93 protein-coding genes, 10 tRNA genes, 2 rRNA genes, 1 other RNA gene and 1 riboswitch (2 of these 107 only partly in view) are annotated in these 115343 nt (G+C 71.5%); of the genes, 49 read left to right on the forward strand and 57 right to left on the reverse strand.

Going from position 1 to position 115343, the window contains the following annotated elements:
• The 3 genes from SAM23877_RS16645 to SAM23877_RS16655 form a co-directional block, all read left to right on the forward strand.
• Positions 1 to 174: the 3' end of a S1C family serine protease gene (locus tag SAM23877_RS16645; protein ID WP_053133337.1), read on the forward strand. 879 nt of this gene lie to the left of the window's left edge; the window shows 174 of its 1053 coding nt (coding positions 880-1053); its start codon lies off the left edge, out of view; the stop codon is at positions 172 to 174.
• Between the two features lie 72 nt (positions 175 to 246).
• On the forward strand, positions 247 to 987 hold the full coding sequence (locus tag SAM23877_RS16650; RefSeq protein WP_053133340.1) for a response regulator transcription factor: 741 nt from the start codon (positions 247 to 249) through the stop codon (positions 985 to 987).
• Positions 984 to 2405: a sensor histidine kinase gene (locus tag SAM23877_RS16655; RefSeq protein WP_053133343.1), complete on the forward strand. Its 1422-nt coding sequence runs from the start codon at positions 984 to 986 to the stop codon at positions 2403 to 2405. Before SAM23877_RS16650 ends, SAM23877_RS16655 begins: the two co-directional genes overlap by 4 nt.
• 10 nt (positions 2406 to 2415) lie before the next feature.
• Here SAM23877_RS16655 and SAM23877_RS16660 read toward each other — a convergent pair whose 3' ends face one another.
• Both SAM23877_RS16660 and SAM23877_RS16665 read right to left on the reverse strand, forming a co-directional pair.
• Positions 2416 to 2622, reverse strand: coding sequence for a DUF397 domain-containing protein (locus SAM23877_RS16660; protein WP_053133346.1), 207 nt, complete (start codon positions 2620 to 2622; stop codon positions 2416 to 2418).
• A complete protein-coding gene (locus SAM23877_RS16665; protein ID WP_053133349.1) occupies positions 2619 to 3446 on the reverse strand; it encodes a helix-turn-helix domain-containing protein in 828 nt (275 codons plus the stop codon). The genes SAM23877_RS16660 and SAM23877_RS16665 overlap by 4 nt, the downstream gene beginning before the upstream one ends.
• A gap of 126 nt (positions 3447 to 3572) precedes the next feature.
• Here SAM23877_RS16665 and SAM23877_RS16670 point away from each other — a divergent pair, with 126 nt between their 5' ends.
• Positions 3573 to 3863 (forward strand): hypothetical protein, encoded by a 291-nt coding sequence (locus tag SAM23877_RS16670; protein ID WP_053133352.1) that lies wholly within the window; start codon positions 3573 to 3575, stop codon positions 3861 to 3863.
• A gap of 103 nt (positions 3864 to 3966) precedes the next feature.
• Entirely contained in the window at positions 3967 to 4617 is a 651-nt protein-coding gene (locus SAM23877_RS16675; RefSeq protein ID WP_053133355.1) for a Uma2 family endonuclease, read from the forward strand.
• Positions 4618 to 4709: 92 nt separating this feature from the next.
• Here the strand turns inward: SAM23877_RS16675 and SAM23877_RS16680 are convergent, their stop codons facing one another.
• The gene (locus SAM23877_RS16680; protein WP_053133358.1) at positions 4710 to 6536 is read right to left on the reverse strand and encodes a bifunctional metallophosphatase/5'-nucleotidase; all 1827 of its coding nucleotides are present in this window, start codon (positions 6534 to 6536) and stop codon (positions 4710 to 4712) included.
• A 171-nt stretch (positions 6537 to 6707) separates the two neighbouring features.
• On the opposite strand from SAM23877_RS16680, the gene mshD reads away from it, so the two are divergent.
• Positions 6708 to 7637: a mycothiol synthase gene (mshD, locus tag SAM23877_RS16685; RefSeq protein ID WP_053133361.1), complete on the forward strand. Its 930-nt coding sequence runs from the start codon at positions 6708 to 6710 to the stop codon at positions 7635 to 7637.
• Positions 7638 to 7647: 10 nt separating this feature from the next.
• Here mshD and SAM23877_RS16690 read toward each other — a convergent pair whose 3' ends face one another.
• Genes SAM23877_RS16690 through SAM23877_RS16710 form a run of 5 tightly spaced genes read right to left on the reverse strand, consistent with a single transcriptional unit; the run spans position 7648 to position 12122 of the window.
• Positions 7648 to 8307 carry a hypothetical protein gene (locus SAM23877_RS16690; RefSeq protein WP_053133364.1) on the reverse strand — a complete coding sequence of 220 codons (660 nt, stop codon included), beginning with the start codon at positions 8305 to 8307 and terminating at the stop codon, positions 7648 to 7650.
• Positions 8295 to 9812 (reverse strand): hypothetical protein, encoded by a 1518-nt coding sequence (locus SAM23877_RS16695; protein WP_053133367.1) that lies wholly within the window; start codon positions 9810 to 9812, stop codon positions 8295 to 8297. The genes SAM23877_RS16690 and SAM23877_RS16695 overlap by 13 nt, the downstream gene beginning before the upstream one ends.
• A complete protein-coding gene (locus tag SAM23877_RS16700) occupies positions 9809 to 10669 on the reverse strand; it encodes an ABC transporter ATP-binding protein (RefSeq protein ID WP_053133370.1) in 861 nt (286 codons plus the stop codon). Before SAM23877_RS16700 ends, SAM23877_RS16695 begins: the two co-directional genes overlap by 4 nt.
• 50 nt (positions 10670 to 10719) lie before the next feature.
• Positions 10720 to 11583: a cupin domain-containing protein gene (locus SAM23877_RS16705; protein ID WP_053133374.1), complete on the reverse strand. Its 864-nt coding sequence runs from the start codon at positions 11581 to 11583 to the stop codon at positions 10720 to 10722.
• Positions 11580 to 12122 carry an RNA polymerase sigma factor gene (locus tag SAM23877_RS16710; protein ID WP_053133377.1) on the reverse strand — a complete coding sequence of 181 codons (543 nt, stop codon included), beginning with the start codon at positions 12120 to 12122 and terminating at the stop codon, positions 11580 to 11582. The genes SAM23877_RS16705 and SAM23877_RS16710 overlap by 4 nt, the downstream gene beginning before the upstream one ends.
• A 696-nt stretch (positions 12123 to 12818) precedes the next feature.
• Here SAM23877_RS16710 and SAM23877_RS16715 point away from each other — a divergent pair.
• The 7 genes from SAM23877_RS16715 (at position 12819) to pstB (ending at position 21094) form a co-directional block, all read left to right on the forward strand.
• On the forward strand, positions 12819 to 15059 hold the full coding sequence (locus tag SAM23877_RS16715; protein WP_053133380.1) for an RNA degradosome polyphosphate kinase: 2241 nt from the start codon (positions 12819 to 12821) through the stop codon (positions 15057 to 15059).
• Positions 15040 to 16254 (forward strand): CHAD domain-containing protein, encoded by a 1215-nt coding sequence (locus SAM23877_RS16720; protein WP_079030255.1) that lies wholly within the window; start codon positions 15040 to 15042, stop codon positions 16252 to 16254. Before SAM23877_RS16715 ends, SAM23877_RS16720 begins: the two co-directional genes overlap by 20 nt.
• A gap of 32 nt (positions 16255 to 16286) precedes the next feature.
• Positions 16287 to 16733 (forward strand): NUDIX hydrolase, encoded by a 447-nt coding sequence (locus SAM23877_RS16725; RefSeq protein WP_053133383.1) that lies wholly within the window; start codon positions 16287 to 16289, stop codon positions 16731 to 16733.
• Between the two features lie 206 nt (positions 16734 to 16939).
• Positions 16940 to 18061: a phosphate ABC transporter substrate-binding protein PstS gene (gene pstS / locus SAM23877_RS16730; protein WP_174532223.1), complete on the forward strand. Its 1122-nt coding sequence runs from the start codon at positions 16940 to 16942 to the stop codon at positions 18059 to 18061.
• Between the two features lie 127 nt (positions 18062 to 18188).
• Positions 18189 to 19202, forward strand: a complete 1014-nt coding sequence (gene pstC / locus SAM23877_RS16735) for a phosphate ABC transporter permease subunit PstC (protein WP_053133389.1) — start codon at positions 18189 to 18191, stop codon at positions 19200 to 19202.
• Positions 19199 to 20260: a phosphate ABC transporter permease PstA gene (gene pstA, locus SAM23877_RS16740; RefSeq protein WP_053133391.1), complete on the forward strand. Its 1062-nt coding sequence runs from the start codon at positions 19199 to 19201 to the stop codon at positions 20258 to 20260. The genes pstC and pstA overlap by 4 nt, the downstream gene beginning before the upstream one ends.
• Positions 20261 to 20317: 57 nt before the next feature.
• The gene (gene pstB, locus SAM23877_RS16745; RefSeq protein WP_053133394.1) at positions 20318 to 21094 is read left to right on the forward strand and encodes a phosphate ABC transporter ATP-binding protein PstB; all 777 of its coding nucleotides are present in this window, start codon (positions 20318 to 20320) and stop codon (positions 21092 to 21094) included.
• Between the two features lie 125 nt (positions 21095 to 21219).
• Here the strand turns inward: pstB and SAM23877_RS16750 are convergent, their stop codons facing one another.
• Positions 21220 to 22218 (reverse strand): inorganic phosphate transporter, encoded by a 999-nt coding sequence (locus SAM23877_RS16750; protein WP_053133398.1) that lies wholly within the window; start codon positions 22216 to 22218, stop codon positions 21220 to 21222.
• A gap of 7 nt (positions 22219 to 22225) precedes the next feature.
• Entirely contained in the window at positions 22226 to 22846 is a 621-nt protein-coding gene (locus SAM23877_RS16755; RefSeq protein ID WP_053133402.1) for a DUF47 domain-containing protein, read from the reverse strand.
• 280 nt (positions 22847 to 23126) lie between these two features.
• Between SAM23877_RS16755 and SAM23877_RS16760 the strand changes: the two genes are divergently transcribed.
• Positions 23127 to 23504: a metal-sensitive transcriptional regulator gene (locus SAM23877_RS16760; RefSeq protein WP_053133405.1), complete on the forward strand. Its 378-nt coding sequence runs from the start codon at positions 23127 to 23129 to the stop codon at positions 23502 to 23504.
• 70 nt (positions 23505 to 23574) lie between these two features.
• Here SAM23877_RS16760 and SAM23877_RS40250 read toward each other — a convergent pair whose 3' ends face one another.
• Positions 23575 to 23751, reverse strand: a complete 177-nt coding sequence (locus tag SAM23877_RS40250) for a hypothetical protein (RefSeq protein WP_167355232.1) — start codon at positions 23749 to 23751, stop codon at positions 23575 to 23577.
• Between the two features lie 76 nt (positions 23752 to 23827).
• A complete protein-coding gene (locus tag SAM23877_RS16765) occupies positions 23828 to 24736 on the reverse strand; it encodes an SCO4651 family lipoprotein (protein ID WP_053133408.1) in 909 nt (302 codons plus the stop codon).
• An 86-nt stretch (positions 24737 to 24822) separates the two neighbouring features.
• Here SAM23877_RS16765 and SAM23877_RS40255 point away from each other — a divergent pair, with 86 nt between their 5' ends.
• The gene (locus tag SAM23877_RS40255; RefSeq protein ID WP_167355233.1) at positions 24823 to 24993 is read left to right on the forward strand and encodes a hypothetical protein; all 171 of its coding nucleotides are present in this window, start codon (positions 24823 to 24825) and stop codon (positions 24991 to 24993) included.
• A 400-nt stretch (positions 24994 to 25393) separates the two neighbouring features.
• On the forward strand, positions 25394 to 26986 hold the full coding sequence (locus tag SAM23877_RS16770) for an FAD-binding oxidoreductase (protein ID WP_053133411.1): 1593 nt from the start codon (positions 25394 to 25396) through the stop codon (positions 26984 to 26986).
• Positions 26987 to 27010: 24 nt separating this feature from the next.
• Here the strand turns inward: SAM23877_RS16770 and SAM23877_RS16775 are convergent, their stop codons facing one another.
• Both SAM23877_RS16775 and SAM23877_RS16780 read right to left on the reverse strand, forming a co-directional pair.
• Entirely contained in the window at positions 27011 to 27721 is a 711-nt protein-coding gene (locus tag SAM23877_RS16775; protein WP_053133414.1) for a phosphatase PAP2 family protein, read from the reverse strand.
• 237 nt (positions 27722 to 27958) lie between these two features.
• Entirely contained in the window at positions 27959 to 28966 is a 1008-nt protein-coding gene (locus SAM23877_RS16780) for a C40 family peptidase (protein ID WP_244902953.1), read from the reverse strand.
• 406 nt (positions 28967 to 29372) lie between these two features.
• Here SAM23877_RS16780 and SAM23877_RS16785 point away from each other — a divergent pair, with 406 nt between their 5' ends.
• The 6 genes from SAM23877_RS16785 to SAM23877_RS16810 all read left to right on the forward strand — a co-directional run bounded on the left by SAM23877_RS16785 (position 29373) and on the right by SAM23877_RS16810 (position 36483).
• A complete protein-coding gene (locus SAM23877_RS16785; protein ID WP_031044159.1) occupies positions 29373 to 29681 on the forward strand; it encodes a hypothetical protein in 309 nt (102 codons plus the stop codon).
• A 171-nt stretch (positions 29682 to 29852) separates the two neighbouring features.
• Complete coding sequence (locus tag SAM23877_RS16790) at positions 29853 to 30665, forward strand: DUF8175 domain-containg protein (RefSeq protein WP_053133418.1); 813 nt, start codon at positions 29853 to 29855, stop codon at positions 30663 to 30665.
• Positions 30655 to 31995: a hypothetical protein gene (locus SAM23877_RS16795; RefSeq protein ID WP_174532224.1), complete on the forward strand. Its 1341-nt coding sequence runs from the start codon at positions 30655 to 30657 to the stop codon at positions 31993 to 31995. The genes SAM23877_RS16790 and SAM23877_RS16795 overlap by 11 nt, the downstream gene beginning before the upstream one ends.
• Complete coding sequence (locus tag SAM23877_RS16800; protein ID WP_053133420.1) at positions 31992 to 33551, forward strand: SCO6880 family protein; 1560 nt, start codon at positions 31992 to 31994, stop codon at positions 33549 to 33551. The genes SAM23877_RS16795 and SAM23877_RS16800 overlap by 4 nt, the downstream gene beginning before the upstream one ends.
• A 12-nt stretch (positions 33552 to 33563) precedes the next feature.
• The gene (locus tag SAM23877_RS16805) at positions 33564 to 34976 is read left to right on the forward strand and encodes an ATP-binding protein (RefSeq protein WP_053133424.1); all 1413 of its coding nucleotides are present in this window, start codon (positions 33564 to 33566) and stop codon (positions 34974 to 34976) included.
• 22 nt (positions 34977 to 34998) lie between these two features.
• A complete protein-coding gene (locus SAM23877_RS16810; RefSeq protein ID WP_053133426.1) occupies positions 34999 to 36483 on the forward strand; it encodes a type IV secretory system conjugative DNA transfer family protein in 1485 nt (494 codons plus the stop codon).
• Here SAM23877_RS16810 and SAM23877_RS16815 read toward each other — a convergent pair.
• Positions 36480 to 37043 (reverse strand): GNAT family N-acetyltransferase, encoded by a 564-nt coding sequence (locus tag SAM23877_RS16815; protein ID WP_174532225.1) that lies wholly within the window; start codon positions 37041 to 37043, stop codon positions 36480 to 36482. The genes SAM23877_RS16810 and SAM23877_RS16815 overlap by 4 nt on opposite strands.
• A 95-nt stretch (positions 37044 to 37138) precedes the next feature.
• Between SAM23877_RS16815 and SAM23877_RS16820 the strand changes: the two genes are divergently transcribed.
• Both SAM23877_RS16820 and SAM23877_RS16825 read left to right on the forward strand, forming a co-directional pair.
• Positions 37139 to 38395: a sensor histidine kinase gene (locus SAM23877_RS16820; RefSeq protein ID WP_053133429.1), complete on the forward strand. Its 1257-nt coding sequence runs from the start codon at positions 37139 to 37141 to the stop codon at positions 38393 to 38395.
• On the forward strand, positions 38392 to 39057 hold the full coding sequence (locus tag SAM23877_RS16825) for a response regulator (RefSeq protein WP_053133432.1): 666 nt from the start codon (positions 38392 to 38394) through the stop codon (positions 39055 to 39057). The genes SAM23877_RS16820 and SAM23877_RS16825 overlap by 4 nt, the downstream gene beginning before the upstream one ends.
• A 286-nt stretch (positions 39058 to 39343) precedes the next feature.
• Here SAM23877_RS16825 and SAM23877_RS16830 read toward each other — a convergent pair.
• From SAM23877_RS16830 to SAM23877_RS16840, 3 genes are all read right to left on the reverse strand, one after another.
• Positions 39344 to 42466: ribosomal RNA gene (locus SAM23877_RS16830) — 23S ribosomal RNA — on the reverse strand.
• A gap of 305 nt (positions 42467 to 42771) precedes the next feature.
• A 16S ribosomal RNA gene (locus SAM23877_RS16835) occupies positions 42772 to 44299 on the reverse strand.
• Together the 16S and 23S rRNA genes form the textbook arrangement of a ribosomal RNA operon.
• Before the next feature lie 631 nt (positions 44300 to 44930).
• Complete coding sequence (locus tag SAM23877_RS16840; RefSeq protein ID WP_053133435.1) at positions 44931 to 45479, reverse strand: MarR family winged helix-turn-helix transcriptional regulator; 549 nt, start codon at positions 45477 to 45479, stop codon at positions 44931 to 44933.
• 137 nt (positions 45480 to 45616) lie between these two features.
• Between SAM23877_RS16840 and SAM23877_RS16845 the strand changes: the two genes are divergently transcribed.
• Positions 45617 to 46891, forward strand: a complete 1275-nt coding sequence (locus SAM23877_RS16845) for an MDR family MFS transporter (protein WP_053133437.1) — start codon at positions 45617 to 45619, stop codon at positions 46889 to 46891.
• A 56-nt stretch (positions 46892 to 46947) separates the two neighbouring features.
• Here the strand turns inward: SAM23877_RS16845 and SAM23877_RS16850 are convergent, their stop codons facing one another.
• Together SAM23877_RS16850 and SAM23877_RS16855 are read right to left on the reverse strand one after the other, a co-directional pair.
• A complete protein-coding gene (locus SAM23877_RS16850) occupies positions 46948 to 48597 on the reverse strand; it encodes an ATP-binding SpoIIE family protein phosphatase (RefSeq protein ID WP_053133442.1) in 1650 nt (549 codons plus the stop codon).
• 185 nt (positions 48598 to 48782) lie between these two features.
• Positions 48783 to 50159: an NAD(P)/FAD-dependent oxidoreductase gene (locus SAM23877_RS16855; RefSeq protein ID WP_053133446.1), complete on the reverse strand. Its 1377-nt coding sequence runs from the start codon at positions 50157 to 50159 to the stop codon at positions 48783 to 48785.
• A gap of 371 nt (positions 50160 to 50530) precedes the next feature.
• Between SAM23877_RS16855 and SAM23877_RS16860 the strand changes: the two genes are divergently transcribed.
• Together SAM23877_RS16860 and SAM23877_RS16865 are read left to right on the forward strand one after the other, a co-directional pair.
• Positions 50531 to 51349 carry a TetR/AcrR family transcriptional regulator gene (locus SAM23877_RS16860; protein WP_053133449.1) on the forward strand — a complete coding sequence of 273 codons (819 nt, stop codon included), beginning with the start codon at positions 50531 to 50533 and terminating at the stop codon, positions 51347 to 51349.
• 181 nt (positions 51350 to 51530) lie between these two features.
• Entirely contained in the window at positions 51531 to 53438 is a 1908-nt protein-coding gene (locus SAM23877_RS16865; RefSeq protein ID WP_053133452.1) for a sigma-70 family RNA polymerase sigma factor, read from the forward strand.
• Between the two features lie 332 nt (positions 53439 to 53770).
• Here the strand turns inward: SAM23877_RS16865 and SAM23877_RS16870 are convergent, their stop codons facing one another.
• Positions 53771 to 55894, reverse strand: a complete 2124-nt coding sequence (locus SAM23877_RS16870) for an asparagine synthase-related protein (RefSeq protein WP_053133456.1) — start codon at positions 55892 to 55894, stop codon at positions 53771 to 53773.
• Between the two features lie 680 nt (positions 55895 to 56574).
• Here SAM23877_RS16870 and SAM23877_RS16875 point away from each other — a divergent pair.
• The 4 genes from SAM23877_RS16875 to SAM23877_RS16890 all read left to right on the forward strand — a co-directional run bounded on the left by SAM23877_RS16875 (position 56575) and on the right by SAM23877_RS16890 (position 61650).
• Entirely contained in the window at positions 56575 to 57996 is a 1422-nt protein-coding gene (locus SAM23877_RS16875) for an NsdA family TPR-like regulatory protein (RefSeq protein WP_053133459.1), read from the forward strand.
• A gap of 75 nt (positions 57997 to 58071) precedes the next feature.
• On the forward strand, positions 58072 to 59304 hold the full coding sequence (lhgO, locus tag SAM23877_RS16880) for an L-2-hydroxyglutarate oxidase (RefSeq protein ID WP_053133462.1): 1233 nt from the start codon (positions 58072 to 58074) through the stop codon (positions 59302 to 59304).
• 32 nt (positions 59305 to 59336) lie between these two features.
• Entirely contained in the window at positions 59337 to 60272 is a 936-nt protein-coding gene (trmB, locus tag SAM23877_RS16885; protein ID WP_244902954.1) for a tRNA (guanosine(46)-N7)-methyltransferase TrmB, read from the forward strand.
• Positions 60273 to 60282: 10 nt separating this feature from the next.
• Positions 60283 to 61650, forward strand: coding sequence for a PrsW family intramembrane metalloprotease (locus tag SAM23877_RS16890; protein ID WP_053133465.1), 1368 nt, complete (start codon positions 60283 to 60285; stop codon positions 61648 to 61650).
• 19 nt (positions 61651 to 61669) lie between these two features.
• Here SAM23877_RS16890 and SAM23877_RS16895 read toward each other — a convergent pair whose 3' ends face one another.
• The 12 genes from SAM23877_RS16895 to SAM23877_RS16950 all read right to left on the reverse strand — a co-directional run bounded on the left by SAM23877_RS16895 (position 61670) and on the right by SAM23877_RS16950 (position 74802).
• Entirely contained in the window at positions 61670 to 62614 is a 945-nt protein-coding gene (locus tag SAM23877_RS16895; RefSeq protein WP_053133468.1) for an aldo/keto reductase, read from the reverse strand.
• A 132-nt stretch (positions 62615 to 62746) separates the two neighbouring features.
• Positions 62747 to 63781, reverse strand: a complete 1035-nt coding sequence (locus tag SAM23877_RS16900) for a M23 family metallopeptidase (protein ID WP_053133471.1) — start codon at positions 63779 to 63781, stop codon at positions 62747 to 62749.
• Positions 63782 to 63791: 10 nt separating this feature from the next.
• A riboswitch (cyclic di-AMP (ydaO/yuaA leader) is annotated at positions 63792 to 63949 on the reverse strand.
• 224 nt (positions 63950 to 64173) lie between these two features.
• Entirely contained in the window at positions 64174 to 65394 is a 1221-nt protein-coding gene (locus tag SAM23877_RS16905) for a PP2C family protein-serine/threonine phosphatase (protein ID WP_053133474.1), read from the reverse strand.
• A 175-nt stretch (positions 65395 to 65569) separates the two neighbouring features.
• A tRNA-Met gene (locus SAM23877_RS16910) sits at positions 65570 to 65643 on the reverse strand.
• A 55-nt stretch (positions 65644 to 65698) separates the two neighbouring features.
• Positions 65699 to 66829, reverse strand: coding sequence for a dihydrofolate reductase family protein (locus tag SAM23877_RS16915; protein WP_053133477.1), 1131 nt, complete (start codon positions 66827 to 66829; stop codon positions 65699 to 65701).
• Positions 66830 to 67104: 275 nt separating this feature from the next.
• Complete coding sequence (locus SAM23877_RS16920; RefSeq protein ID WP_053133480.1) at positions 67105 to 68397, reverse strand: PP2C family protein-serine/threonine phosphatase; 1293 nt, start codon at positions 68395 to 68397, stop codon at positions 67105 to 67107.
• Positions 68394 to 69206 (reverse strand): alpha/beta fold hydrolase, encoded by an 813-nt coding sequence (locus SAM23877_RS16925; protein WP_053133483.1) that lies wholly within the window; start codon positions 69204 to 69206, stop codon positions 68394 to 68396. Before SAM23877_RS16925 ends, SAM23877_RS16920 begins: the two co-directional genes overlap by 4 nt.
• Positions 69207 to 69423: 217 nt before the next feature.
• Positions 69424 to 69496, reverse strand: a tRNA-Lys gene (locus SAM23877_RS16930).
• Positions 69497 to 69614: 118 nt separating this feature from the next.
• Complete coding sequence (locus SAM23877_RS16935) at positions 69615 to 71150, reverse strand: amino acid permease (RefSeq protein ID WP_053133486.1); 1536 nt, start codon at positions 71148 to 71150, stop codon at positions 69615 to 69617.
• A gap of 171 nt (positions 71151 to 71321) precedes the next feature.
• Complete coding sequence (locus SAM23877_RS16940; protein ID WP_053133489.1) at positions 71322 to 73469, reverse strand: DEAD/DEAH box helicase; 2148 nt, start codon at positions 73467 to 73469, stop codon at positions 71322 to 71324.
• Between the two features lie 328 nt (positions 73470 to 73797).
• Positions 73798 to 74355, reverse strand: a complete 558-nt coding sequence (locus SAM23877_RS16945) for a hypothetical protein (protein WP_053133492.1) — start codon at positions 74353 to 74355, stop codon at positions 73798 to 73800.
• Between the two features lie 96 nt (positions 74356 to 74451).
• Entirely contained in the window at positions 74452 to 74802 is a 351-nt protein-coding gene (locus SAM23877_RS16950; protein ID WP_043383624.1) for a metallopeptidase family protein, read from the reverse strand.
• 127 nt (positions 74803 to 74929) lie between these two features.
• Between SAM23877_RS16950 and SAM23877_RS16955 the strand changes: the two genes are divergently transcribed.
• From SAM23877_RS16955 to SAM23877_RS41275, 7 genes are all read left to right on the forward strand, one after another.
• Positions 74930 to 76594, forward strand: a complete 1665-nt coding sequence (locus SAM23877_RS16955; protein WP_053133495.1) for a metallophosphoesterase family protein — start codon at positions 74930 to 74932, stop codon at positions 76592 to 76594.
• A gap of 80 nt (positions 76595 to 76674) precedes the next feature.
• A tRNA-Glu gene (locus tag SAM23877_RS16960) sits at positions 76675 to 76747 on the forward strand.
• A 36-nt stretch (positions 76748 to 76783) separates the two neighbouring features.
• Positions 76784 to 76858, forward strand: a tRNA-Asp gene (locus tag SAM23877_RS16965).
• Between the two features lie 24 nt (positions 76859 to 76882).
• Positions 76883 to 76956 (forward strand) — tRNA-Phe (locus SAM23877_RS16970).
• A 142-nt stretch (positions 76957 to 77098) separates the two neighbouring features.
• Positions 77099 to 81076, forward strand: coding sequence for an ATP-dependent RNA helicase HrpA (gene hrpA, locus SAM23877_RS16975; protein ID WP_053133499.1), 3978 nt, complete (start codon positions 77099 to 77101; stop codon positions 81074 to 81076).
• A 94-nt stretch (positions 81077 to 81170) separates the two neighbouring features.
• A tRNA-Asp gene (locus SAM23877_RS16980) sits at positions 81171 to 81245 on the forward strand.
• A gap of 235 nt (positions 81246 to 81480) precedes the next feature.
• Complete coding sequence (locus SAM23877_RS41275; RefSeq protein WP_053133502.1) at positions 81481 to 81675, forward strand: DUF6274 family protein; 195 nt, start codon at positions 81481 to 81483, stop codon at positions 81673 to 81675.
• Positions 81676 to 82106: 431 nt separating this feature from the next.
• On the opposite strand, the gene bldC is transcribed toward SAM23877_RS41275, so the two are convergent.
• Both bldC and SAM23877_RS16995 read right to left on the reverse strand, forming a co-directional pair.
• Positions 82107 to 82313, reverse strand: coding sequence for a developmental transcriptional regulator BldC (gene bldC, locus SAM23877_RS16990; RefSeq protein WP_003949541.1), 207 nt, complete (start codon positions 82311 to 82313; stop codon positions 82107 to 82109).
• 533 nt (positions 82314 to 82846) lie between these two features.
• On the reverse strand, positions 82847 to 83698 hold the full coding sequence (locus SAM23877_RS16995) for a DUF8083 family protein (RefSeq protein ID WP_053133506.1): 852 nt from the start codon (positions 83696 to 83698) through the stop codon (positions 82847 to 82849).
• Positions 83699 to 83918: 220 nt separating this feature from the next.
• Here SAM23877_RS16995 and SAM23877_RS17000 point away from each other — a divergent pair, with 220 nt between their 5' ends.
• Positions 83919 to 85013: a Leu/Phe/Val dehydrogenase gene (locus SAM23877_RS17000; protein ID WP_053133509.1), complete on the forward strand. Its 1095-nt coding sequence runs from the start codon at positions 83919 to 83921 to the stop codon at positions 85011 to 85013.
• A gap of 311 nt (positions 85014 to 85324) precedes the next feature.
• Positions 85325 to 85576, forward strand: a complete 252-nt coding sequence (locus tag SAM23877_RS17005) for a DUF3073 domain-containing protein (RefSeq protein ID WP_053133512.1) — start codon at positions 85325 to 85327, stop codon at positions 85574 to 85576.
• A gap of 75 nt (positions 85577 to 85651) precedes the next feature.
• On the opposite strand, the gene purM is transcribed toward SAM23877_RS17005, so the two are convergent.
• From purM to purS, 10 genes are all read right to left on the reverse strand, one after another.
• Complete coding sequence (gene purM / locus SAM23877_RS17010) at positions 85652 to 86719, reverse strand: phosphoribosylformylglycinamidine cyclo-ligase (protein ID WP_053133514.1); 1068 nt, start codon at positions 86717 to 86719, stop codon at positions 85652 to 85654.
• A gap of 45 nt (positions 86720 to 86764) precedes the next feature.
• Entirely contained in the window at positions 86765 to 88291 is a 1527-nt protein-coding gene (gene purF, locus SAM23877_RS17015; protein ID WP_053133517.1) for an amidophosphoribosyltransferase, read from the reverse strand.
• A 62-nt stretch (positions 88292 to 88353) separates the two neighbouring features.
• On the reverse strand, positions 88354 to 89142 hold the full coding sequence (locus SAM23877_RS17020) for an META domain-containing protein (protein ID WP_053133519.1): 789 nt from the start codon (positions 89140 to 89142) through the stop codon (positions 88354 to 88356).
• 55 nt (positions 89143 to 89197) lie between these two features.
• Positions 89198 to 89995, reverse strand: a complete 798-nt coding sequence (locus tag SAM23877_RS17025; RefSeq protein WP_053133522.1) for a maleylpyruvate isomerase family mycothiol-dependent enzyme — start codon at positions 89993 to 89995, stop codon at positions 89198 to 89200.
• A 10-nt stretch (positions 89996 to 90005) separates the two neighbouring features.
• A complete protein-coding gene (locus tag SAM23877_RS17030; protein ID WP_053133524.1) occupies positions 90006 to 91241 on the reverse strand; it encodes a hypothetical protein in 1236 nt (411 codons plus the stop codon).
• Between the two features lie 72 nt (positions 91242 to 91313).
• Positions 91314 to 92162 carry a M23 family metallopeptidase gene (locus tag SAM23877_RS17035; protein ID WP_053133527.1) on the reverse strand — a complete coding sequence of 283 codons (849 nt, stop codon included), beginning with the start codon at positions 92160 to 92162 and terminating at the stop codon, positions 91314 to 91316.
• 27 nt (positions 92163 to 92189) lie between these two features.
• The gene (locus tag SAM23877_RS17040; protein WP_053133530.1) at positions 92190 to 92672 is read right to left on the reverse strand and encodes an ArsR/SmtB family transcription factor; all 483 of its coding nucleotides are present in this window, start codon (positions 92670 to 92672) and stop codon (positions 92190 to 92192) included.
• A gap of 199 nt (positions 92673 to 92871) precedes the next feature.
• Positions 92872 to 95130 carry a phosphoribosylformylglycinamidine synthase subunit PurL gene (gene purL / locus SAM23877_RS17045; protein WP_053133533.1) on the reverse strand — a complete coding sequence of 753 codons (2259 nt, stop codon included), beginning with the start codon at positions 95128 to 95130 and terminating at the stop codon, positions 92872 to 92874.
• Positions 95127 to 95807: a phosphoribosylformylglycinamidine synthase subunit PurQ gene (purQ, locus tag SAM23877_RS17050; RefSeq protein ID WP_053133535.1), complete on the reverse strand. Its 681-nt coding sequence runs from the start codon at positions 95805 to 95807 to the stop codon at positions 95127 to 95129. The genes purL and purQ overlap by 4 nt, the downstream gene beginning before the upstream one ends.
• Positions 95804 to 96076: a phosphoribosylformylglycinamidine synthase subunit PurS gene (gene purS, locus SAM23877_RS17055; protein ID WP_053133538.1), complete on the reverse strand. Its 273-nt coding sequence runs from the start codon at positions 96074 to 96076 to the stop codon at positions 95804 to 95806. Before purS ends, purQ begins: the two co-directional genes overlap by 4 nt.
• A 339-nt stretch (positions 96077 to 96415) precedes the next feature.
• Here purS and SAM23877_RS17060 point away from each other — a divergent pair, with 339 nt between their 5' ends.
• The 8 genes from SAM23877_RS17060 to SAM23877_RS17095 all read left to right on the forward strand — a co-directional run bounded on the left by SAM23877_RS17060 (position 96416) and on the right by SAM23877_RS17095 (position 101110).
• Positions 96416 to 96733 carry a histone-like nucleoid-structuring protein Lsr2 gene (locus SAM23877_RS17060; protein ID WP_053133541.1) on the forward strand — a complete coding sequence of 106 codons (318 nt, stop codon included), beginning with the start codon at positions 96416 to 96418 and terminating at the stop codon, positions 96731 to 96733.
• 175 nt (positions 96734 to 96908) lie between these two features.
• A tRNA-Gly gene (locus SAM23877_RS17065) sits at positions 96909 to 96980 on the forward strand.
• An 80-nt stretch (positions 96981 to 97060) separates the two neighbouring features.
• Positions 97061 to 97133, forward strand: a tRNA-Gly gene (locus SAM23877_RS17070).
• Between the two features lie 151 nt (positions 97134 to 97284).
• Positions 97285 to 98256: an ABC transporter ATP-binding protein gene (locus SAM23877_RS17075; RefSeq protein ID WP_053133545.1), complete on the forward strand. Its 972-nt coding sequence runs from the start codon at positions 97285 to 97287 to the stop codon at positions 98254 to 98256.
• The gene (locus SAM23877_RS17080) at positions 98253 to 99068 is read left to right on the forward strand and encodes an ABC transporter permease (RefSeq protein ID WP_053133546.1); all 816 of its coding nucleotides are present in this window, start codon (positions 98253 to 98255) and stop codon (positions 99066 to 99068) included. The genes SAM23877_RS17075 and SAM23877_RS17080 overlap by 4 nt, the downstream gene beginning before the upstream one ends.
• A gap of 56 nt (positions 99069 to 99124) precedes the next feature.
• The gene (locus tag SAM23877_RS17085; protein ID WP_053133549.1) at positions 99125 to 100366 is read left to right on the forward strand and encodes a sensor histidine kinase; all 1242 of its coding nucleotides are present in this window, start codon (positions 99125 to 99127) and stop codon (positions 100364 to 100366) included.
• Between the two features lie 8 nt (positions 100367 to 100374).
• On the forward strand, positions 100375 to 100977 hold the full coding sequence (locus tag SAM23877_RS17090) for a response regulator (protein ID WP_079030737.1): 603 nt from the start codon (positions 100375 to 100377) through the stop codon (positions 100975 to 100977).
• Positions 100978 to 101034: 57 nt separating this feature from the next.
• Positions 101035 to 101110: transfer RNA gene (locus tag SAM23877_RS17095), tRNA-Gly, on the forward strand.
• A 52-nt stretch (positions 101111 to 101162) separates the two neighbouring features.
• On the opposite strand, the gene SAM23877_RS17100 is transcribed toward SAM23877_RS17095, so the two are convergent.
• The 7 genes from SAM23877_RS17100 to ffs form a co-directional block, all read right to left on the reverse strand.
• Positions 101163 to 102062: a phosphoribosylaminoimidazolesuccinocarboxamide synthase gene (locus SAM23877_RS17100; protein ID WP_053133556.1), complete on the reverse strand. Its 900-nt coding sequence runs from the start codon at positions 102060 to 102062 to the stop codon at positions 101163 to 101165.
• A 110-nt stretch (positions 102063 to 102172) separates the two neighbouring features.
• Positions 102173 to 103672: a N,N-dimethylformamidase beta subunit family domain-containing protein gene (locus tag SAM23877_RS17105; protein ID WP_053133559.1), complete on the reverse strand. Its 1500-nt coding sequence runs from the start codon at positions 103670 to 103672 to the stop codon at positions 102173 to 102175.
• 190 nt (positions 103673 to 103862) lie between these two features.
• Complete coding sequence (locus SAM23877_RS17110; RefSeq protein WP_079030258.1) at positions 103863 to 106076, reverse strand: hypothetical protein; 2214 nt, start codon at positions 106074 to 106076, stop codon at positions 103863 to 103865.
• 308 nt (positions 106077 to 106384) lie between these two features.
• Complete coding sequence (gene purD / locus SAM23877_RS17115) at positions 106385 to 107650, reverse strand: phosphoribosylamine--glycine ligase (protein ID WP_053133561.1); 1266 nt, start codon at positions 107648 to 107650, stop codon at positions 106385 to 106387.
• A gap of 219 nt (positions 107651 to 107869) precedes the next feature.
• Positions 107870 to 108382 carry a DNA polymerase III subunit gamma/tau gene (locus SAM23877_RS41280; protein WP_244902955.1) on the reverse strand — a complete coding sequence of 171 codons (513 nt, stop codon included), beginning with the start codon at positions 108380 to 108382 and terminating at the stop codon, positions 107870 to 107872.
• Positions 108379 to 110208: a DNA polymerase III subunit gamma and tau gene (locus SAM23877_RS17125; RefSeq protein ID WP_053133565.1), complete on the reverse strand. Its 1830-nt coding sequence runs from the start codon at positions 110206 to 110208 to the stop codon at positions 108379 to 108381. The genes SAM23877_RS41280 and SAM23877_RS17125 overlap by 4 nt, the downstream gene beginning before the upstream one ends.
• A gap of 65 nt (positions 110209 to 110273) precedes the next feature.
• Positions 110274 to 110368, reverse strand: an RNA gene (gene ffs, locus SAM23877_RS36810) — signal recognition particle sRNA small type.
• A 74-nt stretch (positions 110369 to 110442) separates the two neighbouring features.
• On the opposite strand from ffs, the gene SAM23877_RS17130 reads away from it, so the two are divergent.
• A tRNA-Ser gene (locus tag SAM23877_RS17130) sits at positions 110443 to 110530 on the forward strand.
• A 62-nt stretch (positions 110531 to 110592) separates the two neighbouring features.
• Here the strand turns inward: SAM23877_RS17130 and SAM23877_RS17135 are convergent.
• The 5 genes from SAM23877_RS17135 to SAM23877_RS17155 form a co-directional block, all read right to left on the reverse strand.
• Positions 110593 to 111873 (reverse strand): tyrosine-type recombinase/integrase, encoded by a 1281-nt coding sequence (locus SAM23877_RS17135; RefSeq protein WP_053133568.1) that lies wholly within the window; start codon positions 111871 to 111873, stop codon positions 110593 to 110595.
• Between the two features lie 79 nt (positions 111874 to 111952).
• A complete protein-coding gene (locus tag SAM23877_RS17140) occupies positions 111953 to 112186 on the reverse strand; it encodes a helix-turn-helix domain-containing protein (protein WP_030850356.1) in 234 nt (77 codons plus the stop codon).
• Positions 112187 to 112629: 443 nt separating this feature from the next.
• Positions 112630 to 114105, reverse strand: coding sequence for a hypothetical protein (locus SAM23877_RS17145; protein WP_053142569.1), 1476 nt, complete (start codon positions 114103 to 114105; stop codon positions 112630 to 112632).
• A 2-nt stretch (positions 114106 to 114107) separates the two neighbouring features.
• Complete coding sequence (locus SAM23877_RS17150; protein WP_053133570.1) at positions 114108 to 114959, reverse strand: bifunctional DNA primase/polymerase; 852 nt, start codon at positions 114957 to 114959, stop codon at positions 114108 to 114110.
• Between the two features lie 87 nt (positions 114960 to 115046).
• On the reverse strand, positions 115047 to 115343 hold the 3' portion of the coding sequence (locus SAM23877_RS17155) for a hypothetical protein (protein ID WP_053133573.1). 171 nt of this gene lie beyond the right edge of the window; only the last 297 of its 468 coding nucleotides appear in the window; its start codon lies off the right edge, out of view — the gene reads right to left on this strand; it ends in the stop codon at positions 115047 to 115049.

A 115343-nucleotide genomic window follows, 5' to 3' on the forward strand; every position in this document is an offset into this window, starting at 1 on the left:
AACTCCGGCGGCGCGCTGATCGACATGAACGGCAACATCATCGGCATCAACTCCGCGATGTACTCGGCGACCGAGTCCTCCGCCAGTGCGGGCAGCGTCGGCCTCGGCTTCGCCATCCCGGTCAACACCGTCAAGGCCGACCTGTCCGCGCTGCGCGCGGGCGCCGACAGCTGAGCGGACACCCGGACATGCGACGCTGAAGGCGTTGGCAGCCCCGTACCCCACCGCATCCGAGGACCCGAGCCCATGAGCCCCGCAGAAGGCGACCGCGACCGTGAGACCCAGCGCATCCTGATCGTCGACGACGAGCCGGCCGTCCGCGAAGCCCTGCAACGCAGCCTCGCCTTCGAGGGATACGACACCGAGGTCGCCGTCGACGGCGCCGACGCGCTCCAGAAGGCGGCGGCCTACCGGCCCGACCTCGTCGTCCTCGACATCCAGATGCCCCGCATGGACGGTCTGACCGCCGCCCGCCGCATCCGCGGTGCGGGCGACCTGACCCCGATCCTGATGCTCACCGCCCGTGACACGGTCGGCGACCGGGTGACCGGCCTCGACGCCGGCGCCGACGACTACCTGGTCAAACCCTTCGAGCTGGACGAGCTGTTCGCCCGTATCCGCGCGCTGCTGCGCCGCAGTTCCTACGCGGCGGCGGTCGACGCCGCCCAGGGCGACGACGACACCCTCACCTTCGCCGACCTGACCATGGACCTGGCGACGCGGGAGGTCGTGCGGGGCGGGCGGCCGGTGGAGCTGACCCGCACGGAGTTCACGCTCCTGGAGATGTTCATGGCCCACCCGCGCCAGGTCCTCACCCGGGAGCAGATCCTGAAGGCGGTCTGGGGCTTCGACTTCGAGCCGTCCTCCAACTCCCTCGACGTGTACGTCATGTACCTGCGCCGCAAGACCGAGGCGGCGGGCGAGCCGCGCCTGGTGCACACCGTGCGCGGCGTCGGCTACGTCCTGCGGCAGGGCGGCGCGGAGTGAGGGGACCGGTGCGCCGTTTCCGGGCGCTGCCGCTGCGCTCGCGCCTGGCGCTGCTGGTGGCGGCGGCGGTGGCGTTCGCCGTGACGGCGGCGGCCGTGGCCTGCTGGTTCGTGGTGAAGAGCGTGCTGGTCAGCTCGCTGGACGAGGCCCTGAAGGCGAACCGCATGGACGGGCAGCAGGTGAGCCAGTACGTCAACCTGCGCACCGGTCTGTGCGCCCACGATCCGGTCACCCACGAGGAGAACCCCTTCGGCTCGTCCGTGCAGCTCGTGGACCGCAAGGGCGGCAGCTGCCTCATCATCGGCACGGAGGAGGTCCCGCTCACCGACGCCGACCACGCCGTGGCCGAGGGCACGTCCTCCGACGCGCTGCACGACGCCACGGGGTCCGACGGCGACCAGTACCGCGTCTTCACCTACCCCGTGCCCAATCTGCAGGGCGTCGCCGTCTCCGCCGCGCGACCGCTGGGCGAGGTGAACAGCTCCCTCAGCAACCTGGCGTTGGTGCTCGTCTTCGTCGCGGGTGCCGGTGTCGTCGGCGCGGGCGCCGCCGGCCTCTGGGTGGCCCGGACCGGCCTGCGCCCCGTCGACGAACTGACGCGGGCCGTCGAACACGTCGCCCGTACCGAGGACCTCACCATCCGCATCCCCGTCGAGGAGGACGGCGAGGACGAGATCGCGCGCCTCTCGCGCTCCTTCAACAGCATGACCTCGTCGCTCGCCAGCTCCCGCGACCTGCAACAGCAGCTCATCGCCGACGCGGGCCACGAGCTGCGCACCCCCCTCACCTCCCTGCGCACCAACATCGAGCTCCTCACCCGCAGCGAGGAGACCGGCCGCCCCCTCCCCGAGGCGGACCGCAGGGCCCTGCTGGCCTCGGTGAAGGCCCAGATGACGGAGCTGGCGGCGCTGATCGGCGACCTCCAGGAGCTGTCCCGCCCCGACACCGGCCAGCACGCGGGCAAGGCCGTCATCGTCGCCTGGCACGACGTCGTCGACGCCGCCCTGCGCCGCGCCCGCCTGCGCGGCCCCGAGCTGACCCTCACGGCCGACGTGCGGCCCTGGTACGTACGGGCGGAACCGGCCGCACTGGAACGCGCGGTCGTGAACATCCTGGACAACGCGGTGAAGTTCAGCCCGGCGTCCGGCACCGTCGACGTACGCCTCGCCGACGGTGTCCTGACCGTCCGCGACCACGGCCCCGGCATCCCCGCCGACGAACTGCCCCACGTCTTCGACCGCTTCTGGCGCTCCCCGTCGGCCCGCGCGCTGCCCGGCTCGGGCCTGGGCCTGTCGATCGTGGCCCGCACGGTCCAGCAGGCGGGCGGCGAGGTGAGCCTGACCCCGGCGGAGGGGGGCGGCACGACCGCGACGGTACGACTGCCGGGGGCACCGGTGCCCCCGCCGGAGGTGCCGTGAGGTTCGGCGCCTACGCGGGCCGCCCCCGCATGCCTGCCAGGAACGCCCCCCACGCCCCGGCCCCGAAGACCAGCACCCGCCCCTCCGGCACCTTGCTGTCACGCACGGGGACGAGGCCGGGGCAGCCGTCGGCGACCTCGACGCAGTTGTTGTCTCCGCCGTCGCTGTAGGACGACTTGTGCCAGGTGACGTTGCCGAGGTCCGGGGTGTGCTTCATGATCGGTGCTCCTCCAGTACGTCCCTGATGAACGTCAGCGATTCCGACGGCGACAGCGCCAGGTCCCGCAGCCGATCGTAGGACAAACGGTGGTGCAGAACGTCTCCCGGATCGTCCGTCAGCAGTCCGCCACTGTCACCCTCCGTGTAGGCGACCGAGCTCCCGTCCAGCTGCCACAGCAGGGTCAGTGAGCCCTTGCTCATGAAGTCGTGGATCCCGGCCGCGAACGGCAGCACCTGTACGACGACGTTGGGCCATCGCGCGATCGCTTCGATGTGCGTCAACTGGTTCTCCCAGGTCGCCGGTCCGGCTGAGGGACGGCGGAAGGCGAGTTCGTCCATGACGAAGCGGACGTTCGGCGCCGGCCGCTTGCTCAGCAGAAGTTGCCGTCCCAGGCGAGCCGCGACCTGCTCCTCCACTGCCTCCTGGTCCCGCTCCGTTGTCTGGGGCCCGGACAACACCTCTCGGGCGAAGTCCTCGGTCTGCATCAGACCCGGGACGTTCGGCGTGTACTTGTACATGACCCGCGCTGTCGACTCCAGACGCATGAACTCCCTGTACTTGTCCTTGAAGGCGTCGATCCGAGCGACTTTCCACAGGCTTACCAGCAGATCGCCGGCGCCGTAGTAGCTGTCGAGGTCTTCCATGACCGTCACCTTGGACAGCCGCTCCCCCGACTCCAACCGGCTCAGATAGCTCTTGTCGTACCCGGACTCATCGGCCAGTTGTCCCAGGGATTTGCCCTCCTTCTCCCGCAGGAAACGCAGTGTCCGGCCCAGCACCGCGCGCCCCGACTCACCCTGTCCGTCATACCGTTCGGCCATGTACGCCCTCCCTGTTGCCCAGCGGTCCGGGCAACGCCAGACCCCTTTCGCAGAGTACGACCAAGCAGTGACGATCAACGCACTGAAAGTAATCGCTCCTGCTCGGCCGTCCCCTGGAGGGAACCCATGCCCACGCCCCCGCTCCGCCTCCTCCCTTGGACCACCCCCGAAGGCAACCCGTGCTACCTGAGCACCGACGACGGTCGCGGCCTGATGTCCCGGATCGCCGATGACATCGAGGCGGCTCAGCTGGACTCGGGCGAGGAGGTACTCGCGGGAGCCAGGGCCGTGCTCGCCGACCGGAAGGCAGGTGAGCGGGCGGTGCGGTTCGCGCTGACCAGGGCGACGGAGTCGCTGGAGGACGTGCTGAGGGTCGCGGTCAGCCGCGGGCGGCGCATCCCCCACCCGGTCGAGTGATCCGGCCGCATCTCACCTGGTCGGCCGAGCCGGCCTACGTAGCGTGAGGGTGCTGCCTGTGGCCCGAACCCGCTCAGCCCACACCTGAGGAGGTGAGGTCACCATGACCGCTCTTGCGCACGAGAGGCCCGAAACCATGCCCGAGTTCTCAACGACGGGGTCGGAGAACGGGCTGGGCCTGGACGAGGTCGTGTGGCAGGCATGGAAGGCCATGGAACTCCCCGAGGGCTACCGCGCCGAGATCATCGAGGGAACCATCGAGGTGTCACCCACCGGTCGCCTGCCCCGTGCCCGGATCGTGAACCGACTGCGGGACGCCCTGGTGCGTTTTCTGCGAGAGGGCGAGTATGCGGCCTATCAGGACGCCAACGTCGTCTCCCGGCGCAAGGTCTGGATCCCCGACCTCTTCGTCGCGCCCGAGGATCTGGAACCCTACGCGGACGAGGACGGGCTGGGTGTCGACGCGGCGGCGGTCCGGCTGGTGGTCGAGGTGGTCTCCCCCGGCAGGCTCAACGAGGACCGGGACCGGGTCAGGAAGCGCCGTGAGTACGCCCGCGCAGGCATCCCCGTCTACGTGATCGTCGATGACCACGATGCCCAGGGGACCGTCACGGTGCTCACCGAACCCCGGCCCGACAAGGGCGACTGGCTGGGCGTCGTACGAGTCCCCTACGGGACGGACGCCGAGGTTCCGAAGGGACCCGCCATGGGTTTCGTGATCGGAGAGGCCGTCACCGGCCCCAAGCGGGCCTGACCCGGCGCAGCAGGGGGAAGAGGAAGGGGCCCGGTGACCCCGCACGTGCTGCGGGATACCGGGCCCCTTCGATGCACCGGGCCGTACGGGGCCTACCGCACGACCGTGATCCGGTCCGCCGTCGGCACCGCGATCGGGTCGGCCGCCGACGAGTTGGCCGTCAGGTACTGCTCCAGCGCCGTCAGGTCGTCCGCGCCGACTAGTTCGTTCGCGCCCTCGCCCAGGGTCGTGAAGCCGTCGCCGCCGCCCGCGAGGAAGCTGTTCGACGCGACGCGGTAGGTGGCCGCCGGGTCGAGGGGCGAGCCGTTCAGGCGGATGGAGTCCGCGACCACGCGGTCCGCGCCCGTCTTCGTCAGGTCCAGGGTGTAGGTGAGGCCGGACGAGACCTGGAGGATCTTCGGCGCCGCCTCGTTCGGGCCGCTCACCTGCTCCTTGAGGACCTGGACGAGCTGGGCGCCCGTGTAGTCCTGGAGGTTCACCGTGTTGGCGAAGGGCTGGACGGCGAAGCCCTCGGCGTACGTGACGACGCCGTCGCCCTCGCTGCCCGTGGACGCGTGGGTCAGCGGGGCGCGGATGCCGCCCGGGTTCATCAGGGCCAGGTCGGTCTCCGGGTCCTGGGACCTGCCGTACGCGAGCTGCGCGTCGGCTATCAGGTCGCCGAGCGGGGACTCGGTGCCGTCACGGGAGATGTCGCCGGCGATGTAGCCGATGGGGCGGTTGCCGATCGGGGCGGCGAGGGTGCCCCACCGGTCGATCAGGCGGGTCATGTCCGGTGCCTTCGGGACGTCCCGCGTCACCACGTGGTTGGCCGACTTCACCGACGTACGGGCGATGTCACCCGTGCGACGGTCGTAGGTCAGCGTCGTGTCCGTGTAGAGGCGGCCGAAGGACGAGGCCGAGGTGACCATGCGGGGGTTGCCCGCCGGGTCGGGGACCGTGCACACGTACGCGTTGTGGGTGTGGCCGGTGACCAGCGCGTCGACCTGGGGCGTGACGTTCTTCGCGATGTCGACGATCGGGCCGGAGATGCCGTCGCCGGCGCCCGGGGAGTCGCAGTCGTAGTTGTAGGAGGACGACGCCGGGAATCCGCCCTCGTGGATCAGGGCGACGATCGACTTCACGCCCTGGCGCTGGAGCACCTTGGCGTACTTGTCGATCGTCTCGACCTCGTCCTTGAAGGACAGGCCCTTGACGCCCTCCGCCGAGACGACGTCCGGGGTGGCCTCCAGGGTCACGCCGATGAAGCCGACCTTGACGCCCTTGTGCTTCCACACCCAGTACGGCTCGAGGATGGGCCTGCGGGTCTTCTCGTCGAGGACGTTCGCCGCCAGGTACGGGAAGTCGGCGCCCTTGAACCCCTTGTCCGTGTAGCAGCCCTCGGTGGGGTGGCAGCCGCCGTTCTGCAGGCGGGCCAGCTCCTTGGCGCCCTCGTCGAACTCGTGGTTGCCGACGCTCGTCACGTCCAGGTCGAGGGCGTTCAGCGCCTCGACGGTCGGCTCGTCGTGGAAGAGGCCGGACAGCAGCGGGGACGCGCCCACCATGTCGCCGCCCGCCGCGGTGACGGAGTAGCGGTTGCCCTTGCGGGCCTCGCGCAGGTGGGTGGCGAGGTACTCCACGCCGCCCGCGTCGACCGTCTTCGTCGTGCCGTCGGGCTGGACCTCGGTGACCCGGCCGGAGGAGCCGGCCGGCGGCTCCAGGTTGCCGTGCAGGTCGTTGAAGGAGAGGAGCTGGACGTCCTGGTAGCGGCCGGTCCCGTGCCCGTGGCCCCCGTGGCCCCGCTCGCCCCCGCCCGGGTTCGCCGAGGCGGGCAGTGCCGCCGCGGCGAGCGCGCCGGCGGTGACGACGGTGGCGGCGACGGCGAGGAGACGGCTCGTACGGCGTCCGCGGCGCGGTTGGTGCGACTGTGCTGTGGCTGGCATGCGCCCCCCTGTGGGTGTGCGTGACGCGAGCCGCTGAGGAGACGGCTCGCCGGCGCAGCAGCCTAGAGTCAACGCGCGTAGCGCGACAGGGGTTTCCGGGTTACATCCTGGTTTACCTTGCTCCTCCTGAGCTGCCGCCGCTTGCCGCGGTCGCCCCTTACCCTCGTACGCATGACCAGCGACGACACCGTGCGGCCCGGCCGCCCCCGCTCGATCGAGACCCTCGCCGAACTCACCCCGGAGCAGACCGACGCCGTCCTCGCCCTGCTCGCCGAGGCCGCCCGCAGCGACGGGCAGCAGGCCGTGTCCGAGCAGGGCCGGCTGCAACTGCGCGGCCCCGCACGGGACGGCGTCTCGCACCTGCTGCTCTCCGTGAACGGCGACGCTCTCGTGGGCTACGCCCAGCTGGAGGGCACCGACCCGATCGAGCCCCCGGCCGCCGAGCTGGTCGTCCACCCCTCGCACCGGGGGCAGGGCCACGGCCGTGCGCTGGGCGCCGCGCTGCTCGCCGCCTCCGGCAAGCGGCTGCGGGTCTGGGCGCACGGCGGCCACTCCGCCGCCCGGCATCTGGCGCAGGTGCTCGGGTTGACCCTCTTCCGCGAACTGCGGCAGATGCGACGTCCGTTGGCCGACCTGGACCTGCCGGACCCGAAGCTGCCCGAGGGCGTGACCGTCCGCACCTTCGAGCCCGGCCGGGACGACGCGGCCTGGCTCGCGGTGAACGCCGCCGCCTTCGCCCACCACCCCGAGCAGGGCTCCCTCACCCAGCGGGACCTCGACGACCGCAAGGCCGAGGCCTGGTTCGACCCGTCGGGGTTCTTCCTGGCCGAGCGGGACGGCAGGCTGATCGGCTTCCACTGGACCAAGGTGCACGCCGAGGAGCGGCTCGGCGAGGTGTACGTCCTCGGCATCCGCCCCGACACGCAGGGCGGTGGCCTGGGCAAGGCCCTGACCACCATCGGTCTCAGGCACCTGGCGGAGCGGGGACTGCCCACGGCGATGCTGTACGTCGACGCCGACAACAAGGCGGCGGTGTCCGTCTACGAGCGCCTGGGGTTCGTCACCCACGAGACGGACCTGATGTACCGCACGGAGACCTGAGAAGCGCGCGCTAGGCCGGTCCGCCGGCGCCGCGCGGCCGACGACCCCGCCGTCCCAGCGGCTCCGGCCCGCACGCCGCCCACACCGTCACCGCCGCGGCGGTGAGCACCGCCCACCGGTCGTGCCCCTGCGACCACCGCGGATCGCCGGGCGTCGTGAACATCGCCCAGTCCTCCGGCGTCAGCAGCGGCGCGAGGACGGCCGCCAGCAGCAGCGCCGCCGCGACGACCGGCCCCGGACGCGCCTCGTCCGTCAGCCGTACGACCGCCGCGGCGCCGGCCAGCGCCAGGGCGCCCGTCGCCCCCGCCTCCAGGGTGATGTCGCCGGCCGGGGGCCGGGACGCGGCGGGGACGAGCAGCAGGACGGCCGCCCACCACAGCACGGCGGCCGGTGCGACCAGGGCCACCCGCAGCGCCTGCCGCAGCGGGCGCCGGGTCGGCACGGCCGTGGTGAGGTGCCGGGCGGGGTCGTCCAGCAGGAAGGCCAGGCCGAGCGCGCCGATCAGGGCGGTGCCGCGCAGCAGGGTGAGCGTCTGCCACGGGGTCGGCTCCGCACCCGTCAGGGCCGGTGCGGCGGCGACCAGCAGCCCGAGCACCCCGGCGGCGAGCAGGGCCCGCCACGGCAGCGTGCGCCGCACCGGGCCGGCCAGGGCCGGCGTCACTCCTCGCACGAGTCGGCCTTCCCCGGCCCCGCCACGCCCAGCAGTTCGGCGGCCCGGGCCGTCGTGACGCCCGGCGAGGCCAGCTCGGCCCAGTGCGCCTTCACCCGCTCCCCGACCCCGGCGGGCGGCTTCTCCAGCAGGCGCCGTACGACGTCCGTCTGTCCCTCCGTCATGCTCAGCGGCTCCGTGGGGGCCAGGACGATCGCGGAGCCCCGCACACTGTCGTCGAGGCGGACCCGGCGCAGGGCGTCCATCGGGTCGTCCATCCAACTCAGGGACAGCCACATGACGGTGACCATCCGCCCGTCGCAGACCTCGGCCGCCGCCTCCTCCGAGCCCGCGACGAGCACGGCGGCGACCGCGCTGGAGAACTCCGGGACCCGGTTGCCGCCCCAGGCGGTGCCGACGGTCACCTGGTCCGGCTCGGCCAGCGCGGGGATCGCCGCGTCGCTGTCCAGGCCGTACCGGGCCTCGATCCGCTGCCGTACGACGAGCGGCCGGTCCTGCGCGGAGCCGCCCGTCAGGGCCCGGACCCGGTCCACGACACCGGCCCAGACCTCCGCCCGGGGCGCCCACTCGGGAAAGGCGCAGTACGTCGTGCGGCCGTGCTCGACGCAGGTGTGCTCCGGCCGCACCGAGGCGCGCTCGCGGGCCTCGGTCAGCTCCGGGGACGGCGACACGCCGCCGGCCTGGAGGACCCCGCCCGTGACCGCCAGCGCGAGGGCCAGGGCGACGCCCGCCCGGACGACGAGGTTCCGCCCGCCGGCGAGGAGCATGGCGAGGAAGGCCGCGCACAGGCCGGCGCCCGCCAGGTAGAGGGCGTGCCAGGCGGCGGGCCGGCCCAGCAGGTCGGAGGGCAGGGTGTTCGAGCTGATCGCGGCGACGACCGGGGCCAGCCACGACGTGCCGCCTTCACCGCTCGGTCCCGCACCGAACACGAGGGTGAACAGCAGCAGCACCACCAGCAGGGGCGCGGCGAGCGGTGACGGCAGCACTCGGGCCGCCAGCACTCCGAGCGCTCCGGCCAGCAGCACCGTCAGCGGTCCGACGGCCAGTTCGGCCGGCGACCCGTGCCCGACCGCGCCCGGCTTGAGCGCATCCCAGGTGAACTGCCCGGCCACGCACACCGCGGTGAGCAGGACGGCGGGCACGACGGACAGCGCGTGGGCCGCCGTCCGGCGCCAGGGCTGGACGACCAGGACCGCGAAGTGGGGCTCGGTGCCGTGCCGCAGGGACCGCAGCATCCCGAGGTTGGTGCTCACCATGACCGCCAGGCCGACGAGCATCGGCATGCCCTGGGTGGCGCGGTCGGCGTCCTGGAGAGCCGGGTAACCGTCGAAGGAAGCGCGGCCGCGCCACACGATCCAGGCGACGTACACGACGAAGGCGAGGACGACGGGCACGCTCGTCAGTGTCCGGCGCGCCTCGAACCGGGCGAGCGCGAGCACGGCCCGCGCGCCACCGCGCCGCTCGGCCTCCACGGCGGGGGGCGCGTCCGCCTGCAGGGCGCTCATGCGGCCACCTCCGTGTCGGCGCCGTCGAGGACGAGCAGGTAGCCGTCCTCCAGTGCGGGTTCCACCAACTCCGCTCCCGGGGGCGGATCACCCACGTTGCGGAAGGTCCCCGCCCCCGTGCGCCAGCCGGCCTTCGCGCCCGGGTCCCGCTCCCCGCTGCTCCACACGCGCCCGGCGGCCCGTGCGGTCAGTTCGGCGGGCGTGCCGTCGAACCGCACCGCCCCGGCGGCCATGACGACCACCCGGTGGCAGAGCATCGCGACGTCCTCGGTCTGATGGGTGGACAGCAGCACGGTCCGCCCTTCCCCCGCCCCGGCGACCAGCTCCCGGAAGCGCATCCGCTGCTCCGGGTCCAGCCCGACGGTCGGCTCGTCGAGCACGAGGAACCCGGGGTCGCCCACCAGCGCGGCCGCGAGCGCGACCCGCTGCCGCATCCCCCCGGACAGCTTCTTGATCCGCCGGCCGCGGACGTCTCCCAGATCGACATCCTCCAGCACCCGCCGCACCTCGCGGTGCCGGGCGGAACGGTCCGCCAGCTCCTTGAGGATCGCGACGTAGTCGACGAACTCGAAGGCGGTGAAGTCGGGGTGGAAACCGGGCGTCTGCGGCAGGTACCCGAGCCGCCGCCGCACCTCCTGCCGCCCGCGCGAGGTGCCGGGATCGTGCCCGAGCACCGTGAACGCCCCCCGATCGGCCGGCACGGCGGTGGCGAGCACCCGCAGCAGCGTGGTCTTCCCGGCCCCGTTGGGACCGAGCAGCCCGGTGACGCCCGGGGTCAGCCGCAGCGACACGTCGTCGAGGGCGCGGGTCCGGCCGTAGTGGAGGCTGAGCCCGGAGGCGGAGACGGTGGGGGTCATACGGTGCTCCCGTACACGAAGGAAACAAGGGGAAAAAAACAGGGCGGGCCTCACGCGGCACCGCGCGCGGCGATGTCGAACCGGTCGCGCACCAGCAGCAGCAGCCCGACGCCCGCCACCGCCACGGCACCGCAGACGCCCTGCCCGGCAGCGGTGAACGGCGCGAGCGGCACGTCGTCGGCCGCCCGCACCCCGCCCGCCACCAGCAGCACGGCCACCCACGCCCCGGCGACCGCGGACGGCGCGGCCACCGGCCCCAGCCGGGGCGTGAGCGCGAGCCCGGAGGTGGTGAGGGCGAGCCCGGGCAGCAGCCAGGCGAGGGCGCTCAGCTCGTACCCCGGCAGGGCGAGGCTCGCCAGGGCCCCCGTGCCGAGGGCCACGACGAGCACGGCGACCGTGCGGATCATCAGCAGCCGGAAACCGTGCAGGGGCGCGACGACCGCCATCTCGTACGTCGGGTCCAGCGCCGGCCCGTAGGCGAGCGCCACCCCGGCCAGGGGCAGCAGCGGAGCGAGAGCGAGGAAGAGGGTGGGCCGGCCGGCCGCGCCCGCCGAGAAGGCCACGAAGAAGGTCATCAGCAGCACGGCGACGACCGCGCCGAGCCAGGACCGGCGCAGCACGGGGGTCGCCGCGAGCAGCCGCGCGGTGCCGTCGTCGACCCCGCACCGCACCAGCAGGCCCTCGAACCACCCCGGCCGGGGCGCGTCCAGCTCCGCGTCGAGCCGCTCCCACCCGGCATCCAGGGCGGCGGCGTCACTCACCCCGGCGAGCACGCCGCGGCAGTGCGCGCAGGCGCTCAGGTGCGCGTCGGCGGACCACAGGAGGGGCGCCGCCAGCTCCCCCCGGGCGTAGGCCCGCAGATCGTCCTCGCCGACATGCCAGGTCTCCCGGCGACGGCTGTCCTCGTCCCTCATGCCAGCGCCTCCCGCAGCTGTCGGCGGGCGCGCATCGCCCGCGTCTTGACCGTGCCCGGCGGGATGCCGAGCAGGACGGCCGCCTCGCGGGTGGTCAGCCCGTCGATGACCGTGGCCTGGAGCACCGCGCGCAGCTCCGGCGAGAGCCGGACGAGGGCGCCGGCGAGGTCCCCGTGCTCGACCCCGGCGAGCACACGCTCCTCCGCCGAGGCCTCCTCCCGGTGCCGCAGCCGGGCCAGGGCCTGCCGCAGCCGCCCCCGCGCCCCGTCGCCGCGCAGCACGTCGACCAGCCGCCGCGACCCGATCCGCCACAGCCACCCCGCCACGTCACCGTCCTGCCGGTACCGCGCGCTCCCCCGCCACACCGCGAGGAACGTCTCCTGCACGACGTCGTCGACGACACCGCCGTCGGCGCACCGGCCGCGCATACGGGCGGTCAGCCACGGCGCGTACCGGCGGTACAACTCCTCGAAGGCACCCCGGTCACCGTCGTCGGCGACGGCCCGCAGCAACTCCCCGTCGCTTCTCGTCTCGCTCACGTCCCCTCATCGGACGACCCCACCTGATCGGTTCACGATCCCAACGACGACCTCCGCCCCCGCACGTGGCCCCGCACGGCCGGCCGTCCAGGTGGCCACGTACGGGTGTCTGCGCACACGTGGCCCGCGCACGGCCGGCCGCGTACGGCGAGAAGGGGCCGTGCCGGGGGGTGTCCGCCCGCAGCGGTTGGCGCGTCGACGGACGGAACCCTGTTCCCCGACCGATTCCGCGCCGTTCCGAGGACGGACACCCCCCGGCACGGCCCCGACCCACAGACCACGCACCGCGCAACGCGCACCACCCCCGAACCCGCACAGGCGCCGCAGGCAAGACACCCGCACCACCCCCGAACCCGCACAGGCCGCCGCAGGCAAGACACCCGCACCACCCCCGAACCCGCACAGGCGCCGCAGGCAAGACACCCGCACCACCCCCGGACCCGCACAGGCGCCGCAGGCACCCCGCCCAACCGCCGGAGGCCCCCGCACCGAACCGGCACAGGCGCCGCAGCCGAGCCACCCGTAACCGCCGGAGGCCGCCCTCCGCTATCCCACACGTCATGTCCCCGTAACCATCGATTCAGACAGCCTTGCGACGCTCACCGAATGAAGCCGACCGTGCCGGAGCAACCAGGAGCAGAGCATCCCGCGGCGTCCGACGCGCCTGTCCTGCGCGTGGCGCGGAAGAATGGGTTCATGAGGCAGCCGAACACCCAGGCAGAGGTCCAGCACACGCAGCCCTCCGTGGGCTCCATCGCCGCGCACCGCCCGCACACCGTGGCCGCCACGGTCTCCGACCTGGAACCCGACATCGACGCCGACCTCGACGCGTACGAGGAGTCGGAGGAGTCCCAAGCCGGCGGCGCCCAGCTCCCGCAGGGCCGCTTCCTGGACCGCGAACGCAGCTGGCTCGCGTTCAACGAACGCGTGCTCGAACTCGCCGAGGACCCGAGCACCCCCCTCCTGGAGCGTGCCAACTTCCTCGCGATCTTCGCCAGCAACCTGGACGAGTTCTTCATGGTCCGCGTCGCCGGCCTCAAGCGCCGCATCGCCACCGGCGTCGCCACCCGCTCCGCCTCCGGCCTCCAGCCCCGCGAGGTCCTGGAGATGATCTGGGCCCGCTCCCGCGAGCTCATGGCCCGGCACGCCGCCTGCTTCCAGGAGGACGTCCTCCCCGCCCTGGCCGACGAGGGCATCCACCTGGTCCGCTGGAGCGAACTGGCGGAGAAGGAGCAGGCCCGCCTCTTCACCCTCTTCCGGCATCAGATCTTCCCGGTGCTCACCCCGCTCGCGGTCGACCCGGCGCACCCGTTCCCGTACATCTCGGGCCTCTCCCTCAACCTCGCGGTGGTCGTCCGCAACCCCGTCACCGGCCACCGGCACTTCGCCCGCGTCAAGGTGCCGCCGCTGCTCTCCCGCTTCCTGGAGGCCTCCCCGGGCCGCTACGTCCCCCTCGAGGACGTCATCGCCGCCCACCTCGAAGAGCTCTTCCCGGGCATGGAGGTCCTGGAGCACCACGCCTTCCGCCTCACCCGCAACGAGGACCTCGAGGTGGAGGAGGACGACACCGAGAACCTCCTCCAGGCCCTGGAGAAGGAGCTCATGCGGCGCCGCTTCGGCCCGCCCGTGCGCCTGGAGGTCGAGGAGAGCGTCGACCGCGAGGTCCTGGACCTCCTCGTCCGCGAGCTGAAGATCGGCGAGGCGGAGGTCTACCCCCTGCCCGGCCCCCTCGACCTCACCGGCCTCTTCCGCATCCACAGCCTCGACCGGCCGGAGCTGAAGTACCCGAAGTTCGTCGCCGGCACCCACCGCGACCTCGCCGAGGTCGAGTCGGCCTCCGCGCCGGACGTCTTCGCGGCCGTCCGCAGCCGGGACGTCCTGCTGCACCACCCGTACGACTCGTTCTCGACGTCCGTCCAGGCCTTCCTGGAGCAGGCCGCCGCCGACCCCGACGTCCTCGCCATCAAGCAGACGCTGTACCGCACCTCCGGCGACTCCCCGATAGTCGACGCGCTCATCGACGCGGCCGAGTCCGGCAAGCAGGTCCTGGTCCTGGTCGAGATCAAGGCCCGCTTCGACGAGCACGCCAACATCAAGTGGGCCCGCAAGCTGGAGGAGGCCGGCTGCCACGTGGTCTACGGCCTGGTGGGCCTGAAGACCCACTGCAAGCTCTCCCTCGTCGTACGCCAGGAGGGCGAGACCCTCCGCCGCTACAGCCACGTCGGCACCGGCAACTACCACCCGAAGACGGCCCGCCTCTACGAGGACTTGGGGCTGCTCACCGCGGACCCGCAGGTCGGCGCGGACCTCTCCGACCTGTTCAACCGCCTCTCCGGCTACTCCCGCCGGGAGACCTACCGCCGCCTCCTCGTCGCGCCGAAGTCCCTGCGCGACGGCCTGGTCTCCCGCATCCACAAGGAGATCCAGCACCACCGCGCCGGCCGCCCCGCCTCCATACGCATCAAGGTCAACTCGATGGTCGACGAGGCCGTGATCGACGCCTGCTACCGCGCGTCCCAGGCCGGGGTCCCGGTCGACGTGTGGGTGCGCGGCATCTGCGCGCTGCGCCCGGGCGTGGCGGGCCTGTCGGAGAACATCCGGGTCCGTTCGGTGCTCGGCCGCTTCCTCGAGCACTCGCGCGTCTTCGCCTTCGGCAACGGCGGCGAGCCGGAGGTCTGGTTCGGCAGCGCCGACATGATGCACCGCAACCTCGACCGCCGGATAGAGGCGCTGGTCCGGGTCACCGACCCGGCTCACCGGGCGGCCCTCAACCGGCTGCTGGAGACCGGCATGTCCGACGGCACCGCGTCCTGGCACCTCGGCCCGGACGGCGAGTGGACCCGGCACGCGGCCGACGCGGACGGCCAGCCCCTGCGCAACATCCAGGAGATGCTCATAGACGCCCGGAGGCGCCGGCGTGGCACAGCGACACCTTGACCCGACGGAGCCGACGGCCACGGCCACGACCGCGCCCCCGGGCGCCGCCGCTGCCGCCGCTGCCGCCGCCCCCGGCCGCGCCGCACCCGCGGACACGGAGGCCCTCGCCGGCTACCTGCGCGCCCAGGCCACGGAGTTCCTCCGCGCCCTGCGCCTGCACCGGGAGACGGGGACCGGCACGAACGGCGCACACGGCCCCCAGGGCACCGGCACCGGCACCGCCAAGGCACCCCCGGCCGCGGGCCCCGTGGACGCGGCCCGCCTCCTGCGCCGGGCGGCCCGCCGCCTCAGCGGCACGCTGCACACCTTCCAGCCCCTGCTGGACGCCGACTGGGCGGAGGCCATGCGCCCCGAGCTGGCGTGGCTGTCCGGCACGCTGGCCCTGGAGCACGCCTACGCGTCCCGCCTGGAGCGCCTGCTCGAGGCCCTGCACCGGCTGTCGGGGTCGTCGGCGTTCCCGGCACGGCAGCCGGGCCGGGCGGCGACCGTGGCGGTCACCGTGCCCGCACCGCAGCAGTCGCCCCCGGACCGCGGCAGCCTCACCGTGGGCGCGGCCAAGGCGGGCGCGCTGCTCGACCGCCAGCTGACCCTGGCCCGTACCCGCGCCCACTCCACCGCCCTGCAGGCGCTGGGCAGCAGCCGCTTCCACGCGGTCGCCGACAAGGTCGCCTTACTGGCCAGCGAGGTCCCGCTGAGGAGGAGCACCGCGCCCACCGCCGGCCTCCGCCCCCTGGCCGCCGCCGCGGAGGGCCGCCTGACGGACGCCGTGGCCGCCCTCCCCCTCGTCACCGCGGGCAACCCGTACAACGCCCAGGCCCTGATCCACGGCCTCTCCCCGGACCCGGCCCCCCACCCGCAGGACGCCCAGTGGCACCAGGTCCGCCTGCTGCTGCGCCTGCACCGGTACGCGCTCGAAGTGCTCCGCGGCGAGGACCCCGCAGACCCCGACGGGGACGCCGAGGGCCCGGTCGCCTCCCAGGACATCCGCCTCCTGGCCGCCGGCGAGGCCCTGAACCGCCACCGCGACGCCTCGGAGGCCGCCGCGGCCGCCGCCCAGGCCGCCCGTACGCCGCGCATCGCCCCGGCGACGGCGTACGCGCTCGGGGTGCTCCACGCCGACCAGCGGCATGAGGTGGAGGCGGCGAGGTACGCGTTCCAGCACAGCTGGCGCAAGGAACCGATCAGGCTCCCGTAGGACCGCCACCGGACAGGAGGCACGAGCGCACCGTGGATCCCGCCGAGGACACCCCCGCCCCCACCGTGCACGCGGCGGGCTGCGTCCTGTGGCGCCGCTCCCCCCGCGCCCCCGGCCTGGAGCTCTGCCTCGTCCACCGGCCGAAGTACGACGACTGGTCGCACCCCAAGGGCAAGCTGGAGCCCGGCGAGGACTCGCTCACGGGCGCCCTGCGCGAGGTCGCCGAGGAGACGGGGTACGCCGCCGCACCGGGCGCGGAACTGCCATCCGTGCGCTACCTGGCGAACGGCCGCCCCAAGGAGGTCCGCTACTGGGCCGCGGCGGCCACCACCGGCGCCTTCACCCCCTCCGACGAGGTCGACCGCATCGTGTGGCTGGAGCCCGCGGCGGCCCGCGCCCGCCTCACCCAGCCCAGGGACCGGTCCCTCGTCGACGCGTTCCTGACGACGCTGCCACCCGGAACCACTCCGTGTCCTTGACGTGAGCGTTCCGTGACCTCACCGCACCGTCCTCAGGGGTTCACCCCGCGTTCATGTACGGCCATCGGCGGCTTCACCTGTTCTGCCTAATTTCAGCCTTACCGATACGGGGCGCATCCCGAAAACGCGTCCGTATCCCCAGTCTTCATCGCAGTCCTCGCACGCCGCCGTATTCAGGCCGGCGGCTCCTGGAAGGAACTCCCTCAGTGAAGCTTCAGCGCATGAACCGGCGGGCCCTCGCTCTCGGTGCTCTCGCCGTCTCCGGCGCCCTGGCCCTCACGGCGTGCGGCTCCGACGACACCAGCGGCGGCGACGGCGGCGCCAGCGCCACCGCCAACAGCAACATCAAGTGCGACGACGCCAAGGGCCAGCTCCAGGCCTCCGGCTCCTCGGCCCAGAAGAACGCGATCGACGCCTGGGTCAAGGCGTACACCACGGCGTGCAAGGACGTGCAGGTCAACTACCGCCCCGACGGTTCGGGCGCCGGTATCACCGCGTTCAACCAGGGCCAGACCGCCTTCGCCGGTTCCGACTCGGCGCTCAAGCCCGAGGAGGTCGAGGCCTCCAAGAAGGTCTGCACCGACGGCCAGGGCATCAACCTGCCGATGGTCGGCGGCCCCATCGCGGTCGGCTTCAACGTCCCGGGCGTCGACACGCTCGTCCTGGACGCCTCGACGCTCGCCAAGATCTTCGACAGCCAGATCACCAACTGGAACGACGAGGCGATCGCGAAGCTGAACCCCGACGCCAAGCTTCCCGACCTGAAGATCCAGGCCTTCCACCGCTCGGACGAGTCCGGCACCACGGACAACTTCACCAAGTACCTCAAGGCCGCCGCGCCCAAGGACTGGAAGTACGAGCCGGCCAAGGCCTGGGCGGCCAAGGGCGGCCAGTCCGCTCCGCAGTCCTCCGGTGTCGCCCAGCAGGTGAAGCAGACCAGCGGCGCGATCTCCTACTTCGAGCTGTCCTACGCCAAGGACGGCATCAAGACGGTCGACATCAAGACCGAGGCCGCCGAGCCGGTCAAGGCCACCGTCGAGAACGCCACCGCCGCCATCGGCGCCGCCAAGGTCGTCGGCACCGGCAAGGACCTCGCGCTGGAGCTGGACTACACGCCCTCCGCCGACGGCGCCTACCCCATGGTCCTCGTGACCTACGAGATCGCCTGCGACAAGGGCAACAAGGCGGACACCCTGCCCGCCACCAAGTCCTTCCTGAACTACATGGCCTCGGAGGACGGCCAGGGCCTGCTGGCCGACGCCGGCTACGCCCCGATGCCCACCGAGATCATCACCAAGGTCCGCGAGACCATCTCGGGCCTGAGCTGACCCGAGTGCGGTCCGGCCTCCACCCGGGGCCGGGCCGCACCGTCCGGTGCACCGCCGCCAGGAGCCCCGTACGACGCGGCTCCGCCCGAGCCGCCGCGTACGACGGCTCCGCAGACCGGAGAACCCGATGGACATAACCACTGACTCCCACAAGCCGACACCAGCACCCGCACCCCAGCAGCCCCCCACGGCCGAGGCCAAGCGCGCCGCACGCGGCGCCACCCGCCCCGGCGACCGGATCTTCCTCGGGCTGTCCCGCGGGTCCGGCATCTTCGTGCTGGTCATCATGGCCGCCATCGCGGCCTTCCTGACCTACCGCGCCTCGATCGCGATCAGCAAGGACGAGGCCAACTTCTTCACCACCTTCGAGTGGAACCCGAGCGGGATCCCCGCCGAGTTCGGCATCGCCGTCCTGGCCTTCGGCACCGTCGTGTCGTCGATCATCGCCATGGTCATCGCGGTCCCGATCGCGGTCGGCATCGCCCTGTTCATCACGCACTACGCGCCGCGCAAGCTGGGCGGCGCCATCGCGTACGTGATCGACCTGCTCGCCGCCGTGCCCTCGATCGTCTACGGCCTGTGGGGCGCGCTCGTCCTCGTGCCGCACATGGAGGGGCTCTTCGGCTGGCTCGACCAGTACTTCGGCTGGACCGGCGTCCTCGACTGGAACGAGGGCCCGCCGCGCTCGCTGTTCACCGTGGGCATCCTGCTGGCCATCATGATCCTGCCGATCATCACCAACGTCAGCCGTGAGGTCTTCCGGCAGGTGCCGCAGACGCACGAGGAAGCGGCCCTGGCCCTCGGCGCCACGCGCTGGGAGGTCATCAGGATGTCCGTCCTGCCCTTCGGCCGCTCCGGCATCATCTCCGCCTCGATGCTGGGCCTCGGCCGCGCGCTCGGCGAGACGATGGCCGTCGCCATGGTGCTCTCCTCGACCTTCGACATCAACGCCAGCCTGTTGAACGCGGGTGGCGGCACCTTCGCCCAGAACATCGCGAGCAAGTTCAACGAGGCCACGCCCATGGGCCGGGACGCCCTCATCGCGTCCGGCCTGGTGCTGTTCGTGATCACCCTGCTGGTCAACGGAGCCGCCCGGTTGATCATCGCCCGCCGCAAGGAGTACTCGGGGGCCAACGCATGAGCCACGCAACCCTCTCCGACAAGCGCCCGCCCAGCTCGCTGCGCGGCGCGACGCTGCCCAAGTGGTTCCCCTGGGCGGTCGCGGCGGGCTCCGTCGCCCTGGGCCTCGGCATCAGCGCCGCGGCCGGCCTGCACAGCTCCATCCAGTGGGCCCTGATGGCCGCGGTCCTCTTCGTCCTCGGCTCCTACGCCATCTCGGCCAAGGTCGAGGGCGGGCGGCAGGCCAAGGACCGCGTCGCGACCAGCATGGTCTGGGTCGCGTTCCTCCTCGCCGTGATCCCGCTGGCGTCCCTCGTCTGGGAGACCGTCCAGCAGGGCGTGAAGGTCCTCGACGGCTACTTCCTGAGCCACTCCATGGGCGTCGTCTCCGACTCCGAGCCGGGCGGCGGCATCTACCACGCCCTCCTCGGCACCCTCCAGCAGGTCGGCATCGCCACCGCGATCTCCGTGCCGCTCGGCGTGCTGACCGCGATCTACCTGGTGGAGTACGGGCGCGGCAAGCTCGCCAAGGCCGTCACCTTCTTCGTCGACGTCATGACGGGCATCCCGTCGATCGTCGCGGGTCTGTTCATCCTCAGCCTGTGGATCATCATCCTGGACATGGGCTACTCCGGCTTCGCCGGCTCCCTGGCCCTGTGCATCCTGATGATCCCGGTCGTCGTCCGCTCCACCGAGGAGATGCTCAAGCTCGTCCCGAACGAGCTGCGCGAGGCGTCCCTGGCGCTGGGCGTGCCCAAGTGGCGCACCATCCTGAAGGTGGTCGTCCCGACGTCCATCGGCGGGATCATCACCGGTGTGATGCTCTCGGTCGCCCGTATCACCGGCGAGACGGCACCCGTGCTGCTGCTGGTCTGGGGTACGAACCTCATCAACTCGAACCCCTTCTCGGACCCCCAGGCGTCCCTGCCGATGTACATCTATCTGCAGTACGGCGCCGGCTACGAGTCGTCGCACGACCGTGCCTGGGCGGCTGCCCTGACGCTCATCGCGTTCATCATGATTCTCAACCTGGTGGCCCGCGGCATCGCCCGCTGGAAGGCCCCGAAGACGGGTCGCTGACGCGGCCAGAGCAAGAACAGTCAGCGACCCGGACACGCGAAAGAAGAAGTGATACCCATGGCCAAGCGCATAGACGTCAGCGGCCTCAACGCCTACTACGGCTCCTTCCTGGCCATCGAGGACATCTCGATGACCGTCGAACCCCGCTCGGTGACGGCCTTCATCGGCCCCTCCGGCTGCGGCAAGTCCACGTTCCTGCGCACGCTCAACCGCATGCACGAGGTCACGCCCGGCGGCCGGGTCGACGGCAAGGTCATGCTCGACGACGAGAACCTGTACGGCGCCGGCATCGACCCGGTGGCCGTGCGGCGCGAGGTCGGCATGGTCTTCCAGCGGCCGAACCCCTTCCCGACCATGTCGGTGTACGACAACGTCGCGGCCGGCCTGAAGCTCAACGGCAAGTTCAGGAAGTCGGAGCTGGACGACGTCGTCGAGAAGTCCCTGCGCGGCGCGAACCTCTGGAACGAGGTCAAGGACCGCCTGAACAAGCCGGGCTCCGGCCTCTCCGGCGGCCAGCAGCAGCGCCTGTGCATCGCCCGCGCGATCGCGGTCGAGCCGAACGTCCTGCTCATGGACGAGCCCTGCTCCGCCCTGGACCCGATCTCCACCCTCGCCATCGAGGACCTGATCGGCGAGCTGAAGGAGCGCTTCACGATCGTCATCGTGACGCACAACATGCAGCAGGCGGCGCGCGTCTCGGACCGTACGGCGTTCTTCAACCTGGCGGCGGTCGGCCAGCCCGGCAAGCTGATCGAGATCGACGAGACGGAGCGCATCTTCTCCAACCCGTCGGTCCAGGCCACGGAGGACTACATCTCGGGCCGCTTCGGCTAGGCCCCCGCCCCGACCCCTCGCGGTGCTGCATGGCGGTGCCACCGCGAGGAGCACAAAGGGCCCGCCCCCGGTCTCCGGGGGCGGGCCCTCTCAGTCGTGCGCGGCCCTGCCTCGGCCGCTCCCGGCTACAGGAACGCCAGGTGGACCAGCCAGAACGAGCAGGCCGCCACCAGCGCGGCGGCCGGCATCGTGATGAACCAGCCCAGGATGATGTTCTTCGCGACACCCCACCGGACGGCGTTCACCCGCTTCGTGGCCCCCACACCCATGATCGCCGAGGTGATGACGTGCGTCGTCGAGATCGGCGCGTGGAAGAGGAAGGCCGACCCGAACATGATCGAGGCGCCCGTCGTCTCGGCGGCGAAGCCCTGCGGCGGGTCCAGCTCGATGATCTTGCGGCCCAGCGTCCGCATGATCCGCCAGCCGCCCGCGTACGTTCCCGCGGAGAGCATCAGCGCACAGGCGATCTTGACCCACACCGGGATCGGGTCGCCGTAGTCCTCGACGTCGGCGATGACCAGCGCCATCACCACGATGCCCATCGTCTTCTGCGCGTCCTGGAGGCCGTGCCCCAGCGCCATACCGGCCGCCGACACCGTCTGCGCGATACGGAAGCCACGCTTCGCCTTGTGCGGGTTGGCCCGCCGGAACATCCACATGATCGCGGTCATCACGAGGTAACCGGCCACCAGACCGATCACCGGCGACAGGAACATCGGGATGACGATCTTGTCGACGACCCCGTGCCAGTACACGGTCGTCCCCCCGGCCAGCGCCGCCCCGACCAGGCCGCCGAACAGCGCGTGCGAGGACGACGAGGGCAGGCCGAAGTACCAGGTGATCAGGTTCCAGACGATGGCGCCCACGAGCGCCGCGAAGAGGATGCCCATCCCCTTCGAACCCTCGGGCGTCTCGATCAGCCCCTCACTGACCGTCTTGGCGATCCCGGAGCCGAGGAACGCGCCGGCGAGGTTCATCACGGCGGCCATCGCGAGCGCCGCACGGGGCGTGAGCGCACGCGTCGACACGGACGTCGCGATCGCGTTCGCCGAGTCGTGGAAACCGTTGGTGTACGTGAAGAAGAGCGCGACCCCGATGGTCGCGATCAGAGCGAAGGTGTCCATGGAGAGGTCAGGACTCCTTGACCGCGATGGTCTCCACCGTGTTCGCCACGTGCTCGAAGGCGTCCGCCGCCTCTTCCAGTACGTCCACGATCTGCTTCAGCTTGAGCACCTCGATGGCCTCGTACTTGCCGTTGAAGAGGTGGGCGAGCAGCTTGCGGTGGACCTGGTCGGCCTGGTTCTCGAGGCGGTTGACCTCGATCCAGTACTCGGTGAGGTTGTCCATGGTGCGCAGGTTCGGCATGGCCTCGGCGGTCAGCTCGGCGGCCCGCGCCAGCACCTCGATCTGCTGGTCGACGCCCTTGGGCAGTTCCTCGACATTGTAGAGGACGACCAGGTCGACGGCCTCCTCCATGAAGTCCATGATGTCGTCGAGGGACGACGCGAGGTTGTAGATGTCCTCGCGGTCGAAGGGCGTGATGAACGAGGAGTTCAGCTGGTGGAAGATCGCGTGCGTGGCGTCGTCACCTGCGTGTTCGGCGGCCCGCATACGCTCTGCGATCTCGGCCCGGGCGGATGCGTCCGCCCCGAGCAGTTCCATCAGGAGCTTGGAGCCCGTGACGATGTTGTCCGCGGAGGCGGCGAACATGTCGTAGAAGCTCGTCTCCCTGGGGGTCAGACGAAAGCGCACGTGGGGTCCTCGGGGTGCATCGGTTTCGGTCAGGCTGATGCTAGGCGCATCATCCGGCCACGGCTAACGGGCCGTCCCCCAGTGTCGCCCATCAGGCAGAGTGATGAGCAGGGGGGCGACGCCAGGGCCGCTGCCGGGTTCCGCGAAGGGCCCTCTACCCCGCAAAGTTCGTTACCATATACCCGCCAGGGGTATATGTCCGCTATCTGCTCGATGTCTGCGCACTCCGCCTCTGCCCGCTCTCTCCCTCCAGCCCACTCTGTCCCCACAGGAGGACGCGATGACGACCACTGAGGCCGGCGCAGGTGCGCCCTCCCCCGCCGTGGACGCGGTGGCGCCGGACGGGACGGACGTGGTGACCGACCACGACCGCGGCGTGCACGGCTACCACCAGCAGAAGGACGAGCACCTCAAGCGCCTGCGCCGCATCGAGGGCCAGATCCGCGGCCTGCAGCGGATGGTCGACGAGGACGTCTACTGCATCGACATACTCACGCAGGTCTCCGCCTCCACGAAGGCCCTGCAGTCCTTCGCGCTGCAACTCCTCGAGGAGCACCTGCGCCACTGCGTCGCGGACGCGGCCGTCAAGGGCGGTGCCGAGATCGACGCGAAGGTGGAGGAGGCGACGAAGGCGATCGGCCGCCTCCTGCGCACCTGACCCCGGCCGGGCGGGCCTCCACGGCCGGCCCCTGGCGGTCGGCCCCCGCCCTTTCCGGCGATCCCGCCGGTCAGCCCGGCCCCTGCTGGCCGGCCCGTCGTTCCTCGGCCACGCGCAGCACTTCGTCGATGCTCTCCAGGCTGAGCCGCTCCCGGGCGGCCGACGCCGCGATGATCAGCTCCCCGCACAGCTCGATCTCGGCGAGGGCCACGTGGTCCTGAACCGCCGTACCGCCGACCGGAGCCACGCCGTCACCTCGTCTCTGCCGTCACCGACTTCCTAGAGTAGGGAGCGGCCTACACACCGCGCATGGCACGGAAGGGCTAGTTCTTGCCGTCCGCCCCCTCGCCGGGGCCGTCCCCCGGCACCTCCCCCGGCTCCGCGGCGATCCGGCCAGCGTAGATGTCGCGGTCCTCGGGCAGCCGTACGCGGACGGCGGCGCCGAAATCGTAGAGGAGCGTCGTCGAGGCGACGGCCACGTCGCCCTCGTCGCGCCCGTTGGAGAAGCTGAAGCGGTGCCGGAGCTTGCGGATCCGGCCCTCGTCGTCGAGGTACGCGTCGAACGGAACCTCCGCGGTCGCGAACCCCTCGGCCGCCGCGGCGAGCGCCTTCCGGTTGCCGTCCGACGCCTCCCGCGCCGCCCGTGCGAGATCGGCGGTGCCCCGGTAGTGCCGCACGGCGGTCCCCGCGAGTTCCGTGCGCCCCACGTACCTCGCCGTCCGCGTCCCCCGCAGCACCTCGGCGGCGGCGAGGGGGTCCGTCGCCCCGCCGGTGACCAGGTTCCCGTCGGTCAGCGAGGCGGTGTCCACCCGCACCCACTTGTCGTCGGGCACGCCGGCTCCCCGGTTCTTCATGTACAGGGCACCCGGCGCGAGCAGTTCGGTGATCGGCCGGTGCTCGCTCGTCCCGGCCGGGTCCTGGGGGAGCCGCACCTTCAGCCGCCCGAGCCGCTCCGTGAAGTCGTACACACCCTCGCCCCGGATGGTCACCCGCGTCCCGCCGCTGGCCATCTCCATCGCGGTCCGCGCCTTGGCGCTCCCGGCGGCCACCAGGCGGTCCGCGCTCCCCTGCAGCACGACGACCGGATCACCGGCACCCGGCCCCTGGGCGGCGGCCCCCTGCCCGGAGCACGCGCTGCCGGCGAGGCACGCGCCGACCAGGCCCCCGGCGAGCACGAGAGGGCCGCCGGCCCGTGCCACCCGCCGCTCCCGTGCCCTCAGCCACCCGACCATCGCCACCTACCCCAGCCGTCCCGCCCGTTCCGGACCCCTGCCGTCCCGGTTAACGAGGGGTGGGTGACCCCGGTAACGTTGTCGGCGTGGCGCAGCAGGACGGTCTCGAAGCTCCCCAGGAAGTCCCGGAACACCTCACGACGACGGTCGAACAGGGCCCCTTCTGCCTGGCCCGCTGCACCTGCGGGTGGCGGGGCCCGGCCCGCAGGGCGAGAAGCCAGGCCCGCACGGACGCGAAATCCCACCCCCCGGCCTGACCCGCGCACGCCCCTCGGGGCCGAACGCACCCCGCACGCCCCCCGGGGCCCGAAGCACCGCGCCCCCGGCGGCGGGCAGCACACCCCGGAAGCCGCGAGCACCCCACCCCGCACGGGTCGCGCCCCCGACACCACAGGCACGTCACCGCGCCCCCCACCAGCACGGACACCCGCCCCGCGCACGTAGACACACGGGCGCGACGCCCCTCGCCCCACCCGAGCGAAGACGCCCCTCGCCCCACCAGAGCGAAGCCCCACCGCGCCACCGCGCACCCCGACACCACGCGCTCGCCCCCCGACCCGGCACCCCCCGCAAAGCGCCCCGCCGTCCCACGGAACCCGCGCTTCCCCCGCCCCGTCTCCCTCCACGAACCCCATCCCCAGGGAGACGGAGCCGCACATGCACCGGCGCACGTTCATCGGCACCACGGCCGCCGCGCTCACCGCGACGGCGGCCGCCTGCACGGGCAGGGACCCGAACAGCGGCACCGGCGGCGGCTCCGGAACCGGCAAGAACCCGGCCCCCGCGAGCACCCCCCGCCTCACCCGCACCGCGACCTCCACCCGCGTCCCCGCCACCCCCACCCCCGCCACCTGGGCCGCCCTCGCCAAGTCCCTCGACGGCCCCCTCGTCCGCCCGGGCGACCGGTCCTGGCGAACGGCCCGCCAGCTGTACAACACCCGCTTCGACACCCTCCGCCCCGCCGCCGTCGCCTACGCCGCCCACCCGGACGACATCCGCACCGCCCTCTCCCACGCCCGCGCCCACGGCGTCCCGGTGGCGATCCGCAACGGCGGCCACTCCTACGCCGGCTGGTCCTCCGGCGACGGGCGCCTGATCATCGACGTCTCGAAGCTCGACCGGGTCCACGCCTCGGGCGGCACCGCCGTGGTCGGCGCCGGCGCCAAGCTGATCGACGTCTACCGCGCCCTGTCCGCCAAGGGCGTGACCGTCCCGGCCGGCTCCTGCCCCACCGTCGGCATCTCCGGCCTCACCCTCGGCGGCGGCCACGGTGTCGTCTCCCGCGCCTACGGCCTGACCTGCGACAGCCTCACCCAGGCCACCCTGATCACGGCGGACGGCAAGGAGATCACCGCCGACGCGACCCACCACAAGGACCTGTTCTGGGCCCTGCGCGGCGCGGGCAACGCCCACTTCGGCATCGTCACGGAGCTCCGCTTCCGCACCCACCCCGCGCCCCGGGCCGTGTCGGCGTACCTGACCTGGCCCTGGCGCAGGGCCGCCGCGGTGGTCCGCGCCTGGCAGGAGTGGGGACCGGACCAGCCCGACGAGATCTGGTCCTCCCTCCACCTGGCCGCCGCTCCCGGCCGCACACCGACCGTCTCCGTCGCCGCCTTCTCCCTCGGCACCCACGGCGAACTCCAGAACGCCGTCGACCGCCTCGCCGGCCGCGTCGGCGCCCCGGCGAGCAGCGTCTCCCTCAGGCGCCGCACCTACGAGGAGTCGATGGAGCTGTACGCCGGCTGCTCGTCCTTCTCCGCCGACGCCCGTTGCCACCTCCCCGGTTCCACCCCCGGGCGCTCACCCGAGGGCGCGCTGGGCCGCGAGACGTACACCGCCCGCTCGGACTTCTTCGACCGCTCGATCCCGGCGGCCGGGGTCCGCGCCCTGCTCGCCCAGGTCGCCCCGGTCCGCGGCGCCGCCGTCAGCATCGCGTTCACGGCGCTCGGCGGAGCGGTGAACCGCGTCTCCCCGACGGCCACGGCCTTCGTGCACCGCCGCTCCCGGACGCTGGCCCAGTACCTCGCCTCCTGGCGCCCCGGCACCGACGGCACGGCCGCCCAGGCCTGGACGGCCTCCGCGCACGGGGCGTTGCGCCCGTACGCCTCGGGCGCCGCCTACCAGAACTACGCGGACCCGAGCCTCAGGGACTGGCGCAAGGCGTACTACGGAGACGCGGCCCCGCGCCTGGCGCAACTCAAGCGCCAGTACGACCGGGACCGCGTCTTCACCTACCCGCAGGCGCTCTAGGCGCCCGCGCACTCCCACCGGGTCCTAGGCGGCGAGATCCCTCTCCCCCGCCTCGGCGCTCTCCTGGCGCGCCCCCGGGATCACGGCGCCCTGTCCGGCGGCACCGCCTCGCCCCCGCGCGCTGACCAGCCATCCCACCCGGGGCGACCGCTCGACGGCCCGGGTCAGCGGCGTCAGCAGCGCCATGGCGACCGGCGACAGCAGCAACGCGACCGCCGTACCCAGGGCGAAGCCCCCGATGACGTCCGTCGGGTAGTGCACGCCCATGTAGACCCGGGCGAAGCCGCCGAACACGGCGAGCACGATCGCCACCAGCCCGAACTTCCGGTTGGCGACGAACAGCGCGACGGCGAGCGCCATGACGAGCGTCGCGTGGTCGCTCACGAAGGAGAAGTCGTTCTTCCCCTCGATGAGCACCTCCAGCCCGTCATGGGTCTTGAACGGCCGGGGCCGCTCGACGAAACCCCGTATCGGCACGTTGACGAGCACCGCGACACCGGCCGCGAGCGGTGCCCACACCAGGGCCGCCACGCTGGAGGCCGCGTCCTCGTCACCCCGCCGCCGCACGGACCACCAGCACCACAGCACCAGCAGCACGATCGCGAACAGCAGTCCGTACTCACCCACGAACTCCATGACCCGGTCGAACCAGTGCGGTGCGTCCTTGGCCAGGCCATTGATGTCGTAGAGCAGCTCGACGTCGGGGTTCGACCCGGATTCGGCGAGTCCAGCCATGGTGCTGCGGCCCCTTCGTCATGTCCTCCGGCGCACCGTGCGCACGCCTCTTCCGCCACCCCCGTGGTTGTAGATCCGCCGGCTCCGTCCGTCGCCGCACACCTACACGTCAACAGGAACGCACGGTCCCCGTTGATACGTTCCACGCTCCACTGAATGATCACGCAGACGTTATCGAAGAGAAACACGTCGTCGCAGCTCAGGGCTGGGGTTCACGCTGTGTCCAAACCATGGCATTCACACCGTGGTGGGCAGCGCTTTCGCGCCATCCTCGGTCACCCGGGTGGCTCCGAAGTAGTCAGGGGTGTCGATCGGATCGAACCGGATCACGGCCCCCGGCCGCGGCGCGTTGATCATGTAGCCGCCGCCGACGTACATCCCCACGTGCCGGATCGCCCGGGAGTTGGTGAGGTCGTCCGAGAAGAACACCAGGTCACCGGGGAGCAGCTCCTCACGGCTCGGATGCGGCCCCGCGTTGTACTGGTCGTTCGCGACCCGCGGCAGCTTGATCCCCACACTCTCGTACGCCGCCTTGGTCAGCCCCGAGCAGTCGAAACGCCCTCCCTGGTCGGCCGTCCCGTTCCCGCCCCACAGATAGGGCGTACCGAGCTTCTCCTGCGCGTAGGCGATGGCCCCGGCGGCCTGCTCGGAGGGGTCGACCCGCGTCTCGGGCGCGGCGAAGCTCTTCTCCAGGGTCGTGATCACCTGGACGTAGTTCTGCGTCTCCTTGTACGGCGGGACACCCTGGTACTTGATCACTGCGTAGGCCCCCGCGTTGTAGGAGGCCAGCATGTTTTCGGTCAGGTTCCCGGGCACGTCCTTCACGTACGACGCGAGGGAGCAGTCGTAGGACGCGGCGGACGGAATGGCGTCGTTCGGGTCCCACACGTCCCGGTCGCCGTCACCGTCCCCGTCGACCCCGTGGGTGGCCCACGTGCCGGGGATGAACTGCGCTATCCCCTGCGCCGCCGCGTGGCTCTGCGCCCTCGGGTTGAAGCCGCTCTCCTGGTAGAGCTGGGCGGCGAGCAGCGCGGGGTTGATGGCGGGGCAGAGGTTGCCCCACTTCTGCACGAGCGACTGGTAGGCGGCGGGCACCGACCCCTTGGCGAGCCTCTTCGTCCCCCCGCCGGCGCCGCCCGCGAGATCTCCGGCGACGAGGTAGACGCCCACGACGAGCAGCATCACGAACGACAGGGAGGAGCCGACGACCACGGTCCCCGCGATCCAGGCCTTACGCACCGTCAACCGCCCCTCGCCGTCCAGGAGTCATGGCGACGTCAGTGTAGAGGCGACTCCGGGTGCGGCGGATGTCACCGGGCGAACAGGAACGCGCCTGTTCACCCGACCACCCGTCAGAATCCGCCGCCGGAGCGTGAAAGGGCCTAACGACCGAACCGCACGACAGGTTTCGCTCAGGCCTCGTTGCCCGGCGTGACCTGCTGTGATACACAGAGTGACGATACGGCACTTCGTACACCGTCCCATGCCCGCCTGAGCAGTCGGCGTGAGGCGGTGGCAAGCTATTCGTACGAAACCCGCCAATCAATGACGCCAAGTCGACATCCCACGGCGCCGTTGTCGGCGACAATGAGGCCTGACCTCTGCACGTCCGCAGAGGGTGCGGAACTACCCAACAGGGGCGGTGACTTACATGCTCTTTGCGGCCGACGAGGGAGACATCAACACCATCATCGGGGGGATCGCTCCGGACTGGGGCCCCTTCGGCAGCCTGGGCAACGAGGCCAAGGTGATGATCGAGGTGGTCATGGCCGTCGCCATTCTGCTCTGTCTCGGCATCGCCATCTGGGGCGCCGCCAAGCAGCGCATCGGTGCCACGGCGCTGCGCGACACCTTCAGCGCGGAGCAGGGCAAGGGCCTCATCGTCGCGGGGCTGACGGGCGTGTTCATCATCGGCTCGCTCGGCACGCTCTTCACCATCGTGTACGGGATGGCCGTGTAGCCCGGCGCGCCTCCGACCTCCCGCACCCCCTCCACCCCACCCGCCCGTCGTGCCAACCGGCTGAGGTTGCGTTTCCCTGATGTCGAGTCACCACACCGCGCCCGCGCGGGAACCAGCACGGCTACCGTCGTACTTCTACGGCAGGCACGACGTCGAGGGGGAGTACGCGGCATGAGTCTCGGAGACGACCACCAGTCCTCCGGCGGTTACGGCGGCACCGGCCAGACACGGACCCGGCTGCCCGACGGGGACGCCGACGGCTACGGCACCCCCCGGCGCGGCGGCCGCTCCTCGTCCCGGAGCCTGGTCACGGTGGTCGGCGTCGTCGTCCTCCTCATCGCCGCGATCGCCTTCGCGAACCGTGGAGGAGGCGATTCCGCATCCTCGGACGACGCCGCCGCGGACAAGCCGAAGACCTCGGCGACGGCCCCGACGGGCACCCGCCCGGTCCAATCGGGCTTCGCCCGAGACGAACAGGGCGCCCAGAGCGCGGCGGCGAACTACGCGGTGGCGTTGGGTTCTGACGGCATGTTCAGCCCGTCAAGACGTCACGAGATCGTGCAGGCCATCGCCGATCCTGGCTCAGTCGACCGTCTCCAGTCCGGCTTCGACGCCGACTACTCAGCAGCTTTGCTGAACAGGATCGGCCTCACCGAGGACGGTAAGGCCCCGTTGGGCGCCACCTTCGTCAACCGAACATTGCCGGCAGGCACCAAGGTGACCTCCTTCAACGACAGTGCTGCCACCGTCGAAGTCTGGTGCAACGGTCTTTTTGGGCTCACGGGCGAGAAGACGACCAACCCCGTGGCGAACAACTGGTTCACCGTGACCATGAAGCTGAACTGGAACGGGAGCGACTGGAAGGTCGTGGAGACCAGCCAGAAGACCGGCCCGACCCCTGTTCCGGGTGACAGCCCCGTTTCCGGGTCCGAAGAGATGAGCAAGGCGGTCCAGGAGTTCGGAGGCTTCACGTATGCCCGGTAACCAGCATCGTGCGCTCACACTCACCGGCGCGGTGGCCGCCACGCAGGGGCTTGCCGTCCTGCTCGCCACCCGCGCGTTCGCCGAACCGAGCCCGACACCGACCAAGACAGACGACCCTTGCTCGCTCATCGCGGGCCCAGCCAAGAGGTACTGCGAAGACGGCGCAGCCAACGGCTCCACCGGCGGTGGCGGCGGCACCCGCAGCGTCACCGACACCCTCGACCCCCTCTCCTCCCTCGCCAAGGGCTGCGCCGACGCCGCCTCCTGGACCGTCGACAAGCTCAGCGCCGCCGTCCAGGACACGGCCAACGTCGACTTCACCAACCCGAAGTTCCTCCAGCAGTACGCCGTCGTCTTCGCGGCATCCACGATCCTCACCCTCGTCCTCTGGCTCCTCGCGGTAGCGAAGCGCGCCGTGCGCGGCGTGCCCCTCACCACCGCGCTCTCCGAGGCCATCGGGTTCCTGTGGCTCACCGTCCTGGCGTCGGCGTTCACGCCGCTGATCCTGTACACGGTCGTCTCCGCGACCGACGGCGTCACGGAGGTCCTCGCCAAGGCGACCGGTGACCAGACGGACGCCTTCTTCGGCACGTTCTCCGGCGCCCTGAAGAAGGGCGAGGACATCGGCGGCGGCCCGATCATGCTGATCGTCGTCTCCCTGGTGTCGATCCTCGCCGCCGGCGTCCTCTGGCTGGAACTCGTCATCCGCGCCGCCCTGCTCTACGTCGGCGCCCTGCTCGGCACCGTCGTCTACGCCGGCCTGGTCGACAAGAACCTGTGGGGCCACGTCCGCCGCTGGGCGGGCATCATGATCGCCGTGATCCTGGTCAAGCCCGTCATCGTCATCGTCCTCGGGCTGGCCGGTGCCCTCTCCGCCGACGACGGCCCCGACGCCTTCTCCGCCGTCGTCTCCGGCCTCGCGATCATCCTGCTCGCCATCTTCGCGTCCGCGATGATCTACCGCTTCGTCCCCGGCTTCGGCGACGAGATCGCCGGCTCCCGCAACAACCGCATCATGCAGGGCGCCGAGAGCAAAGCCGCCGCCGTGATCAGCTCCCCGGCGAACCTGGTCGCCCAGGGCATCAGGACCCACAGCACCCGCCACAACGGCGACGGCGGAGGCGGCCAGTCCGCGTCCTCCTCCGCGTCCCGTCCCTCGAACCCCGCCTCCGGCGGAGTCGCCGCGCACAGCTCGCGCCCCTCGAACGGCGGCGGCGGAAACGTCCCCTCCGCCGCACCCGCACCGCGCTCCGGCAGCCCGGTGAACACGCCCCACGCCGGCAACACCCGTAACAGCAGCACCAAGAGCACAGGAGGTGACGGGCGTTGACGACCGAGTCCCACGTGTCCCATCCGGTCACGCCCCGCCGCACGTATCTGATCGGCCGCGCCCGGCCGAACGCGATCGTCGGCCGCAACCGCGAGACCGGTGAGATCGCGCTGATCGTCGTCGGCGCGTTCCTCGGCATGATGTGCGGGCTCCTCGTCCCCGTCCTGACCCTGCGCATCGTGCTGCTCGTCGGCTTCCCCATGCTCGGGCTGGCGGCCGTCTACGTGCCGTACAAGCACCGCACGTTCTACAAGTGGTTCGAGATCAACCGCAGCTACAAGCGGACGCTGCGCACCGGCACCACCTACCGTTCCGGCGCCATCGAGGCCGGCACCCGGCTCGACGGACGGGAGATCGAGGTCGGCCCGCCGCCCGGCATCGGGCGCATCACCTGGCTGGCCGCGCCCTTCGGGCCGGACGAGATCGCCGTACTGCTGCACGCCGACCGCAAGACGGTCACGGCCGCCATCGAGATCGAGGGCCCCGGCGTCGGCCTGCGCGACTCCGAGGACCAGGAAGCCCTCGTCGACCGCTTCGGCACCCTGCTCAAGCACGTGGCCAACGGCGACGGCTTCGTCACCCGCATCCAGATGCTCGCCCGCACCCTCCCGGCCGACCCCGACGCGCACGCCAAGGACGTCGCCCAGCGCGGTGACGACCGGGCGCTGCCGTGGCTCCAGCAGTCGTACGACCAGCTCCAGTCGATGGTGTCCACCAGCAGCGAGCAGCACCGCGCCTACCTCATCGCCTGCATGCACTACACCCGGGAACTCGCGGCCGAGGCCAACGCCATGGCCCGCGCCGCCCGGCCGCAGAACGGGCGCAAGCTGGACCGGGACGCGGGCCTCGCGGTCGTGATGGCGCGCGAGCTGACCGACATCTGCTCCCGCCTCCAGGAGGCGGACATCCGCGTGCGCCAGCCGCTGGGCCAGGGCCGGCTCGCCTCCCTCATCCACGCCATGTACGACCCGGACCACCCCATCGACCACATCCAGGCGATGACCAAGCGCAACGCCTGGCCCGCCGAGCTGGACGCCATGGAGCCCACCTACCTCCAGGCCAAGACCCGCGAGTCCTCCACCCGCGCCCCCTGGTGCCACGCCACCGCCTGGGTCAAGGAGTGGCCGATGACCCCGGTCGGCGTGAACTTCCTCGCGCCGCTGCTCGTCCACACCCCGGACGTCATCCGGACGGTCGCCGTCACGATGGACCTCGAACCCACCGAGGTCGCCATCGAACGCATGCTGACCGAGAAGACGAACGACGAGGCCGAGGCCTCCCGTGCCGCCAAGATGAACCGGACCGTCGACCCCCGCGACATCGCCGCCCACGGCCGCCTGGACCAGCGCGGCGAGGACCTCGCCAGCGGCGCGGCCGGCGTCAACCTGGTCGGCTACATCACCGTCTCGTCCCGCTCCCCCGAGGCGCTCGCCCGCGACAAGCGGACGATAAGGGCCTCGGCCGGAAAGTCGTACCTGAAACTGGAGTGGTGCGACCGTGAGCACCATCGCGCCTTCGTGAACACACTTCCGTTCGCCACCGGCATCCGAAGGTAGGGGCTGAGCCTGATGCGGGACCCGCTGACCGTCCTCACCGAAGCCTTCACGTCCTTCCTGTTCGGGAAGGTGGAGACGACCCGCCTCCCGGTCCGCACCTCCACGGGCCAGGCCCAGGCCGTCTACCTGCCCACCGCCGCGCCGGGCCTCGGCGACTCCGGCGTGATCATCGGCCGCGAGGTCTACTCCGGCAAGGGCTACATCTACGACCCCTTCCAGCTCTACGGCCAGCAGCTCCCCGCACCCCACTGGCTGGTGCTCGGCGAGTCCGGCAACGGCAAGTCGGCGCTGGAGAAGACGTACGTCCTGCGCCAGCTGCGCTTCAAGGACCGCCAGGTCGTCGTCCTGGACGCGCAGGGCGAGGACGGCGTCGGCGAGTGGAACCTCATCGCCGAGGAGCTGGGTATAACTCCCATCCGGCTCGACCCGATGGCCGCCCTGGACCACGGCATCCGGCTCAACCCCCTGGACCCGGCGATCACGACGACGGGGCAGCTGGCGCTCCTGCGGACGATCATCGAGGTCGCGATGGGCCACGGCCTCGACGAACGCTCCGGCTTCGCCCTCAAGGTCGCGCACGCCTACGTCAACGAGACCATCGTCGAGCGCCAGCCGGTCCTCACCGACATCGTCGAGCAGCTCCGCCACCCCGAGCCGGAGTCGGCCGAGGCGATGAACGTCGCCATAGACGACGTACGCGCCTGGGGCCTGGACGTCGCGCTGGTCCTCGACCGCCTCGTCGACGGCGACCTGCGCGGCATGTTCGACGGCCCCACCACGGTCGGCATCGACCTCGACGCGCCCCTCATCGTCTTCGACCTGTCCCACATCGACCGCAACTCCATCGCCATGCCGATCCTCATGGCCATCGTCGGCGTGTGGCTGGAGCACACCTGGATCCGCCCCGACCGCAAGAAGCGCATCTTCCTGGTCGAGGAGGCCTGGCACATCATCAACAGCCCCTTCGTGGCGCAGCTGTTCCAGCGGCTGCTCAAGTTCGGGCGCCGGCTGGGACTGTCGTTCGTGGCGGTGGTGCACCACCTGTCGGACGTCGTCGACGGGGCGGCGGCCAGAGAGGCCGCGGCCATCCTGAAGATGGCCTCCACCCGGACCATCTACGCCCAGAAGGCCGACGAGGCACGGGCCACGGGCCGCGTCCTCGGCCTGCCGCGCTGGGCGGTGGAGATCATCCCCTCCCTCACCCCCGGCATCGCGGTGTGGGACGTCAACGGCAACGTCCAGGTGGTCAAGCACCTGATCACCGAGACCGAACGCCCCCTGGTCTTCACCGACCGCGCGATGACCGAGTCCTCCTCCGACTTCAACGACGACGCCCTGCGCGCCGCGGAGCTGGAGGCCGAGGAACGGGCGGCGGCCTTCATGGAACAGCACATCGGCGACTCGTCCGAATCGACGGTGGCGTAGGCGGAGGGGGAGGGCGGAACGGATGAGACCGGACGACCAGCGACGGGACGGCGGCATCCCGGACGGTCTGCTGCTCGGCATACTCGCCTTCATCCTCTGCATGGCGCTGCTGGTGTGGACGGCGACGGGCCTCGCCGCCCTCTTCGCGCACGGCTCCTGGCCCTCGGGCGTCACCTTCGGCGGCACCCCCCTGGCCATGCGCCACCTCGTCGCCGAGCCCCACGACGTCCCCGGTGCCTGGCCGGACGCCCCGGAGACGGCCCTCTCCGGGTACGGCCTGTTCTGGGGGCTGTTCATCGGCCAGCTGATGGTGCTGGTCGTCCTGGCCGTGTTCGTGATGGGCACGGTGGCCCGGTGGCGTGCGGTCCGCCGTCAACGGCGCACGGACGCGCACGCGGCGGCCCTGCGGGAGCGCACGCCGGAGGTGGCGCCGGAGCCGGAGCGGACACACCGGCAGACGCCCGTACAGGTGCACGAGGTACCGACCCCGAGGGCGCCGCGGCAGGAGCCGCCCCCGAGGGAGGAGCCCCTCCCCCCGGCGGCCGGCGGCGCACGGACCGGCGGCTGGGACACCCACCGCCCCGAGACCGCGGTGCACTACGGTCCCCCCGACACCCGCCTCTCCACCGCCGTGAACGCCCTGCGCGAAGCCGAGGGCGCCGCCCTCGTCATCACCTCGAGCCCGGCGCTCTGGGCGGACACCAAGGACGCCCGCGCGAAACTCGGCCCCTGCCACCTCTACGACCCGAACCACCTCTGCGACACCCCGGCGCGCCTCCACTGGTCCCCCACCACCGGCTGCGAGGACAGACCGACGGCCACCACCAGAGCGGCCGCCCTCCTCGCCCCCGTCCGCCCCACCGCCCGGCTCGACCAGGCGGTCGGCGACACGGCCGAGCTGCTCCTGCGCAGCTACCTCCACGCCGCCGCCGTCGACGGCCGCACCGTCCGCCACGTCCACCGCTGGTCCCAGGGCCTCCAGATCCAGGACGCCGTACGCATCCTCCGTACCAGCCCCAAGGCCGCGGCCGGTGCCGCGGGCGAGCTCGAAGGCGCCCTCACCGCCCACCCCGAACGCCGGGACATGGCCCAGCAGCTGACCGCCCGGGCCCTGGCCACCCTCTCGACGGTCAACATCCGTGAGGCCTGCACCCCCAACCGAACTGATGCCCTCGCCCTGGATTCCTTCGTCCACGAACAGGGAACGCTTTACGTGGTGGGTGAATCCATCGAGGACCCCCGTACGAGCCCGGGCGCGATGCCGCTGCTCACGGCGCTCGTCTCCAGCGTGGTCGAGCGCGGCCGGCGCATGGCCGAACGGTCATCCTCCGGTCGCCTCGACCCACCACTGACGCTCGTCCTGGACGACGTGGCGGCCGTCGCTCCGCTTCCCCAGCTCCCGGAGCTGCTGGCCACCGGCGCGGACCGCGGCATGCCGACCCTGGCCCTGCTCCGCTCCCGCGAACAGGGCCGCGCCCGCTGGCCCCACGACGAACTGCCCGTCTAGCGCTCGAGCACGAACTCCAGCTCGACCTCGCCGGGGCCCCCGCCGACCAGCGGCACCGTCCGCCCGCTCGGCGCGAACCCCGCCTTCCGGTAAGCCCCCTGGGCGCGCTCGTTGTCCGGGTGCACGATGAGCCGCACCCGCTCCAGGCCGCTCGCCCACGCCCACTCCAGCCCCGCGTCGAACAGCGCCTTGGTCAGCCCGCTCCCCCGCCACTCGGGGCGCACGAACACCCCGACCACATGCCCCTGCCGCCGCTCCACCGGGAACCCGGCCCAGTCCGTCGTCCCGGCCTCCTCCACCAGCACGGTCAGTGTGCCGAGCCACATCCCGCCGGGCACCTCCGCGATGATCTGCCGCGCCCCGGCCGCTTCCCCGGCCGCCTTGGCCGCCCGCTCCCGCCAGTAGGAGTCCGGCCGGGCCGCGGCGTCCTCGTACGTCTCCAGGTAGGCGAGGTGGGCCAGTGGATCACGCAGCGCGCGCAGGCGCAGCTCCTTCACGGCGGGCCACTCGTCGGCGCGTATGGAGCGGATCACGTAGTCACCGGGGACCGAGGCACTCATGCGGGTCACCGTAATACCCGGGTACTACGGCGCTCACCCGATATACCGGTCCCGAGGCGGACGCCCGGCCCCTCCGCAGCCCCGAACATGGTCGGATGGAGCCCGTGGAACCCCTGCCGCTGGACCGAGCGGCGGAACCCCTCACCGAGTACGTGCAGCGCGTCACCCGCCGGGTACGCGCCTTCGACCGGCGTCGGCCCCTCGTGTGGGACCTGCTCCTCACCGGCTTCTGGGTACTGGCCGCCCTGATCGACGCCGCCGGCGGCTGGCGCAACGTCGCCCACGACCCCGACGTGCCCGCCGCCCTCGTCCTCGCCCTGAGCCTCGCCCTGACCGTCCCCCTCCTCTGGCGGCGCGCTCACCCCGGGGCCGCCCTCCTCGTCTCGATGCCCGCGGCACTGGTGAGCAGCTGGTCCGGCGCGGCCCTGCAGGCGGCCCTGCTCCAGCTGCTCCTCGTCCACCACATCGCGCTGCGGCTGCCGTTGCGCACACTCTGGTGGGCCGTGGCCCTCGTGACGGCCCCGACCTGCGTCGCGGTGGCCCGCTACGGGGACAGCGCGGGCTCCTGGAACCAGCAGCTCGGCTCGCACCTCCTGTCCGTCGGCGTGGCGGTGCTCATCGGCGTCACCGTCCGCACGCGGCGCGACTACACCGAGGTCCTGGAGGACCGCGCCCGCCGCCTGGAGACCGAGCGTGACCAGCAGCTGCGGCTCGCCGCCGCCGCGGAACGCGCCCGCATCGCCCGGGAGATGCACGACATCATCGGCCACAACCTCTCCGTCATCACCGGCCTCGCCGACGGCGGCCGCTACGCCGCCGCCAAGTCCCCCGAGCGCGCCGCCCAGGCCCTGGACGCCATCGGCACCACCAGCCGCCAGGCCCTGGGCGAACTGCGCCGACTGCTGGACGTCCTGCGCGACGAGGACCGCACGGACCGGGCCGAGCTGGCTCCCCAGCCCGCACTCACCGACCTCGACCGCCTCCTCACCGGCGTACGCGGCGCGGGCCTCCCCGTGCGTACCACCGTCCAGGGCCGGGCCACCCTCCCCGAGGGCCGCCAGCTCACGGTCTACCGCGTCATCCAGGAGGCGCTCACCAACACCCTCAAGCACGCCGGTCCCGACGCCACCGCACACATCGACCTCTCCTACGAGGCCGGCGGCGCCGTCGCCCTCACCGTCACGGACACCGGCCGCGGCGGCCCGCCCCCCGCCGCGTCAGAAGGCCGGGGGCTGCCGGGAATGCGGGAGCGCACGTCCTTGTACGGCGGCACACTCGAGGCCGGCCCACGACCACGCCCCGAGCGGGGCTGGCGCGTCCATCTGCGTCTCCCGGAGGAATCCGCCCAGTGACCACCGTCCTCATAGCCGACGACCAGCCCCTCCAGCGTTTCGGTTTCCGGATGCTCCTGGAGAGCCAGGACGACATGACGGTCCTGGGGGAGGCCGCCAACGGTACCGAAGCCGCCCGGTTGACCGCCGAACTGCGCCCCGACGTCGTCCTCATGGACGTCCGCATGCCGGGCCTGGACGGTATCGAGGCAACCCGCCGCATCGTCGCCGGCGGCGGGCGCACCCGGGTCCTCATCCTCACGACCTTCGACCTCGACGAGTACGCCTACGCCGGGTTGCGCGCCGGTGCCTCCGGTTTCCTGGTGAAGGACGCCCAGCCCGAGGAGCTGCTCTCCGGTGTCCGGGCGGTGGCGACGGGCGACGCCGTGGTGGCTCCGAGCCTGACGCGCCGTCTCCTGGACGCCTACGTCCACCACTTGCCGGCGTCCACGGCCCCGGACGGCGCCCCCGACCCGCGTCTGGCCGCTCTCACCGACCGCGAGAGCGAGATCCTCAGAGTCATGGGACAGGGCTGGACCAACACGGAGATAGCGGAGCGCCTGCACCTGGCGGAATCGACGGTGAAGACCCACGTGGGCCGCATCCTCGCCAAGACCGGTTCGCGCGACCGCGTCCAGGCCGTGATCCTGGCCTACGACACACGACTGGTGTCCCCGACCTGAATTCTGGAGATGGGTCCAGAACGCAGAAAACCCCGCACCGTTCCCGGTGCGGGGCGTTCTCCTCGCAATGATTGTTCGCGGCGTCCTACTCTCCACACAGGGCTCCCCCCTGCAGTACCATCGGGCGCCCGTTGTAAGCTTAGCTTCCGGTTCGGAAGCTAACGGGCGTTTCCGCTAAACGCTATGACCCACCGGAAGACACTATGAAACTGGACGAAACCGGCACCATTTGTGCACATGGGGTTAGTTCCTGGTTCAGGAACCAACACAGTGACGCGGAGCAACTGAGGACAAGCCCTCGGCCTATTAGTACCGGTCACCTCCACACCTTGCGGTGCTTCCAGATCCGGCCTATCAACCCAGTCGTCTACTGGGAGCCTTAACCCCTCAAGGGGGTGGGAGTCCTCATCTCGAAGCAGGCTTCCCGCTTAGATGCTTTCAGCGGTTATCCCTCCCGAACGTAGCCAACCAGCCATGCCCTTGGCAGGACAACTGGCACACCAGAGGTTCGTCCGTCCCGGTCCTCTCGTACTAGGGACAGCCCTTCTCAAGACTCCTACGCGCACAGCGGATAGGGACCGAACTGTCTCACGACGTTCTAAACCCAGCTCGCGTACCGCTTTAATGGGCGAACAGCCCAACCCTTGGGACCGACTCCAGCCCCAGGATGCGACGAGCCGACATCGAGGTGCCAAACCATCCCGTCGATATGGACTCTTGGGGAAGATCAGCCTGTTATCCCCGGGGTACCTTTTATCCGTTGAGCGACGGCGCTTCCACAAGCCACCGCCGGATCACTAGTCCCGACTTTCGTCCCTGCTCGACCCGTCGGTCTCACAGTCAAGCTCCCTTGTGCACTTACACTCAACACCTGATTGCCAACCAGGCTGAGGGAACCTTTGGGCGCCTCCGTTACTCTTTAGGAGGCAACCGCCCCAGTTAAACTACCCATCAGACACTGTCCCTGATCCGGATCACGGACCCAGGTTAGACATCCAGCACGACCAGACTGGTATTTCAACGACGACTCCACCCACACTGGCGTGCGAGCTTCAAAGTCTCCCAGCTATCCTACACAAGCCGAACCGAACACCAATATCAAACTGTAGTAAAGGTCCCGGGGTCTTTCCGTCCTGCTGCGCGAAACGAGCATCTTTACTCGTAGTGCAATTTCACCGGGCCTATGGTTGAGACAGTCGAGAAGTCGTTACGCCATTCGTGCAGGTCGGAACTTACCCGACAAGGAATTTCGCTACCTTAGGATGGTTATAGTTACCACCGCCGTTTACTGGCGCTTAAGTTCTCAGCTTCGCCCCACCGAAATGGAGCTAACCGGTCCCCTTAACGTTCCAGCACCGGGCAGGCGTCAGTCCGTATACATCGCCTTACGGCTTCGCACGGACCTGTGTTTTTAGTAAACAGTCGCTTCTCGCTGGTCTCTGCGGCCACCCCCAGCTCAGACCGTAAAGATCATCACCAGGTGTGGCCCCCCTTCTCCCGAAGTTACGGGGGCATTTTGCCGAGTTCCTTAACCATAGTTCACCCGAACGCCTCGGTATTCTCTACCTGACCACCTGAGTCGGTTTAGGGTACGGGCCGCCATGAAACTCGCTAGAGGCTTTTCTCGACAGCATAGGATCATCCACTTCACCACAATCGGCTCGGCATCAGGTCTCAGCCTTGTGTGCGACGGATTTACCTACCGCACGGCCTACACCCTTACCCCGGGACAACCACCGCCCGGGATGGACTACCTTCCTGCGTCACCCCATCACTCACCTACTAACCGCTTGGTCCGGCGGCTCCACCACTCCCCTCAACTCCGAAGAGATCAGGGCGGCTTCACGGCCTTAGCATCACGATGCTCGATGTTTGACGCTTCACAGCGGGTACCGGAATATCAACCGGTTATCCATCGACTACGCCTGTCGGCCTCGCCTTAGGTCCCGACTTACCCTGGGCAGATCAGCTTGACCCAGGAACCCTTAGTCAATCGGCGCAAACGTTTCTCACGTTTGTATCGCTACTCATGCCTGCATTCTCACTCGTGAACCGTCCACAACTCGCTTCCGCGGCTGCTTCACCCGGCACACGACGCTCCCCTACCCATCCATACAGGCGTTGGCCCTAATGTATGAATGACACGACTTCGGCGGTACGCTTGAGCCCCGCTACATTGTCGGCGCGGAATCACTAGACCAGTGAGCTATTACGCACTCTTTCAAGGGTGGCTGCTTCTAAGCCAACCTCCTGGTTGTCTGTGCGACTCCACATCCTTTCCCACTTAGCGTACGCTTAGGGGCCTTAGTCGATGCTCTGGGCTGTTTCCCTCTCGACCATGGAGCTTATCCCCCACAGTCTCACTGCCGCGCTCTCACTTACCGGCATTCGGAGTTTGGCTAAGGTCAGTAACCCGGTAGGGCCCATCGCCTATCCAGTGCTCTACCTCCGGCAAGAAACACACGACGCTGCACCTAAATGCATTTCGGGGAGAACCAGCTATCACGGAGTTTGATTGGCCTTTCACCCCTAACCACAGGTCATCCCCCAGGTTTTCAACCCTGGTGGGTTCGGTCCTCCACGAAGTCTTACCTCCGCTTCAACCTGCCCATGGCTAGATCACTCCGCTTCGGGTCTTGAGCGTGCTACTGAAACGCCCTATTCGGACTCGCTTTCGCTACGGCTTCCCCACTCGGGTTAACCTCGCAACACACCGCAAACTCGCAGGCTCATTCTTCAAAAGGCACGCAGTCACGAGACACCAAGCAAGCTTGATGTCCGACGCTCCCACGGCTTGTAGGCACACGGTTTCAGGTACTATTTCACTCCGCTCCCGCGGTACTTTTCACCATTCCCTCACGGTACTATCCGCTATCGGTCACCAGGGAATATTTAGGCTTAGCGGGTGGTCCCGCCAGATTCACACGGGATTTCTCGGGCCCCGTGCTACTTGGGTGTCTCTCAAACGAGCCGCTGATGTTTCGACTACGGGGGTCTTACCCTCTACGCCGGACCTTTCGCATGTCCTTCGCCTACATCAACGGTTTCTGACTCGCCTCACAGCCGGCAGACTGTGAAAGAGAGATCCCACAACCCCGCACACGCAACCCCTGCCGGGTCTCACACGTATACGGTTTGGCCTCATCCGGTTTCGCTCGCCACTACTCCCGGAATCACGGTTGTTTTCTCTTCCTGCGGGTACTGAGATGTTTCACTTCCCCGCGTTCCCTCCACACTGCCTATGTGTTCAGCAGCGGGTGACAGCCCATGACGACTGCCGGGTTTCCCCATTCGGAAACCCCCGGATCAAAGCCTGGTTGACGGCTCCCCGGGGACTATCGTGGCCTCCCACGTCCTTCATCGGTTCCTGGTGCCAAGGCATCCACCGTGCGCCCTTAAAAACTTGGCCACAGATGCTCGCGTCCACTGTGCAGTTCTCAAACAACGACCAACCACCCATCACCCCGGGACAACATCCCGAGTGCACTGGGGCCGGCACTGAAAGCAGGCCAACGGCCGTACCCTCAGATACCCAACAGCGTGCCCGACACGAACCACTCTCAGGACTCACGTTCCACGCCGAAGCAGTACTAGTGATCCATCAAGCCGATCGTGCCGAGTAGTCAACGTTCCACCCATGAGCAACCAGCATCAGACATTCGCTGATGTACTGGCCTCTGAACCAGGCAAGCCTGGCTTAGAAGTGCTCCTTAGAAAGGAGGTGATCCAGCCGCACCTTCCGGTACGGCTACCTTGTTACGACTTCGTCCCAATCGCCAGTCCCACCTTCGACAGCTCCCTCCCACAAGGGGTTGGGCCACCGGCTTCGGGTGTTACCGACTTTCGTGACGTGACGGGCGGTGTGTACAAGGCCCGGGAACGTATTCACCGCAGCAATGCTGATCTGCGATTACTAGCGACTCCGACTTCATGGGGTCGAGTTGCAGACCCCAATCCGAACTGAGACCGGCTTTTTGAGATTCGCTCCACCTCGCGGTATCGCAGCTCATTGTACCGGCCATTGTAGCACGTGTGCAGCCCAAGACATAAGGGGCATGATGACTTGACGTCGTCCCCACCTTCCTCCGAGTTGACCCCGGCGGTCTCCCGTGAGTCCCCAACACCCCGAAGGGCTTGCTGGCAACACGGGACAAGGGTTGCGCTCGTTGCGGGACTTAACCCAACATCTCACGACACGAGCTGACGACAGCCATGCACCACCTGTACACCGACCACAAGGGGGGCACTATCTCTAATGCTTTCCGGTGTATGTCAAGCCTTGGTAAGGTTCTTCGCGTTGCGTCGAATTAAGCCACATGCTCCGCCGCTTGTGCGGGCCCCCGTCAATTCCTTTGAGTTTTAGCCTTGCGGCCGTACTCCCCAGGCGGGGCACTTAATGCGTTAGCTGCGGCACGGACAACGTGGAATGTTGCCCACACCTAGTGCCCACCGTTTACGGCGTGGACTACCAGGGTATCTAATCCTGTTCGCTCCCCACGCTTTCGCTCCTCAGCGTCAGTATCGGCCCAGAGATCCGCCTTCGCCACCGGTGTTCCTCCTGATATCTGCGCATTTCACCGCTACACCAGGAATTCCGATCTCCCCTACCGAACTCTAGCCTGCCCGTATCGACTGCAGACCCGGGGTTAAGCCCCGGGCTTTCACAACCGACGTGACAAGCCGCCTACGAGCTCTTTACGCCCAATAATTCCGGACAACGCTTGCGCCCTACGTATTACCGCGGCTGCTGGCACGTAGTTAGCCGGCGCTTCTTCTGCAGGTACCGTCACTTTCGCTTCTTCCCTGCTGAAAGAGGTTTACAACCCGAAGGCCGTCATCCCTCACGCGGCGTCGCTGCATCAGGCTTTCGCCCATTGTGCAATATTCCCCACTGCTGCCTCCCGTAGGAGTCTGGGCCGTGTCTCAGTCCCAGTGTGGCCGGTCGCCCTCTCAGGCCGGCTACCCGTCGTCGCCTTGGTGAGCCACTACCTCACCAACAAGCTGATAGGCCGCGGGCTCATCCTGCACCGCCGGAGCTTTCGAACCGCCTGGATGCCCAAGCGGATCAGTATCCGGTATTAGACCCCGTTTCCAGGGCTTGTCCCAGAGTGCAGGGCAGATTGCCCACGTGTTACTCACCCGTTCGCCACTAATCCCCCACCGAAGTGGTTCATCGTTCGACTTGCATGTGTTAAGCACGCCGCCAGCGTTCGTCCTGAGCCAGGATCAAACTCTCCGTGAATGCTTTACATCACGGGAGCGGAACAGTCGGAGGAATAATCCGACCGTTCACAGCGTCCTCGCTGTATTTTTTCAAAGGAACCTCAACCCGATCAGAGATCCGATCAGGTCGGGGTATCAACATATCTGGCGTTGACTTTTGGCACGCTGTTGAGTTCTCAAGGAACGGACGCTTCCTTTGTACTCACCCGAGAGACTCTCTCAGGCTTTCCTTCGGGCGCTTCCCTTCGGTCTTGCGTTTCCGACTCTATCAGATCTTCCCGATCCGATTTCCTCGGTGCTTTCCAGGTTCTCGCTTTCGCGTTTCCCTTTCCGGCGGTTCCGACTCTATCAGATCCTTTCGGGCTCTGATTCCCCGTCAGAGGGGGTTGTCCTCGCGGCCGTTGGGCCGTTCCGACGTCTCAAACCTTAGCGGACTCTCCCGGCGATTCCCAATCGAGGTGATCGGACCGCCGAGCCCAATCGGAATTGAATTCGGACATGCCGAATACATTCCCGGTGGGGGGTCGTGCTGGTGGTTTGGGTGCCGCTGATGCGGCGGAGGTGCTACCGCAGAACCGTTACGGCCCCGTGGCAACCCGAAGAACCTTACGGATCCCCCAGGGGGCTGTCAAGCACGCCTGTCAAGATCTTTAATCGAGGTCGCTGAGCCGGCCGCCGGCGTCGGGCTGAGCGTGTTCCACCCTGCGCAGCAGACGGGTGAGGACCTCGCCGAGCGCGGTCCGGTCGTCCGCGGAGAGGTCCTGGAGCAGGTCTTCCTCGAAGACGGAGGCGAGGCGCATGGCTTCCAGCCACTTCCCCCTTCCCTCGGACGTCAGCTCCACGATGACGCGGACCCGGTTGGTCTCGTCACGCTCCCGGGTGACCAGCCCCTCCGTCACCATGCGGTCGATGCGGTGGGTCATCGCGGCCGGCGTCAGTCCGAGCCGCTTGGCGAGGTCGCCGGGGCCCAGGCGGTAGGGGGCGCCGGACAGGACGAGCGCCTTCAGTACCTCCCAGTCGGTGTTGCTGATGCCGAGCTCAGCGGTCTGACGGCCGTACGCGACGTTCATACGGCGGTTCAGGCGGGAGAGCGCCGAGACGATCTTCTCGACCTGGGGGTCGAGGTCCTGGAACTCGCGCTGGTAGGCGGCGATCTGCTCTTCGAGTGTCGGCTCGCCGGCGCCGGAGGTGTCGCCCATGGCCGCAGTATGGCACGCGACTCCTTTGCCTCGAAGTCCTTCGCTGTGTACTCTTTAGCTTCGAACTTTAGCTTCTAAGTCTTCAGGCCTAACGGCTGGAGCGATCGACCCAAGAGAGGGTGAACGTGACCAGGGCAATGGGCGCAGCGATGCGCCGGATTCATGTGGGCAACGCACTCAGCGCGTTCGGGCTCGGCTTCACAGTCCCCTACCTGTACGTCTACGTGGCGCAGGTACGGGGACTGGGTTCTGTGACGGCGGGTCTCGTACTCGCCGTCTTCGCCGTGGCCGCGCTGATCGTGCTGCCGTTCGCCGGACGGGCCATCGTCCGGCGGGGCCCGCTACCGGTACTGCTCGTCGCCCTGGTCACGGCCGCGCTCGGTGCACTGTGCCTGGGGCTGTCGGCCTCGGCGGCGACGGTGCTGCTCTCCGCTGCCGCGCTGGGTGCGGGGCAGGCCGTGATGCAGCCCGCGCTCGCGACGATGATCGTGGACTGCTCCACCGCGGAGACCCGGTCACGGGCTTTCGCGATGCAGTTCTTCCTGCAGAACCTGGGACTCGGCGTCGGCGGACTCATCGGCGGTCACCTGGTCGACACCACGAGCGCCTCGTCGTTCACCCTGCTGTTCGCGATCGAGGCGGCGATGTTCCTGCTGCTGGTCGCGGTGATGGTGACGGTGCGGACGCCGCGCTCCCCCCGTATGGAGGAGGCCCCGGGGCAGTCGGGCGGCGGTTGGAAGCAGCTGCTGGGGAACCGCGCCATGGTGCAACTGTGCGTCCTGGGCTTCGTGCTCTTCTTCGCCTGCTACGGGCAGTTCGAGTCGGGGCTGAGCGCGTACGGCGTCGAAGCGGCCGGCATCACCACGTCCGCGCTGGGGACCGCGCTGGCGGCCAACACCCTGATGATCGTCGTCGCGCAGTTCGCGGTGCTGAGGTTCGTGGAGCGTCGCAAGCGGTCCCGTGTGATCGCGGCCGTGGGCCTGATCTGGGCCGTGGCGTGGGCGGTGGCCGGGTACGCCGGTCTCGGACACGGGAGCCAGACGATGGCGACGGCCGCCTTCATCTCGACGTACGCGCTCTTCGGGCTGGGTGAGGCGATGCTGTCGCCGACGCTGGCGCCGCTGGTGGCGGATCTCGCGCCGACCGGGCTGGCCGGGCAGTACAACTCCGCCTTCGCCCTGGTGAAGCAGCTCGCGCTGGCCATCGGACCGGCCGTCGGTGGGCCTCTCGGGGCCTCGCTGCACGCGCCGTACATCGTGGCGTTCCTGTTGTTCTCGCTGGGCATCACCGTGCTGGCGGTGCGGCTGGGGCGGGAGCTGACGGACGTCCAGAACCAGCCGTCGCTGGCCAGGAGCCGGGTGGTGACGCAGGGCGGGGCCCCTGCCGACGCGGTGGCCGCCGCGGAGGCGTGAGCGCGGCCGGTCACCTGAGCCCTCACCCGTGCCGAGGGCTCACCCCTGCCGAGGGCTCACGGCTTCGGCAGGACGAACTCGCACCAGACCGCCTTGCCGCCCCCGGGCGTGCGCCTGGACCCCCAGTTGGAGGCGATCGTCGCCACGATGGCGATGCCCCGGCCGGACTCGTCCCCGGGCTCCGCGCGGCGGCGTCTGGGGAGGTGGTCGTCGCCGTCGGTGACCTCGATGATCAGACGGCGGTCGGTACGGCGCAGCCGCAGCCGCATGGGGGGTGTGCCGTGCTGGAGGGAGTTGGCGACCAGTTCGCTGGTCGCCAGGACGCCCAGGTCGTGCAGGTCGGTGGGGAACCGCCAGCTGGCGAGGACGCCGGAGGCGAAGGCACGCGCGCGGGGGGCCGCCTCCACCCCGCCGAGCAGTTCCAGGGCGGCGTTGCGGAAGCGCTCGGCCTCCGCGCCCTTGCGGGCGGGATGCTGGAGGACGAGGACGGCCACGTCGTCGTCGTGGTCCGGGGTGACGCCCGCCGAGCGGACCAGGCGGTCGCAGACCACCTGGGGGGTGCCGGTCGCGCCGGACAGCGCCCGTTCCAGGGCGGCGATGCCCTCGTCGAGGTCCTCGTTGCGGCGCTCGACCAGGCCGTCGGTGTAGAGGACGGCCGTGGAGCCGGGGGCCAGGGGGATCGAGCCGGACGTGTGCATCCAGCCGCCGGTGCCGAGCGGCGGGCCGGTGGGTTCGTCGGCGCGCTCGACGGTGCCGCTCTGGTCGCGGACCAGGATCGGCAGGTGCCCGGCGGACGCGTAGACCAGCCGGCCCTCGTTGGGGTCGTGGATGGCGTAGACGCAGGTGGCGATCTGGTTGGCGTCGATCTCGGCGGCGAGGCCGTCGAGGAGCTGGAGCACCTCGTGCGGGGGCAGGTCGAGGCGGGCGTAGGCCCTGACCGCCGTACGGAGCTGGCCCATGACGGCCGCCGCGCGGACGCCGCGGCCCATGACGTCGCCGATGACCAGGGCGGTGCGGCCGCCGCCGAGGGTGATCACGTCGTACCAGTCGCCGCCGACCGCGGCCTCGGTGCCGCCGGGGTGGTAGGTGGCGGCGACACGCAGGTCGTCGGGCTCCTCCAGCTCCTGGGGGAGCAGGGAGCGCTGGAGGGTGACGGCGGTCTCCCGCTGCCGGCGTTCGCTCGCGCGCAGGCGGGCGGCGGCCTCGGCGTGGTCGGTGACGTCGGTCGCGAAGACGAGTACGCCGCGGTCGCCGCCGGTGTCGTCCTCGGTGACCGGGGCGCAGGTGAAGGTGTAGGAGCGGCCGTCGGGTGCCTTGCGGGACTTGAGGGTGCGGGGTCTGCCGCTGCGCTGGACCTGGTCCAGGAGCGGGAAGAGGCCGAGTTCGTCGAGTTCGGGGAGCGCCTCGTGGGCCCGTTGGCCCACGGGACGGGTGCCGAAGGCCGTGACGTAGGCGTCGTTGACGTACGCGAGGCGGTGGTCGGGGCCGTGGACGAGGGCGACGAGGGCCGGGACGCGGTCGAGGACGTCGCGCACGGGGAGGTCGTCGACGGCGGGGACGGGCGGGGCCTCGTCGGTCAGCTGTTCGGCGCGGGCGGCGGGTACGGAGCCGTCTCCCCGCCGGTCCGGGGAGACGGTCGTGTCGGTCCGCGCTGCGGCGCGGCGCTGCGTTCCGGGGAGACGGGCGCTCCAGCGCGTGAAGTTCACGAATCCTTGCCTCGTGTAGTTGTCGACGGCCGGTGACCGGGACGGGCCGGGGGGCGGCCGGGGCCCCGGCGGGCCGCGCGTGGGCGAGCGGCGGCGCGCCCGCGGTGCGGGCCCAGTCTGGCAGGGTGCCGGCCGGGCCGACATCCGTCAGACGCCGGGCCGCCCGGTGGAGTTCCTGAGTCCGCTCAGGACGACCCCTTCGGGTTGCGCGGAGGTTCCTGAGAAGGCTTTCCACCGGCCGCGAGTTCGAACTCCGCTCGCGGATGTTCGAGTGAACCCAGGGAGACGATCTCCCGTTTGAAGAGTCCGGCGAGGGCCCATTCGGCCAGCACGCGTGCCTTGCGGTTGACGGTGGGGACGCGGCTGAGGTGGTAGGCGCGGTGCATGAACCACGCCGGGTAGCCCTTCAGCTTGCGCCCGTAGACGTGCGCGACACCCTTGTGGAAGCCGAGGGAGGCGACGGAACCGGCGTACTTGTGCGCGTAGGTGTCCAGGGGTTCGCCGCGCAGGGCGTGCGCGATGTTGTCGCCGAGGACCCTGGCCTGGCGGACGGCGTGCTGGGCGTTGGGGGCGCAGTCCCGGCCGGACTCCTCGGCGGTGACGTCGGGGACGGCGGCGGCGTCTCCCGCGGCCCACGCGTGCGGGGCGCCGTCGACCGACAGGTGGGGGGTGCACCTGAGCCGGCCGCGGTCGTCGAGCGGGAGGTCGGTGGCGGCGAGGATCGGGTGGGGTTTGACGCCGGCCGTCCAGACGACCGTGCGGGTGGGGAAGCGGGAGCCGTCGCTGAGGACGGCGACGCGGTCGACGCAGGAGTCCAGGCGGGTGTCCAGGCGTACGTCGATGTTGCGGCGGCGCAGTTCGGTGACCGTGTAGCGGCCCAGCTCCTCGCCGACCTCGGGCAGGATGCGGCCGGAGGCCTCGACGAGGATCCACTTCATGTCGTCGGGGGTGACGTTGTGGTAGTACCGCGCGGCGTAGCGGGCCATGTCCTCCAGCTCGCCGAGGGCCTCCACGCCCGCGTAGCCGCCGCCCACGAAGACGAAGGTGAGGGCGGCGTCGCGGAGGGCGGGGTCGCGGGTGGAGGAGGCGATGTCCATCTGTTCGAGGACGTGGTTGCGCAGCCCGATGGCCTCCTCGACGGTCTTGAAGCCGACGCCGTGGTCGGCGAGGCCGGGGACGGGCAGGGTGCGCGAGACGGAGCCCGGCGCGAGGACGAGTTCGTCGTACGTCAGCCGGCGGGGCCCCGCGCCCTCCTCGGTGGCGAGGGTGGTGAGGGTGGCGGTGCGCGTCGTGTGGTCGACGGACCGCGCTTCGCCGATGACGACGTCGCACTGGTCGAGGACACGGCGCAGCGGGACCACGACGTGCCGCGGGGAGATGGAGCCGGCCGCCGCCTCGGGGAGGAACGGCTGGTACGTCATGTAGGGGTCGGGCGTGACGACCGTGATCTCGGCCTCGCCCCGCCGCAGTTCGTTTCTCAGGTTCCGCTGCAGACGCAGGGCCGTGTACATCCCGACGTAGCCGCCGCCGACAACGAGAATGCGCGCACGTTCCTTCACCATCCCATGACGCACCCGACGCTTGCGTTTGTCCACAGGCTCGTCGATTTGTGTGACCGGAGATCACCGGGGCGCGGGGCGGGCGGGACCGGCGTGGAGCGGCACGATCGCGCAGGTCAGCGGTGGTGAGCACGAGCGCGGAAGGCGGAACATACGGGACGTATACGATCCGTACTCCGATCGGTGGGCGCTCCGTGCGGAACCTGCCCCTTCTGAATTGACCCCCGCTCAACTATGTTCTCTCCCACGGCGTGTAGGGGAATGCGCTCAGCGGTCCGCGACGGGCGGGCCTCGGCACCGAGCCGTTCCACGCACTCCGGCTTTCGATGGCGGGGAGAGTCTCCGGGGGGAGACGTCATTACCGGGGGATTGTCATGCATGTTCAGGACTCTCATTGGTCGTCCGCGTCAACCGTCGCGCCCGGTGGCGCGATGACCGCGGCGACGGGCGGGGCACGCGGGGACGGGGCGCGGACCGCGCCGTTGCGCGTGGACGCCCAGCGGAATCTGGAGCACGTGCTGCGCGCGGCACGCGAGGTGTTCGGCGAGCTGGGGTACGGCGCGCCGATGGAGGACGTGGCACGGCGCGCACGGGTCGGTGTCGGCACGGTGTACCGGCGCTTCCCGAGCAAGGACGTCCTGGTGCGGCGGATAGCCGAGGAGGAGACGGCCCGGCTCACGGACCAGGCCCGGGCGGCGCTCGGGCAGGAGGACGAGCCGTGGTCGGCGCTGTCGCGCTTCCTGCGGACGTCGGTGGCCTCGGGCGCCGGCCGGCTGCTGCCGCCGCAGGTCCTGCGGGTCGGGGTGGCGGACGACGCCGACGGCGGTGCCGCCGGTGTCGGCGCTCCCGCCGGTGTCGCGTCCGGTGAGCCGCGCGTGCCGCAGCAGCGGATACAGCCGGGCTCCGGGGAGCTGCGGCTGATGTCCGAGGCGGCCGCGTCCGCCGGCGTCGCGGTCGGTGCGGTGGCTTCCCTGGCAGACGACGACGGGGCGGCGGCGCTGCTCGAGGTCGTGGGCCGACTGGTGGATCGGGCGCGGGCGGCGGGCGAGCTGCGGCCGGACGTCTCGGTGTCGGACGTGCTGCTGGTGATAGCCACCGCGGCGCCCTCGCTGCCGGACGCCGCGCAGCAGGCCGCGGCCTCGGCCCGGCTGCTGGACATCCTGCTGGAGGGACTGCGGTCACGGCCGGCGTGAGAGCGCGGTGCCGTGGGGACGGAGAGTCCTCCTTCCCCGAACGGCTGAGCGTCACCACTCCGTCGCCCGAAAACCCCACGGACGAGTGATGGTCCGCATCGTGGGGTTCTCACCGGAAGCCGGTATGGCACGCTGACCCGGTGTTCGGGACTGGCTGGTCGGGTGGCGGAGGCCTTCCGCGATGAGTGTGGACGGGCGGGACGGGTCACTCGGTGACGACGTCACCGGACCCGGCGGTCCGCCGCAGGTTCCGGGCCAGGGCGGACCGGCCCAGGTCCCGCGGCGCGGCACTCCGGCGGAGGGTGGTGTCCCGGCCCAGCGCGAGTTGCACGAGGACAGCGTCCTCCCGCCGCTCCGCGAGCCGTACGACGACGGTGTGCTGCCCCCGCCGCGCGAGCTGCCGTCCTCCGACGCGGAGCTGATCGGGCGGATGCGCTCGGGCGACGACACGGCCTACGAGGAGCTGTACCGGCGCCACGCGGACGCGGTGCGCCGGTACGCGCGCACCTGCTGCCGTGACGCCCACACCGCGGACGACCTGACCGCCGAGGTCTTCGCCCGCATGCTCCAGGCGGTGCGCGGCGGATCGGGCCCGGAGCACGCCGTGCGCGCCTACCTCCTCACCGCGGTCCGGCGCGTCGCCGCCGGCTGGACCCGGTCGGCGGGACGGGAGCATCTGGTCGACGACTTCGCGGTGTTCGCCGCACAGTCCGCGCACACCCCCCGGACGCCGGACGACGACACGCTGGAACTGGGCGCCGACGTCCGCGCCATGCACGAGGCCGAGCAGTCGATGGCCATGCGGGCCTTCCGTTCCCTGCCGGAGCGGTGGCAGGCCGTGCTGTGGCACACGGAGGTCGAGGACGAGTCGCCGAGCGAGGTGGCCGTGCTCTTCGGGCTGGACGCCAATGGCACCCGTGTGCTCGCCAGCCGCGCCCGTGAGGGCTTGAAGCAGGCCTATCTCCAGGCCCACGTCAGCGACGCCCTCGCCACCGACGAGCTGTGCGCCCGGTACGCCGACCAGCTCGGCACCTACGCGCGCGGCAGGCTGCGCACCCGGGCCGAACGGGGTCTGCGCAAGCACCTGGAGGAGTGCGCCAGGTGCCGGCTGGCCGCCACGCAGATCGAGGAGGTCGCGAGCGGTATCCCGGCCGTGGTTCCGGTCGCGGTCATCGGCTGGTTCGGCGCCGCCGGGTACGCCAAGGCGGCGGGGCTCGTCGCCGGGAGCGCGGGCGCCGGTGCGGCGGGTGCGGCAGCGGCGGGCGGTGGTGGCGGCGCGGCGGCCTCCGAGGGCCTGAGCGCGCCGGTGAAGGCGGGGATCGCGGCCGGTGTCGTGGCGGTGGCCGCCGCGGCCGCGCTGGTCTTCGCGCTGGCCGGCGACGACGCCCCGACCGAACAGCCGCCACAGGCGGGCCCGCCCGCCTCTTCACCGGTGGCCGAACCCGCCCCGAACACCCCCACACCCCCCACCCGCCCCCACCCCCCGGCGTCCGCCCCCCCACCCTCCCCTCCCCCACCCCCCAGCCCCACCACCCCGACACCCACACCCACACCCACCACACCGGCGTCCGCCCCGAAGCCCACCCCCACTCCCTCACCCACGCCCACCCCCACACCACCCCCCGAGCCGCCACCCCCGACACCACCACCCGCCCCGGCCGTCTACCAGTGGAACGAGCTGGCGTACGACATCACCGGCGACGGCACCGGCCCCGAGATGCGGCTGGCCGGGAGCAGCTGGGTGTGGCAGCGGTCCGCCCTGTCGATCGGCGGCGAGCGGTACGCCCACGGAGTAACGGTGCACGGCCGCTCCTCCGTGACCATCGCCCTCAACCGCCCCTGTTCGTCCTACGACGCACTCGTAGGCACCGACGACCTGACGATGAAGCTCGGCAAGGTCCACTTCTCCGTGTACGCCGACGGCACCCGCCTGTGGAGCTCGGGCCCGGTCGAGGGCGGAGACCCGGCGGTACCCGTCCACGTGGACCTCACGGGGCGCGAGACCGTACGCCTGGTGGTCGAGCCGCACGAGCCCTTCGACTCCCTGGCGCTGGCGGACTGGGCCCAGTCGCGATTCAGCTGCGCGTAGGCGCGTACGGCGAGAAGGGGCCGTGCCGGGGGGTGCCCGCCCGCAGCGGTTGGCGCGTCAACGGACGGAACCCTGTTCCCCGACCGATTCCGCGCCGTTCCGAGGACGGACACCCCCTGGCACGGCCCCGACCCACAGACCACGCACCGCGCAACGCGCACCACCCCCGAACCCGCACCGGCCGCCGCAGGCAAGACACCCGCACCACCCCCGAACCCGCACAGGCGCCGCAGGCGCCCCGCACCCCACCAAACCCCCGCAGGCCGCCGCAGGCACCCCGCCCAACCGCCGGAGGCCCCCGCAGGCACCCCGCCCAACCGCGGGAGGCCCCGTCACCCCCGCCGCACAACCGCCCCCGCCCCACCCAACGCCCCCCGCTGCGGAGCGATCCCCGCCGGTACCGCCCGCTGCCGAGCCGGCGTCCCCGTCCAGCAGGTCCCCCGGCGGGCGAGCAGCCGCCGCAGCCACAGCTCCAGCGAGACCAGGTCCGCCAGCCCCGCCAGCGGCAGCGCCTCACCCGCGGCCGCCGCCCGCACCGCCTTGCGCACGACCCGCGCCTCCACCAGCCCCGCCTCCGCGAGCAGCGGCGTGTCGAACAGCTCCAGCAGCGAGTCCGCGGCCACCCGCAGCCCCGTCCGCGCCGCGGAGGCCGCCACCGCCTGCGAGGGCGCCCCCCAGCCGCTCGGCAACTCGCTGACCCCGGCCCCTTCCAGCACCCTGCGCAGAATCGCCGCCCGCGCCCCCGGCTGCACCCGCAGCGCCTCCGGCAGCGCACGGCAGGCGCGGACGACCTGGTTGTCGAGGAACGGCGTGTGCAGTCGCTGGAAGCGGATCTCGGCGGCCTGCTCCAGCACCCGCACGTCCGCCGCCTGCCGGGCCAGCGCCGCCCGCGCGCGGAAGTCACCGGGCCGCTGCCCGGGGCCCACCCCGGACCGCTGCGAGGACGTCTGGAGGCGAACCGATACTTCAGCCAGCGCCTCCCCCGTCAGCCACCGCGCCGCCGGCCCGGGCCCCGCCCAGGTGAGCACGGCGAGCGAGGCCTCCATGGCCCCGCCACCGTCCGACGGCGCGTCGAAGCGCCGGCGCAGCAGCCGCTCGGCGAGCACCTCCAGCCCGGTGCGGTACGGCGTCCGCGCCAGCCGCCGGGCCGCGCCGTACACGCGCGCGGGGACCAGCACCGAGCCGTCCGCCTTGGCCAGCGCGGCGACCGGCCGCACGAGATGGCGCCGCTTGCGGTCCATCAGCAGGTCGGCCAGCCGCGCCGGGTGCGCGTCCAGCACCTGCCGCGCCCCGTACCCCGTGAAGTGGTCGGCGCTGCCCGCGGCCAGCCGCGCCCGGTGCCGGGCCGCCGCGACCAGGACCGAGCCCGGTTCGTCCGTCAGCGGCCCGTCCAGCGCGGCGTACGGCAGCACCTCCTCGCCGCCCGCGACGACCACGTGGTGCAGCCGCGGGTTGGCCGCCAGCGCGCCCGCCCGCTCCAGCTCGGCCTCCTGCCCGCCGACGGCGAGGTCGTTGAAAGTGACGGCCAGCAGTCGCTCGCCCGCCCCGGTGCCGTGCCCGAGCACGGTCCCCGGCATCCCGGGCAGCCCCGCGGCCAGCAGCGCCAGCGTTCCCGAGGCAGGCCCGCCGGACAGGTCGGCGCCGATCCCCGGGACCGGCATCCCGCGCGCGGCACGCCGTTCCGCGGGCCCCATGCCGGGCACCGGGCCGGGGTCGATACCGTCGCCGGGAACGTGCCGGGGCGCGGCGAGGCGGGTGCGCACGGCCTCCACCAGGGCGTCCCGGACACCGTCCACCGCCCGGTCGGGGTCGGCCGAGGGCGCCGCCACGGCGAGCGAGGCCTGCTGCTCGTACCCGGCGATCTCACGCGCCCCGGCGCGCAGGATCAGCGCATGCCCCGGCGGAACGCGCTTCACGCCGTCGTACGGGGTGGAGTCGTCCAGCGCGGCCGGCACGTCGGGGGCGGCGAGCAGCGCGGCGAGGTGGCCGAAGTCGAGGTTGGCCTCCACGAGGTCGGCCAGGGGCAGCGCGGCCGTCGCGTACGCCGTGCCGCGCTCCCACGGGGTGTGGAACACCGGGCGCGCGCCCGCGAGGTCACCGCAGACCGTGATCCGCCGCCCCACCTGGACGACGGCCGTGTAGCTGCCGGGCCACGCCGTCAGGTGCCGAAGTGCCCCTCCGCGCGCGGCGAACAGTCCGACGCGCAGCTGTTCGTCGGTCGCGCCGCAGATACCGAGGACGGCGATCCGGGTCTGAGGATCGACCGTGACGACGCGCACCTCGTCGGGGCGCCAGTCGCCGACCGCCCACAGGGGATCGGGGTCGCCCCACAACGGCTGGGCGCCCACGGGCTGTACGGTCTCGCCGTCGTACCCGGTGGCCCCCGCGGAGCCGCCCGCCCCGGCGATCCCCGCTGCTCCCACGGCGGCGCTGCTCCACCCCACCAACCACCGCATCGACGCCTCCACAGGCTGGGGACAACCAGTGCACCGTACGAACTGGTCCCATGCTGCCATGAAGGGCGCGCCGCAGAGCATCGGCGGAGCCGCATGTGCTCCCGTGAACGCGCCTCCTCGGGTATCCACCCGAGGAGGTCGACTCCCTGTCCGGAGGGCGTGAAGACGACGCGAATGCGCCCCCACAACGCGCCCTTTGGCTACCCGACGCGCCCTCAACTCCCGTGGTGAGGGCCGTGGAACCCCGGAAACGACAGGGGCGGTTTTCAGCCAAATCGGCGTCACGCGGACACGTTCGAACACGCTCCGTACAGGCTTTGCGCACCGCCCGGCGGTGCGCGGTCCGGGAGGCGAGGCACACCCCCCGGACCCGTCCGCCGCCCGCGGGGATGTAGGCGGCGGTGTCCCCCAGCCCACTGGATCCAGTACAGCGGGCCGACCCACGCGTCGCCCATGGAACCGCTCCCCCGGTGGCCGGAGAAGAGCGCACGGGCGGGCGCACGGCCACACACCGGGAGCACGCGGCAACGGACCGTACAGGCACCGCACTTCAGTACGGACCACAATCCCGCCATCCGGAACAATGCCTCTTAACGCATGGGATCCGGCGAACTACGCTGGGTTTACGAATGCCGCATGGTTATGCCAGCGCGGCAGCCGTCTGTGTCGAGGGGTGGCGCATGTCCAGGGAGCAACGCGGGCCGAACGAAAAGCTCGGCACCGTTCTCGCCCTCGCGGGAATCAGCAACGCCGGCCTCGCCCGGCGGGTCAACGACCTCGGCGCTCAACGCGGGTTGACGCTTCGCTACGACAAGACGTCGGTGGCGCGCTGGGTGTCGAAGGGCATGGTGCCGCAGGGTGCCGCGCCGCACCTCATCGCCGCCGCCATCGGCCAGAAGCTCGGCCGCCCGGTGCCGCTCCACGAGATCGGCCTGGCGGACGCGGACCCCGCTCCCGAAGTGGGCCTCGCCTTCCCCCGGGACGTCGGCCAGGCGGTCAGGTCCGCCACCGAGCTGTACCGTCTCGACCTCGCCGGACGCCGCGCGGGCGGCGGCATCTGGCAGTCCCTCGCCGGATCGTTCGCCGTGAGCGCGTACGCGACACCCGCCTCGCGATGGCTGATAACCCCGGCCGACAGCTCGGTGGCGCGCGACGCGAGCCCGGCCGAGGGCTCCGGCGCACCGCTCAAAGTCGGCCACAGTGACGTGCAGAAGCTGCGGGAGGCCGCCGAGGACGCCCGCCGCTGGGACTCCAAGTACGGTGGCGGCGACTGGCGTTCGTCGATGGTCCCCGAGTGCTTACGCGTCGAGGCGGCCCCGCTGCTCCTCGGCTCCTACTCCGACGAGGTGGGCCGCGCCCTGTTCGGCGCCTCGGCGGAACTGACCCGCCTGGCGGGCTGGATGGCCTTCGACACCGGCCAGCAGGAGGCGGCCCAGCGGTACTACATCCAGGCCCTGCGGCTGGCCCGCGCCGCGGCCGACGTGCCCCTGGGCGGCTACGTGCTCGCCTCCATGTCGCTCCAGGCCACCTACCGCGGCTTCGGCGACGAGGGCGTGGACCTGGCCCAGGCCGCCCTCGAACGCAACCGCGGCCTGGCCACGGCGCGCACCATGAGCTTCTTCCGCCTGGTCGAGGCCCGCGCACACGCGCGTGCGGGCGACGCCCCGGCGGCCGGGGCCGCCCTCAAGGCCGCCGAGAGCTGGCTGGAGCGCGCCCGTCCCGGCGACAGCGACCCGACGTGGCTGGGTTTCTACTCCTACGACCGGTTCGCCGCCGACGCCGCCGAGTGCTACCGCGACCTGAAGGCACCACGCCAGGTCCGCCGCTTCACCGAGCAGGCCCTGTCGAAACCGACGGAGGAGTTCGTACGCTCGCACGGCCTCCGGCTCGTCGTCTCGGCGGTGGCCGAGCTGGAGTCGGGCAATCTGGACGCCGCCTGCGAGCAGGGCGTGCGGGCGGTGGAGGTCGCCGGCCGCATCTCCTCGGCCCGCACCACGGAGTACGTCAAGGACCTCCTCCACCGCCTCGAGCCGTACGGCGACGAGCCGCGCGTGGTCGAGCTGCGCGAGCGCGCCCGGCCGCTCCTGATGACCACGGCCTGATCCGCCGCGCCTCCCGGGTTTGAGGGCATTGTCAGTGGCGCAGTGCACTATCGGAGTCGGGAGGTGGGCCGGGAGATGGAACGAGTGCGGACGGCGGTCGCGCGGCACGTCGCGTACGACTGCGACGTGCTGGTGATCGGCGGCGGAATCGTCGGCCTGTCGACGGCGTACGCGATCACCCGCGCCGCGCCGGGCACCCGGGTCACGGTCCTGGAGAAGGAACCGGGCCCGGCCCGGCACCAGACGGGCCGCAACAGCGGCGTCATCCACAGCGGCGTCTACTACCGCCCGGGCTCCCTGAAGGCCCGCTACGCGGTGCGGGGCTGCGCCGAGATGGTCAAGTTCTGCGCCGAGTACGGCATCGCCCACGCCGTCACCGGCAAGCTGATCGTCGCCACCCACCGCTCCGAGCTGCCCAGGCTGCACGCCCTCGTCCAGCGCGGCCGGGAGAACGGCATACCGGTGCGCGAGCTGGGCGCGGCCCAGATCCCGGAGTACGAGCCCGAGGTGCGCGGCCTGGCCGCCATACACGTGGGCACGACCGGCGTCTGCGACTACGTGGCCGTGGCCCGGCAACTGGCACGGGCCTCGGGCGCCGAGATCCGCTACGGCGCGCAGGTCCGGCACATCGACCGGCGCCCGGGCCTCGGGGTGGCCGTCCGCACCCGCTCCGGGGACGTGCTCCGCGCCCGGGTGCTGGTCAACTGCGCCGGGCTGCACTGCGACGAGATCGCCCGGGCGACCGGCGACGACCCGGGCATGCGGATCGTCCCCTTCCGCGGTGAGTACTACGAGCTGGCCCGTCCGGAACTGGTGCGGGGCCTGGTCTACCCGGTGCCGGACCCGGCGTTCCCGTTCCTCGGGGTGCATCTGACCCGCGGTATCGACGGAAGCGTGCACGTCGGGCCGAACGCGGTGCCGGCCCTCGCCCGGGAGGGCTACGGCTGGGACGTGGTGCGGCCCCGCGAGCTGGGCGCCACCCTGGCCTGGCCCGGCTCGTGGCAGATAGCCCGACGGCACTGGCGGTACGGAGCGGGCGAGCTGCGCCGGTCGCTGTCCAAGGGGGCGTTCACCGCGGCCGTGCGCAGGCTGCTGCCGGCCGTGACGGACGGTGACCTGGTGCCGTCGCCGGCCGGGGTGCGGGCGCAGGCGGTACTGGCGGACGGGACGCTGGTGGACGACTTCCTCGTCCGCGAGGGCGCCCACGCCGTCCACGTCCTGAACGCGCCGTCCCCCGCGGCGACGGCGGCGCTGCCGATCGGGCGGGAGGTGGGGCGCAGGGCGCTGGCCGCGCTGGGAGACTCATGACCGGGGCCACTGACCGTAAAATCGATGGCACTGTGTCTGATTTCCGCAGCGCCTCCGACGCTCCCCAGCCACCCGCCCCCCATGCCGGCGACGACCTGAGGCACACCCGTGCCAAGGGCGAGCCCCGTTTCCCGGACGGGCCGAAGCCCGATCCCGCGGGGTCGCACTTCGAGCGGCGGATCCGGAGCTTCCAGCCCCGACGGAGCCGGGTGACCGCGGGGCAGGCGGACGCGTTGCAGCGGCTGTGGCCCACGTGGGGCCTGGACATCGACGGTCAGCGGGTCATCGACCTCGCCGAGCTGTTCGGCAACGACCGCCCCGTCGTCCTGGAGATCGGCTTCGGCATGGGCGAGGCCACCGCCCGGATGGCCGCCGCCGACCCGGAGACCAACATCCTCGCGGTGGACGTCCACACCCCGGGCCAGGGCAATCTGCTGGGCCTCGCGGAGCGGGAGGGCCTGTCCAACGTCCGGGTGGGCAACGGCGACGCGATCATCCTCCTGCGCGAGATGCTCGCCCCCGACTCCCTCGCCGGGCTGCGCGTCTACTTCCCCGACCCCTGGCCCAAGAAGCGGCACCACAAGCGCCGGCTGATCCAGCCCGAGTTCCTGACCCTGGCCGCGACGCGGCTGGCCCCGGGCGCCGTCCTGCACTGCGCGACCGACTGGGAGCCGTACGCCGAGCAGATGCTGGAGGTGCTCACCGCGCACCCCGGCTTCGAGAACACCGTGCCGGACGGTGGTTTCGCGCCGCGCCCCGCCCACCGGCCCCGGACCCGTTTCGAGGGCCAGGGGCTGGACAAGGGACATGTGGTGAACGACCTGCTCTTCCGCCGCGTACAGCACCTCGCGGCACACCCCGTGCCACCCGGCGGCCGGCACCGCGAGCCGAACCGCGAGCAGCACCACGATCAGCACCGCGACCAGCACCGCGGTCACCACAAGGAGCAGCAGCCCCCCACCGGTTAGGGTCCATGCCGTGGCCACCAGTCCCCCGTACCCGACGCGTCCGCCCGAGCATCCGCGGAGGCATCCGCACTGGTGGCAGCGCGCCTGGGTGCGTTACGGCGCGCTCGTCACCCTGCTCGCGCTCTCGGGCCTGGTCATCCTGGCCCTGGTGCGCGAACAGACCGGCACGCAGGGCTTCCTGGTGGGGCTCGGCCTCGCGGTGCTGCCCGTGCCCCTGCTCATAGCCGCCTTCCGCTGGCTGGACCGGGTCGAGCCGGGGCCCTGGCGCACCCTGCTGTTCTGCTTCGCCTGGGGCGCCTGCGCGGCGGCGCTGATAGCGATCGTCGCCAACAGCTTCGCGACGAGATGGATAGCGACCGCCACCGCCGACCCGTCCGGCGCGGACACCCTGGGCGCCACCGTCATAGCGCCGGTCGTCGAGGAGTCCGCCAAGGCCGCCGCCGTCCTGCTGGTCTTCGTCTTCCGCAGGCGCGACTTCACCGGCATCGTCGACGGGGTGGTCGTGGCCGGCGTCACCGCCACCGGCTTCGCCTTCACCGAGAACATCCTCTACCTGGGTACCGCCTTCGGGACCGACCAGCTCACCGGCGGCAGCGGCATCGCGTCCGTCACCGCGGCGACCTTCTTCGTCCGCATCGTGATGTCGCCCTTCGCCCACCCGCTCTTCACCGTGCTGACCGGCATCGGTTTCGGCATCGCCGCGCTCTCCGCGGGCCGGCACCGCGGGCGCCGGGCCCTGCTCCCCCTGACCGGCCTGCTGCTCGCGATGGGCGTGCACGCGCTGTGGAACGGCTCGGCCGCGTTCGGCGAGTACGGCTTCTTCGCCGTGTACGCGGCCTTCATGCTCCCGTCCTTCGGCCTGCTGACCTGGCTGGTGATCTGGACCCGGCAACGCGAACTGGCGACCGTGCGCGCCGAGCTGCCCGCGTACGTCATGGCCGGGTGGCTGTCGCCCGCGGAGCCGCAGGCGCTCGGTTCGATGCGGGCCCGCCGCATCGCCCGGCAGCACGCCCGCCGGCACGCCGGGAAGGAGGCGGCGCGGACGGTGGCGCGGTACGAGGCGTACGCGACCTCGCTGGCGTTCCTGCGGCAACGGGGGCGCCGGGGCCGGGCGGGCGCCGACTTCGTCGTACGGGAGCGGGAACTGCTGGAGGCCCTGTGGCAGCGGCGCGCTGTGGCCCGCCCGGCGCTGGACCACGCGGCCCGGGCCACGGCACCGCCCGTGCCGCCCTGGCCGGGCCACGGGATGTACGGGCCGTACCCCGGCCACGGCCTCTACGGGTACGCCCCCACCGCACCGGTCCTCGCGCCGTCACCTCCGCCGTACCACGCCCCTCACGAGTACCTCCCGTACGCCCGGCCCCGCCTCCACCCGTAGGCCGTCGGGGTCCGGCCCGTCAGACCGACGCCCGCTCCAGCCGGGCCACCTCGTCCGGGGTGAGCGAGAGGTCCGCCACCCCCAGCAGCGCCGGGAGCTGCTCCACCGTGCGGGCGGACGCGATCGGGGCGGCCACCGTCGGCTGCGCGGCCAGCCAGGCCAGGGCGACCGTGGCGACGGGGGCGTCGTGGGCCTCGGCGATCTCGTCCAGGGCCGCCAGGACCCGTCGGCCCCGCTCGGTCTCCAGGTGCTTCGCCGCGCCGCCCGCCCGGGGGCTGTCGACGGCCGTCCCGGACCGGTACTTGCCGGTGAGGAATCCGGAGGCGAGGGCGTAGTACGGCACGGCGGACAGGCCGGCCCGCTCCGCGAGGTCGCGCAGTCCGCCCTCGTAGGTGTCCCGCGAGACGAGGTTGTAGTGGGGCTGGAGCGCCACGTACCGGGCGAGGTCCTCGCGGTCGGAGAACTCCAGGGACGCCGCGAGCCGCTCGGCGGAGATGTTGGAGGCGGCGATGTACCGGACCTTGCCCGCCCTCACCAGCTCGTCGAGCGCCCCGATGATCTCCTCCACCGGCACCTCGGGCTTGTCGAAGTGGGTGTAGTAGAGGTCGATGTGGTCGGTGCCCAGGCGGCGCAGCGAGGCGTCGGCGGCCGCCTTGATGTTCGCGGCGGACAGCCCCGGGTACTCGGGGTGCTGGCTGACCTTGGTGGCGAGGACGACGTCGCCGCGGTTGCCCCGGGAGGCGAGCCACTTGCCGACGATGGTCTCGGACTCGCCGCCGCTGTTGCCGTCGACCCACGCGGAGTACGAGTCGGCGGTGTCGAGGAAGTTGCCGCCCGCGGCCGTGTAGGCGTCGAGGACGGCGTAGGAGGTGTCCTGGTCAGCGGTCCAGCCGAAGACGTTGCCGCCGAGAGCGAGGGGGAAGACCTCGAGGTCCGAGGAGCCGAGCTTGCGCAGAGAAGTCATGTCCTGCGTCAACGACGACGACGGATCCGGTGATTCCGCAAGCGGGACGGAAATCCCGCGGACCGGCAGCCCTGGCGTCGGGGGGTCGCCGTCAGGACCGCCGGGGACCGGCGGGGCCGTGGACGGTGTCGGTCAGGGGGTCAGGCCCTTGCTCTGCAACCAGGCCATCGGGTCGATCCCGCCGCCGTCGCTGGTGTGGACCTCCATGTGGAGGTGGGCCCCGGTCACGTTGCCGGTGGCACCGACACGGCCGATGACGTCACCGGTGGTGACCTTCTGGCCGACGCTGACGCTGATGGACGACTGGTGGGCGTACCAGATCTCGGTGCCGTCGTCGAGGGTCAGCACCGTCTTGTAGCCGTACGAGCCCTCGTAGCCGGCCGACGTGATGGTGCCGCTGTGCACCGCCTTGAGCAGCGTGCCCGTGGGCGCGGCGAAGTCGAGGCCGGTGTGGTAGCCGGAGGACCAGTAGGCGCCGGCCTGGCCGAAGCTGGAGGAGATCGTGTACGAGGAGGTCGGCAGGGTGTACTGCTCGGCCAGCTTCGCGAGCCGCTCGGCCTCGGCCTTCTTCGCGGCCTCCTCCTCCGCCTTCTTCTTGGCGGCGGCGGCCTTGGCCTCGGCCTCCTTCTCCGCCTTGGCGGCGGCTTCCGCGGCCTTCTTCTCGGCGGCGGCCGCGGCCTCGGCGGCGGCCTTGGTCTCGACCTGGGCCTGCTGCTGCTCGGCCTGCGCCATGATCCGGGCCCGCAGCGTCTCACCGGCGTCGGGGGCGCCCTCCGCGGTGTCGGCGGTCGCGGCCACGCCGATGCCGCTGAGCGGGGCGGCGGAACCCTGCGGCTCCGGCTCCTCGTCGTCCGAGATGAGCGAGCCGACGTTGGGCAGGTCGGGCATGGAGATGGACACCGGCGGCTTGCCGGTCTGCGCGCTGGCCATCCCGCCCGCGCCGACCGCGGCTATGACACCGACGCCGAGGACGGTGGAGCTGCGGGCGAGTCCGCCGCGCTGCTTGGCCACGCGGTGCCGGCCGCGCACGGGGCGAACGGAATCCGCGGTGGGATTCCACTCCTCCCAGGGGCCCTCTTCGGTGCGGTAGCCGTCGTAGCCGAAGGTGTCGGTGTCGTGCGTGCTCGGCACGAACGGGGCCTCGGGGGCAGGCCGGTTGGACGCCACGTGGGCGTACTCCTTTCCTTCCTTCCGCCTACCGGGTTAGCTGACGGGTTCGGAGCAGGAAGGTCTCCTACGCGCGTATAACCGCCGTGTCTCCACGGCGTCGTACGAGCGATTCACCCCAAGGTGGTGGTTCCCCGGTTCCCTCGCGGGATTCGGCGCGTGCGCACGGAGCCGCCTTCTGTGACGGCTGGGACGACCGCGCTGCGTTATCGAACGTTAATAGACGCGGGGCTCGGATTCCAAGCTGTTCCTCTTGATCATTAACGAATCCGGCCGGGACGCATCCCCCAGGAGCACTGAAAACCGGACGAGTTGACCGCCCCTCAGTATTCCCCTTCACGCCGCGATTTTCTGATGGTGTATCAGTTGTTATGCGCAGGGCGGTCGTCACGTCACCGTTGGTGACAATGATCAAGCTCTTCACGCGCGGGCCGGCGTACGGCGAGCAGCGCCATGTCGTCCGCCATCCCGCCCCCGGAGTGCCGGCGCACGTCCTCGGCCAGGGCGGCGAGCAGTTCCCCCGGATGCCGGAAGACGCAGCCGGCGAGCCGCTCGTGCGGGTCGTAGAACTCGCCCCGGGCGTCCCGCGCTTCGGACAGCCCGTCGGTGTGCAGGAGCAGTGTGGCTCCGCCCGGGAAGGCGTCCTCCTGGGCCCGGTCGGGCCACACGCCCAGCTCGCCCATCCCGAGCGGCAGCGCCGACTCCCGGGCGGGCAGCGGGCGCAGGGTGCCGTCGGCGTAGAGCAGCAGCGGGGGCGGATGACCGCGGTTGACGATCCGCACGACCCCGTCGCCGTGGGGGAGTTCGGCGAGGACGGCGGTGGTGAAGCCCTCGAAGGCGTCCAGCCCGTCGCGCCGGGTGCCCTCGCGCGCCAGCGCCCGCTCCAGGCGCTGGGCCACCGCCTCCAGAGTCGCCTCCTGCTCGGCGGCCTCCCGGAAGGCGCCGATCACGACGGCGACGGCGGCCACCGCGCCCATGCCCTTGCCGCGCACGTCCCCGACGATGAGCCGGACGCCGCGCGCGCTGTCCTGCACCGCGTACAGATCACCGCCGATGAAGGCGTCGGCCTGCGCGGCCTCGTAGCAGGCGGCGATCTCGAAGCCGCCGATCCGTTCGGCGGGCTCGGGCAGCACGGCACGCTGGGCGGCCTCGGCGATCTCGCGGACGGTGACGAGGCGCTCTCCGGTGCGGCGGACGAAGGCGTTGACGAAGACCGCGAGGGCGGCGACCGTCGCGATGGTGATCAGCTCCGTCAGGGAGTCCACGTAGTGGGCGACGCCCTTGCTCAGTTGCAGCCCGACGACGGCGGCGACCACGGCGACACCGGTGAGCGCCGTGCCGCGCCGCGAGTAGAGGGGGGCGGCGACCAGCGGCGCGGCCGTGTAGAGGGGGCCGGCCGTGAAGTATCTCGGGGTGAAGATGTCGTACAGGATGGCGATGACGATGAGCAGGACCGGGAGCAGCCGTACCAGGCGGCGCCCGTACGGGGTTCGCCGCGGCCGCTCGGTCGCGGTGGGCGGCAGCGCCACCGCCTCGCTGCCGAGGCCCGGGTCGGGCGCGGGATCGCCGGGGAGCCGGCCGCCGGCCCTGGCGTACGCTCCCTCGTCGTCCACGTGACCTGGCCGCACCACTCGTCTCCCGCCGCCCCTGACGTCCACGCCGCTTGCCGTCCCGTCTCCAGGTTTCCCGGACCGGGGGCGGGCGGCGAGCCGTGCGGGCCGACCGGGTGAACGCACCAGAACGCACAGAAGGCCGGAATCCTCAAGGGATTCCGGCCTTCGGTTTCAGTAGCGGGGACAGGATTTGAACCTGCGACCTCTGGGTTATGAGCCCAGCGAGCTACCGAGCTGCTCCACCCCGCGCCGTTGTGTCTCCACTGTACGTCATCCCGGGGGCTGAATGCACATCCGTGTCCCGCTACCCCTCCAGGTGGCGGTTGGGAGCCTTCGCGCGCTCCTCGTACTCGGGCAGTACGACGACGGTGGCGCCCCCGGCGGCGAGCACCCCGCCGCCGTCCGCGCCCGGCACGAAGGTGTCCGGCTCCCGCCAGGCCGTGACCACGCGCCGCACCCCGGCGTCGAGGATCAGCCGGGCGCAGGGCGCGGGCCGGGAGGCGCGGCGGGCGCACGGTTCCAGGCTGCTGTACACCGTGGCGGCCGTCAGCCGGGGGTCGGCGGGATCGGTCCTGGCGAGCGCGGCCTCCTCGGCGTGCACGACGGGGTCCCCGCCCTCCCGCGAGTGTCCGCGCGCCAGCTCCGTGCCGTCGGCGGCGACCACGACCGCCCCCACGCTGAACGCCGTCCCGGAGGGCGGGCACAGCCGGGCCAGCTCGCAGGCGAGGGCGAGCCAGTGCCGGTCCGCGGCGGTCACCCGGCCGCCGGTGCCCGGGGCGGTCGGCAGGTACCGCGCCAGCACGACGTCCTCGATGCGCCGCGACTCCGCCAGCCGCAGCCGCCCGCCCTGGTAGGCCCCCGGACCGAACAGGCGGGGCGCGTCCGGGTCGCCGACGAGCAGGGGGGCGAGGACGAGCTGCAGTTCGTCGGCGAGTTCCTGCCGCAGCAGCTGGGTGTGCACGGTCCCCCCTCCCTCGACCATGAGCCGCCGCACTCCCCGCTCGTCGTGCAGGTGCTCCAGCGCCGCCCGCCAGTCGAACGCCCCGCCGAGCGGCACCACGTCGGCGGCGAGTCCCAGCGCGCGGGCCCGCCGGGCGCCCTCGTCCGTCGTGAGGAGCAGCTTCTCGCCGCCGGTGTGCCAGAACGCGGCCGCCGGGTCCAGTTCGCCGGTGGCGCTGACCGTCACCTTGAGCGGGTACTCCGCCTTCCCGGCCGCGACCCGGGCGCCTCGCCGCTCGGCCGAGTTGACCAGGAGCCGCGGGTTGTCGGCCCGGATCGTGCCGGCCCCGACCAGGATCGCGTCGACGGACGCCCGCACCTCGTCGACCCGGTCGAAGTCGGCCGGGGAGGAGAGCAGGAGCCGTTCGGGGCCGGTGTCGTCCAGGTAGCCGTCGAGGGAGACGGCTGCGGAGAGGAGGACGTACGGGAGGGGCATGGGCGTACTCCGGTGGGGCGGGCGGCGGGTTCCGGCGGGGCCACCCTAGGCGGGACGCCACCTCACGGGACTTCCGGCGCCCCGGTTCCGCCGGCGGCGCGAAGCGGGGCTCGCCGTCCACCGGCGCCTCGATCGGCCGTCGGCCCGGGCGGACGCCGCCTCACGGGGCGTGCGGTGTGGGTGGGGGCCCCGCGCGGCGCTGCGGTGGGCGCGAGCGCCGCCCGGCTCGACGACGTGCCCGCCGGGGACGGCGCGCGTGCGCGGGGCGAGGGGGCTCACCGCTGCTCTTCACCGGGCGTCCGGGGCGCCTTGATGGCCGGACCGGGTGGTCGCGGCACGTTGATGGCCAGGACGGCGGTGTCGTCGTCCACGCCGGAGCCGAGGGCGTCGAGCAGGTTGCTCAGGGCCTGGACCGCGCCCGACGCGGTGGTCGGGGCCAGTGATCGGGCGAAGTCCACGAGCGCTTCGTCGCCGTAGCGTCCCCCGGACTGGTCGGTGTGGGCCTCGGTGAGGCCGTCCGTGTACAGGAGCAGGGTGTCCCCGGGGTCCAGGCGCACGGTGGTGGTGGCGATGTGGGCGTCCGGCAGGACGCCGACGAGCTGGCCGCCCGGGGTGGGCAGGTAGTCGGCGCTGCCGTCGGCGCGCATGAGGAGGGCCGGCGGATGCCCGCCGCTGGCCAGGGTGATCCTGAAGGCGCCCTGCTCGCCGACGGGGGTCAGCAGCCCGAAGATCACGGTGCAGAACCGCGGGTCGTACCCGTTGTACTCGTGGTTCAGGACGGTGTTGAGGTTGCGGAGCACCGCCGCGGGGTCCGGGTCGTAGACCGCGGCGGCGCGCAGGGTGTAGCGGGCCAGGGAGGTGATCGCTGCGGCGGCGGCTCCCTTGCCGCACACGTCTCCGAGGAAGAGCCCCCAGGACCCCTGGGTGAGGGGGAACAAGTCGTAGAAGTCGCCGCCGACTTCGTCGACGGAGGCGATGTGGTAGTGGGCGGCGACGTCCAGACCGGGCACGTCGTCCAGGGCAGGGGGGAGGAGGGTCCTCTGCAGCGTGGTCGCCAGGGTTCTGAGACGGTCGCGTTCGGTGTCGGCCTCCTGCCGGGCACGCAGCAACTCGTCCTCGTAGGCGCGCCGGTCGCGGGCGTCGACGAGGGTGGTGCGGATCAGCAGCGGCTGTCCGTCCTCACCGGTCTTGACGGTGGAGGTCACCAGGACCGGCAGGCGCGAGCCGTCGGCGGCCTTCAGCTCCAGCGCGATGCCGCGGACCTCACCCTGCATGGACAGCAGCGGAGCGAAGTGGGTCTCGTGGTAGAGCTTGCCGCCGACGGTGAGCAGGTCGGCGAACCGCTGGCGCCCGACCAGGTCGTCGCGCCGGTGGCCGAGCCAGTCCAGCAGCGTCTTGTTGACCTTGGTGATCCGCCCGTCCGGCAGCGTGGACAGATATCCGCAGGGCGCGTTCTCGTAGAGGTCCTCGGCGCTGTCCTCCGGCAGCTCGGAGTACGCCCGCTCACCGTCCGCGTCGTCGCCCGAGCCCCTCCCGTAGCCGTGCCCGTCGTGGGACGCGCCCCTCACCGGCCCACCTCGGCGGCGAAGGAGGCGATCACGTCGGCGGTCGCCCCGGGCGCGCTCAGCTGGGGGCAGTGCCCGGTGGCGGGCAGGGTGACCAGCTCGCTTCCCGCGATCCGGGCATGGACGAACGCGCCCACCTCCCGGGGAGCGATCGCGTCGTTCGCGCACTGGGCGACCAGGGTGGGGACCGTGACCGCCGCCAGGTCTCCGCGGTTGTCGGACAGGAAGGTCGCCCGGGCGAAGACGCGGGCCATCCTCGGGTCGGTGCGGCAGAAGCTGTTGGTGAGCTCCTCCCCGAGCTCCGGCCGCTCGGGATTGCCCATGATCACCGGAGCCATCGTCGCCGACCAGCCCAGGTAGTTCGACTCCAGCGACTTCAGCAGCTCGTCGATGTCGTCGGCACTGAAACCGCCCCGGTAACCGGTCGCCGGGTCGTCGACGTAGCACGGCGAGGGAGTGAGCAGCAGCAGACCGGCGAAGCGCTCGGGCTCCCGGGAGGCGGCCAGCACCCCCATCATCGCGCTCACCGAATGCCCCACGAAGACCACCGGCCCCAGATCCAGCTCACGGCAGATCTCCAGCACGTCCTCCGCGTGACCGTCGAGGCCGGCGTAGCGCTCCTCGCTCCAGGCCGACGGGTCCGAGCGCCCCGCCCCGACGTGATCGAAGAGGACCACCCAGAAGTCGGGCTCCAGGACCGGCACCACCAGGCGCCACATGTTCTGATCGCATCCGAACCCGTGCGCCAGCATCACCACCGGCCCGTCCGCCCGGCCTGTCACCGTCACATGGTTCCTGGCTCGTATGTCCATATTGACCATTTTCACACTATCCGGCGCCGTTCTCCGCCGAAGGCGGACGCAGGCCGCTCCGTGTGCGCGGCTGCGGTGGTGCGGATGCGGCGGACGGACGTCCGGCCGCCGGGAGAGGTTCGGGCGGGGCTCGAGAACGAAGCAGCGTCCGGGTCGGACGGAGCCGACCCGGACGCTGCGCGACAGGACGGTGGGCGCACGGCCCGCCTGCCACCGGTAGGCCCTGTGGGACTCGAACCCACAACCAATGGATTAAAAGTCCACTGCTCTGCCAATTGAGCTAAGGGCCCAGGGGGTGTTGCACGGTGATGCGTGATGTTGCCACACCGAGCATAGCCCGACGCGGCCGGGACGCCGATCGGGTATCGGAGACACGGCCGCGTCGGCCTCAGGCGCGCGGGCCGGCGGCTACGGGTCCACCGGCTCCGGGGTGTTCGCCCGGGCCGCCGCGCGCGCCCGGGTGCGCTCGTGGTCGGGGTTGAGGAACCAGTGCCGGGCCGAGGCCAGCCACCAGGTCGCGGCGAAACCGAGGACGACCAGGACGGCGACGGGCGCGTAGTTGAAGGTCTCCCAGGTGACCGGGGAGACCTGGGGGAGCATGAACAGGACCGTGATGAAGCCGACCCACGTCACCGCCACCACGCCCACCGCCCGCGACCAGCGGCCCAGATGCCACGGCCCCCGCTCGAAGTCGCCGCCCTTGCGCACCCGCAGCAGGGTCGGGATGACGTACGCGATGTAGAGGCCGATGACGGCGATCGACGTCACCGCCGCGTACGCCGTGACGTTGATCAGGTACGGCAGACCGAGGACCAGCGCGGCCAGCGCCGCCAGCCAGACGGCCGCGACCGGTGTACGGGTGCGCGGGTTCACGGTGTGCCAGACGTGGGAGAAGGGCAGCGCCCCGTCCCGGGAAAAGGCGTAGATCATGCGGCTGTTGGCCGTCACCGAGGCCATCCCGCAGAAGAGCTGCGCCCCGATGACGACCAGCAGCAGCAGCTTGCCCGCGGTCGCGCCGAGCGCGTCGAGCAGGATCTGCGCGGGCGGCGCTCCGGTCGGGGAGTCGAGGGCGCCGTCGTAGGACTGGATGGCGAAGGTGAAGCCCAGGAGGAGGACGAAGCCGGCGATCCAGGACGTCCAGATGGAGCGGACGATTCCCTTCGGACCGGCCGTGGACGCGTCGTGGGTCTCCTCGGTCATGTGGGCGGAGGCGTCGTAGCCGGTGAAGGTGTACTGGGCCATCAGCAGGCCGATCAGCACGACGTAGACGCCGCTGCCCCAGCCGGTGTTGTTGACGAACTCGCCGAAGACGAAGGACGCCGACCGGTGCTGGTCGGGGGCGAAGGTCAGCGCGCCGACGATGACCGCCACGCCGAGAACGTGCCACCAGACGCTGATGCTGTTCAGCAGGCCGACGATGCGGACGCCGAAGGTGTTCAGCAGGCCGTGCAGGATCAGGATGGCGGCGAAGAGCAGGATCGTGCGGCCGGGGGTGACCTCGAAGTCGAACTGGAGGTTCAGGTAGGCGCCCAGGAAGGACGCGGCGCCGAAGTCGATGCCGGCGGTGACCGCGACCTGGCCCAGCACGTTGAACCAGCCCGTGAACCAGGCCCAGGCGGCGGCCGTGCGGGGCGGCGCGAGACGGTGCGCCCAGAAGTACAGGCCCGCCGACGTCGGGTACGCCGAGCAGATCTCGGCCATCGCCAGGCCGACGAAGAGGGTCATCAGGCCGACGGCGACCCAGCCCCACGTGATCACGGCCGGGCCGCCCGTGTTCATGCCGAACAGGTAGAGCGTGAGGCAGCCGGAGAGCACCGAGATGATGGTGAAGGAGACCGCGTAGTTGGAGAACGCCGACATGCGGCGGGCCAGAACCTGGGTGTAGCCGAGCTGGGCCAGCCGTTCCTCGTCCGACAGCCCACTCGCCTTGGCGTCATCTGTCATGCCCCCAGCAATTCCCTCGCGAGGGGCGTGACATGCGTCACTCGACGGCCGGGAAACGCCGTGCTCTACGCCGGGTCGGCGCACCAGCCCGAGGAGGAAAACGCCGTGGCCCCCACCCGTCAGGGCAGGGGCCACGGCGTTCGGTGCGCTCAGCCGGTCAGGCTGCCGGCGTCAGCCGTTGCGCTTCCAGCGCGGCTTGTCGTCACGGCGGCCGAAGGAGGAAGAGGAGGAACCGCGGTGGTCGTCACGACGGCCGTACGGGCGGTCGTGGCCGCCGGAGCGGAAGCCGGGACGGTCGCCCTGACGGTCGCGGTTGAACGGACGGTCGCTGCCGGGACGGTCGCCCTGGCGGTCGCGGTTGAAGGGGCGGTCGCTGCCGCGGTGTCCGCCGCGGTCGTCACGGCGGAAGCCGCCACGGTCGCCACCCCGGTCGTCACGACGCTCGAACGAACGCCCACCACGGTCACCACCACGGTCATCACGACGCTCGAACGAACGCCCACCACGGTCACCGCGGTCGCCGCGGTCGTCACGACGGAAACCACCGCGGTCGCCGCCACGGTCGTCACGACGCTCGAAGGAACGACCACCACGGTCACCACCACGGTCATCACGACGCTCGAACGAACGCCCGCCACGGTCACCACGGTCGTCACGACGGAAACCACCGCGGTCACCACCGCGGTCGTCACGACGCTCGAAGGAACGACCACCACGGTCGCCACCCCGGTCATCACGACGCTCGAACGAGCGGTCGCGGTCGGCGAAGCGGTCGCGGCCGTTGCCGCCGCCGCGCTCGGCCTTCTCGACGTCCCGCGCGCCGGGCTGCTCGGGCAGCGAGACCTCGGTCTCGGCCACCGCCGCGGCCACCTCGGCCAGCACCGTCTCCGGGTCCTCGCCACGCTCCCGCGCGACCCGGGCGACCAGTCGGTCCGCCTCCTCGCGGAGCTCGGTCGCGCGCCGCTGGGCCCGCTCCAGCTCCTTGTTGAGCTGGGCGACCTCACGCTCGGCCTGCTGCGCCGCGTTGCCCGCGGACTCGGCCTGGACCTCGGTCATCGACCGGGCGCCGGTGATCTCGGCGACCTCCGGCTCGAAGGCCGCGCCGCCCTGGATGATGTGGCGCGTGGCGTCGACGCCCGCGTCCTCCATCAGCCGGAAGATCTGACGCCGCTGGTGCGGCAGGGAGAGGGAGACGACCGTGCCGGTACGGCCGGCGCGCGCCGTGCGGCCGGCGCGGTGCAGGTAGTCCTTGTGGTCACCGGCCGGGTCGACGTTGAGCACCAGGTCGATGCCGTCGACGTGGATGCCGCGCGCGGCCACGTCGGTGGCGACGAGCGCGTTGACGTAGCCCTTCTTGAAGTCCTCGAGCACCCGGGTACGCGCGCCCTGCGTCATACCGCCGTGCAGCGCGTCGGCCTTCACACCGGCGTCGCAGAGCTGTTCCGCGATGCGGTCGGCGCCGAGCTGGGTGCGGACGAAGATGATCGTGCGGCCCTTGCGCGAGGCGATCGCGGCGGTGACCGGCGCCTTGTCCTTGGGCTTCACGACCAGGATGTGGTGCGACATGGTCGTCACGTTGCCCTGGGCGCTGTCGACCTCGTGCGTGACCGGGTCGGTCAGGTAGCGCTTGACCAGCGTGGAGATCTCGTTCTCCATGGTGGCCGAGAAGAGCATGCGCTGGCCGCCCGCCGGGACCTGGTCGAGCAGCTCGGTGACCTCGGGCAGGAAGCCCAGGTCCGACATCTGGTCGGCCTCGTCGAGGACGGCGATCTGCACGTTCTCCAGGGAGCAGGCGCCGCGGTTGATGATGTCGCGCAGGCGGCCCGGGGTGGCGACGAGGACGTCGACACCGCGCTCCAGGGCGTAGATCTGGTTGCCCATGGAGGTACCGCCGCAGACGACCTTCATCTTCAGGCCGAGGACGTCGCCGTACGGCTGGAGCGCGTCGGCGACCTGCATGGCCAGCTCGCGGGTCGGCGTCAGGATGACGGCGCGCGGCTTGTGCTTCTCGGTGCGACCGCCGGCCAGCGTGGCCAGGGTCGGCAGACCGAAGGAGAGGGTCTTGCCGGAGCCGGTGCGGCCCCGGCCGAGGATGTCCTTGCCCTCCAGCGCGTCCGGGATGGTCGCGGCCTGGATCGGGAAGGGGGTGGTCACGCCGTTCTGCGCGAGCTTGCGCACGACGCCCTCGGGCAGACCGAGGTCGGCGAAGGTGACTTCGGGAGCCTCGGCGGCCGCGGAGGCCTCGACGGTCTCCGGCGTGCTCTCGACGCCCTCGGCGTTCTCGGGCACGACGACGTGATCAGTACTGGTGATGGACATGCGAATGCGAAACCTTCCGGAGTCTCTCGTCGGCACGCGCCCGTCAACTCCGTGAATCGCGATTCGCAATACGACCGCCTCGATGCGGTCCACCACGGCAAAGGAGAGTACGCGCCACACGGCGCGCTCTGCGGTGGCGCCGGGCAAATGGGATCAAACGATCTACCACCATACGCACCCTCCACCCCCGAAGGCAAACCGAGTAGCACATGCCCAGCTCAGCCCGGTTGCCGACCCGGCTGCGGCCCCGGTTGCCGACCAGGTCACCCGCCCGGCCGCGGCCCCCGGTGACGCTGCCGCGTCCGCCCCTCGGTGCCACCCGTATCCCCTACACCGGTACCCCGGCCTCGGGGGCCGGCTCCCGATGCGCCAGCTGCGTCCCCGGCGGCTCGTGCGCCGACGAGGACGGCTCCGGGGTCGGCTCGGGCGTCGGCGTGACCGGCGGCTCCGGGGTCGGTGTCGGCTCCGGCTCGACCGTGCGGGTGGGTTCCGGGGGCGGCGTCCGGGTGGGCGCGGGCTCCTCGCCCCCGCCCTGCGCGGGCGGAGCCCCGGTCGCCCGTCCGGGCGGCGCGGTCGCGGGGGAGGCGTCCGCGCCCTTCCCGCCCTTGCCTCCGCCCTTGTCCCCGCCCGCGTCCGAGCCCTTGCCCTTGCCCTTCTTCCCCTTGCCGCGTCCGCGTTCCCCGTCGGCCGCGGCCGCGCCGTACCCGGCGTTCCCGCCCGTCAGCGCGGGGCCGCCCCCGGGTTCCTCGTCACCGCGTTCCCCGGTGGAGTGCGACGGCCTGGCGCCCCCGCCGGACGCGCCGTCGCCGACACTCATGCAACCGGCGGCGGCGACGACGGCCACGGCCGTGGCGGCCAGTCGGACGGGAACGTTCAAGGGGCGCACGGGCGGCCACCTCCGGGGGTCAGGAGTCGCCGTGCCCAACTCCCGTCACCCACAAGAGGACACGCGCCGCGCACCGCGGACCTTGACCCGAGCGCGTCACCCGTACCCGAGGGCGTGCAGCCGCGCGTCGTCGATCCCGAAGTGGTGCGCGATCTCGTGGACCACCGTCACCTCGGTCTCCGCCACCACGTCCTCACGGGTCTCGCAGAAACGCAGCGTCGGCCCCCGGTAGATGGTGATCCGGTCCGGCAGCACGCCCGCGTACCACTCCCCGCGCTCCGTCAGCGGCGTCCCCTCGTACAGCCCGAGCAGCTCGGGGTCGTCCGCGGGCGGCTCGTCCTCGACGAACACCGCGACGTTGTCCATCAACCGCGTCAGCTCCGGCGGAATCCGGTCCAGGGCCTCGGCGACCAGTTCCTCGAACTCCTCGCGCGTCATCTCCAGCACAGGCCCATTGTCGGGTACGACCGTGGAGTACGACACAGCCGTCCGCGGGCGCCCCGCACCCCCTCCCACGCGGGGGCCGCGCGCCGGCGCCCGCATACCCGCCCGGCGGCCTGGGCATACGGGACCAATGGCCCGCGTCCCCGCCGCCGTCCTGCACGTCCTGGCCGAGGTGATGAACCCCATCCGCAACGCCCCGCGCGCCCTCACCCACCGCCGCCGCCCCCGGCCCCGCCGGGCGGCCACAGCGCCGGAACTCGCCCCTCGGTCGCGCCCCTGGACCCGTGCCGCCGGTCTCGTCACCGTCGTCCTGCTCGGAGCCTGGCTGGGGCTGCTGATCGTGGGTGACGTCCGCGTCCCCGTCGGCCCCATGAACACGACCATGACCCTGCGCCCCTCCGTCAGCGGCGGCACGAAGATCAACGTCTCCCCGCTGGGCGCTCTCCGGCTCGACAGCCACATCGCCCCGGTCCGCCTCGACGTCAACGTCGACCAGCTCGACCCCGACCGCGCCCAGGCCCTGGTCGACCACCCCGAGCGCCTCTCCGGCCTCCAGGACGAGGTCGCGCGGGACGTCGAGCACGGCACGCTCGACCTCGCCGTCCGTTCCTGCGTCGCCGTGGTCACCGGCGCCACCGCCCTCGGCCTGGCGGTCTACCGCCGCCCACGTCCCGCCCTGGCCGCCGGCGGCATGGCCCTCACCCTGCTGGTCGCCTCCGGCGGCACCGCCTACGCGACCCTGAACCCCGACTCCGTCCTGGAGCCGAAGTTCTCCGGCCTGCTCTCCTCCGCGCCGTCCCTCGTCGGCAACGCGCGCAGCATCGTGACCGAGTTCGACGTCTACCAGAAGGAGCTGGCCCGCCTGGTCACGAACGTCACCAAGCTCTATGACGTCACCTCCACCCTCCCCGCCTACCAGCCCGACCCGACCACGATCCGCGTCCTGCACGTGTCGGACATCCACCTGAACCCGGCGAGCTGGAAGATCATCGCGTCGCTGGTGGAGCAGTACAAGGTGAACGTGATCGTCGACTCGGGCGACACCATGGACCACGGCACCGCCGCCGAGAACGGCTTCCTGGACCCCGTCGAGGATCTCGGCGCCCCCTACGTCTGGGTCCGCGGCAACCACGACTCCCGCGTCACCCAGGAGTACCTGAAGGGCCTGAAGAACGCGCACGTCCTGGACGACGGCCTGGCGCGGAACGTCGCGGGCCTGCGCTTCGCCGGCATCGGCGACCCGCAGTTCACGCCCGACCGCTCCCGGCCGGAGGGCGCCGAGGCGTCCCAGGAACTGGCCGGCGCCCGCCTGGCCTCGGCCCTGCGCGACCAGCGCGCGGCCGGCACCCCCGTCGACGTGGCCGTCGCGCACGAACCGTCGGCGGCCCGCGAGGTCGACGGCGAGGTGCCGCTGGTCCTCGCCGGGCACGTCCACCACGAGGACATGGAGGTCATGAAGTACGGCACCCGCCTGCGCATCGAGGGCTCCACCGGCGGCAGCGGCCTGCGCGCGGTCGAGGGCAGGCACCCCGACCCGATCCAGGCGTCGATCCTCTACTTCGACCGGGACAGCCGGCGGCTCCAGGCCTGGGACGAGATCAAGCTCGGCGGCCTGGGCCTGACGACGGCCGAGGTCAGCCGGCACCTCCCCAAGGAGAACCAGCCCGGCGCGACCCCGTCCCCGACCGCCACGAGCCCCTCCCCCACCGGCACAGGCCCCTCCGCCACCGGCTCGGGCCCCTCCGCCTCGGGCAGGGTCCCGTCCCCGACCGGCCCCACCCCCACCCCTCCGTAAACCGTTTTGGCGATACCTCCCGCCATCCCATATGCTTCTCACGTCCCCGACGCGCTGCGAAGCGCCCAGGCGGGCCGATAGCCCTCATCGTCTAGCGGCCTAGGACGCCGCCCTTTCAAGGCGGTAGCACGGGTTCGAATCCCGTTGGGGGCACGCAGTACGGTGTGCGACACTGTCGTACACGAGCTTGGTCCTGTGGAGCAGTTTGGAGTGCTCGCCACCCTGTCAAGGTGGAGGCCGCGGGTTCAAATCCCGTCAGGACCGCTGAGGTTTCACGTGAAACCTCGCGGCTGGGTAGCTCAGTTGGTACGAGCGATCGCCTGAAAAGCGATAGGTCGCCGGTTCGACCCCGGCCCCAGCCACATTCAACCCCCGTCGAGGTCATCGACGGGGGTTTTGTGTTGCCCGGTGAACGGCACGGCGCCGGCGTCGGTGCGACGCCCGGAGCGGCCGGACGGAAATCGCTCGCCAGGATTTTCTCGAGGATGAGATCCTGGAACCCGTATGTCTACGCACCCCGCCCCCGCCCTCGGCACCCTCGCCTCCCGGCTGACCGAGCTGTCCCTGCGCGACGCGCACCGGCTCGGCCGGCGGCTCGAAGGTGCGCGGAGGATCCGCAAGCCGGAGGCCCGCGCCGCCGTCCTCGCCGAGATCGATGCCGAGGTGGCCAAGGCCGAACAGCGCATCGGTGAACGCCGGGCCCGCGTGCCCACCGTCAGCTATCCGGAGCAGCTGCCCGTCAGCCAGAAGAAGGACGTGATCGCGGAGGCCATCCGTGATCACCAGGTCGTCATCGTCGCCGGTGAGACCGGCTCCGGGAAGACGACCCAGATCCCGAAGATCTGCGTGGAACTGGGCCGGGGTGTGCGCGGCATGATCGGCCACACCCAGCCGCGGCGGATCGCCGCGCGCACCGTCGCCGAGCGGGTGGCGGACGAACTGGACACGCCCCTGGGCGAGGCCGTCGGCTGGAAGGTGCGCTTCACCGACCAGGTGAACCCGGACGCCACCTTCATCAAGCTGATGACGGACGGCATCCTGCTCGCCGAGATCCAGACCGACCGTGAGCTGCGCGCCTACGACACGATCATCATCGACGAGGCCCACGAGCGCTCCCTCAACATCGACTTCCTGCTGGGCTACCTCGCCCAGCTGCTGCCCAAGCGGCCGGATCTGAAGGTCGTCATCACCTCGGCGACGATCGATCCGGAGCGCTTCTCGCGGCACTTCGGCGACGCGCCGATCATCGAGGTGAGCGGACGGACGTATCCGGTGGAGGTGCGTTACCGCCCCCTGTTGGAGGAGGACGGCGACGACGCCGACCGGGACCAGATCACCGCGATCACCGACGCCGTCGAGGAGCTGATGGGCGAGGGGAAGGGCGACATCCTCGTCTTCCTCTCCGGTGAGCGGGAGATCCGGGACACGGCCGACGCCCTGGAGAAGAAGAAGTACCGGTTCACGGAAGTCCTGCCGCTGTACGCCCGGCTGTCGCACGCCGAGCAGCACCGGGTGTTCCAGCAGCACACCGGGCGCAGGATCGTTCTGGCGACCAACGTCGCCGAGACCTCGCTGACCGTGCCCGGCATCAAGTACGTCATCGATCCCGGGTTCGCCCGGATCTCCCGGTACAGCCACCGCACCAAGGTCCAGCGGCTGCCGATCGAGCCGATCTCGCAGGCCAGCGCCAACCAGCGCAAGGGCCGCTGCGGGCGGACCAGCGACGGCATCTGCATCCGGCTGTACTCCGAGGACGACTTCGACGCGCGGCCGGAGTTCACCGACGCCGAGATCCTCCGTACGAACCTCGCCTCCGTGATCCTCCAGATGACCGCGGCCGGCCTCGGCGACATCGAGAAGTTCCCCTTCATCGACCCGCCGGACCACCGCAACATCCGCGACGGCGTGCAGCTCCTCCAGGAGCTGGGCGCGCTGGACCCGGCACAGAAGGACGCACGCAAGCGGCTCACCGACACCGGCCGGAAGCTGGCCCAGCTGCCCGTCGACCCGCGGCTGGCCCGGATGGTGCTGGAGGCCGACAGGAACGGCTGCGTCCGCGAGGTCATGGTCATAGCGGCGGCCCTGTCCATCCAGGACCCGCGGGAGCGGCCGTCCGAGAAGCAGGCGCAGGCCGACCAGCAGCACGCCCGCTTCAAGGACGAGACCAGCGACTTCCTGGCCTTCCTGAACCTGTGGCGGTACGTGCGGGAGCAGCAGAAGGAGCGCGGCTCCTCGTCCTTCCGCCGGATGTGCAAGCAGGAGTACCTCAACTTCCTGCGCATCCGCGAGTGGCAGGACATCTACACGCAGTTGCGCACGGTCGCCAAGCAGATGGGCATCCACCTCAACGAGGAGGACGCACCCGACGACCGCGTCCATGTGTCGCTGCTGGCCGGCCTCCTCTCCCACGTCGGCATGAAGGACGTGAAGGAGGCCGGAGGGGACGGCGGGAGGAGCACGTCGAAGAACGAGTACCTGGGCGCGCGGAACGCCAAGTTCGCGATCTTCCCCGGTTCGGCGCTCTTCAAGAAACCCCCGCGGTTCGTGATGTCGGCCGAGCTGGTGGAGACCTCCCGCCTGTGGGCCCGCGTCAACGCGAGGATCGAGCCCGAATGGGTCGAGCCGCTCGCCGGACACCTCCTCAAACGCACCTACAGCGAGCCGCACTGGGAGAAGGACCAGGCGGCCGTGATGGCCTACGAGAAGGTCACGCTGTACGGCGTGCCGATCGTGGCCCAGCGCAAGGTGAACTACGGGCGGATCGACCCGGAGGTCAGCCGGGAGCTGTTCCTCCGCAACGCCCTCGTCGAGGGCGACTGGCGCACGCACCACAAGTTCTTCGCGGACAACCGCCGGCTGCTCACCGAGGTCGAGGAGCTGGAGCACCGCGCCCGGCGCCGGGACATCCTGGTCGACGACGAGACGCTCTTCGACTTCTACGACCAGCGGGTGCCCGAACACGTCGTCTCCGGCGCGCACTTCGACTCCTGGTGGAAGCACAAGCGCCACGAGCAGCCCGACTTCCTCGACTTCGAGCGCGAGATGCTCATCAACGAGAAGGCGGGTGCGGTCACCAAGGACGACTACCCGGACTCGTGGCGTCAGGGACAGCTGAAGTTCCGGGTGACGTACCAGTTCGAGCCGGGCGCGGACGCCGACGGTGTGACCGTCCACGTTCCGCTCCAGGTGCTCAACCAGGTCACGGACGAGGGCTTCGACTGGCAGATCCCCGGCCTGCGGGAGCAGGTCGTCACCGAGCTGATCCGCTCCCTGCCCAAGCCGATCCGCCGCAACTACGTACCGGCGCCGGACTACGCGCAGAAGTTCCTCCAGCGGGCCGTGCCCCTCCAGGAGCCGCTGACGGTGACCATGGCGCGGGAGCTGCGGCGCATGGTGGGGGTGCCGTTCGACGCGGAGGACTTCGACTGGTCGAAGGTCCCGGGCCATCTGAAGATCACTTTCCGGATCGTCGACGAGCGGCGCCGCAAGCTGGCCGAGGACAAGGACCTGGAGGCGCTGAAGCTGCGGCTGAAGCCGAAGGCGCGCAAGGCGCTGTCGCAGGCCGCGGCGGCCACCGCCGAGCGCAGCGGCGGCGAGTCCCTGGAGCGCTCGGGTCTGACGGACTGGACGATCGGCACCCTGACCCGCGTCTTCGAGACGCGCCGGGCCGGACAGCCGGTGAAGGCGTACCCGGCCCTCGTCGACGACGGACCGACGGCGAACACCGTCTCCGTACGCCTCTTCGACACGGAGGCCGAGCAGGCGCAGGCGATGTGGAAGGGCACCCGCCGGCTGATCCTGCGCAACATCCCGGTGAACCCGGCGAAGTTCGCGTCCGAGAAGCTGACCAACCAGCAGAAGCTGGGGCTGTCCGCCAATCCGCACGGTTCGATCCAGGCGCTGTTCGACGACTGCGCCATGGCGGCGGCGGACCGGCTGATCGCGGACTTCGGCGGGCCGGCCTGGGACGAGGAGTCGTACCGGAAGCTCTACGACAAGGTCCGGGCGGAGATCGTCGACACGACCGTCCGCACGGTGGGCCAGGTGCAGCAGGTGCTGGCGGCCTGGCAGGCCTGCGAACGCCGCCTGAAGGCCGTACGGAGCCCCGCGCTGCTGGCGAACCTCCAGGACGTGCGGGGGCAGCTGGACGCGCTGGTGAAGCCCGGCTTCGTCACGGAGGCGGGGATCAAGCGGCTGCCGGACCTGATGCGGTATCTGGTCGCCGCGGACCGGCGGCTCCAGCAGATGCCGACCGGGGTCCAGCGGGACACGTCCCGGATGGAGAAGGTCCACGAGATGCGGGACGAGTACGCGTGGCTGCTGGAGCAGATGCCGCGGGGCAGGCCGGTGCCGCGGCAGGTGCTGGAGGTCCGCTGGATGATCGAGGAGCTCCGGGTCAGCTATTTCGCGCACGCGTTGGGCACGGCGTACCCCGTCTCCGACAAGCGGATCGTCAAGGCCATCGACGCGCTCGCACCGTGACCACGGCCGTACGGAGGGTGAGTTCGACCCAGGGGCTCGCCCTCCTGTAGAGTCTCTTCTCGCAGCGCAACGCAAGAAAAGCGCAGCAAATCCTGGTCCTGTGGAGCAGTTTGGAGTGCTCGCCACCCTGTCAAGGTGGAGGCCGCGGGTTCAAATCCCGTCAGGACCGCAGTGAGGGCCCGCACCGATCGGTGCGGGCCCTTCTCGTTGCCTCGGATCCGGTGCGGCGCGCAGACCCCTCCGCCGAGAGGCCCCGTGGGGCGACGCCGGCCCTCTCCGGACGCCCACGCCGCCCCACCCCCACCCAAGGCTTTCAGTGCGCCTCTCGCGGCCTTGACGGCGTCACATTCGCTCGGTACTCCAGAGACAGGGCACGTTCTCCGTGCGGTCCCTGGAGGTGGCGTATGGCGGCATCGGTCAGGCACGAGACGCGGGCCCTGCTCCGCGCGCATCTGGCGGCGGCGTCGTCGTACCGTCATCTGACGCGCCACTGCCCGATCTGCCATCGACTGCTGCGACTGGCGCTGGACTCGTCCGCCCCACAGTCTCCGACGGAGCGTCAAGAGGGCCTCGAGGACGAGAGCGCTCCCACCGCCTGAGGGCCGTCGGCCCCAACACCCTTGCCACAGCGTCCTGCTGGAGCTCACGTCTCCTTTAGCGCACGGATGCCGCAGCCAACAAGCGCCGAGCCGTGTGACGGGTGTCACCGCATGAGTTTCAGGAACCGTGGCACTTACGGCTCCCCTACAACTGGTCAATTTAATATGTGCAATTGCACTACCCGTCAGGGGTCCTCGCACAGGTGATCCGACACCCCTCCCCAGACTCCGACAAGGCCGCTCACAGCACCGGCCGACCGCCCTCCACCAGGCACAGGACCGCACACAAAAAAGATCGCGCTGGACCCGGCGGAGTCCAGCGCGATCGACGACGCACCCCTGTTGGGGCAGGAACGGCGTCGTGTGGAGCTGTGGTTCCGAGCGCTCCGGCGGGTTGGGGGACCTGCCGTTCTGCCCGGTTATTCAGTTGTTCAGGCCTCGCTGCGCTGCTGCGGAATGCCCGCGAGCAGAGCGCGGACCTCGGCTTCGCGGTAGCGGCGATGCCCGCCGAGCGTGCGGATCGACGTGAGCTTGCCGGCCTTCGCCCAGCGCGTGACCGTCTTCGGGTCGACGCGGAACATGGTGGCGACCTCAGCCGGGGTCAGCAGCGGCTCGGCATCAGGGGTGCGAGCGGTCATGAGCGGCCTCCTCGGGAGAACCGAACCTTCTCGGTTCTTTCCTTTAAATTCTGCACCTTGACCCGCGTTGCCCGAAATGGCGGACACGGGTCGAGTCGGTTATAGGACGAACGGCTTGTCCTCGGCACTACAACTACACCATCCGTCCAGCCGCGTCGGCCAAACCGATGGAATTGCCCTCCCAGGTGTTCATCAGCGACGGAAGCCGATGGACCATGCCATAGCGGACAGTCACGCCACTGTGACGATCAGTCACAGTGGCGATCAGGAGTCACGAGACCCCCCAAAGCGTGCAATGCTGAGATTCCGCCCACAGTGCATCACGGCAGGACGGAAGGAGCCCTCCCCGGACTCCTTGTCCTATTTTGGCATGAGGAGGGGGAAGGGGCGCAAGAGTGATGTACGTGCGGTCCGTCACGCTTGACGCTTACGCCCGGATCGGGACCTACGTCCCTTGTCGGCAGAGCATCAGCCCACAGCGGGCACGTGTCGGAGCGGAAGACGAAACCCCACATCGGGCGGTACGTCAAACGTCAGTTCGCCGAGCGCCGGTCCCGCACCGCCCGCCAGCGCTCCACGAGCCGCCCGTACGCCGCCCCCGCCGCGGCCCCGTCGCCGTCGCGCAGCGCCTCGATGCCCTCGGCCACGTCGGCCGCCGAATGGTCGCCCTCCAGCTCACCGGAGGGCACCGCGTGCACCAGCCCGCCGTAGTCCAGCTCCACCAGTGAGCGCGGGTGGAACTCCTCGAGCCAGCGCCCCACGTCCACCAGACCGTCGATGAGCGGCCCCTCGTCCATGGCCTCCTTCAGGGCCCGCAGGCCCCGGGCGACCCGTCGGCGGGCCTGCACCATCGGTGTCCGGTAGCGCAGCACCGGAGCGGCCGCCCCGTCGCCGTCGCCGCCCTTGTCGTACTCCCGCTCCGCGTCGGAGACCAGCACGAACCAGTTGATCGGCACCTGCCAGGTGGCGGTGCGGATCCAGGGGCGGGCGTCCGGGTTGCGCCTCAGCCAACGCTCGTAGTCCTGGGCGCTCTGCCGGCGCACGAACGGGGGCAGCAGGGCGTCCAGCACGGGCTCGGGGAAGTCCTCGGCCAGCTCCTCCAGGGCCTGCCAGCCGCGCAGTCGGGTCCGCCAGGGGCAGACGCAGACCACGCCGTCGACCTCGGTCACGAACGCGTCCGCGCTCTCGTGCACGGGCACGGGGACCGGCGGGACGGGCAGCAGGTCCGCGAGGGAGCGGCGGAGCTCGTCCTGGTAGGAGGGCAGGTCGGTGCGGCGGGCGTAGCGGGTCCAGTGACCGCGCTCCTCCTCCGGGAAGGCGGCCAGCGGCTCGTACACGCGCAGGTACGCCGCGTACGGGACGATCACCGAGGACACCTTGGGCACGCCTGCTCCCTCCCCCGCGCACCGCTCCGAAAACCTGCGTCGGCCGATCACAAACGCACGGGAACCTCTGCAAATCGTCGCACGCGTGTACTCCGTGCGGAGGTGATCCTGAGCACTGTGCGGCGGGCGGACACCGCCAGGCTCTAATCTCATGCCAAAGTCCCCGCCACCCGCACGGGGACCCGTCTCCACCCGCCGCACCTACACAGGAGTCACCACCGTGACCGACGTAACCGGCGCACCTGCTGATGTCCTCCACACCCTGTTCCACTCGGACCAGGGGGGTCATGAGCAAGTCGTGCTCTGCCAGGACCGTGCCAGCGGCCTGAAGGCCGTCATCGCCCTCCACTCCACCGCCCTGGGCCCCGCGCTGGGCGGTACGCGCTTCTACCCGTACGCGAACGAGGCGGAGGCCGTCGCCGACGCGCTGAACCTCGCGCGCGGGATGTCGTACAAGAACGCCATGGCCGGCCTCGAGCACGGCGGCGGCAAGGCCGTGATCATCGGCGACCCGGAGCAGATCAAGTCGGAGGAGCTCCTCCTCGCCTACGGCCGCTTCGTCGCCTCGCTCGGCGGCCGGTACGTCACCGCCTGCGACGTCGGCACGTACGTCGCAGACATGGACGTCGTGGCGCGCGAGTGCCGGTGGACGACGGGCCGCTCCCCCGAGAACGGCGGCGCGGGCGACTCCTCCGTGCTCACCGCCTTCGGCGTCTACCAGGGCATGCGGGCCTCGGCCCAGCACCTGTGGGGCGACCCGACGCTGCGCGACCGCACCGTCGGCGTGGCGGGCGTCGGCAAGGTCGGCCACCACCTGGTCGAGCACCTGCTCGCCGAGGGTGCCCACGTGGTCGTCACCGACGTGCGCAAGGACGTCGTGCGGGGCATCACCGAGCGGCACCCGTCGGTGGTCGCCGTCGCCGACACCGACGCGCTGATCCGGGTGGAGAACCTGGACATCTACGCCCCCTGCGCGCTCGGCGGCGCCCTGAACGACGACACCGTGCCGGTGCTGACCGCCCGCGTGGTGTGCGGCGCAGCCAACAACCAGCTCGCCCACCCGGGGGTGGAGAAGGACCTCGCCGACCGCGGCATCCTCTACGCGCCCGACTACGTGGTGAACGCCGGCGGTGTCATCCAGGTCGCCGACGAGCTGCACGGCTTCGACTTCGAGCGGTGCAAGGAGAAGGCCGCGCGGATCTACGACACCACGCTGGCCATATTCGCACGTGCGAAGGAGGACGGTATTCCGCCGGCCGCCGCGGCCGACCGGATCGCCGAGCAGCGGATGGCGGAGGCGCGCTCCCGGGTGTGATCCCGCGGTGATCGGGAAGGGGGCTTCGAAGGTTTGACCGGTACCCGCCGGGCGGCACTTGGAGAGAACTCTCACTTCTCCCGGCGGGTCGACCGCCGAAAGGTGGTTAAAATCGCCGTTGACCAGCGAGGACGGGGCGCCTCGAAGGTCCTGGGCGTAGCCACGTCCTGCGGGCGACGTACCGTATGGGCGTGGGCTCAGGTACCGTGGAAGCCCTACGGACCGGTCTCTCCGCGGAGAGCCCGTGCCGGACCATGAACGCGTGTCAAGACTCTGGGGCCGTCGAGCCCCGTCGTTGAGGGGGTCGAGCCATGGGGCGCGGCCGGGCCAAGGCCAAGCAGACGAAGGTCGCCCGCCAGCTGAAGTACAACAGCGGTGGGACTGATCTCTCCCGCCTGGCCGAGGAGCTGGGCGCATCGCCGTCGAATTCGCAACCGCCGAATGGCGAGCAATTCGAGGACGATGAGCAGGACGATGACGTGTACGCGCGGTACGCCGACCTCTATGGGGACGACGACCAGGACGAGGACGGCCAGTCCCCGCAACAGCGGCGCGGCGCTTGACCCTGCACGGAACACTCACCCGGTCGGTGACTCACGTCACCGACCGGGTTCTGTGCTACCCGAACGGCCGTCTTCTCAGCCGGCGTAGTCGCCGACGAGCGCGGCGCCCGTCGCGTGGTCGCCCCGGTCGGTGATCTCGCCGGCCACCCAGGCGTCCACGCCGCGGTCGGCCAGGGTCGTCAGGGCCACGTCCGTCGACTCCTCGGGGACGATCGCGATCATGCCCACGCCCATGTTGAGGGTCTTCTCCAGCTCCAGGCGTTCCACCCGGCCCGTCGTACCGACGAGGTCGAAGATCGCGCCCGGGGCCCAGGTGGAGCGGTCGACGACGGCGTGCAGGCCGTCGGGGACCACGCGGGCCAGGTTGGCGGCGAGGCCGCCTCCCGTGACGTGGCTGAAGGCGTGGACCTCGGCGGTGCGGGTGAGGGCCAGGCAGTCCAGGGAGTAGATCTTGGTCGGCTCCAGCAGTTCCTCGCCGAGGGTGCGCCCGAGGCCGTCCAGGTGCGCGTCCAGGGCCAGCCCGGCCTCGTTCAGCAGGACGTGGCGGACGAGCGAGTACCCGTTCGAGTGAAGCCCGGAGGACGCCATGGCGATCACCGCGTCACCCTTACGGATGCGATCCGGGCCCAGCAGCCGGTCGGCCTCCACGACGCCCGTACCGGCGCCGGCGACGTCGAAGTCGTCCGCGCCGAGCAGACCCGGGTGCTCGGCCGTCTCGCCGCCCACCAGGGCACAGCCGGCCAGCACACAGCCCTCGGCGATGCCCTTGACGATCGCGGCGACACGCTCGGGGTGGACCTTGCCGACGCAGATGTAGTCGGTCATGAACAGCGGCTCGGCACCGCAGACCACGATGTCGTCCATGACCATGGCGACCAGGTCGTGGCCGATGGTGTCGTAGACGCCCAGCTGCCGGGCGATGTCGACCTTGGTACCGACGCCGTCGGTGGCGGAGGCGAGCAGGGGGCGCTCGTAGTTCTTGAGGGCGGAGGCGTCGAAGAGACCGGCGAAACCGCCGAGGCCGCCGAGGACCTCGGGGCGCTGTGTCTTCTTGACCCACTCCTTCATGAGCTCGACGGCGCGGTCGCCCGCCTCGATGTCGACGCCCGCGGCTGCGTAGCTGGCACCAGTTGTGTCAGACATGACGATGAGAACCTTTGTGTCGTACGGCAGGTGGTGCGGGCGGCGCTACGGACGACGGATGGCGTCGGCGGCGGCCGTCGCGGCGGGCCCGGCGGCCAGCTCGGTCTCCAGGAGCTGCTTGCCGAGCAGCTCGGGGTCGGGGAGCTCCATCGGGTACTCGCCGTCGAAGCAGGCGCGGCAGAGGTTCGGCTTGGCGATGGTGGTCGCCTCGATCATGCCGTCGATGGAGATGTACGCCAGGGAGTCGGCGCCGAGCGAGGTGCCGATCTCCTCGATGCTCATGCCGTTGGCGATGAGCTCGGCGCGGGTCGCGAAGTCGATGCCGAAGAAGCAGGGCCACTTCACGGGCGGGGAGGAGATCCGGATGTGGACCTCGGCGGCGCCGGCCTCGCGGAGCATGCGGACCAGGGCCCGCTGGGTGTTGCCGCGGACGATCGAGTCGTCGACGACGACCAGCCGCTTGCCCTTGATGACTTCCTTCAGGGGGTTCAGCTTCAGGCGGATGCCGAGCTGGCGGATGGTCTGCGAGGGCTGGATGAAGGTGCGGCCGACGTAGGCGTTCTTCACCAGGCCGTTGCCGAAGGGGATGCCGGAGGCCTCGGCGTAGCCGATCGCGGCGGGGGTGCCGGATTCCGGGGTCGCTATGACCAGGTCGGCGTCGGCGGGAGCCTCCGCGGCCAGCTTGCGGCCCATCTCGACGCGCGAGAGGTACACGTTCCGGCCGGCGATGTCGGTGTCCGGGCGGGCCAGGTAGACGTACTCGAAGACACAGCCCTTGGGCTTCGCTTCTGCGAATCGGGAGGTGCGCAGGCCGTTCTCGTCGATGGCGACGAACTCGCCCGGCTCGATCTCGCGGACGTAGGAGGCGCCGCAGATGTCGAGGGCGGCGGACTCCGAGGCGACCACCCAGCCGCGCTCCAGCCGGCCGAGGACCAGCGGGCGGATGCCCTGCGGGTCCCGGGCGGCGTAGAGGGTGTGCTCGTCCATGAAGACGAGGGAGAAGGCGCCCTGCACCTGGGGCAGCACCTTGCCGGCCGCCTCCTCGATGGTCAGCGGCTTGCCGTCGTCGTCGACCTGGCCCGCGAGGAGCGCGGTGACCAGGTCCGTGTCGTTGGTCGCCGCGACCCGCGTCGAGCGGCCGTCCTGCTTGGGCAGGTCGGCGACCATCTCGGCGAGCTGGGCGGTGTTGACGAGGTTGCCGTTGTGCCCGAGCGCGATGGAGCCCTGCGCGGTGGCACGGAACGTCGGCTGGGCGTTCTCCCACACGGACGCACCGGTGGTCGAGTAGCGGGCGTGTCCGACCGCGATGTGACCCTGGAGCGAACCGAGCGAGGTCTCGTCGAAGACCTGGGAGACCAGTCCCATGTCCTTGAAGACGAGGATCTGTGAACCGTTGCTGACCGCGATTCCCGCGGATTCCTGGCCTCGATGCTGGAGGGCGTAGAGCCCGAAGTAGGAGAGTTTTGCGACCTCTTCACCGGGAGCCCAGACACCGAAGACGCCGCATGCGTCCTGGGGGCCCTTCTCGCCCGGAAGCAGATCGTGATTGAGTCGACCGTCACCACGTGGCACGCCTTCGAGTGTAGGCGAGGTCGACCACTGGTCCGAATTGGGGACAGGGGCTCACGTGTGGATCACTGCTTGGCGTCGGCTCGGAGGGTGTCGCCGTCCTTGCTGGTCAGCGTGAGGGTTTCCTGATCGATGCGGTACTCGACCGGGCCGCCGAAGAACCGCAGCAACCGCTTCTCGGCGTCCATGAGTGAGCCTTCGCACATCATTCGGGTGGTGGACGGAGCGCCGAGGGTGATACTGCCGTCGCTGACGGTGGCCTTGGCGTTGACGTGGTTGCAGGGGAGGCGGCCGGCGACGGTCTTCGCGTCCCGGTCGAAGGTGAGGTGGGCGCGGCCCTTCTCCCCCGGGACCGTGACGGTCCACTCCGTGCCGTACAGGGACGCGTCCGCGGGTTCGCTCAGCCGGACGGTGTCGCCGTCCGAGGTGGTGAGCGTCAGGCGGTCGCCGTCGTTCTTCGGGGTGAGGGGGCCGGCGGTGAGGGCGCGGCCGAGGGACTTCTCGAAGTCCACGGGCGTCGTGGCGCAGGCCTTCTCGGTGAACACGGCGTCGCTGAGCCGGACGCGCTCGCCCTCGACGGCGGCGCGGGCGCTGAAGGTGTTGCAGCCGGTGCTGCCCTCCGCCTCGCCGTTGTCGTCGATCCGGACGCGCGCCGTGTCCGGCGCCTTGTGGGTGGTGCCGTCCACGGTGACGCTGTCGATGGCCCACCGGACGCCGGTCATGGGCCGTCCCTCGCCGACGGAGCCGCTGCCACCGTCGGCCTTCTCGCTGCCGCAGGCCGCCGCGAGCGGCACGAGCGCGGCGAGGGCTGCCACGGTCAGGGGGATGCTGCGCTGCTGCTTCTGCCTGTACATGCCGATTCGACGGACGTGCGGAGTGTCTGGTTCCCCTCTGCCCGGGTCCCGTTCCTCAGGCCAGCAGGGGCAGCAGCTCCCCGAGGTCGGCCCGCTCGCCGCTCGCGCGCACCTTCGCCCCGGTCACCGCGTCCTTCCAGGCCAGCCGTCCGGCGGCCAGCCGGACCCAGGTCAGCGGGTCGGTCTCGACGACGTTGGGCGGGGTGCCGCGGGTGTGCCGGGGTCCCTCCACGCACTGCACCACGGCGTACGGCGGGATCCGCACCTCGGTCGAGCCGCCGGGCGCCTTGGCGGCGAGCGCGTCGGCCAGCAGCCGGGTCGCGGCGGCCAGGGCCTGCCGGTCGTACGGGATGTCCAGGCCGGGCACGGCGGCGGCGAGGTCGTCGGTGTGGACGACCAGCTCGACGGTGCGGGTGACGAGGTAGTCGGCCAGCGGCAGGGCGCCCGCGCTGGTGGCCAGCAGCCGGGTGCCGGGGTGGGCGTCGAGGCGGTCGGTGAAGCGCCGCTCGACCTCGGCGAGGTGGGCGTCGAGGTCGGGGTGGTCGGCCGCGAGGCGCCGGGCCGTGGCGGCGATGGGGTCCGCGTCGGCGGCGACGGCGAACGGCCAGTCGAGCAGGCGGGCGTCCTGGCGCGCGGGTTCGGGCTCGTCGAGCAGCCGGTCCACGGCGGAGAGGGCCCTGCCGATGTGCGCGACCAGTTCCCGCACGGTCCAGTCGCCGAGCCGGGTCGGCAGAGCGAGCTGCTCGGGCGTGAGGCCGCGGACGGCAGTCCGTACGTGGGCGAACTGGGCCAGCACGGCGGTGCGGGTCCGGGCGGGGTCGTAGGCGCGGGCGCGTCTCCTGGCGGGCGGCATGGCGGTGAGCCTAGTCGGCCCTGAAGGCGGGCTTCTCGGGGAATACGAGGTCCGTGCAGTGGCGGCGGGCGGTGACGTCCTCGACGTAGGCGCGGAAGACCTGCTCCATGCGGGGGGTCACCAGCCTGTGGTAGCTCAGGGCGAGGCTCATGGTGTGGATCTGCGGTTCCCCGTCGCAGACGGAGGACGCCCACCAGATCGGGTCCTCGCTGCTGCGTCCGGCGCGGCCGGGGGTGGCGGGTTCCGGGTCCTCGCGCAGGTCGGTGCTGGTGAGCAGGACGTTCTTCGCGTCCTCGCCCGCGTACGTGTGGAGGGAGACGAACCACTGGCCGGGGCTGTCCGGGCGGATCAGGTACTCGTGGTCGTCCGCCTCGGCGAGGTACAGCGCGCCGGCGCGGCTTTCACCGAGCACGAGCCCGCACCGCTCGTCCCACAGCCGGTCGTCCGTGCGGCTCTCGACGACCTGGTCCGGCAGCTCCGGCCGGCGGGCGAAGCCGCCCTCGCGGTACCAGGCGCAGGTGCCCTCGGCGCGGGCGGCCGGGACCGGGCCCTCGGGCAGCGCGGGGACGTCCGCGGGCGGATCGGGCAGCCGGTCGGCGCAGCCCACGCGGCCGGCGAGGTTGTTGGCGGTGAGCACGGCGGTCTCGGCGAGGACGGCGCGGTCGTGCGCGCCGAGCTGGCCGCCGTCGGTGAACCGCGGCGCGGGGCTCTGCAGCGAGGCCCGGGCCCACAGGGCCTTCACCGGCCGGCCGTTCAGCCGGCCCCCGGCGCACGGCAGCTGGACGACGACGTCGGACTCCGTGACACGGCCCGCGATACCGCCGCCCAGCGGCTGGTCGGGGTGGGTGGGGCCGCCCCCGCTGTCGACGAGGTCCTCCAGCGGGCCGTCGGCGACCGTGGGGCGGTCGGCCGGCAGCACCCCCACGGCGCCGGTGAAGAACCAGCGCCCGCCCCGGTCCTCGCCGTTCTTCTCGCCGGCCTCGGTGCTGAAGATCTCGCAGTCCTGCGCGGTCCCGGCGCCGAGGTCGATCACGCCCTCCTCGGCCTGCCGGTGGGTGATCCTGCCGCCGGCCGGGGAGAGCGCCAGCACCCGCCCGGCCGGGACGAGGCCCGCGCAGGCCTCGTCGATCTGCCGCCGAGCGTCCCACACCCGCCCGATCTCGCGCCCGCTCCAGCCGATCGCCACGACGGCGGCCAGACACAGCAGGACGTTCACGGACCTGCGCACGCCGTCCGGCACCCGCATCGCTCCCCCGTTCCCCGTTCTCCCCGTCGCCCCGCGGCGCGGCCCCTCCCGCTCCGCGACCGCCCGACGAAGCTAACAGCCGCGGTGGGCGGGGTGGTCCGCCGGTTCGGCGACCTCGAAGAACTCGCCGCCTCGGGGGACCCCGACGCCGCGCCAGGTGAAGGGGACGCCCCGGGCGGTGTCCGGGTCGGGGCCGTCCATCAGCTGGAAGTGGACGTGCGGTTCGCTGGAGTTGCCGGAGTTGCCGCACCGGGCGAGCACCTGGCCGGCGCGCACCCGGTCGCCCTCGCGCACGGCGAACGAACCGCGCCGCACGTGGGCGTAGAGCGCGTACGTGCCGTCGCCGAGGTCCAGCACGACGTGGTTGCCCAGGATCCGGCGGACGCCGGCCATCTCGCGCACCGAGCCCTCGACGAGCATCAGGTACAGCAGCGCGGGCAGCGAACCGCGGCTGAAGTGGTCGCGCTGGCCGTCGTCGGTCCGTACGACCGTGCCGTCGGCCACCGCGTGCAGCGGCGCGCCGAACGCCGGGAAGTCGCGGTTGCGGCGCATCGGCGGCCACAGCGCCCGGAAACCGGGGCGGGCACCGGGCTCCGGCTCGGCGACCAGGTCGATGGCGAAGGTCTGGCCGTAGGCGTGGACGCCGTGGCTCGGGGTGCGGTCGGCCGGGCTGTTCAGCGCGGACCAGCGGCCGGTCACGGGCGGGTCGACCTCGACCGGCTCACGGGCGCAGCGCGGCGCGTCCGGGGCGCCGCCGCCCCAGCGGTTGACCACCGTGATCAGGACGTAGGCCAGGACCAGCGGCAGGAAGTCCCACCACAGCGGATACCCGAAGCCGAGGACGATGTGCGCGCCCACCAGGGCGATGAAGCCCAGTTGCAGGGCGCGAAAGACGATCATGGCGAGCTTGCGTGCGGACATGGTTCCCCCTTGCTCGTCGGGTCGTGCTCAGCCCCGGGCCGCCGACAGCACCACCAGCAGTGGTACGACCCGCCCCGGCGGCACCTCGTGGCGGCCCCGGCCGGTGGTGTGCAGCCAGCCGGCGCCGGTGAGCTGGCGCAGGTGGTGGTAGATCTGGCCGGTCGTGCCCACCTCGTCCAGCTCGGCCAGTTCGGCGGCGGTGCGCCGGCCGCCGAGTACCTCGCGCAGCAGTCGCAGCCGGACGGGATGCCCGAGCGCGGCGAACACCTCGGCCGATGCGGCCCAGTCGGCGTCCATCAGGCCCTCGGTCAGCGCCCCGTGCTGCCACTCGTACCGCTCTCCGGCCGGCAGTCGGACGGCCCCCGTGAACAGGACGCCGCCGTCGGCCGCCCGCATCTGTGCGAGCTGCTCCTTCAGTCCCTCCAGAGCCCAGAAGTCGCCCTCCCCGGGGCGGGGGGCGGGCCGGTCGGCGGACTCCAGTGCGGCGAGGCGCCGCTCGAGGTCGGCCACGCGTTGTTCCAGTCGCTCCACGCTTTGAGATTACGTAACTACGTAATCACGCGCAAGGGGTGGCCGCACGAGACCGGGTCAGCCGGGGGCATCGCACTCGGCACGGAGGTCCCCGAGGACCACGTGCGCCGAAACGCCCGAGGTCCCGCCCGGACCGACCGGACGGGACCTCGACCTTGCGTGGACTTCCGCGAACCTCTTACGCGAGCAGCGCCGGGATCGTCCCCTCGTGGACCTCGCGCAGCTCGGTCAGGGTGAGCGAGAACTCGCCCTGGACCTCCACCGCGTCCCCGTCCACGACACCGACGCGGGTGGCGGGCAGGCCGCGCGCGCCGCACATGTCGGTGAAACGGAGCTCCTCCGAGCGCGGGACGGCGACGACCGCGCGGCCCGCCGACTCCGAGAACAGGAAGGTGAAGGCGTCCAGTCCGTCGGGTACGACCAGACGGGCGCCCTTCCCCCCGAGCAGCGCCGACTCGACGACCGCCTGGACCAGACCGCCGTCGGACAGGTCGTGCGCGGAGTCGATCATGCCGTCGCGGGAGGCGGAGATCAGGATCTCGGCGAGCAGCCGCTCGCGCTCCAGGTCGACCTTCGGGGGCAGGCCGCCGAGGTGGTCGTGGACCACCTGGGACCAGGCCGAGCCGCCGAACTCCTCGCGCGTGTCGCCGAGGAGGTACAGCAGGTGCCCCTCCTCCTGGAAGGCGACCGGCGTGCGGCGGGCCACGTCGTCGATGACGCCGAGCACCGCGACCACCGGGGTCGGGTGGATGGCGGCCTCGCCGGTCTGGTTGTAGAGCGAGACGTTGCCGCCGGTCACCGGGGTGCCGAGCTGGAGGCAGCCGTCGGCCAGGCCGCGCACGGCCTCCGCGAACTGCCACATGACCGCCGGGTCCTCCGGCGAGCCGAAGTTCAGGCAGTCCGAGACGGCGAGCGGCTTGGCGCCGGTCGTCGCCACGTTGCGGTAGGCCTCCGCGAGGGCCAGCTGGGCGCCCGTGTACGGGTCGAGCTTGGCGTAGCGGCCGTTGCCGTCCGTGGCGATCGCGACGCCGAGGCCGGTCTCCTCGTCGACGCGGATCATGCCGGAGTCCTCGGGCTGGGCGAGGACGGTGTTGCCCTGCACGAAGTGGTCGTACTGCTGGGTGATCCACTTCTTGGACGCCTGGTTGGGCGAGCCCACCAGCTTCAGGACCTGGGCCTTCAGCTCCTCGGACGTCTCCGGCCGGGGCAGCTTGTTCGCGTCGTCGGCCTGGAGGGCGTCCTGCCACTCGGGGCGGGCGTAGGGGCGCTCGTAGACCGGGCCCTCGTGCGCGACCGTGCGCGGGTCGACGTCGACGATCTTGCCGCCGTGCCAGTAGATCTCCAGGCGGTCGCCGTCGGTCACCTCGCCGATGACGGTGGCGATGACGTCCCACTTCTCGCAGATCTCCAGGAAGCGGTCGACCTTGCCGGGCTCCACCACCGCGCACATGCGCTCCTGCGACTCGCTCATGAGGATCTCCTCGGGCGAGAGCGTGGAGTCGCGCAGGGGTACGTCGTCCAGGGTGACCCGCATGCCGCCGGAGCCGTTGGAGGCCAGCTCGGAGGTGGCGCAGGACAGGCCGGCCGCGCCCAGGTCCTGGATGCCGACGACCAGCTTCTCCCTGAACGCCTCCAGGGTGCACTCGATGAGGAGCTTCTCCTGGAAGGGGTCGCCGACCTGGACGGCGGGGCGCTTGGACGGCTTGGCGTCGTCGAAGGTCTCGGAGGCCAGGATCGAGGCGCCGCCGATGCCGTCGCCGCCGGTGCGGGCGCCGTACAGGATGACCTTGTTGCCGGCTCCGGACGCCTTCGCCAGGTGGATGTCCTCGTGCCGCATGACGCCGATGGCACCGGCGTTGACCAGCGGATTGCCCTGGTAGCAGGCGTCGAAGACGACCTCGCCGCCGATGTTGGGCAGGCCCAGGCAGTTGCCGTAGCCGCCGATGCCGGCGACGACGCCGGGCAGGACGCGCTTGGTGTCGGGGTGGTCGGCGGCGCCGAAGCGCAGGGGGTCGACGACGGCGACCGGGCGGGCGCCCATCGCGATGATGTCGCGGACGATGCCGCCGACACCCGTGGCCGCGCCCTGGTAGGGCTCCACGTAGGAGGGGTGGTTGTGCGACTCGACCTTGAAGGTGACCGCGTAGCCCTGGCCGACGTCGACGACGCCCGCGTTCTCACCGATGCCGACCAGCATGGCGTCGGACTGCGGGGCCTTCTCGCCGAACTGGCGCAGGTGGACCTTGCTGCTCTTGTACGAGCAGTGCTCGGACCACATGACGGAGTACATGGCCAGCTCCGCCCCGGTGGGACGGCGGCCGAGGATCTCCACGACCCGCTCGTACTCGTCCTTCTTCAGGCCCAGCTCGGCCCAGGGCAGCTCGACGTCGGGGGTCTCGGCCGCGTGCTCGACCGTGTCCAGAGGCGTCCGGCTCATGCGTTGACCAGCTTCTTGAGGATCGAGGTGAAGAACGGGAGGCCGTCGGTGCGGCCGGTGCCGATCAGCGGCTCGACGGCGTGCTCGGGGTGCGGCATGAGGCCGACGACGTTCCCGGCGGCGTTGGTGATGCCGGCGATGTCGTTGAGCGAGCCGTTGGGGTTGACGTCCAGGTAGCGGAAGGCGACGCGGCCCTCGGCCTCCAGCTCGTCCAGCGTGCGCCGGTCGGCGACGTACCGCCCGTCCATGTTCTTCAGCGGGATGTGGATCTCCTGACCGGCGCTGTAGTCGCTGGTCCAGGACGTGTCCGCGTTCTCCACCCGCAGCTTCTGGTCGCGGCAGATGAAGTGCAGGTGGTCGTTGCCGAGCATCCCGCCGGGCAGCAGGTGGGCCTCCGTGAGGATCTGGAAGCCGTTGCAGATGCCGAGCACCGGGAGGCCGGCCCTGGCCTGGTCGATGACGGTGTCCATCACCGGCGAGAAGCGCGCGATGGCGCCGGCCCGCAGATAGTCGCCGTACGAGAAACCGCCGCAGAGCACCACGGCGTCGACCTGCTTGAGGTCCTTGTCCTTGTGCCAGAGGGCGACGGGTTCGGCACCGGCGACGCGGATCGCGCGCTGCGTGTCCCGGTCGTCGAGACTGCCGGGGAAAGTGACGACGCCAATACGAGCGGTCACTTCACGGCTCCCGCGACTACGTCATCGGACTCGACCTTGACGGTGAAGTCCTCGATCACGGTGTTGGCGAGGAAGGATTCCGCAAGATCATGGATGCGGGCGAGGGCGGCGTCATCGACCGGCCCGTCCACTTCCAGTTCGAATCGCTTTCCCTGGCGTACGTCCGAGATCCCTTCGAAACCCAGCCGCGGCAGTGCGCGCTGCACCGCCTGGCCCTGGGGGTCGAGGATCTCCGGCTTGAGCATGACGTCGACTACGACGCGTGCCACTGGCACTCCCGGTGTGTGGTGCTGAGCAGGTTCCTTCAGACTACCCGTACAAAATTTCTACGCGCGTAGCATTGTAGGAAACTACGTGAGCCCCATCACGATCGGGCATCGGAAGGACGCCGCTTCGAAAAACTTCGGGAAAGATCCCGGATCGGGCTCGGCGGCCTATTGCGCGGCGGACACGCGGGGAGATTTAGTCGAGCTTCCCATTGCAATGCCGGGCACTGTACAAATGAAATGTCATTAGCCGATACTTTGCCCAATTACAGGCGAACAGTCGGCATCATCGCGACGTCCTGGCACGTCATCGCGAGGTGCCGCACGAAGGGACCGATATTCGTGGCGCAGCGTGTCGTGGTCACTCTCTTTGACGACATCGACGGCTCGGAAGCGGCGGAGACGATCGCCTTCGGTGTCGACGGCCGGATGTACGAGATCGACCTGAACGAAGCCAATGCCCGGAAACTGCGCACGGCCCTCGAGCCCTACGTGTCGGCCGGCCGCAAGCGGTCGCGCTCCGGCAAGGCGTACCGGCAGACGGAGGTCGCCCCCGACCCGGCGGCGGTCCGGGCCTGGGCGCAGGCGAACAAGATGGACGTGCCCGCGCGGGGCCGGATCCCGAAGAAGGTGTACGAGGCGTTCACCGCGGCGCAGTGAGCCGGGCGCGGCGAGCCGCTCTCGCCGGGGAGCGGGTCGCGCCCGCTCCCCGCACGGAGGCCGACGGCCGCTCAGCCGCCCCTCGCGGCAACCGACTTGCGCAGCACCCCGGGTGATCAGCTAAAGTCTGGAGCACGCCGAGGGGCGAGGCCGAAAGGCCCAGCTCACGGAACATGCGGGTGTAGTTCAGTAGTAGAACATCCCCCTTCCAGGGGGAAGGCGCAGTGTGCAATTCCTGTCACCCGCTCTGCATCGCCGTACCGATCAGCGTATTCGATCAGGTAGGCTGGTGCTCGCACCGATCGGTGAAGGCCGGTCGGGGGCAATGCGGACGTAGCTCAGTTGGTAGAGCGCAACCTTGCCAAGGTTGAGGTCGCGAGTTCGAGCCTCGTCGTCCGCTCGGGAATCAGACCCCGGTCCCTCGTGGACCGGGGTCTTTTCGTGTGCCCGCGACCGGGGAGCCGGGCGGTCGCCCCCCCCCTGACATTTGTCATGCCGGGTGATGACGGGCCGCACTGTCCCGCGGCCCGGGCCACCGGAATGCTTGAGGCATGCGATCAGACGGACACGAACACGTGATTGAGGTCACCGGCCTGCGACGTGTGTACGGGGGCGGGTTCGAGGCCGTGCGCGGAATCGACTTCTCCGTGCGCCGCGGCGAGGTCTTCGCGCTGCTGGGCACCAACGGCGCGGGCAAGACGTCGACGGTGGAACTGCTGGAGGGCCTCGCCGCTCCGGCGGGCGGGCGGGTGCGCGTCCTCGGGCACGACCCGTACACCGAGCGGGCCGCCGTACGCCCCCGCACCGGCGTGATGCTCCAGGAGGGCGGCTTCCCGTCCGAGCTGACCGTCGCCGAGACCGCCCGGATGTGGGCGGGTTGCGTCAGCGGGGCACGGCCGCCGGCGGAGGTGCTGGCGGTGGTGGGCCTGGAGGCGAAGGCCGGCACCCGGGTGAAGCAGCTCTCCGGAGGCCAGCGGCGCCGCCTGGACCTGGCGCTCGCGCTGCTCGGCGACCCCGAGGTGCTCTTCCTGGACGAGCCCAGCACCGGACTGGACGCCGAAGGCCGCCGGGACACCTGGGAGTTGGTGAGCGCGCTGCGCGACGGCGGCACGACGGTGCTGCTGACCACGCACTACCTGGAAGAGGCCGAGAACCTCGCCGACCGGCTCGCGATCATGCACGAGGGCCGGATCGCCGCCACCGGCACCCCGGCCGAGGTGACCGCCGCGCAGCCCTCCCGGATCTCCTTCGAACTGCCCGACGGCTACTTCGTGGGCGATCTGCCGCCGCTCGGCGAGCTGGGTGTGAGCGACCACGAGGTCGACGGCCGGATCGTCCGGCTGCGCACCCGTGAGCTGCAGCGCGCGGCCACCGGACTGCTCACGTGGGCCGCACGGGCCGGCGTGGAACTGCGCCGTCTGGACGTCCGGTCGGCGTCCCTGGAGGAGGCGTTCCTGGGGATCGCGAAGGAGGCGTCCGCGAGGACGGCCGAGGGAACGACGACGAAGGAGTACGCGGCATGAACACCACCGCCACGGAACACCCCCCGGCACGCGCCGCGCACGCCACGGTCACCACCCCGATGCGGCGCATGAGCGCCCTCGCCCGCGCCGAGATGACCCTGCTCGGACGGAACAAGGGCACCCTCTTCGCCGCCCTGTTCGTGCCGCTGGTGCTGCCGTTCAGCGTGCAGCAGGCGTCCAAGGAGATGGACCTCGCGGCGGCCGGGCTCACCACCGGCACCCTCGTGCTGCCCGCCGCGATCGGCTTCTCCCTGCTGTTCGCCGTCTACTCCGCCCTCGTCGGCGTCTTCGTCGTCCGGCGCGAGGAACTCGTCCTCAAGCGGCTGCGCACCGGTGAGCTGCGGGACGTCGAGATCCTGAGCGGGTCCGCGATGCCGGCCGTCCTCAGCGGGCTCGTCCAGAGCGTGCTGCTGGCGGTGGGCTGCTACGCCCTGCTGGACCTGTCCGCGCCCTCCGCGCCCCACCTCGCCGTCCTCGGACTGCTGCTCGGCCTCGTGATGTGCTCCGCGCTCGCGGCGGTCACCGCGAGCTTCACCCGCACCGGTGAGAGCGCGCAGGTCACCCCGCTGCCGTTCATGTTCGTCGCGTTGTTCGGCTCCGGCCTGTTCATCCCGCTGGAGCTGCTCCCGGACCGGATCGCCTCCGTCTGCGAGCTGCTGCCGCTGACGCCCGTCATCTCGCTGGTGCGCGGCGGCTGGACCGGTGACCTGTCGGCCTACGAGGCCCTGGGCGCCGTGGCCACGGCGGTGGCCTGGACCGTGGTGTCGGTGTTTGCTGTACGGCGGTGGTTCCGCTGGGAGCCACGGCACTGACGTACGGGAGGACCCGGACCGGGGCCGGGACCAGGGAGAGCGGGGCGATCGGGGACATGCGCAGGCCGAGGCGCTGGTGGGGCAAGAAGAGCACGCCGGCGAAGGTGGAGACGTACACGCGGTGGTCGTTCCACTTCTTCGGGGTCATCGAGATCCTCGTGATCGTCCTGACCGGTGTCGAACAGGGCGGAGCACGGCCGGCGGCCGGGGCGTCCCTGGTGATCGCGGCGCACGCCTCGCTCTGCATGCTGGTCGCCTCCCGGTCCCTCGACTGGACCCTCGGCCGACGCGCGCAGCCGGTGCGGCTGCTGTGGGGGCTGGCCGGGCTCACCTCGGTGATCGCCGTCGGCGCGATCGGTGTCGCGGAACGCGGACCGGGCGGCGACGCGGTGGACACCGTGGCGGGTACGACCTTCAGCGTGGTGCTGTGCTTCGGGGCCGGCATCATGGCGCTCGGGGTGCGCAACCGGCTGCGGGTGGCCGCCGTCGTCGGCGGCTTCGCCCTCGGCGCCGGGGTCGTGTCCTTCCCGATGGGCGTCCCGGGCCTCGCCGCGCTCGTGATGGCGTGCGCCGTGCTGGTGGGGGCCGCGTTCATGGCCTTCACCTCGGTGTTCTCGGTCTGGCTGCTCAACGCCGTCTACGCCCTCGACGAGGCGAAGGAGACCCGGACCCGGCTCGCGGTCGCGGAGGAACGGCTGCGCTTCGGACGGGACCTGCACGACGTGATGGGGCGGAACCTCGCCGTGATCGCCCTCAAGAGCGAGCTGGCCGTCCAGCTGTCGCGGCGCGGCCGGCCCGAGGCCGTGGAGCAGATGATCGAGGTGCAGCGCATCGCGCAGGAGTCGCAGCGGGAGGTCCGGGACGTCGTGAGGGGTTACCGGGAGGTCGTGCTCGAGGTCGAGCTGGCCGGCGCCCGGGGCGTGCTCTCGGCGGCCGGCATCGACGCCCGGGTCACCGGTGAGACGGCGGGCCTGCCCGCGCAGGTGCAGTCGGCGCTCGGCTGGGTGGTGCGGGAGGCGACGACCAACGTGCTGCGGCACGGGAACGCGCAGAAGTGCTCGGTGACGGTGAGGCTGTCGGAAGGACGCGTGGTGCTGACGGTGGAGAACGACGGGGTGGCGGAGGCGTCCGGGGCGGGCACCTCCGGCGGCGGGTCCGGGCTCGCGGGGCTGCGGGAGCGGCTGTCCGCCGTGGACGGCTCCCTGGAGACCGGGTCGCCCGGCAAGGGCGTGTTCCGGCTCACGGCCGAGGTGCCGCTGCCGCCCGCCGCCGCGACCGTGCTGGAGGCCGCGTCGTGACGACGACCGTGCGGGTACTGCTCGCCGACGACGAGCACCTCATCCGCGGGGCGCTGGCCGCCCTGCTGTCCCTGGAGGAGGACCTCACCGTGGTCGCCGAGGCGGCCACCGGTCCTGAGGCACTGGCCATGGCACGCGCCCACGTACCGGACGTCGCCGTCCTGGACCTCCAGATGCCCGGCGCCGACGGTGTGAAGGTCGCCACATCGCTGCGGGCCGAGCTTCCCGGCTGCAAGGTGCTGATCGTGACCAGTCACGGACGGCCCGGCCATCTGAAGCGGGCGCTCGCGGCGGGGGTGCGGGGGTTCGTCCCCAAGACGGTCAGCGCCCAGCGGCTCGCCGAGCTGATCCGCACGGTGCACGCCGGAAACCGCTATGTCGACCCCGAGTTGGCCGCCGACGCGATCTCCGCCGGGGACTCGCCGCTGACCGCGCGCGAGGCCGAGGTACTGGAGCACGCCGCCGACGGGGCGCCCGTCGCGGAGATCGCCGAGCGTGCCGCGCTGGCCGAGGGGACCGTACGGAACTACCTCTCGTCGGCCGTCGGCAAGCTAGGCGCCGAGAACCGGCACGCGGCGGTGCGGCTCGCCCGGGAGCGGGGTTGGGTATAGTGGCTCTCGCGCCACGGCGAGGCCCGAGACTCCGGTCGACGACTTCCACGGCGCAGTGCGAACGTAGCTCAGTTGGTAGAGCGCAACCTTGCCAAGGTTGAGGTCGCGAGTTCGAACCTCGTCGTTCGCTCCACCGAAGAAGCCCCCGGTTCCGGCCGGGGGCTTCTTCGTGTCCGCGGCCGGTCCTAGGACCAGCCGAGCCCGGTCAGGCGCTCGTAGGCCTCCACGTACTTGGCGCGGGTGGCGTCCACGACCTGCTGGGGCAGCGGCGGCGGGGGCTGCTCGCTCCCGCGGTCCCAGCCCGACTCCGCCGAGGTCAGCCAGTCCCGCACGAACTGCTTGTCGTACGAGGGCTGCGCGCGGCCCGGCTGCCACTGGTCGGCCGGCCAGAAGCGGGAGGAGTCCGGGGTGAGGACCTCGTCGGCGAGCACCAGGTCCTCGCCCTCGAAGCCGAACTCGAACTTCGTGTCGGCCAGGACGATGCCGCGCTCGCGGGCGATGTCCCGGGCCCGGGAGTAGACGGCGAGGGTGGCCTGGCGCAGGGCGGCCGCGGTGTCCGCGCCCACCTGGCGGGCGACCTCCTCGTACGAGACGTTCTCGTCGTGCTCGCCGACCTCGGCCTTGGTGGCCGGGGTGAAGATCGGGGCGGGCAGCTCCGAGCCGTCGACGAGGCCCTCGGGCAGGGCGAGGCCGCAGACGGTACGGGTCTCCTTGTACTCGGCCAGCCCCGAGCCGGTGAGGTAGCCACGGGCCACGCACTCCACGGGGACCATCCGCAGGGACTTGCAGACCAGGGCGCGGCCCTCCCAGTCGGCGGGGGCGCCGGGGGGCAGCTCGGTGCTCAGGACGTGGTTCGGGGCGAGGTCGGCGAGCTGGTCGAACCACCACAGGGAGAGCTGGGTGAGGACCCGGCCCTTGTCGGGGATCTCGGTCGGCAGCACCCAGTCGTAGGCGGAGATGCGGTCGCTGGCGACCATCACGAGGTCGCCCGCCTCGTTCCGGTACAGCTCGCGCACCTTGCCGGTGTGCAGATGCACCAGACCCGGAACCTGGAGCGGCTCGGGCTTTTCAACGAATCCGGACACGGTTCCTCCCCGTGGTTCTGTCCAATGCCTCGATTCTCCCGTACGTCCGGCGGTCCCGGGACCCGGGGTCGGTCCCGTCCCTCGTCGGTCCCGTTCGCCGGTCCCGTGCGTCAGTCCCGTTTGCAGATGCGGTCCAGGAGGTTGGCCGTGGCGCGCTGGACGCGCGGGTCGACGTGGCCCGGGCGGTCCAGGGCCGGGGACCAGGCGAACGTCCCGGACGCGAAGACCCAGGCACCGGACGGCGCCCGGTACAGCGACGTCTCCTGGTGGCGCCGGGCGCCGTCCACGTCGGTGTACGGGGAGTGGGCGAGCAGGACCCGCTCGTCGTGCCCGGGGAGCGGGGTGCGCGGGAAGTAGCGGTCGGCCTCGCCCGCGACCAGGTCCTCGATCTCGTCGCCCTCGTGGGCGCCGGTGGCGTCCCAGAGCCAGTGTCCGGCGTTGCGGACGATCATGGGGTGCGGTTCGGGTACGCGCCCGGCGTACTGGATGCCGAGCAGCTGCTGTTCGGCGCGGTCGATCTCCCGCCACAGCGCCGGCCGGCCGGGGCCCCGGCGTTTGCGGCAGGTCAGCAGGCGGTCGGGGGCTCCGGACGGGGAGGGGGCCAGCTCGACCTGCCAGTACATGGTGTTGGCGGAGAGGAAGACCAGCGAGGTGCCGTGCTCGCGGGCGACCTCCGTGGTGCGGCGCATGGCGGCGGACCAGTACTCGTCGTGGCCCGGGAAGACCAGGCCCCGGTAGCGGGTCGGGTCGATGCGGCCGGAGTGCAGGTCGCGGGCGTCGGCGTAGGCGAGGTCGTAGCCGTAGCGCTCGGCGAAGCGGATGAAGTCGTAGGCGTGGCCCACGTGCAGGGGCAGCCCCGCGCCCGCGTAGGGCCGGTCGAAGGAGACGGTCGTCGCGGCGTCCGCCTCGCCGAGCAGCCGGCCCTCCTCGTCCCAGGCGTGGTAGAGGCTGGCGCCGGTGCGGCCGTCCTCCGGGTAGAGGTTGTACGCCTGCCAGGTGATGTCGGGCAGCAGGAGCAGCAGGTCGGCGGGGTGGCTGTCGCGGACCGTGAACGGCACGTGGGAGCGGTGGCCGTCGGCCGTGGTGAGCACCGCGACGTACGCGCCGATGTTCCAGTACGACGGGATCTGCAGCCGCCAGGAGAGCCACCAGTGGTGGCACGAGACCGTGCGCTCGGCGGTCAGCGGCGGGGGCTGGACGATGCCGGACAGGCGGGGACTGGTGGTGATCTTGGCCGCGCCGTCACCGCCGTAGTGGCCGATCCGGTAGACGTCGACGCTGAACTCCTGCGGCGGGTCGACGGTGATGTGGAAGTCGATGGCCTCGCCGGGGGCGGCGGCTCCGGTCGCGGTGAAGCCCTTGATCTGACGGCGGACGTCGTCGGCGGCACGCGGGCCGCCGCCGTCGGCGTATCCGCGGGTCCGCGTGCCGGGCCTGCCGTCCGGGTCCGGTACGGCGTCCTGGTCCGCGTACCAGGGGACGACCTGGCCGGTGTCGCCGAAGTAGGTCTCGCCGCCGCGCAGCCAGGGGACGGGTCCCTGTCCGAAGGGGTCCGTCACGGCGTGCGCGAGTGCTCCCGACTCCCAGCGGCGGATCTGCTCGGGCCCCATGGGACAGTCCCCCTCCCTCGTGCCCCCGTGGTCGTGCGTATGACGAACGCCTTTGCCATGTGCGCGATCGGTCTCCAGCACATCACATTTCGCGCGCGTGCTGTCACTGTTCGTTGCGAAGTGGCCGAAAGTGGAATTCGAGTGTCCGCTTCGGCTCCGGGCGGGGACCGCGCGGCGTGCGGAGCCGGGCTCAGACCAGGCGCACCGGCTTCTCCGGGCGGATACCGCGCTCGGTCATCCAGGTGCGCAGGGGGCCCGGGTCGCCGGTCTCGACGAGACTTCTGACGCAGGGGGCCAGCTCCGCGGCTCGGGCGCCGCCGATCAGGAGGGACGGTCCGTCGAGCCAGTCGAGGCCCGGGGTCGCGCCGGCGGTGTCCATGGCCGCGCAGCACACCATCGCCGTGACGTGGGCGGTGAGGATCTCACGGGCGGTGCGCGGGGGCTGCAGGGGCAGGAGGGGGAGCGCGCGGTCGTCCCACAGGGCGGCCACGTCGGGGCCGGGCGGTGCCGCGGCTGCTCCGGGGGCGGAGGACTCGGGCCCGGTTCCGGCTCCGGCGCCGGCCGGCTGGGCTTCGGCCTCCTCGCGGGCCAGCTGGGCACTGAGCCCGGCCGCCAGGGCGGCGCCACGCGCGGTGGTGCCGACGAGGTCGTCATCGTCGTCGTCGGGGGTGTGGAGGCCTTGGTGGTCCGGGTGATCTCGGGGATCGGGGTGGTCCTGGGGGCCCGAGTCGGCCGGGTGGGCCGAGTCGACCGGGTTGGCGGCGCCGACCGGGTGATCCGAGTCAGCCAGGTGAGCCGATCTGGCCGAGTGGCCCGAGCTGGCCGAGTCGGCGGAGTCGGCCGGGCAGCCGGGGTCGCCCCGGTGATCCGAGTCGACCGGGTGATCCGAGTGATCTCGGTGATCCAGGTCGGCCGAGTGGTCCTGCTGTCTCAGGTGGTGCTCCGCGCCTGGGTGCTCCGGGTGGTCCTCCGGGCCGAGGTGGTCGCGGGCGTCGGCGTCGCGGGGGCCGAGGGGGGCGGAGGGCGTGTCCTGCTCGTCGTACGCCGGGTGCGAGCCGTGTGTACCGTCGCGGGGGCCGGTCCCGGCCCCGGGAGAGCCGTCGGCCGTGGGGGCCGGTGCGGTCGTGAGGTGGTCCAGTACCCGGGCCAGGGTCGGGCCTTCGGAGCCCGGTGCGGCGTCCTCGGTGGCGCGGCGGACGCCCAGGGTGTCCAGGACGCGGTGGAGGCGGGCCGCGTCGGTGCGCCAGGTGCGGTCGACGACCTCGTCGGGATACTCGTCCCATCCGACCGGCGACCAGTCCGCGCCGGTCTCGGCGGGCCCTCCGTGGAAGAGGCGTGCGGCGAGGAGCGAGACCGCCTCGTCCATCACCCCGGGCTCCTCCAGCAGGTCGCAGGCGGGACGCTCGCCCAGCCGGGAGGCGAAGCCCTCGGCCAGGCGGTCGCGGCGGGACAGCTCCGTGAGGGCGGCCACGACGCCCACGTCCAGCCGGGAGGGCCAGCGGCCCATCCGCCAGGCGGGCAGCGCCACCCTGGTCAGCAGCCGGTCCCAGCCCGCGTAGGCGAGGCCGACCTGGTCCTGCGCGACGATCCGCAGACCGTAGTCGACGGCCTGGGCACGCTCGGCGGCCGCGGCGGCGACTCCCCGCTCCATCTCCGCCGCGTGCACGCGACAGCTGCGCAGCAGGAGCCGGCACACCCGGCCGAGCCCCGCGCACACCGCGCGGGAGAACGGGTCGCGCCGGTCCGCCGAGGCCACCGCGACCGCGGCGTCCAGGCCCCGTATGAAGCGGCGGGCCGCGGCTATGTCGGGGTGCGCGGACGGTCCCGTGCCCGCGACGACCGGGGCGAGGACGGCGCGCAGCTCGCCGACGCGCATCCACCAGAGGAAGGGCGAGCCGATGACCAGCACGGGTGCGGCGGCGGTCCGGCGGGAGGCGGGCGCGTCCACACCGGCGACGTCGTCGTGCTTCTCGGCGGGGGGCGGGCCGTGGGCCGGGTGGGTGCGGTCCTCCAGCCAGCTGTCGCAGTCCGGTGTGAGCGCTATCGCCGAGGGGGCCGGCACGTCCAGCCGGTCGGCCAGGTCACGCACCATGCGGTAGAGGTCCGGAGCCGACTCCTCGGCGATCGTGACCGTGGGGGTCACGGCGGGCCGGGAACGGGCGACCACCAGCGCGACACCGGCGGCGGCCGGCAGGACGAGCAGCGTGAGCACGATGACGGCCCAGCGGACGACGGCCCAGCCACCGCCCGCGAGATGCCCGGTGGAATCGCCCACGAGCAAGATCACGGCGGCGGCGGCCGGCAACAGGGCGACGGCCAGCGCACGGCTGCGGACGCGCAGCACCGCGAGGGCCCGGGAGCGCGCGGCCTGCGCGCCCATCTCCACACCACCGATGACGGTCACGGCCGGACCTCACCCCCTCCTCGCTGTCCTGTCTGTTCCGGGCTGTCCCGCTGTTCTTCCGCGCTTGCTCACTCCCCCCACTGTGGCACCCGCCACTGACATCGCAATGCCGGTGGGCCAAGTGCCGGAACGCTTGCGCGGCACCATAGTTGGGGCCTCCGCGCCCGTCAGCCGTATGGACCATCGGTCACTCGATGGAATGGCTTTGGGGAAAGGTGGATGACGGACAGCAAGGATCAGGCCCCGGTTCCTGAGACGGAACCGGGGCCTGTCGGGTTCGGTGCGGAGGGGCGCCCTCCGGGGTTGAGCTAGGCCCCTGCGGCGGCTTCCGCGGCCGCCTTCGCCGCGATGTCCGTACGGTGCTGGGAGCCGTCGAGGCCGATGCGGGCGACGGCCCGGTAGGCGCGGTCCCGGGCCTCGGTGAGATCCGTGCCGGTGGCCGTGACGGAGAGGACACGGCCGCCCGCGCTGACCACGGCGTCACCCTCGCTCCGGGTGCCGGCGTGCAGCACGTAGGCGTGCGGGGCGTCCTCGGCGGCCACCTCGTCGAGCCCGGTGATCGGGTCGCCGGTGCGCGGGGTGCCCGGGTAGTTGTGCGAGGCGACGACCACGGTGACGGCCGCCTCGTCGCTCCAGCGCAGGGGCTCCAGGTCGGCGAGGTTGCCGGTGGCGGCGGCCATCAGCAGCCCGGCGAGCGGGGTCCGCAGACGGGCCAGCACGACCTGGGTCTCGGGGTCGCCGAAACGGGCGTTGAACTCGATGACGCGGACGCCGCGCGAGGTGATCGCGAGGCCGGCGTAGAGGAGCCCGGAGAACGGGGTGCCCCGGCGGCGCATCTCGTCGACGGTCGGCTGGAGCACGCTCTCCACGACCTCGTCGACCAGCTTGGGGTCGGCCCACGGCAGTGGCGAGTACGCCCCCATGCCGCCGGTGTTGGGGCCCTCGTCGCCGTCGAGGGCGCGCTTGAAGTCCTGGGCGGGCACGAGCGGGCGGACGTTCTCGCCGTCGGTGATGGCGAAGAGGGAGACCTCGGGGCCGTCCAGGTACTCCTCGATGACGACGCGGTCGCAGGCCGCCGCGTGCGCGCGGGCCGCCTTGAGGTCGTCGGTGACGACGACGCCCTTGCCGGCGGCCAGCCCGTCGTCCTTGACGACGTAGGGGGCGCCGAAGGCGTCGAGGGCGGCGTCGACCTCGGCCGGGTTCGTGCAGACGTACGAGCGGGCCGTGGGGACTCCGGCGCCGGCCATGACGTCCTTGGCGAAGGCCTTGGAGCCTTCCAGCCGGGCGGCCTGACCGGACGGGCCGAAGACCGGGACACCGGCCTCGCGCACGGCGTCGGCGACCCCGGCGACGAGGGGTGCCTCCGGCCCGACCACGACCAGCTCGGCACCGAGCCGCGTGGCCAGTGCCGTCACGGCCGCGCCGTCGAGGGCGTCGACCTGGTGCAGTTCGGCGACCTCGGCGATACCGGCGTTGCCGGGGGCGCAGTGCAGCGCGGTCACGTCGGGGTCGAGGGACAGGGAACGGCACAGGGCGTGTTCGCGGGCGCCGCCGCCGATGACAAGGACCTTCACGGGGTCAGCCTAATGGGAACGGGGCGGGCTGGTTTGTGCGGCCTTCCGAAGGGAGGGGGCGGGAGGGCTTGTGGCTTCCTCCAGCGCCCGTCCGGACCTCCACGGCCGGGTCGGCCGTCCGCCTTCGACCGGCCGCCCGGGCCTCGGGTCGGACCGGGCTGCCCGGGCCTCGGGACTCGGCCACTGGGCCACCCGGCCACTGAGCCCTTGCGCCCCTCGCTATTCGTGCGCGATCTCCTCGACCACGGTCGCTCCCAGCTCCCGTACCAGCAGTTCCTTGCCGGAGAGGGCCGACTCGTCGAGATCCGGGTCGTCGTCCTCGGGAATGTCGTCCTCGGGGGAGACCGGACGCCGCTCGGGGGCCGGGGGCCGGGGTGCGGGAGCGGAGGCCGGGCTGGACGCCGGTGCCGGCGCGGGGGGCGCGGACGACCGCGCGGGCGCCGACGGCTGCTCCATGGGCGCGGGTGCCGACGGACGCTGCGCGGGCGCGCCGCCGCCGCCGCCGTTCCCGAAGCCGCCGCCGGGTCCGCCGTAGCCACCGGAGGGTCCGGCGGGGGGCGGGGGAGCCGAGCCGCCGGAGGGGTCGACGACCGCCTCGATCTTCCACTGCACGTTGAACTGCTCGGCCAGGGCCTGCCGCAGCACGTCCTCGCTGCCGCTGCTCAGGAAGTTGTCGCGCGCGCCGGCGTTGACGAAGCCGATCTGGAGGGACGTGCCGTCGAAGCCCGTCACCTGGGCGTTCTGGCTGAGCAGGATCCAGGTGAACCGGCGGCGGTTCTTGACCGCCTCCAGGATGTTGGGCCAGATCGAGCGCGGGTCGACTCCGGAACCCGGCGGCGGGGAGCCGACGGGCGCGGGCACGGCGGGCGCCGGGGCGGGTGCCGAGGCCGCGGCGGGGGTGGATGCCGGTGAGGGGGCGGGAGGGGAGTCGGCCGGTGTCCGGGGCCGGCCGCCGCCGGTGGGCGTCGCCGTGGGCCACCCGCCGGGGCGGCGACCGCCCCCCGCGGGGGCCGCGGTCGGCCAGGCGCCGGGCGCGGGGGCCTTGCAGGGGCGGCGGCCGGCGCCGCGGCAGGAGCCGGGTGGGGAGCGGCGGCTGCGGGGGCAGGCGTCGGGGCGGTGGGGGGCTGTCCGCCTCCGGCGGGGGCGCCACCTTCGTAGGGGGTCGGCGCGGCGCCGGAACCGGTGTCGGTGTCGGGTCCCGAGGGCGGCTCGCCCTGCCCGGGCGCACCGCCGGGTCCGGGGCCCCGGACCGCGGCCCGGGCGGCTGCGGGCCCGCCGCCGGGCGGGACCGGAGCCGCGACGGCCGAGGCGTTCCCGGCCTGGACGTTCCCCGCCGCGCCATGGGCCTCGGGCCCGGGCACGTACCCCATGGCGGGCGCCCCCGCGCCCGCGGAGAACTGCACACCGCGCTCGATCCGGTCCAGGCGGGCCATCACCGAACGCTCGTCGCCGTACGCGGCGGGCAGCAGCACGCGCGCGCAGATCAGCTCCAGCTGGAGGCGGGGCGAGTGGGCGCCGCGCATCTCGGTGAGCCCCTCGTTCACGATGTCGGCGGCACGGCTCAGCTCGGCGGCGCCGAAGGACCGCGCCTGGGCCTGCATCCGCTCGACGACGTCGGCCGGGGCGTCGATCAGCCCCTTCTCCCCCGCGTCGGGCACGGCGGCGAGGATCACCAGGTCGCGGAGGCGCTCCAGCAGGTCGGTGACGAAGCGCCGCGGATCGTTGCCGCCCTCGATCACCCGGTCCACGACCTCGAAGGCCGCCGAGCCGTCCCCGGAGACGAACGACTCGACGACGGAGTCGAGCAGCGAGCCGTCCGTGTAGCCGAGCAGGGAGGTCGTCATGTCGTACGTCACACCGTCGGCGCCGGCGCCCGCGAGGAGCTGGTCCATGACGGACATGGAGTCACGGACGGATCCCGCGCCCGCCCGCACCACCAGCGGCAGGACGCCGTCCTCGACCGGAATCCCCTCCTTGCCGCACACCTCGCCGAGGTAGTCGCGCAGGGTGCCGGGCGGCACGAGCCGGAAGGGGTAGTGGTGGGTCCGCGACCTGATGGTCCCGATGACCTTCTCGGGCTCGGTGGTGGCGAAGATGAACTTCAGATGCTCCGGGGGCTCCTCGACGACCTTCAGCAGGGCGTTGAAGCCCTGCGGGGAGACCATGTGGGCCTCGTCGATGATGTAGATCTTGTACCGGCTGGAGGCGGGCCCGAAGAAGGCCTTCTCGCGCAGGTCACGGGCGTCGTCCACGCCTCCGTGCGAGGCGGCGTCGATCTCGATGACGTCGATGGAACCGGGTCCGTTGCGCGCGAGGTCGCGGCAGGACTGGCACTCACCGCACGGCGTCGGGGTGGGGCCCTGCTCGCAGTTCAGACAGCGCGCCAGGATCCGGGCGCTGGTCGTCTTGCCGCAACCGCGCGGACCACTGAACAGGTACGCGTGATTGACCCGGTTGTTCCGCAGCGCCTGCTGCAGCGGGTCAGTGACATGCCCCTGACCGATGACCTCGGCGAAGGACTCCGGGCGGTAACGGCGGTAGAGCGCGAGAGACGACACGCATACGAGGTTATAGGCGCCCACTGACAACCGGAGCGCCCTGTGAGCCCGGCCACCCCGTGAACGCAGGCGCCCCCCACGCACCCGCCAGAGCCGACCTACCCTTGCTGCCTTCCGGCCCTGGGGGAGTTCAGTCAGATAGCGCCGCGTGAGGGGCTGAGCCACACGTTACCCGATGCAGGGGCCCCAGAACGAGTTCGCAAGCACTCTCCGACGTCATGTAATGTTTGCCGCGGAGGATTCGCCTAGAGGCCTAGGGCGCACGCTTGGAAAGCGTGTTGGGGGCAACCCCTCACGAGTTCGAATCTCGTATCCTCCGCCAGTGCCTCACCGGGCACGATGTCGAAGGGCCCCCTGGAAACAGGGGGCCCTTCGTCGTTGTCCTTACGCCTCGTTGTCCTGGTCTTTGTCCACAGCGGGGTTTTCCGGTGGTCCCCAGATGGCGTGCGAGATCTTCCGCGCCGCTTCCTTGAGCATGGGATCGGTCACGTGTAGGTACCGCGCTCGCATCCGGGCGGCGCCGCCCGGCTCCCAGCCCATGATCTGGTCGATGACCCGGTCCGGGACCCCGAGCAGCATCAGCACGGTCCCCGCGGTGTGCCGTGCGTCGTGCAGACGTCCGTCCCGGACGCCGGCGTCTTCCAGTAGCCGCTTCCAGTCGTGGTAGTCCGTGTTCGGGCTGAGCGGCCCGCCCAACGGCTTGGTGAACACGTACTCGGACTCGGTCCACAGGTTCGCGGCCGCCGCCCGCTCCTTGGCCTGCGCCTCTCGGTGGGAGCGGAGCATCACGACCAGCGGGCCCGGGAGGGGCACGGCGCGGCGGCCGGCGCGTGACTTCGTGTTCTTGGTCTCGCGTCGCACCTGCACCCGAGCCGGGCAGTAACCGGCCTTCCGGCCGCACGGGGCCGCCTCGCCACACCCGTGCTCGTACTTCGGCCGCAACCGGTTCCGGCGAAGCTTCAGGTACTCGTTGTCCAGGTCCACGTCGGACCACCGCAAGCCAAGGGTCTCCCCCTGCCGCAACCCCAGCGCCAGGGCCAGCATCCAGCGGGCACTGTTCCGGCGCTTGTTCACTTCGAGCAGGAGACTTTGCACCTCGTCGACCGAGTAGGGCTCCACCTCGTTCTCGTCCTCTTCCATCCGGGGAGGCTTCGCGAGCGCGGCAGCGTTCTTCGCGGCGTGGCCGCGTCGCACGGCTTCCCCCAGGGCCGTACGGGCGGTCCGGTGCGCCTGGTGAGCGGTGCCCGCCTTGCTGCCGGCGCTGTGCATCCGGCGGTACAGGCTCTCCAGGTGTTCGGGCTCCAGGCGGTCGATGCGGTGCCGACCGATGCCGGGCACGAGGTGCACCCGGACAGCCACCTCGTATCCGGCGTAGGTGTTCTCGCTCACGACCGGCTTGGCGATGTTCTCGACCCAGTGCTCAAGCCACTTCGCGACCGTCCACGGCTTGCCGGGCTGACGCGCGGACCCTTCGTCGCGCTGCTTCTCCAGGCGTCGGACCTCGTCGACCAATTCCTTGCGCGTGGGGCGCGTCAGGTGTCGGCGGTACGGCGTTCCGTCGTCCTTGTAACCCATGGGCACACGGGCGTGCCAGCGTTCGTCTTTGCCCAGGTAGATGGCCGATTCGCCGTTGGCTCGGCGGGTGCGCTTCTTCTCCTCTGCCACTGGCAGTTCCTCCGGTCGGTACGAGGCAGACAGACCGGAGCGCCGCCCGCATGTCGGCGGCGCTCCGGAAGGGGCGAGATCAGGCGGCGCGCTGTTCGGCGCGGCGCCGGGCGAGGTAGGCGGCCGGGGCGTCGGCGGGGACGCGTCGGAGTCCGCCGATGGTCAGTGACTCCAGCTCTCCGGCGCGGATCAGGGCGTAGCACGTGGTGCGCCCGACACGGAGGCAACGGGCGGCCTCCTCGACGGTCAGCAGCACGGGTGCCGGTTCGCCAGCGTCAGCGAGAGGTGCGATGTCCACGGTGGCGAGGCTCATGGAACGGTCTCCTCTGGGCGGAGTCTCGGGAGTTCGCTTCTGTCCGAGGTGCGGATTTCTGCGTCACTGCGTCAAACGCGTCATGCGGGTCTGTGACCTGCTTCTTTGTGTGACTCGGCGGTGTCGGGTGTCTGTCACGGCCGGGTGCGTGTGTCACTCGGCTGTGACGCGGGTGACGTGGTGTGACGCGGGTTTCGGGCGTCTGTGTCACGCCCGTTCAAGCAGGTCAGGGTCCGTCATGGGAGTGACGGATGACGCGGTGACGCAGGGGCTCTCTCTTAGGACAAAAGAGAGGGGGTGGTTTCTGTTTGTGGTGCAGCTGCGGTGTTGAAGAAGGAGCCGCTTCGCGGCACGTCCTTGGAGCGGCTGTCGCCGAACAGCAAGAGGAGCACCAGGGGCGGCGGGTGCTCCTCTTGCTTGTCATGCGGCCGAGAGCGCCCGTGTCAGTGCAGGGAGCCCTGTTGGTGCAGGGGCTCGGGTACGGGGCGGGTCATGGCGATGTAGCGGGCGGCGCTGGTGCGTCCCCAGTCGATGACCACGCCACGGGCGGCGAACGTGGGCTGAAGCCGCTTGAGCCGGTCGGAGAGGACTTTGCCGGTGGTGGGCCATCCCTTGGGCAGGGGGCGGCAGTCCTCGCCGCTGTGGAGGCGGCTGAGGCAGTCCAGCCATTCCGAGGAGGTCATGCGCTGCTCTGCGCCCGGTTCGAGTCCGGCGGCGTGGTGCAGGACCGTCTGTGCGAGCAGGTCGCCTTCGATCACGTCGTCGTTGAGGTCGTCGAGGCTGGCCCGGTAGGCGGGCAGTGAGGCGAGGCCGGTGGCCGTGTCGAACTGCGCGCACAGGTGGGCGAAGTCGGCCATGCGCAGGTCGGTGGGTGTGGGGGCGGTGGCGGCCCGGACCTTGACGGTGAGGTCGAGGAGCGAGCCGAGGATCACGGGCAGGGCGGCGGTGAAGTCGGCCCACAGTTCCGCTTCGGTGCGCCGCACCTTCGGCCGTTCCAGTCGAAGCGGCAGGAGGCGTTCGGCGAGGTCGGGCCGGATGACGCCCACGTCGATGCCGGTCAGCAGGAGGGGGCGGCGGTAGCGGGAGCGGTACACGTCGCCGTCGCTGAACAGGGCGCGCTTAATGGACTCGGCTCCGGTGACGATGCAGCACATGAGGTCGGACAGGTCGGGGGCCAGGTGGGAGAGGTTGTCCAGGGCGGTGATCCAGCCTGCCGCCACGGCGGTGATCAGGCTCTCTTCGTCCTTGGGGGCGCGGCGCAGGTCGCCGCTCATGCCCTCGATGATGCGCACCAGCATGCGCCCGGCGGTGGACTTGCCGGCGCCCTGGGGGCCGGTGAGGAACGGTGCGGGGACGGGGACGCCCGGTTCCAGGCAGCCGACGAGCCAGGCCAGCGCCAGGCATTCGGTGTCCGGGGTGGCGAAGTTGGTGAGCCTCAGCAGGGCGTCGATGCCCTGCCCGGCGGTGTCCTTGGCGGGCAGGGGGAGTTCGCCGGTGAGCTGGGTGCGGCGCCAGCAGACCTCTGCGGGGTCGGGGGTGGCGATGGTCCAGCCGGTGGGGTGGATGCGCACGGATTGGCCGTCGTCGCGGCCGAGGTCGAGCCAGGTGGCCCCGTCCGCGCCGGGGGCGACGCGGATGTGGGTGGCCTGCACGTCCTGGGAGAGGGCGAGTGCTTCGATCAAGTCCAGTGCCTCCTTCAAGGCAGTGCCGTTGAAAACGCCGACCCCGTCCCTGAACAGGCCCACCATGAGTTCCTGCCGGTGGCTTCCGGTGGTGCCCTGGGAGCGGATGGGGCGGGCCACGGGGTGGCCGTTGCGCTGGGCGTAGACGGTGCCGTCGACGGTGCGGAAGTAGCGGAAATGGGCCTGCGCGTACTCGGTGATGACCTCGCGGCCCGGCGTCTTCTCGTCCTCGGACACGGTCACATCCCCAAAGCGGTCAGGGCATTGGTCCACGCGTCCGTGCAGTGCCGGGCCGTCTCGCCCTTGGCCTGCGCGGCGGTGAACAGCCGGGCGACGTGGGCGTCGGTGAGGCAGCCGCACCGGCCGTGCCTCGACAGCACCGCGAGGAACGTCCGGTACACGGTCGCGTGCACCGCGCTGGACGCCTCCGCGATGCGCTGCTCCGCCATGGCGACGCCCCGTTCCAGGAAGACCGGCGTGCGGTGCGGGCACTCCCCCTGACCGCCCCTCACGGGCCCTGAGAGCGTCTGTGGCGCCCTGGGGGCGGGAGACGGCTCCTTTACCGCCAGGGCGTGCACCGCGTCCGGGAGAACGGCCATGGTGCCGGTGCCGGGACCGAGCCAACGGGCGTAAGCCATGGACGACTTGATGTCCACGCCCGGCCGGACCGCGTTCACGGAGCGCATGGCGCCCTGGTAGATCCAGTGTTCGCCGCGCGTCGTGGGCACGGTCCGCGTGGTGGGCAGAGCAGCACGGGCCAACGTGATGGCGTCGGCGTCATCCAGGTCGACCACGGTCAGCCCGGCGCCGCCGGGGTGGTAGGCGACGCACACCGCCTGCCGCCACGCCGCCGCCCACGTCGGGGAGACGATGACGGCCGGGTCGGTGGTGGCGGCGGCCCACCCGTGACACGGGGCCGCGCACCGGCACGGACCGGGCACCTTCATGTTCGGCCGGCCGCCGCACGCGTTGTCCGCACACGCCGTGCAGTTACCGAAGGGGACCTTGCCCCGGCGCAGGGGCAGCACGGGGACGCCGGACGCGGCGAGGCTCAGCGCCGTCTGCTGCGGGTTGGGCGTGGGTTGCGTCATGCTGGGGTATCTCCAGTTCCTTGATGGGTTCTGGCGAGCAAGGGCGGCCCCGCGTTCTTGGCGGAAGGGGGGCCGCCCTTGGCGTAGCTAGCTGCGGAAGTGGTTGCGCTTGATCACGGCCTTGCGGATGTTCACGGTGGTGCCGCCGCCCTGGTGGCCGCGCGTGCCGAGGATCTGCACGGCGATCCATCCGCCGAAGATCACGGCGGCCAGGGTGATCAGTTGGGTGATGAACGCGGTGAGTGCGGCGATGAACGAGGTGAGCAGGACCAGCCCGCCGCACACCGCGAGGAACCCGGCGCCGCCGACGGCGACGTTCACGGCCGTGCGGGACACGGCCGGTTTGGCGGCGACCGGTTCGGGCTGTGCGGGGTTGATGGCGTA

Source organism: Streptomyces ambofaciens ATCC 23877, from assembly GCF_001267885.1.
Classification (GTDB): Bacteria; Actinomycetota; Actinomycetes; order Streptomycetales; family Streptomycetaceae; genus Streptomyces; species Streptomyces ambofaciens.

Excerpts from the sequence above, each read along its gene's own strand:
- SAM23877_RS16650 (WP_053133340.1), top strand. The coding sequence starts at position 247 with ATGAGCCCCGCAGAAGGCGACCGCGACCGTGAGACCCAGCGCATCCTG.
- SAM23877_RS16660 (WP_053133346.1), bottom strand. The coding sequence starts at position 2,622 with ATGAAGCACACCCCGGACCTCGGCAACGTCACCTGGCACAAGTCGTCC.
- SAM23877_RS16665 (WP_053133349.1), bottom strand. The coding sequence starts at position 3,446 with ATGGCCGAACGGTATGACGGACAGGGTGAGTCGGGGCGCGCGGTGCTG.
- SAM23877_RS16670 (WP_053133352.1), top strand. The coding sequence starts at position 3,573 with ATGCCCACGCCCCCGCTCCGCCTCCTCCCTTGGACCACCCCCGAAGGC.
- SAM23877_RS16675 (WP_053133355.1), top strand. The coding sequence starts at position 3,967 with ATGACCGCTCTTGCGCACGAGAGGCCCGAAACCATGCCCGAGTTCTCA.
- SAM23877_RS16680 (WP_053133358.1), bottom strand. The coding sequence starts at position 6,536 with ATGCCAGCCACAGCACAGTCGCACCAACCGCGCCGCGGACGCCGTACG.
- mshD (WP_053133361.1), top strand. The coding sequence starts at position 6,708 with ATGACCAGCGACGACACCGTGCGGCCCGGCCGCCCCCGCTCGATCGAG.
- SAM23877_RS16695 (WP_053133367.1), bottom strand. The coding sequence starts at position 9,812 with ATGAGCGCCCTGCAGGCGGACGCGCCCCCCGCCGTGGAGGCCGAGCGG.
- SAM23877_RS16700 (WP_053133370.1), bottom strand. The coding sequence starts at position 10,669 with ATGACCCCCACCGTCTCCGCCTCCGGGCTCAGCCTCCACTACGGCCGG.
- SAM23877_RS16705 (WP_053133374.1), bottom strand. The coding sequence starts at position 11,583 with ATGAGGGACGAGGACAGCCGTCGCCGGGAGACCTGGCATGTCGGCGAG.
- SAM23877_RS16715 (WP_053133380.1), top strand. The coding sequence starts at position 12,819 with ATGAGGCAGCCGAACACCCAGGCAGAGGTCCAGCACACGCAGCCCTCC.
- pstC (WP_053133389.1), top strand. The coding sequence starts at position 18,189 with ATGGACATAACCACTGACTCCCACAAGCCGACACCAGCACCCGCACCC.
- pstA (WP_053133391.1), top strand. The coding sequence starts at position 19,199 with ATGAGCCACGCAACCCTCTCCGACAAGCGCCCGCCCAGCTCGCTGCGC.
- pstB (WP_053133394.1), top strand. The coding sequence starts at position 20,318 with ATGGCCAAGCGCATAGACGTCAGCGGCCTCAACGCCTACTACGGCTCC.
- SAM23877_RS16750 (WP_053133398.1), bottom strand. The coding sequence starts at position 22,218 with ATGGACACCTTCGCTCTGATCGCGACCATCGGGGTCGCGCTCTTCTTC.
- SAM23877_RS16760 (WP_053133405.1), top strand. The coding sequence starts at position 23,127 with ATGACGACCACTGAGGCCGGCGCAGGTGCGCCCTCCCCCGCCGTGGAC.
- SAM23877_RS16765 (WP_053133408.1), bottom strand. The coding sequence starts at position 24,736 with ATGGTCGGGTGGCTGAGGGCACGGGAGCGGCGGGTGGCACGGGCCGGC.
- SAM23877_RS16770 (WP_053133411.1), top strand. The coding sequence starts at position 25,394 with ATGCACCGGCGCACGTTCATCGGCACCACGGCCGCCGCGCTCACCGCG.
- SAM23877_RS16775 (WP_053133414.1), bottom strand. The coding sequence starts at position 27,721 with ATGGCTGGACTCGCCGAATCCGGGTCGAACCCCGACGTCGAGCTGCTC.
- SAM23877_RS16785 (WP_031044159.1), top strand. The coding sequence starts at position 29,373 with ATGCTCTTTGCGGCCGACGAGGGAGACATCAACACCATCATCGGGGGG.
- SAM23877_RS16790 (WP_053133418.1), top strand. The coding sequence starts at position 29,853 with ATGAGTCTCGGAGACGACCACCAGTCCTCCGGCGGTTACGGCGGCACC.
- SAM23877_RS16795 (WP_174532224.1), top strand. The coding sequence starts at position 30,655 with ATGCCCGGTAACCAGCATCGTGCGCTCACACTCACCGGCGCGGTGGCC.
- SAM23877_RS16805 (WP_053133424.1), top strand. The coding sequence starts at position 33,564 with ATGCGGGACCCGCTGACCGTCCTCACCGAAGCCTTCACGTCCTTCCTG.
- SAM23877_RS16810 (WP_053133426.1), top strand. The coding sequence starts at position 34,999 with ATGAGACCGGACGACCAGCGACGGGACGGCGGCATCCCGGACGGTCTG.
- SAM23877_RS16815 (WP_174532225.1), bottom strand. The coding sequence starts at position 37,043 with ATGAGTGCCTCGGTCCCCGGTGACTACGTGATCCGCTCCATACGCGCC.
- SAM23877_RS16820 (WP_053133429.1), top strand. The coding sequence starts at position 37,139 with ATGGAGCCCGTGGAACCCCTGCCGCTGGACCGAGCGGCGGAACCCCTC.
- SAM23877_RS16840 (WP_053133435.1), bottom strand. The coding sequence starts at position 45,479 with ATGGGCGACACCTCCGGCGCCGGCGAGCCGACACTCGAAGAGCAGATC.
- SAM23877_RS16845 (WP_053133437.1), top strand. The coding sequence starts at position 45,617 with ATGGGCGCAGCGATGCGCCGGATTCATGTGGGCAACGCACTCAGCGCG.
- SAM23877_RS16855 (WP_053133446.1), bottom strand. The coding sequence starts at position 50,159 with ATGGTGAAGGAACGTGCGCGCATTCTCGTTGTCGGCGGCGGCTACGTC.
- SAM23877_RS16860 (WP_053133449.1), top strand. The coding sequence starts at position 50,531 with ATGCATGTTCAGGACTCTCATTGGTCGTCCGCGTCAACCGTCGCGCCC.
- SAM23877_RS16865 (WP_053133452.1), top strand. The coding sequence starts at position 51,531 with ATGAGTGTGGACGGGCGGGACGGGTCACTCGGTGACGACGTCACCGGA.
- SAM23877_RS16870 (WP_053133456.1), bottom strand. The coding sequence starts at position 55,894 with ATGCGGTGGTTGGTGGGGTGGAGCAGCGCCGCCGTGGGAGCAGCGGGG.
- SAM23877_RS16875 (WP_053133459.1), top strand. The coding sequence starts at position 56,575 with ATGTCCAGGGAGCAACGCGGGCCGAACGAAAAGCTCGGCACCGTTCTC.
- lhgO (WP_053133462.1), top strand. The coding sequence starts at position 58,072 with ATGGAACGAGTGCGGACGGCGGTCGCGCGGCACGTCGCGTACGACTGC.
- SAM23877_RS16895 (WP_053133468.1), bottom strand. The coding sequence starts at position 62,614 with ATGACTTCTCTGCGCAAGCTCGGCTCCTCGGACCTCGAGGTCTTCCCC.
- SAM23877_RS16915 (WP_053133477.1), bottom strand. The coding sequence starts at position 66,829 with ATGCCCCTCCCGTACGTCCTCCTCTCCGCAGCCGTCTCCCTCGACGGC.
- SAM23877_RS16925 (WP_053133483.1), bottom strand. The coding sequence starts at position 69,206 with ATGGACATACGAGCCAGGAACCATGTGACGGTGACAGGCCGGGCGGAC.
- SAM23877_RS16935 (WP_053133486.1), bottom strand. The coding sequence starts at position 71,150 with ATGACAGATGACGCCAAGGCGAGTGGGCTGTCGGACGAGGAACGGCTG.
- SAM23877_RS16940 (WP_053133489.1), bottom strand. The coding sequence starts at position 73,469 with ATGTCCATCACCAGTACTGATCACGTCGTCGTGCCCGAGAACGCCGAG.
- SAM23877_RS16955 (WP_053133495.1), top strand. The coding sequence starts at position 74,930 with ATGGCCCGCGTCCCCGCCGCCGTCCTGCACGTCCTGGCCGAGGTGATG.
- hrpA (WP_053133499.1), top strand. The coding sequence starts at position 77,099 with ATGTCTACGCACCCCGCCCCCGCCCTCGGCACCCTCGCCTCCCGGCTG.
- SAM23877_RS41275 (WP_053133502.1), top strand. The coding sequence starts at position 81,481 with ATGGCGGCATCGGTCAGGCACGAGACGCGGGCCCTGCTCCGCGCGCAT.
- bldC (WP_003949541.1), bottom strand. The coding sequence starts at position 82,313 with ATGACCGCTCGCACCCCTGATGCCGAGCCGCTGCTGACCCCGGCTGAG.
- SAM23877_RS17005 (WP_053133512.1), top strand. The coding sequence starts at position 85,325 with ATGGGGCGCGGCCGGGCCAAGGCCAAGCAGACGAAGGTCGCCCGCCAG.
- purM (WP_053133514.1), bottom strand. The coding sequence starts at position 86,719 with ATGTCTGACACAACTGGTGCCAGCTACGCAGCCGCGGGCGTCGACATC.
- SAM23877_RS17020 (WP_053133519.1), bottom strand. The coding sequence starts at position 89,142 with ATGTACAGGCAGAAGCAGCAGCGCAGCATCCCCCTGACCGTGGCAGCC.
- SAM23877_RS17025 (WP_053133522.1), bottom strand. The coding sequence starts at position 89,995 with ATGCCGCCCGCCAGGAGACGCGCCCGCGCCTACGACCCCGCCCGGACC.
- SAM23877_RS17030 (WP_053133524.1), bottom strand. The coding sequence starts at position 91,241 with ATGCGGGTGCCGGACGGCGTGCGCAGGTCCGTGAACGTCCTGCTGTGT.
- SAM23877_RS17035 (WP_053133527.1), bottom strand. The coding sequence starts at position 92,162 with ATGTCCGCACGCAAGCTCGCCATGATCGTCTTTCGCGCCCTGCAACTG.
- purL (WP_053133533.1), bottom strand. The coding sequence starts at position 95,130 with ATGAGCCGGACGCCTCTGGACACGGTCGAGCACGCGGCCGAGACCCCC.
- SAM23877_RS17075 (WP_053133545.1), top strand. The coding sequence starts at position 97,285 with ATGCGATCAGACGGACACGAACACGTGATTGAGGTCACCGGCCTGCGA.
- SAM23877_RS17080 (WP_053133546.1), top strand. The coding sequence starts at position 98,253 with ATGAACACCACCGCCACGGAACACCCCCCGGCACGCGCCGCGCACGCC.
- SAM23877_RS17085 (WP_053133549.1), top strand. The coding sequence starts at position 99,125 with ATGCGCAGGCCGAGGCGCTGGTGGGGCAAGAAGAGCACGCCGGCGAAG.
- SAM23877_RS17105 (WP_053133559.1), bottom strand. The coding sequence starts at position 103,672 with ATGGGGCCCGAGCAGATCCGCCGCTGGGAGTCGGGAGCACTCGCGCAC.
- SAM23877_RS17140 (WP_030850356.1), bottom strand. The coding sequence starts at position 112,186 with ATGAGCCTCGCCACCGTGGACATCGCACCTCTCGCTGACGCTGGCGAA.
- SAM23877_RS17150 (WP_053133570.1), bottom strand. The coding sequence starts at position 114,959 with ATGACGCAACCCACGCCCAACCCGCAGCAGACGGCGCTGAGCCTCGCC.